The 114,410-nt window shown below is 65.8% G+C and carries 99 protein-coding genes, 3 tRNA genes and 1 pseudogene (1 of these 103 running past the window's edge); 47 read left to right on the top strand and 56 right to left on the bottom strand.

Going from position 1 to position 114,410, the window contains the following annotated elements:
- The 9 genes from F466_RS0101885 to purU form a co-directional block, all read left to right on the top strand.
- Positions 1-190, top strand: partial view of an SDR family NAD(P)-dependent oxidoreductase gene (locus F466_RS0101885; protein ID WP_018993335.1) — the 3' portion only. Its footprint begins 536 nt before the window's first position; the window shows 190 of its 726 coding nt (coding positions 537-726); the start codon falls outside the window, past its left edge; its stop codon occupies positions 188-190.
- A gap of 257 nt (positions 191-447) precedes the next feature.
- Positions 448-651 (top strand): cold-shock protein, encoded by a 204-nt coding sequence (locus tag F466_RS0101880; RefSeq protein WP_012983920.1) that lies wholly within the window; start codon positions 448-450, stop codon positions 649-651.
- Positions 652-863: 212 nt separating this feature from the next.
- The gene (murJ, locus tag F466_RS0101875; RefSeq protein ID WP_026296396.1) at positions 864-2,432 is read left to right on the top strand and encodes a murein biosynthesis integral membrane protein MurJ; all 1,569 of its coding nucleotides are present in this window, start codon (positions 864-866) and stop codon (positions 2,430-2,432) included.
- A 54-nt stretch (positions 2,433-2,486) separates the two neighbouring features.
- The gene (locus F466_RS0101870) at positions 2,487-3,449 is read left to right on the top strand and encodes a bifunctional riboflavin kinase/FAD synthetase (RefSeq protein WP_018175044.1); all 963 of its coding nucleotides are present in this window, start codon (positions 2,487-2,489) and stop codon (positions 3,447-3,449) included.
- Positions 3,450-3,481: 32 nt separating this feature from the next.
- Positions 3,482-6,328, top strand: coding sequence for an isoleucine--tRNA ligase (ileS, locus tag F466_RS0101865; protein WP_018139550.1), 2,847 nt, complete (start codon positions 3,482-3,484; stop codon positions 6,326-6,328).
- Positions 6,328-6,837 carry a signal peptidase II gene (gene lspA, locus F466_RS0101860; RefSeq protein ID WP_018993333.1) on the top strand — a complete coding sequence of 170 codons (510 nt, stop codon included), beginning with the start codon at positions 6,328-6,330 and terminating at the stop codon, positions 6,835-6,837. The genes ileS and lspA overlap by 1 nt, the downstream gene beginning before the upstream one ends.
- A gap of 3 nt (positions 6,838-6,840) precedes the next feature.
- Complete coding sequence (locus F466_RS0101855; RefSeq protein ID WP_018139548.1) at positions 6,841-7,275, top strand: peptidylprolyl isomerase; 435 nt, start codon at positions 6,841-6,843, stop codon at positions 7,273-7,275.
- A gap of 15 nt (positions 7,276-7,290) precedes the next feature.
- Positions 7,291-8,241 (top strand): 4-hydroxy-3-methylbut-2-enyl diphosphate reductase, encoded by a 951-nt coding sequence (ispH, locus tag F466_RS0101850; RefSeq protein WP_018993332.1) that lies wholly within the window; start codon positions 7,291-7,293, stop codon positions 8,239-8,241.
- Positions 8,242-8,358: 117 nt separating this feature from the next.
- The gene (purU, locus tag F466_RS0101845; RefSeq protein ID WP_018993331.1) at positions 8,359-9,213 is read left to right on the top strand and encodes a formyltetrahydrofolate deformylase; all 855 of its coding nucleotides are present in this window, start codon (positions 8,359-8,361) and stop codon (positions 9,211-9,213) included.
- A gap of 773 nt (positions 9,214-9,986) precedes the next feature.
- Here purU and F466_RS0101840 read toward each other — a convergent pair.
- Positions 9,987-10,964, bottom strand: coding sequence for a hypothetical protein (locus F466_RS0101840; RefSeq protein WP_026296395.1), 978 nt, complete (start codon positions 10,962-10,964; stop codon positions 9,987-9,989).
- Entirely contained in the window at positions 10,961-13,258 is a 2,298-nt protein-coding gene (locus F466_RS0101835) for a hypothetical protein (RefSeq protein ID WP_018993329.1), read from the bottom strand. The genes F466_RS0101840 and F466_RS0101835 overlap by 4 nt, the downstream gene beginning before the upstream one ends.
- 497 nt (positions 13,259-13,755) lie before the next feature.
- Here F466_RS0101835 and F466_RS13615 point away from each other — a divergent pair.
- Positions 13,756-13,854, top strand: a pseudogene (locus tag F466_RS13615) (formyltetrahydrofolate deformylase); the annotation flags it as partial.
- A 210-nt stretch (positions 13,855-14,064) separates the two neighbouring features.
- On the top strand, positions 14,065-14,835 hold the full coding sequence (locus F466_RS0101820; protein ID WP_018139542.1) for a S1C family serine protease: 771 nt from the start codon (positions 14,065-14,067) through the stop codon (positions 14,833-14,835).
- 11 nt (positions 14,836-14,846) lie between these two features.
- Here F466_RS0101820 and F466_RS0101815 read toward each other — a convergent pair whose 3' ends face one another.
- From F466_RS0101815 to F466_RS0101790, 6 genes are all read right to left on the bottom strand, one after another.
- Entirely contained in the window at positions 14,847-15,965 is a 1,119-nt protein-coding gene (locus tag F466_RS0101815; RefSeq protein WP_018993328.1) for a nucleotidyltransferase family protein, read from the bottom strand.
- The gene (locus F466_RS0101810) at positions 15,955-16,866 is read right to left on the bottom strand and encodes an HprK-related kinase A (RefSeq protein WP_018993327.1); all 912 of its coding nucleotides are present in this window, start codon (positions 16,864-16,866) and stop codon (positions 15,955-15,957) included. The genes F466_RS0101815 and F466_RS0101810 overlap by 11 nt, the downstream gene beginning before the upstream one ends.
- On the bottom strand, positions 16,866-17,132 hold the full coding sequence (locus tag F466_RS0101805; RefSeq protein WP_026296394.1) for an HPr-rel-A system PqqD family peptide chaperone: 267 nt from the start codon (positions 17,130-17,132) through the stop codon (positions 16,866-16,868). Before F466_RS0101805 ends, F466_RS0101810 begins: the two co-directional genes overlap by 1 nt.
- Positions 17,133-17,184: 52 nt before the next feature.
- A complete protein-coding gene (locus F466_RS0101800) occupies positions 17,185-17,895 on the bottom strand; it encodes a hypothetical protein (protein ID WP_018993325.1) in 711 nt (236 codons plus the stop codon).
- A 347-nt stretch (positions 17,896-18,242) separates the two neighbouring features.
- A complete protein-coding gene (locus tag F466_RS0101795; protein WP_018993324.1) occupies positions 18,243-18,983 on the bottom strand; it encodes a class I SAM-dependent methyltransferase in 741 nt (246 codons plus the stop codon).
- Positions 18,964-20,424, bottom strand: coding sequence for a VanZ family protein (locus F466_RS0101790; RefSeq protein WP_018993323.1), 1,461 nt, complete (start codon positions 20,422-20,424; stop codon positions 18,964-18,966). Before F466_RS0101790 ends, F466_RS0101795 begins: the two co-directional genes overlap by 20 nt.
- A 133-nt stretch (positions 20,425-20,557) precedes the next feature.
- Between F466_RS0101790 and F466_RS0101785 the strand changes: the two genes are divergently transcribed.
- Positions 20,558-21,937: a hypothetical protein gene (locus F466_RS0101785; RefSeq protein WP_018993322.1), complete on the top strand. Its 1,380-nt coding sequence runs from the start codon at positions 20,558-20,560 to the stop codon at positions 21,935-21,937.
- A gap of 12 nt (positions 21,938-21,949) precedes the next feature.
- On the opposite strand, the gene tviB is transcribed toward F466_RS0101785, so the two are convergent.
- Complete coding sequence (gene tviB / locus F466_RS0101780) at positions 21,950-23,239, bottom strand: Vi polysaccharide biosynthesis UDP-N-acetylglucosamine C-6 dehydrogenase TviB (protein ID WP_018139534.1); 1,290 nt, start codon at positions 23,237-23,239, stop codon at positions 21,950-21,952.
- A 239-nt stretch (positions 23,240-23,478) separates the two neighbouring features.
- Here tviB and wecB point away from each other — a divergent pair, with 239 nt between their 5' ends.
- Genes wecB through F466_RS0101750 form a run of 6 tightly spaced genes read left to right on the top strand, consistent with a single transcriptional unit; the run spans position 23,479 to position 29,906 of the window.
- Positions 23,479-24,621 carry a non-hydrolyzing UDP-N-acetylglucosamine 2-epimerase gene (wecB, locus tag F466_RS0101775; protein WP_018139533.1) on the top strand — a complete coding sequence of 381 codons (1,143 nt, stop codon included), beginning with the start codon at positions 23,479-23,481 and terminating at the stop codon, positions 24,619-24,621.
- A gap of 57 nt (positions 24,622-24,678) precedes the next feature.
- Positions 24,679-25,626 carry a polysaccharide deacetylase family protein gene (locus tag F466_RS0101770; RefSeq protein ID WP_018993321.1) on the top strand — a complete coding sequence of 316 codons (948 nt, stop codon included), beginning with the start codon at positions 24,679-24,681 and terminating at the stop codon, positions 25,624-25,626.
- A 13-nt stretch (positions 25,627-25,639) separates the two neighbouring features.
- Positions 25,640-26,635 (top strand): polysaccharide deacetylase family protein, encoded by a 996-nt coding sequence (locus tag F466_RS0101765; RefSeq protein WP_018993320.1) that lies wholly within the window; start codon positions 25,640-25,642, stop codon positions 26,633-26,635.
- Positions 26,632-27,630, top strand: coding sequence for a GNAT family N-acetyltransferase (locus F466_RS0101760; RefSeq protein ID WP_018993319.1), 999 nt, complete (start codon positions 26,632-26,634; stop codon positions 27,628-27,630). Before F466_RS0101765 ends, F466_RS0101760 begins: the two co-directional genes overlap by 4 nt.
- Positions 27,627-28,745 (top strand): sugar-transfer associated ATP-grasp domain-containing protein, encoded by a 1,119-nt coding sequence (locus F466_RS0101755; protein WP_018175030.1) that lies wholly within the window; start codon positions 27,627-27,629, stop codon positions 28,743-28,745. The genes F466_RS0101760 and F466_RS0101755 overlap by 4 nt, the downstream gene beginning before the upstream one ends.
- Before the next feature lie 39 nt (positions 28,746-28,784).
- A complete protein-coding gene (locus F466_RS0101750; RefSeq protein ID WP_018993318.1) occupies positions 28,785-29,906 on the top strand; it encodes a sugar-transfer associated ATP-grasp domain-containing protein in 1,122 nt (373 codons plus the stop codon).
- A gap of 18 nt (positions 29,907-29,924) precedes the next feature.
- Here the strand turns inward: F466_RS0101750 and F466_RS0101745 are convergent, their stop codons facing one another.
- Positions 29,925-30,989, bottom strand: a complete 1,065-nt coding sequence (locus F466_RS0101745) for an ATP-grasp domain-containing protein (protein WP_018993317.1) — start codon at positions 30,987-30,989, stop codon at positions 29,925-29,927.
- An 11-nt stretch (positions 30,990-31,000) separates the two neighbouring features.
- Entirely contained in the window at positions 31,001-31,576 is a 576-nt protein-coding gene (locus tag F466_RS0101740) for a GNAT family N-acetyltransferase (RefSeq protein ID WP_018175027.1), read from the bottom strand.
- A 447-nt stretch (positions 31,577-32,023) separates the two neighbouring features.
- On the opposite strand from F466_RS0101740, the gene F466_RS0101735 reads away from it, so the two are divergent.
- The 3 genes from F466_RS0101735 to F466_RS0101725 all read left to right on the top strand — a co-directional run bounded on the left by F466_RS0101735 (position 32,024) and on the right by F466_RS0101725 (position 36,910).
- Positions 32,024-33,139 carry a sugar-transfer associated ATP-grasp domain-containing protein gene (locus F466_RS0101735; protein WP_026296393.1) on the top strand — a complete coding sequence of 372 codons (1,116 nt, stop codon included), beginning with the start codon at positions 32,024-32,026 and terminating at the stop codon, positions 33,137-33,139.
- An 82-nt stretch (positions 33,140-33,221) separates the two neighbouring features.
- A complete protein-coding gene (locus tag F466_RS0101730) occupies positions 33,222-34,688 on the top strand; it encodes an asparagine synthase-related protein (RefSeq protein ID WP_018175025.1) in 1,467 nt (488 codons plus the stop codon).
- The gene (locus tag F466_RS0101725; RefSeq protein WP_018993315.1) at positions 34,688-36,910 is read left to right on the top strand and encodes a hypothetical protein; all 2,223 of its coding nucleotides are present in this window, start codon (positions 34,688-34,690) and stop codon (positions 36,908-36,910) included. Before F466_RS0101730 ends, F466_RS0101725 begins: the two co-directional genes overlap by 1 nt.
- Before the next feature lie 49 nt (positions 36,911-36,959).
- Here F466_RS0101725 and F466_RS0101720 read toward each other — a convergent pair whose 3' ends face one another.
- Complete coding sequence (locus tag F466_RS0101720; protein ID WP_018993314.1) at positions 36,960-38,801, bottom strand: hypothetical protein; 1,842 nt, start codon at positions 38,799-38,801, stop codon at positions 36,960-36,962.
- A gap of 30 nt (positions 38,802-38,831) precedes the next feature.
- The gene (locus F466_RS0101715; protein WP_018993313.1) at positions 38,832-40,223 is read right to left on the bottom strand and encodes a putative O-glycosylation ligase, exosortase A system-associated; all 1,392 of its coding nucleotides are present in this window, start codon (positions 40,221-40,223) and stop codon (positions 38,832-38,834) included.
- Positions 40,224-40,404: 181 nt separating this feature from the next.
- On the opposite strand from F466_RS0101715, the gene F466_RS0101710 reads away from it, so the two are divergent.
- Both F466_RS0101710 and F466_RS0101705 read left to right on the top strand, forming a co-directional pair.
- Positions 40,405-42,003 carry an acyl-CoA ligase (AMP-forming), exosortase A system-associated gene (locus F466_RS0101710; protein ID WP_018994403.1) on the top strand — a complete coding sequence of 533 codons (1,599 nt, stop codon included), beginning with the start codon at positions 40,405-40,407 and terminating at the stop codon, positions 42,001-42,003.
- 41 nt (positions 42,004-42,044) lie between these two features.
- Positions 42,045-43,250 carry a pyridoxal-dependent decarboxylase, exosortase A system-associated gene (locus F466_RS0101705; RefSeq protein WP_038082525.1) on the top strand — a complete coding sequence of 402 codons (1,206 nt, stop codon included), beginning with the start codon at positions 42,045-42,047 and terminating at the stop codon, positions 43,248-43,250.
- Between the two features lie 16 nt (positions 43,251-43,266).
- On the opposite strand, the gene F466_RS0101700 is transcribed toward F466_RS0101705, so the two are convergent.
- Entirely contained in the window at positions 43,267-45,066 is a 1,800-nt protein-coding gene (locus F466_RS0101700; RefSeq protein ID WP_018139518.1) for an ABC transporter ATP-binding protein, read from the bottom strand.
- A gap of 298 nt (positions 45,067-45,364) precedes the next feature.
- On the opposite strand from F466_RS0101700, the gene F466_RS0101695 reads away from it, so the two are divergent.
- Together F466_RS0101695 and F466_RS0101690 are read left to right on the top strand one after the other, a co-directional pair.
- Positions 45,365-46,972 (top strand): amino acid adenylation domain-containing protein, encoded by a 1,608-nt coding sequence (locus F466_RS0101695; RefSeq protein WP_018139517.1) that lies wholly within the window; start codon positions 45,365-45,367, stop codon positions 46,970-46,972.
- A gap of 43 nt (positions 46,973-47,015) precedes the next feature.
- Positions 47,016-47,717 carry a class I SAM-dependent methyltransferase gene (locus F466_RS0101690; protein WP_018993310.1) on the top strand — a complete coding sequence of 234 codons (702 nt, stop codon included), beginning with the start codon at positions 47,016-47,018 and terminating at the stop codon, positions 47,715-47,717.
- Here the strand turns inward: F466_RS0101690 and F466_RS0101685 are convergent.
- From F466_RS0101685 to F466_RS0101670, 4 genes are read right to left on the bottom strand one after another with little or no spacing between them, the layout of a single operon-like run.
- Complete coding sequence (locus F466_RS0101685) at positions 47,714-48,715, bottom strand: glycosyltransferase (RefSeq protein WP_018139515.1); 1,002 nt, start codon at positions 48,713-48,715, stop codon at positions 47,714-47,716. The two genes, F466_RS0101690 and F466_RS0101685, sit on opposite strands and share 4 nt — an antisense overlap.
- An 8-nt stretch (positions 48,716-48,723) precedes the next feature.
- A complete protein-coding gene (locus F466_RS0101680; protein WP_018993309.1) occupies positions 48,724-49,608 on the bottom strand; it encodes a hydrolase 1, exosortase A system-associated in 885 nt (294 codons plus the stop codon).
- Positions 49,605-50,432: a hydrolase 2, exosortase A system-associated gene (locus tag F466_RS0101675; RefSeq protein WP_018993308.1), complete on the bottom strand. Its 828-nt coding sequence runs from the start codon at positions 50,430-50,432 to the stop codon at positions 49,605-49,607. The genes F466_RS0101680 and F466_RS0101675 overlap by 4 nt, the downstream gene beginning before the upstream one ends.
- Positions 50,433-50,684, bottom strand: a complete 252-nt coding sequence (locus F466_RS0101670; protein ID WP_012983883.1) for an acyl carrier protein — start codon at positions 50,682-50,684, stop codon at positions 50,433-50,435.
- A 430-nt stretch (positions 50,685-51,114) separates the two neighbouring features.
- Between F466_RS0101670 and F466_RS0101665 the strand changes: the two genes are divergently transcribed.
- A complete protein-coding gene (locus F466_RS0101665; protein WP_018993307.1) occupies positions 51,115-52,827 on the top strand; it encodes an asparagine synthetase B in 1,713 nt (570 codons plus the stop codon).
- Here the strand turns inward: F466_RS0101665 and F466_RS0101660 are convergent.
- The 14 genes from F466_RS0101660 to F466_RS0101595 form a co-directional block, all read right to left on the bottom strand.
- Positions 52,821-54,167, bottom strand: coding sequence for a phenylacetate--CoA ligase family protein (locus F466_RS0101660; RefSeq protein WP_018993306.1), 1,347 nt, complete (start codon positions 54,165-54,167; stop codon positions 52,821-52,823). The two genes, F466_RS0101665 and F466_RS0101660, sit on opposite strands and share 7 nt — an antisense overlap.
- A 2-nt stretch (positions 54,168-54,169) precedes the next feature.
- The gene (locus F466_RS0101655) at positions 54,170-55,405 is read right to left on the bottom strand and encodes a glycosyltransferase (RefSeq protein WP_018993305.1); all 1,236 of its coding nucleotides are present in this window, start codon (positions 55,403-55,405) and stop codon (positions 54,170-54,172) included.
- Complete coding sequence (locus tag F466_RS0101650; RefSeq protein ID WP_018175010.1) at positions 55,395-56,612, bottom strand: TIGR04063 family PEP-CTERM/XrtA system glycosyltransferase; 1,218 nt, start codon at positions 56,610-56,612, stop codon at positions 55,395-55,397. The genes F466_RS0101655 and F466_RS0101650 overlap by 11 nt, the downstream gene beginning before the upstream one ends.
- Positions 56,609-57,556 carry a methyltransferase domain-containing protein gene (locus F466_RS0101645; RefSeq protein WP_018175009.1) on the bottom strand — a complete coding sequence of 316 codons (948 nt, stop codon included), beginning with the start codon at positions 57,554-57,556 and terminating at the stop codon, positions 56,609-56,611. The genes F466_RS0101650 and F466_RS0101645 overlap by 4 nt, the downstream gene beginning before the upstream one ends.
- Before the next feature lie 2 nt (positions 57,557-57,558).
- A complete protein-coding gene (locus F466_RS0101640; RefSeq protein ID WP_018993304.1) occupies positions 57,559-59,490 on the bottom strand; it encodes an XrtA/PEP-CTERM system amidotransferase in 1,932 nt (643 codons plus the stop codon).
- A gap of 1 nt (position 59,491) precedes the next feature.
- On the bottom strand, positions 59,492-60,727 hold the full coding sequence (locus F466_RS0101635) for a TIGR03088 family PEP-CTERM/XrtA system glycosyltransferase (RefSeq protein ID WP_018993303.1): 1,236 nt from the start codon (positions 60,725-60,727) through the stop codon (positions 59,492-59,494).
- Positions 60,724-62,268 carry an exosortase A gene (xrtA, locus tag F466_RS0101630; protein WP_018139505.1) on the bottom strand — a complete coding sequence of 515 codons (1,545 nt, stop codon included), beginning with the start codon at positions 62,266-62,268 and terminating at the stop codon, positions 60,724-60,726. The genes F466_RS0101635 and xrtA overlap by 4 nt, the downstream gene beginning before the upstream one ends.
- On the bottom strand, positions 62,265-63,506 hold the full coding sequence (locus F466_RS0101625; protein WP_018993302.1) for a TIGR03087 family PEP-CTERM/XrtA system glycosyltransferase: 1,242 nt from the start codon (positions 63,504-63,506) through the stop codon (positions 62,265-62,267). The genes xrtA and F466_RS0101625 overlap by 4 nt, the downstream gene beginning before the upstream one ends.
- Before the next feature lie 90 nt (positions 63,507-63,596).
- On the bottom strand, positions 63,597-64,667 hold the full coding sequence (locus F466_RS0101620; RefSeq protein WP_018993301.1) for a FemAB family XrtA/PEP-CTERM system-associated protein: 1,071 nt from the start codon (positions 64,665-64,667) through the stop codon (positions 63,597-63,599).
- Positions 64,651-65,559 (bottom strand): XrtA system polysaccharide deacetylase, encoded by a 909-nt coding sequence (locus F466_RS0101615; RefSeq protein ID WP_018993300.1) that lies wholly within the window; start codon positions 65,557-65,559, stop codon positions 64,651-64,653. The genes F466_RS0101620 and F466_RS0101615 overlap by 17 nt, the downstream gene beginning before the upstream one ends.
- A gap of 16 nt (positions 65,560-65,575) precedes the next feature.
- Positions 65,576-66,637, bottom strand: coding sequence for an XrtA/PEP-CTERM system-associated ATPase (locus F466_RS0101610; RefSeq protein WP_018993299.1), 1,062 nt, complete (start codon positions 66,635-66,637; stop codon positions 65,576-65,578).
- Positions 66,638-66,639: 2 nt separating this feature from the next.
- Positions 66,640-68,097, bottom strand: coding sequence for a TIGR03016 family PEP-CTERM system-associated outer membrane protein (locus F466_RS0101605; RefSeq protein WP_018993298.1), 1,458 nt, complete (start codon positions 68,095-68,097; stop codon positions 66,640-66,642).
- Positions 68,098-68,170: 73 nt separating this feature from the next.
- Complete coding sequence (locus tag F466_RS0101600; protein WP_018139499.1) at positions 68,171-69,064, bottom strand: XrtA-associated tyrosine autokinase; 894 nt, start codon at positions 69,062-69,064, stop codon at positions 68,171-68,173.
- A gap of 117 nt (positions 69,065-69,181) precedes the next feature.
- Positions 69,182-70,738, bottom strand: coding sequence for an XrtA system polysaccharide chain length determinant (locus F466_RS0101595; RefSeq protein ID WP_018139498.1), 1,557 nt, complete (start codon positions 70,736-70,738; stop codon positions 69,182-69,184).
- A 354-nt stretch (positions 70,739-71,092) separates the two neighbouring features.
- On the opposite strand from F466_RS0101595, the gene F466_RS0101590 reads away from it, so the two are divergent.
- The 4 genes from F466_RS0101590 to F466_RS0101575 are packed head-to-tail and all read left to right on the top strand — an operon-like array spanning position 71,093 to position 74,189.
- Positions 71,093-71,686, top strand: a complete 594-nt coding sequence (locus F466_RS0101590; RefSeq protein ID WP_018139497.1) for a PilZ domain-containing protein — start codon at positions 71,093-71,095, stop codon at positions 71,684-71,686.
- A gap of 43 nt (positions 71,687-71,729) precedes the next feature.
- Positions 71,730-72,548 carry an acyl-homoserine-lactone synthase gene (locus F466_RS0101585; RefSeq protein WP_018993297.1) on the top strand — a complete coding sequence of 273 codons (819 nt, stop codon included), beginning with the start codon at positions 71,730-71,732 and terminating at the stop codon, positions 72,546-72,548.
- Positions 72,538-73,314 carry a PEP-CTERM/exosortase system-associated acyltransferase gene (locus F466_RS0101580; protein ID WP_018174999.1) on the top strand — a complete coding sequence of 259 codons (777 nt, stop codon included), beginning with the start codon at positions 72,538-72,540 and terminating at the stop codon, positions 73,312-73,314. Before F466_RS0101585 ends, F466_RS0101580 begins: the two co-directional genes overlap by 11 nt.
- Complete coding sequence (locus F466_RS0101575) at positions 73,314-74,189, top strand: ThiF family adenylyltransferase (protein WP_018174998.1); 876 nt, start codon at positions 73,314-73,316, stop codon at positions 74,187-74,189. Before F466_RS0101580 ends, F466_RS0101575 begins: the two co-directional genes overlap by 1 nt.
- Before the next feature lie 122 nt (positions 74,190-74,311).
- Here the strand turns inward: F466_RS0101575 and pepA are convergent, their stop codons facing one another.
- Positions 74,312-75,142: a flocculation-associated PEP-CTERM protein PepA gene (pepA, locus tag F466_RS0101570; RefSeq protein ID WP_019592349.1), complete on the bottom strand. Its 831-nt coding sequence runs from the start codon at positions 75,140-75,142 to the stop codon at positions 74,312-74,314.
- 237 nt (positions 75,143-75,379) lie between these two features.
- On the opposite strand from pepA, the gene F466_RS0101565 reads away from it, so the two are divergent.
- A complete protein-coding gene (locus F466_RS0101565; protein WP_018993295.1) occupies positions 75,380-76,048 on the top strand; it encodes a class I SAM-dependent methyltransferase in 669 nt (222 codons plus the stop codon).
- Positions 76,049-76,138: 90 nt separating this feature from the next.
- Here the strand turns inward: F466_RS0101565 and prsT are convergent, their stop codons facing one another.
- The 5 genes from prsT to F466_RS0101540 all read right to left on the bottom strand — a co-directional run bounded on the left by prsT (position 76,139) and on the right by F466_RS0101540 (position 84,554).
- Entirely contained in the window at positions 76,139-78,919 is a 2,781-nt protein-coding gene (gene prsT / locus F466_RS0101560) for an XrtA/PEP-CTERM system TPR-repeat protein PrsT (protein WP_018993294.1), read from the bottom strand.
- Positions 78,920-78,953: 34 nt separating this feature from the next.
- Positions 78,954-80,291, bottom strand: a complete 1,338-nt coding sequence (gene prsR, locus F466_RS0101555; RefSeq protein ID WP_018174994.1) for a PEP-CTERM-box response regulator transcription factor — start codon at positions 80,289-80,291, stop codon at positions 78,954-78,956.
- 26 nt (positions 80,292-80,317) lie between these two features.
- Positions 80,318-82,384 (bottom strand): XrtA/PEP-CTERM system histidine kinase PrsK, encoded by a 2,067-nt coding sequence (gene prsK, locus F466_RS0101550; RefSeq protein WP_018174993.1) that lies wholly within the window; start codon positions 82,382-82,384, stop codon positions 80,318-80,320.
- Positions 82,385-82,387: 3 nt separating this feature from the next.
- Positions 82,388-83,782 carry a TIGR03013 family XrtA/PEP-CTERM system glycosyltransferase gene (locus tag F466_RS0101545; RefSeq protein WP_018993293.1) on the bottom strand — a complete coding sequence of 465 codons (1,395 nt, stop codon included), beginning with the start codon at positions 83,780-83,782 and terminating at the stop codon, positions 82,388-82,390.
- A 133-nt stretch (positions 83,783-83,915) separates the two neighbouring features.
- On the bottom strand, positions 83,916-84,554 hold the full coding sequence (locus F466_RS0101540; RefSeq protein ID WP_012983857.1) for an XrtA/PEP-CTERM system exopolysaccharide export protein: 639 nt from the start codon (positions 84,552-84,554) through the stop codon (positions 83,916-83,918).
- Positions 84,555-85,072: 518 nt separating this feature from the next.
- On the opposite strand from F466_RS0101540, the gene F466_RS0101535 reads away from it, so the two are divergent.
- Together F466_RS0101535 and galE are read left to right on the top strand one after the other, a co-directional pair.
- Positions 85,073-85,654, top strand: coding sequence for an ElyC/SanA/YdcF family protein (locus tag F466_RS0101535; RefSeq protein ID WP_018993292.1), 582 nt, complete (start codon positions 85,073-85,075; stop codon positions 85,652-85,654).
- Between the two features lie 60 nt (positions 85,655-85,714).
- A complete protein-coding gene (gene galE / locus F466_RS0101530; protein WP_018993291.1) occupies positions 85,715-86,767 on the top strand; it encodes a UDP-glucose 4-epimerase GalE in 1,053 nt (350 codons plus the stop codon).
- A 43-nt stretch (positions 86,768-86,810) separates the two neighbouring features.
- On the opposite strand, the gene F466_RS0101525 is transcribed toward galE, so the two are convergent.
- Positions 86,811-90,011, bottom strand: coding sequence for a DUF3427 domain-containing protein (locus F466_RS0101525; protein ID WP_026296391.1), 3,201 nt, complete (start codon positions 90,009-90,011; stop codon positions 86,811-86,813).
- The gene (locus F466_RS0101520; protein WP_026296390.1) at positions 90,008-90,421 is read right to left on the bottom strand and encodes a (deoxy)nucleoside triphosphate pyrophosphohydrolase; all 414 of its coding nucleotides are present in this window, start codon (positions 90,419-90,421) and stop codon (positions 90,008-90,010) included. Before F466_RS0101520 ends, F466_RS0101525 begins: the two co-directional genes overlap by 4 nt.
- Before the next feature lie 459 nt (positions 90,422-90,880).
- On the opposite strand from F466_RS0101520, the gene F466_RS0101515 reads away from it, so the two are divergent.
- The 5 genes from F466_RS0101515 (at position 90,881) to F466_RS0101495 (ending at position 96,614) form a co-directional block, all read left to right on the top strand.
- Positions 90,881-91,537 carry a hypothetical protein gene (locus F466_RS0101515; RefSeq protein WP_018993288.1) on the top strand — a complete coding sequence of 219 codons (657 nt, stop codon included), beginning with the start codon at positions 90,881-90,883 and terminating at the stop codon, positions 91,535-91,537.
- Positions 91,538-91,835: 298 nt separating this feature from the next.
- Positions 91,836-93,515 carry a hypothetical protein gene (locus tag F466_RS0101510; protein WP_018993287.1) on the top strand — a complete coding sequence of 560 codons (1,680 nt, stop codon included), beginning with the start codon at positions 91,836-91,838 and terminating at the stop codon, positions 93,513-93,515.
- Positions 93,512-95,233: a hypothetical protein gene (locus F466_RS0101505; protein WP_018993286.1), complete on the top strand. Its 1,722-nt coding sequence runs from the start codon at positions 93,512-93,514 to the stop codon at positions 95,231-95,233. Before F466_RS0101510 ends, F466_RS0101505 begins: the two co-directional genes overlap by 4 nt.
- A 583-nt stretch (positions 95,234-95,816) precedes the next feature.
- A complete protein-coding gene (locus F466_RS0101500; RefSeq protein WP_018993285.1) occupies positions 95,817-96,137 on the top strand; it encodes a hypothetical protein in 321 nt (106 codons plus the stop codon).
- 57 nt (positions 96,138-96,194) lie between these two features.
- The gene (locus F466_RS0101495) at positions 96,195-96,614 is read left to right on the top strand and encodes an SRPBCC family protein (RefSeq protein ID WP_018993284.1); all 420 of its coding nucleotides are present in this window, start codon (positions 96,195-96,197) and stop codon (positions 96,612-96,614) included.
- Positions 96,615-96,617: 3 nt separating this feature from the next.
- Here the strand turns inward: F466_RS0101495 and def are convergent, their stop codons facing one another.
- From def to moaC, 6 genes are all read right to left on the bottom strand, one after another.
- Positions 96,618-97,154 carry a peptide deformylase gene (gene def / locus F466_RS0101490; RefSeq protein ID WP_018993283.1) on the bottom strand — a complete coding sequence of 179 codons (537 nt, stop codon included), beginning with the start codon at positions 97,152-97,154 and terminating at the stop codon, positions 96,618-96,620.
- A 28-nt stretch (positions 97,155-97,182) separates the two neighbouring features.
- Positions 97,183-97,258 (bottom strand) — tRNA-Phe (locus tag F466_RS0101485).
- A 92-nt stretch (positions 97,259-97,350) separates the two neighbouring features.
- Positions 97,351-97,626 carry an oxidative damage protection protein gene (locus F466_RS0101480; RefSeq protein WP_012983847.1) on the bottom strand — a complete coding sequence of 92 codons (276 nt, stop codon included), beginning with the start codon at positions 97,624-97,626 and terminating at the stop codon, positions 97,351-97,353.
- Positions 97,610-98,665, bottom strand: coding sequence for an A/G-specific adenine glycosylase (gene mutY / locus F466_RS0101475; protein WP_018993282.1), 1,056 nt, complete (start codon positions 98,663-98,665; stop codon positions 97,610-97,612). The genes F466_RS0101480 and mutY overlap by 17 nt, the downstream gene beginning before the upstream one ends.
- Before the next feature lie 70 nt (positions 98,666-98,735).
- The gene (locus tag F466_RS0101470; RefSeq protein WP_018993281.1) at positions 98,736-100,964 is read right to left on the bottom strand and encodes an AsmA family protein; all 2,229 of its coding nucleotides are present in this window, start codon (positions 100,962-100,964) and stop codon (positions 98,736-98,738) included.
- On the bottom strand, positions 100,961-101,452 hold the full coding sequence (gene moaC, locus F466_RS0101465) for a cyclic pyranopterin monophosphate synthase MoaC (protein WP_018139471.1): 492 nt from the start codon (positions 101,450-101,452) through the stop codon (positions 100,961-100,963). The genes F466_RS0101470 and moaC overlap by 4 nt, the downstream gene beginning before the upstream one ends.
- A 45-nt stretch (positions 101,453-101,497) precedes the next feature.
- Between moaC and moaD the strand changes: the two genes are divergently transcribed.
- Both moaD and F466_RS0101455 read left to right on the top strand, forming a co-directional pair.
- On the top strand, positions 101,498-101,731 hold the full coding sequence (gene moaD / locus F466_RS0101460; protein ID WP_018139470.1) for a molybdopterin converting factor subunit 1: 234 nt from the start codon (positions 101,498-101,500) through the stop codon (positions 101,729-101,731).
- A 1-nt stretch (position 101,732) separates the two neighbouring features.
- Positions 101,733-102,170, top strand: coding sequence for a molybdenum cofactor biosynthesis protein MoaE (locus tag F466_RS0101455; protein WP_012983842.1), 438 nt, complete (start codon positions 101,733-101,735; stop codon positions 102,168-102,170).
- Between the two features lie 211 nt (positions 102,171-102,381).
- On the opposite strand, the gene F466_RS0101450 is transcribed toward F466_RS0101455, so the two are convergent.
- The 5 genes from F466_RS0101450 to F466_RS0101430 all read right to left on the bottom strand — a co-directional run bounded on the left by F466_RS0101450 (position 102,382) and on the right by F466_RS0101430 (position 106,565).
- Positions 102,382-103,734 (bottom strand): DegQ family serine endoprotease, encoded by a 1,353-nt coding sequence (locus F466_RS0101450; RefSeq protein WP_018993280.1) that lies wholly within the window; start codon positions 103,732-103,734, stop codon positions 102,382-102,384.
- A gap of 37 nt (positions 103,735-103,771) precedes the next feature.
- Positions 103,772-104,686, bottom strand: a complete 915-nt coding sequence (locus F466_RS0101445; RefSeq protein WP_012983840.1) for a DnaJ C-terminal domain-containing protein — start codon at positions 104,684-104,686, stop codon at positions 103,772-103,774.
- A 240-nt stretch (positions 104,687-104,926) separates the two neighbouring features.
- On the bottom strand, positions 104,927-105,358 hold the full coding sequence (locus tag F466_RS0101440) for an Hsp20/alpha crystallin family protein (protein WP_012983839.1): 432 nt from the start codon (positions 105,356-105,358) through the stop codon (positions 104,927-104,929).
- Between the two features lie 101 nt (positions 105,359-105,459).
- Entirely contained in the window at positions 105,460-105,687 is a 228-nt protein-coding gene (locus F466_RS0101435) for a DUF2835 family protein (RefSeq protein WP_012983838.1), read from the bottom strand.
- Between the two features lie 14 nt (positions 105,688-105,701).
- A complete protein-coding gene (locus F466_RS0101430; protein ID WP_018993279.1) occupies positions 105,702-106,565 on the bottom strand; it encodes a YicC/YloC family endoribonuclease in 864 nt (287 codons plus the stop codon).
- Positions 106,566-106,730: 165 nt separating this feature from the next.
- On the opposite strand from F466_RS0101430, the gene rph reads away from it, so the two are divergent.
- The 5 genes from rph (at position 106,731) to F466_RS0101405 (ending at position 110,015) form a co-directional block, all read left to right on the top strand.
- Positions 106,731-107,459 (top strand): ribonuclease PH, encoded by a 729-nt coding sequence (gene rph, locus F466_RS0101425; RefSeq protein WP_012983836.1) that lies wholly within the window; start codon positions 106,731-106,733, stop codon positions 107,457-107,459.
- Positions 107,460-107,737: 278 nt separating this feature from the next.
- On the top strand, positions 107,738-108,349 hold the full coding sequence (rdgB, locus tag F466_RS0101420) for an RdgB/HAM1 family non-canonical purine NTP pyrophosphatase (RefSeq protein ID WP_018649114.1): 612 nt from the start codon (positions 107,738-107,740) through the stop codon (positions 108,347-108,349).
- 21 nt (positions 108,350-108,370) lie between these two features.
- A complete protein-coding gene (gene hemW / locus F466_RS0101415) occupies positions 108,371-109,576 on the top strand; it encodes a radical SAM family heme chaperone HemW (RefSeq protein ID WP_018993277.1) in 1,206 nt (401 codons plus the stop codon).
- Positions 109,576-109,770 carry a CPXCG motif-containing cysteine-rich protein gene (locus F466_RS0101410; RefSeq protein WP_018174973.1) on the top strand — a complete coding sequence of 65 codons (195 nt, stop codon included), beginning with the start codon at positions 109,576-109,578 and terminating at the stop codon, positions 109,768-109,770. Before hemW ends, F466_RS0101410 begins: the two co-directional genes overlap by 1 nt.
- The gene (locus F466_RS0101405; RefSeq protein ID WP_018174972.1) at positions 109,767-110,015 is read left to right on the top strand and encodes a transcriptional antiterminator, Rof; all 249 of its coding nucleotides are present in this window, start codon (positions 109,767-109,769) and stop codon (positions 110,013-110,015) included. Before F466_RS0101410 ends, F466_RS0101405 begins: the two co-directional genes overlap by 4 nt.
- 96 nt (positions 110,016-110,111) lie before the next feature.
- Here F466_RS0101405 and rho read toward each other — a convergent pair whose 3' ends face one another.
- Together rho and trxA are read right to left on the bottom strand one after the other, a co-directional pair.
- The gene (gene rho / locus F466_RS0101400; protein WP_012983831.1) at positions 110,112-111,371 is read right to left on the bottom strand and encodes a transcription termination factor Rho; all 1,260 of its coding nucleotides are present in this window, start codon (positions 111,369-111,371) and stop codon (positions 110,112-110,114) included.
- A gap of 210 nt (positions 111,372-111,581) precedes the next feature.
- The gene (trxA, locus tag F466_RS0101395; protein WP_012983830.1) at positions 111,582-111,908 is read right to left on the bottom strand and encodes a thioredoxin TrxA; all 327 of its coding nucleotides are present in this window, start codon (positions 111,906-111,908) and stop codon (positions 111,582-111,584) included.
- Between the two features lie 105 nt (positions 111,909-112,013).
- On the opposite strand from trxA, the gene F466_RS0101390 reads away from it, so the two are divergent.
- Positions 112,014-113,336 carry a DEAD/DEAH box helicase gene (locus F466_RS0101390; protein WP_012983829.1) on the top strand — a complete coding sequence of 441 codons (1,323 nt, stop codon included), beginning with the start codon at positions 112,014-112,016 and terminating at the stop codon, positions 113,334-113,336.
- A gap of 43 nt (positions 113,337-113,379) precedes the next feature.
- Here the strand turns inward: F466_RS0101390 and F466_RS0101385 are convergent.
- From F466_RS0101385 to F466_RS0101375, 3 genes are all read right to left on the bottom strand, one after another.
- Positions 113,380-113,455 (bottom strand) — tRNA-Thr (locus tag F466_RS0101385).
- A gap of 69 nt (positions 113,456-113,524) precedes the next feature.
- Positions 113,525-113,962, bottom strand: coding sequence for a Fur family transcriptional regulator (locus F466_RS0101380; RefSeq protein WP_012983828.1), 438 nt, complete (start codon positions 113,960-113,962; stop codon positions 113,525-113,527).
- A gap of 84 nt (positions 113,963-114,046) precedes the next feature.
- Positions 114,047-114,120 (bottom strand) — tRNA-Gly (locus F466_RS0101375).
- A gap of 65 nt (positions 114,121-114,185) precedes the next feature.
- Between F466_RS0101375 and thiS the strand changes: the two genes are divergently transcribed.
- Positions 114,186-114,392 (top strand): sulfur carrier protein ThiS, encoded by a 207-nt coding sequence (gene thiS, locus F466_RS0101370; RefSeq protein ID WP_012983827.1) that lies wholly within the window; start codon positions 114,186-114,188, stop codon positions 114,390-114,392.
- The last annotated feature ends 18 nt before the right edge of the window (positions 114,393-114,410 follow it).

Genomic DNA, 114,410 nt, shown 5'->3' with positions numbered 1-114,410 from the left:
CGCGATGCAGGACTATCTATGCGATGAGGCCGACCGCGAAGCCTTCCCGGTGCTCCAGCGGTTGAAGGCAGCGCGTGGCACCGAGACCATGCCAACGCCGGAGAAGGCCGCCGAGGCCGTGCTGGCGGTGCTGCCGCGCCTGCGCCAGACGACGCGCGGGAGTTTTGTGGACATCCGGCAGCTGGACTGAGGTAGCCGCAACGCCGTGCGCGCGGTTCAGTCAGCGTCTCCCTGGCAGGAGGTATTCCAGCCGAACCTCCTGAATGTCACGTAAATTTCTCGGAGGGTGGTTGGCTTTTGCCGGAATGCAGGCGTATAGTCGTGATCGTGGTCTGCGGATGAACGGCAACACTAGGAAGTTTCTAGTTTCTGAACCAGTGCTCCCGTTGATCTGTTGGCAGCATCCCGCGACCACATTTGTTAGTTACATTTAAGAGGTTACAAGTTGTGAATACTGGTGTTGTTAAGTGGTTCAACGAGAGCAAGGGTTTCGGTTTCATCACCCCCGATGATGGCGGCAAGGACGTGTTTGTGCACTTCTCCGCGATCAGCGGTTCGGGTTTCAAGACCCTGGCCGAAGGCCAGAAGGTCTCCTTCGAAATCCAGGAAACCGCCAAGGGCCTGGCCGCCGGTGAAGTGACCGCCCTGTAAGGCGCACTTCCCAAGGCTGACGACCCCTCGCGGGTCGTCCAGGAAAGGTCGCCTCCGGGCGGCCTTTTTTGTGTCTGCGTTTCCGTTATTGCGAGGCGTCGAATAACTCCCAAACAGGGCCGGCGCACGCCCTTTTGAACGCTGCGCACGGCCGGGCGTATTCGATGTGCAGTACACTGCCGGCCTTTGTGCATGGACCCGCGCTGCCCGCGATGAACCGCCTGTTCCGCTCCACCGCCGTTGTCAGTGGCATGACCATGATCTCGCGGATCATGGGCTATCTGCGCGACATGGTGCTGGCGGTTACCTTCGGCGCCGGGGCCGCGACCGACGCCTTCTTCGTCGCCTTCCGCATCCCCAACTTCCTGCGCCGGCTGTTCGCGGAAGGCGCGTTCAACCAGGCCTTTGTACCGGTGTTCGCGGAGTTTCGCGAGAAGCGCGGTCGCGAGGCCCTGCGCGACTTGCTGGATCACACCGCCGGCACGCTGATGGCTGTGGTTTCGGTGGTCACGCTGATCGGCATCCTGGCCGCGCCGCTGCTCATCTGGGTGTTCGCCCCGGGGCTCGCCACGCAGGAAGAGGGGCGCCAGGATCTCGCCGGGCAGATGCTGCGCATCACCTTCCCCTACCTGCTGTTTATATCGCTGACCGCGATGGCTGCGGGGATCCTGAACAGCATCGGGCGCTTCGCGGTCCCCGCCTTTACCCCGGTGTTCCTGAACCTGGCGCTGATTGTCGCCGCACTGTGGCTGGCGCCGAGGTTCGCGGAGCCGATCGTCGCGCTGGCCTGGGGCGTGTTCATCGCGGGTGCCTTGCAGCTCGCCTTCCAGATCCCGTTCCTTTTGCGCGCGGGGCTGTTGCCGCGGCCGCGTTTCCGTCGTGCACACGAGGGGGTGCGGCGCATCGTCAAGTTGATGCTGCCGGCCATCCTCGGGACCTCGGTCGTGCAGATCAACCTGCTGGTGGACACCCTGGTGGCCTCGTTCCTGGTGGCCGGGTCGATCTCCTGGCTGTATTTCGGCGACCGCTTCGTGGAGCTGCCGCTCGCGCTGTTCGGCATCGCGATCGGTACCGTGATCCTTCCGCGCCTGGCGCGGCAGTACAACCAGGCCGATCCGGCCGCGTTCGGGCGCACGCTGGACTGGGCGCTGCGCCTGGCGATGCTGGTGGCCCTGCCCTCGATGGTCGGCCTGATCGTGCTCGCCGTCCCGATCCTGGCCACCTTGATCCAGTATCAGGCCTTTACCCAGTGGGACACCTACATGGCCGCGATGGCACTGGCCGCGTATGCGCTGGGTCTGCCGGGCTTCATCCTGATCAAGGTGCTCGCCCCGGGGTTCTTCGCCCGCCAGGACACCAAGACCCCGGTGAAGATCGCGATCATCGCGATGCTCGCCAACATCGTCCTCAACGGTGCATTTGTGCTGCCCTGGTACCTGTCCGGTATCCCGGGCGCGCACGCCGGACTGGCGCTGGCTACCTCGGCCTCCGCCTACATCAATGCGGGTCTGCTCTATCGCGGGTTGATCCGCGAGGGGATCTATCAGCCGGGGCCCGCGTTGAGGCGTCTGCGTGCGGGGCTGCCCGTCGCGCTCGGGGTGATGGTCCTGGTGCTGGCTGTTCTCTCGCCGTCATTCGGGCAGTGGACGGACTGGACGGTGAGCACGCGCCTGTTCGCACTGACCGGCCTGATCATGGCCGGGGCCGGTGCGCTGGTCCTGACGCTGCTGGCCGCAGGGCTTCGGCCCCGACACTTCCTGTTACGGGAGGCGAGCGAATGATGCCGGGACTTTGCCTGGCGGGTTATACTTGCGGTTTTGCTCGGGATCGGGGCGATGCGGCTGATTCGCGGCCTGGGGCCGTCCGACAGCAGGGCTTCCACGGCAGCGGCCGTGCATGGCGCGGTGGTGACCATTGGCAACTTTGATGGTCTGCATCGTGGCCATCAGGCTGTTCTGGGGCGCCTGCTCGAGGCGGCGCAGGATCGCCAGGCGCCGTCAGTCCTGATGACCTTCGAGCCGCTGCCGCGCGAGTACTTCGGCAGCCGGCCCGAGGCCCCGGACCCGCCCGGGCGCCTGCAGCGCCTGCGCGACCGCCTGATCACGCTGGGGGATACCGCGCTCGAGGCCGTCTGGATCCTGCGCTTCGATGCGAAACTGGCCGGCCTGTCGGCGACCGCCTTCATCGAGGAGGTGCTGCACCAGCGCCTCGGCGCGCAGCATGTACTCGTTGGGGACGACTTTCGCTTCGGCCGCGGCCGCGAGGGGGACCAGGCCCTGCTGCGCCGCGAGGGCGAGCGCCTCGGCTTCAGTGTCGAGGGCACCCCGACGGTCGCGGATGCCGAGGGCCGGATCAGCAGCACCCGGGTACGCGCGGCGGCGCTGGACGGCGACTTCGCGCGCATGGCCGAACTGCTGGGGCGGCCCTACCGGTTGCACGGGCGGGTCGCACATGGCGACAAGCGCGGCCGCACGATCGGTTTCCCCACCGCGAACCTGCGCATGGGGCCCTGGCCTCTGGCGCTGCGCGGGGTCTACTCCGGCTGGCTGCGCCGTGCATCGGGCGAGGCCCTGCCGGCGGTCGCCAATATTGGCTGGCGTCCGACGGTGGCGGGCACCGAGCAGCGTCTGGAGGCGCATGTGCTTGAGGGCAGCCCCGACCTCTACGGCGAGGCCGTGTGCTTCGAACCGATCGCGCGGGTCCGCGGCGAACAGCGCTTCGAGGGGCTGGACGCCCTGTGCGCGCAGATCGCACTCGATGTCGAGACCGCCCGCGCGCAACTCTCCGAACACGACTGAAACCGGCCCGCAGGGCCGATCCGGAAAACATCATGGCACGCAAACCGGCACCGCCGAATCCCTACAAGGACACCCTCAACCTGCCCGAGACCGCCTTTCCGATGCGCGCCGGCCTCGCCCAGCGCGAGCCGGAGTGGCTGGAGGCGTGGAAGGCGGAGGATCGCTACCACCGTCTGCGCGAGCACTGCGCCGGGCGCCCCCGCTTCGTGCTGGCCGATGGCCCGCCCTATGCGAACGGTTCGATCCATGTCGGTCACGCGGTCAACAAGGTCCTCAAGGACATTATCGTCAAGAGCCGCACCCTGTCGGGCTTCGACGCCCCCTACGTGCCGGGCTGGGACTGCCACGGCCTGCCGATCGAGCTGAAGGTCGAGCAGAATCTGGGCAAGGCCGGCCGCGACGTGGACGCCGCGACCTTCCGCAAGGCCTGCCGCGAGTATGCGCAGGAGCAGGTCGACGGCCAGAGCACGGACTTCCAGCGCCTCGGCGTGCTGGGCGACTGGGACCATCCCTACCTGACGATGGATTACCAGGTCGAGGCGGACACCGTCCGCGCGCTGGGTCGCATCTTCAAGCGCGGCCATGTGCAGATGGGCGAGAAGCCGGTGCACTGGTGCGTGGACTGCGGCTCGGCCCTGGCCGAGGCCGAGGTGGAGTACGAGGACAAGATCTCGCAGGCGATCGATGTGCGCTTCCGCGTGGTCGACGACATCGACTTCCTGCGCCGTTTCGAGGGGGCCAAGGACTCGCGCGGCCCGATCAGTGTGGTCATCTGGACCACCACGCCCTGGACGCTGCCGGCCAACCAGGCCGTGGCCCTGCACCCGGAGCTGGACTACGCGCTGGTGCAGCTGGACAACGAGCGCCTGTTGCTGGCCGAGGCCCTGGTCGAGGACTGCCTGGCGCGCTACTCGCTGGGCGAGGGGGCCGTGGTCGCGCGGGTCAAGGGTCAGGCCCTGGAGGGCCTGATGCTGCAGCACCCGTTCCTGGAGCGCGAGGTGCCGCTGATCCTGGGTGACCACGTAACCACCGAGACGGGTACGGGCGCGGTGCACACCGCCCCCGGACACGGCCAGGAGGACTACGCGGTCGGCCTGAAGTACAGCCTGCCCGTGCACAACCCGGTCGGTCCAGATGGCCGCTTCCTGCCGGATACCCCGCTGTTCGCCGGCGAGAACGTGCACCAGGCGAACGGCCATGTGATTGACGTGCTGAAAGAGCACGGCGCGCTGGTCGTGGCGGTGAAGTTCGAGCACAGCTATCCGCACTGCTGGCGGCACAAGACGCCGATCATCTTTCGTGCCACCCCGCAGTGGTTCATCAGCATGGAGCGCGCCGAGCTGCGCGCGGACGCGCTGAAGGCGATCGCCGAGACCCGATGGATGCCGAACTGGGGCGAGGCCCGCATCCACGGCATGGTGGTGAACCGCCCGGACTGGTGCATCTCGCGCCAGCGCAACTGGGGTGTGCCGATCCCGTTTTTCGTTCACCGCGAGACCGGACGGCTCCACCCGCACACCCCGGAACTGATCGAGATGGTGGCGCAGCGCATCGAACAGGCGGGTATCGAGGCCTGGTTCCAGCTCGATCCGAAGGAGCTCCTGGGCGACAAGGCCGATGACTACATCAAGCTGAACGACACCCTGGATGTCTGGTTCGACTCCGGTGTGCTGCACAGCACGGTGGTGGAGAAGCGCCCGGAACTGGGCGGGTTGCCGGTAGACCTGTTCCTGGAGGGCTCGGATCAGCACCGCGGCTGGTTCCAGTCGAGCCTGCTGACCAGTGTCGCGATGCGTGGCGAGGCCCCGTACCGGGCAGTGCTCACCCACGGCTTCACCGTGGACGAGAAGGGCGAGAAGATGTCCAAGTCGCGCGGCAATGTGGTCGCGCCGCAGGAGGTCGTCTCCACCCTGGGCGCGGACATCCTGCGCTTGTGGGTCGCCGCGACCGACTTCTCCGGCGAGATGGCGATCTCCAAGGACATCCTCGACCGCACGGCCGACGCCTACCGCCGTATCCGCAACACCACGCGCTTCCTGCTGGGCAACCTGAACGGCTTCGATCCCGCCGAGCATGCGCTGGAGCTGGACGAGCTACTGCCGCTCGATCGCTGGATCGTCGCGCGGGCCCTGCAGGTGCAGGAGCAGGTGACGAAGGCCTACGACGACTACCTGTTCCACCAGATCTACCAGCGCGTGCACAACTTCTGCTCGGTGGAGCTGGGGTCGTTCTACCTGGACGTGATCAAGGACCGCCAGTACACCACGCAGGCGGACTCGCGCGCGCGGCGCTCCGCGCAGACCGCGCTGTACCACGTGGCCGAGGCCCTGACCCGCTGGGTCGCCCCGATCCTCACCTTCACCGCCGAGGAGATCTGGCAGCTGCTGCCGGGCGAGCGTCCGGACAGCGTGCTGTTCGCCACCTGGTACGAGGGCCTCGCCCCGTTGCCAGAGGGTGCCGAGTTCTCCAGCGCGGACTGGGACGGCATCCTCGAGGTGCGCACGCATGTCGCCCGCGCGCTGGAGATTGCGCGCAACGAGCACGGCATCGGGGCCTCGCTGAATGCCGCGATCGAGGTCTACCTGCCGGCGGGTTCCGCCGCCCATGGGCGCCTCGCGCGTCTGGAGGACGAACTGCGCTTTGTGCTGATCACCTCCGAGGCCCGGCTGGTGGACGGAGCCGCCCCCGAGGGGGCGCATACCGCCGAGCTGGAGGATGGCACCGCGATTGGCGTGGTCGTCCACAAGAGCGAACACGCCAAGTGCGTACGCTGCTGGCACCGCCGGCCGGACGTCGGCCAGCATGACGCCCACCCCGAGTTGTGCGGGCGCTGTGTAACCAACGTGGAGGGCCCGGGCGAGACCCGGCGCTTCGCCTGATGGGGCTGGCGCAATCGGGTCTGCGACCGGGGCTGTTGATTGCGGTCGTGGTTGTGCTGCTGGACCAGGTCACCAAGTGGTGGGCGGAGAATGCCCTGACCCTGTACGCGCCGGTCGAGGTGACCTCGTTTTTCAATCTCTCCCTGGTCTATAACCCGGGCGCTGCGTTCAGTTTCCTGGCCGGTGCAGGGGACTGGGGGCGCTGGTTCCTGTCCGGCGTGGCGGTCGTGATCGGGTTGCTGATCCTCTGGTGGCTGGCACGGCTGCCGCGCCAGGCGCGCTGGTCGGTCACCGCCCTGGGGCTAGTGCTGGGCGGCGCGGTCGGCAACCTGATCGATCGCATCGCCCATGGCCGGGTGATTGATTTTCTCGATTTCCACTGGGCCGGTTATCACTGGCCGGCGTTCAATGTGGCCGATATGGCCATCGTCGTCGGCGCGATCACTCTGATCGTGGCAACTTTTATTGAAGGCGACCACAGCGGCTCGCCGACGGATTCGCGGGGGTAAGGCATGACAACGGTAACCAAGGGCGCGACGGTGGAGATGCACTACCGCCTGATCCTGGACAGCGGCTTTGTCGTGGATGGCACCGACGAAGAGACCATCCGCCTCGAGGTCGGGGCGGGCGAGATCCTGCCGGGGCTGGAGGACCTGCTGGTGGGTCTGGAGCCTGGCGATCACCGGGAATTTGCGATCGAGGCCGGGGCCATGTTCCCGTTGCGGGACAATGCGGCGGTGCAGACGATGCCCCGTTCACAGTTTCCGGCGGACATGCCGCTGCAGAAAGACTACATTTACGAATTCACCAGCCCGTCGGGGGATGCGGTCCCGGGCCGCATCGAAGAGGTCGGCGACGAGAGCGTCACCGTGGACTTCAATCACCCCCTGGCCGGGCAGTCGTTCACCTTCGAGGTGGATGTGGTATCGGTTAGCGAACCTCAATAGTTCGCGGGAGCCACTATGAGTATGCAGGTCCAGCTCGCCAATCCGCGCGGTTTCTGCGCCGGGGTCGAGCGCGCCATCGAGATCGTCGAACGCGCGCTGGAGATCTACGGCGCCCCGCTCTATGTCCGTCACGAGGTGGTGCACAACCGCCATGTGGTCGGGCGCCTGGAAGGGGCCGGCGTGAAGTTCGTCGAGGAGCTGGACGAGGTCCCTGACGGCCAGGTGGTGATTTTCTCCGCCCACGGCGTGCCCAAGCGCGTGCAGCAGGAGGCGGAAAACCGCGGCCTGACGGTGTTCGACGCGACCTGCCCGCTGGTGACCAAGGTCCACCTCGAGGTGGCGCGCTATGCCCGCGAGGGTCGAGAAGTGGTGCTGATCGGCCACGCCGGCCACCCCGAGGTCGAGGGGACGCTCGGCCAGTTCGATGACTCCCAGGGCGGGCGCATGATGCTGGTCGAGACCGTCAAGGATGTCGCCAGCCTCGAGGTCGCCCACCCCGACCGCCTCGCCTTCGTCAGCCAGACCACGCTGTCGATGGACGACACCGCCGAGATTATCGACGCCCTGACCGCGCGCTTCCCGAAGATCGAGGGTCCGCGCAAGATGGACATCTGCTACGCGACCCAGAACCGCCAGGATGCCGTGAAGGATTTGGCGAAACAGTGCGACCTGCTGCTGGTCGTCGGCTCGAAGAACAGTTCGAACTCCAATCGCCTGGCCGAAATCGGTGCCCGCCTCGGCATCGAATCCTATCTGGTCGACGGCGCGTCGGACATCGACACCGACTGGCTTCAGGGCAAGCAGCGTATCGGCGTGACCGCCGGCGCCTCCGCCCCCGAGGTCCTGGTCAACGAGGTGCTGGACTTCCTGCGTGCCCAGGGGGTCGAGGCGGTCTCCGAGCTGTCCGGTCGCGAGGAGACCGTCACCTTCTCCATTCCCTCCGCCCTGCGCCGCGAATCCGCCTGACCCGGGACCGTTATCGCGGGGCGTGCCGCGCCGTGGCGATTTCCGCATGGGGTCCCAGTGCCGGATCGGCTATGCTCGGCGCTGCACCCCGCTACCCTTCGTGATCCCGAGACACGCATGATGGAACGCCCCCGCTTTCGCCTCAGCATTCGCTGTCCTGACCAGCACGGGATCGTCTCGCGCATCGCGGCGGCCATTGCCGATACCGATGGCTGGATCACCGAGGCTGCGCAGCACACCGACGACGAGGCGGGCTGGTTCTTCATGCGCTGGGTATTCTCGCTGCCGGCCGAAGGCGAGGCCCTGCTCGAGCAGCGGCTGGCCTCCCTGGCACCCGAGCTGCGCATGGACTGGTGGCTGAACAACGCCGACACGCGCCCACGGGTCGTGCTGCTGGCCTCGCGCGAGCCGCATTGCCTGAGTGACCTGCTCGCGCGCTGGAGCGCGGGTGAGCTGGCGATGGAGATCCCCGCGATCCTCTCCAACCACCGCGACCTGAAGCCGCTGGCCACCTGCCACGGCATCCCGTTCGAGCACATCCCGGTGCCGAAGGTCGATCGCGAGGCCGCCTTCGCTACGCTCCAGGAACGCCTGGCGGCCCTGGCACCGGAGACCATCGTGCTCGCCCGCTATATGCAGATCCTCCCGCCGGGACTGTGCGCGGAATACCCCGAGCGCATCCTCAACATCCACCACAGCTTCCTGCCCTCGTTCGTCGGCGCCCGCCCCTATCACCAGGCCTTCGCCCGCGGGGTCAAGCTGATCGGCGCGACCTGCCACTATGTGACCGACGAGCTGGACGCCGGCCCCATCATCGAGCAGGACGTCACCCGCATCCGCCACGACGACGGTGTGCAGGATCTGATCCGCAAGGGACGCGACGTCGAACGCTGGGTCCTCGCGCGCGGCCTGCGTTATCACCTCGAGGGCCGCGTCCTCACCCACGGCAACAAGACCGTCGTCTTCGACTGACGACCGCCGGCCGGACCCTTCCTGTGCCGGTATCCGGCTGTTCAATCCAGCGGCTTGTTCACGAAGATTGAACAGACCCAACGCCGTCCTCTGCACCGCAGCGCCCCCGGCGCGACGCCGGGTGGAAACCTCGCGCGCGGCCGGAAGCCGTGCGGGCCTTCCCACCGACCGAAACGGCCCGGAAGCACTGCAAAACTTGGCACCGTGCTCATCAGGGAGCCGGGCCGGAGGGCCTGGAAGCATGGTCGCCGGCGTCCTGCGCGGAGGCTGGTCATGCACAATAGCGCCCGGCAAGCCGTATCCAGTCCGGCAACCCACTGAAGGTCGTGCTCGACTGTCCGGCCCTTGAGCCCGCACTCCCAGAGCAAGAGGATCCCCCAGCCGGCATTCAGCGGCGCTTCGCGGGTGCGGCGATCGCGTTCAACGTTGGCGGCGCATCTCCCAAAAGCGCCCGATCTGCTCGGCGCCCGCCGTCAGGGTCGGTTCGTTACGCAACTGGGTGTCCCGGCCCGGGGCACATCGGAACCGATCAACCGCTGCACCTCCTTAACAGCACATGAGAACCGCCCTTGGTCGCGAGGTAAACCGGCCATGAAGGTGGTCTACTTGCCCCCGCGTATAGTCAAATTGAAGCGCTGCAAAAGAGAGCCCCGCCGGCCGGCTCGGCGAAATGCGGCTCAATGCTCATAGCATTATGGATCGAAAGAAGACTGTTTCAATTCCGACAGCATCGGTCGCTATTGCCACTGAGCACTGACCTTCGGCCAGGATGATCACCAGTAGCCCTTACGGCCATCGCGATCACCCGGTTCGAAGTGGGTGTATGGCCCGACCTGCTCGCCGCCCGAGTAGTCCGCATATCGCTCCAGGCTGCCATCGTCACGGAAGTGATACCGCCGACCCTCAATGCGACCCTCCCGATAGGACTCTTTTCGCCGAACGTAACCGTGCTCGTTCAAGACCCGCCATTCACCAACCCGGTTACCCGCATCATCAAACCGACCCTCGCTAAGCTCCTGGGCCCAACCGTCTCTGTAGCGCCACTCGCCCACCGAAACACCGCGATCGTAGGCCCCCCACTGCAGGCGTTCGCCCGATTTGCTTTCGAGAACCCACTGGCCATGCCGATGCCCCTGATCGTCGTAGCGGCGGGTCAACACGCCCCCTTCTTTCGGCTTCTGCCAGGTCCCCACCCGCTGTCCGTCCAGCCGCTCTCCCCGGGTTTTAACGGCTCCTTCGTCATCGAACAGCCTGATCGAAGCCCAGTTGCCGGTGTAGGTCTCGATCACCTCTTCCACCAGTTCCTGCTCGCTAAACCGGCGAATGCGGCTGCCCGGGCCATGGGGCGTATCCCAGGGCTCCACCTTACGGGAAAATTCACCGCTATCGTCATAACGGCGCTCCACCACAAGACGGCCCTGGTCGTAAAGCCGGAAGGCCACCTTGTCACCGTCTTCGTTATAGCTTCGCCACTCACCTACACGTTGGTCGGCCTCGTACTGCCCCTCCTCGGCGAGTACGCCATTGTCATGGAAACGCTGGTGCTTGCCCTCCCTGTCTCTCGCCTGATAATGGCTCTGGGGCAGGCGCTCGGCCTCATGGTGGTGACCCTCGTTTTGAGCAGCGGGCTGGTCATCGGCAACGGCGAGGGACGGGGCACCGGCAAGAAGGACGGCGGCAAGCAGGACGGCGCCCAGCCGGGTTTGGATGCCATGTTTCATGATCAGGGTTCCCTTCGCCTGCTTGTTCACGGAAGCGGCGGCAGCTCGCTGGTCCAACGACGGTCGAGGGTTTCATCGCGGGCCACGCGCTGTTCGACACCCACGGCCTCTCCCATCACCCTGATGTAATGCTCCTCCTCCAGGTAGGCTGACAGGCTGGCCTCTGCCAATCCGCCTGCCAGCTCTTCCCGGCCATTGGGCAACACCCCCAGGGCCTCCCCCTGGGCGTCCAGGAAACGGTAATCGGTGAGGAGTGTGCGCATGGCGAGATCCTCATCGAACTCGTCACCAAGAAGCGCGCGCAGGTCCACCATCCAGGGGCGGTCATCCAGAGCGTGCCGGACAGGCACCCATTCGTCGCCGCCGCGGCAACGCAACCGCGACTCGACCTCCAGGTCGTAGAAGTACTGGTGATGTCCATCTTCGGTGCGCAGGGTGTAACGCTGCCTGTGCGGCAACTGCACGCCCTCATCACCGGACCACCAGGTGCTCCTCTCCGGCGTCCAGACCAGGGCGCGTCCCTGAACCTGCGCATCGTTCTCCACGGTGAGCCGACAACGGAGCTGCTGATCGCCGCTGAGCACCACATGCAGCTGATTGCTTTCTTCTCCGAAAGGCACCGGCTCACCGCCCGGGTCCGACAGCCGCCCGTCTGCCGAACCGAAGTCCTCTTCGGTCTGGTGGAAGAGAGGCCTGGAGCCGGGGGGTGGGACATCCAGGTCTGCCAGGCGCTGCTCCCGCGTCATGTAACGCAGCGAACGGGTGAAGGCCGGCTCATCCGCATGGCTGTAAACGGGCAAGGTCAGCTGCTCCGGCGGTTCGTCGAAGGCGAGATGGAAGCTGACCCGCTGGTATTCATGGCGTATCGAATCCAGCATCACAGCCTCCTCGAACCCGAACCATTCTGGCAAGGCATCGGGCTCGGTCCTCAGCAGCATTCCTCTTGCACCCGGAGCCGGGCTGATCCACCAGGGATAGAGCTGCCCCGGCCCACCCCAGTAGTCCACCCGGTACTCGCCGGCGGCATCCAGGGCCGTCACCTTGAACCGCGCTCCGCCTGTCTCGACCTCGCGGGTTTCGGCCTCGTCATCAAGGCTTATTTCAACTTCATGTACCGTGACCGGGTGCCAGGCGGCCTCCGCCTGGATTGCCTCGACCGCCTGAAGCCGGTCGGTCATATCCTGCCAGCCCAGCGGATGGAGGGTATGCACGGTGCTCATTCGCCGAGAATCATCGAACCCGTACTGCATCGTCGGCGGCGAGGAATGAACCGCCAGATCCACCTCGTCTCCGTGCTTGTCCAGCAACCGCAGGCCGGAAACCCGCATCTGACCGAACGTCTGGACGCTTTCCGGGTTGATCAGGTGTTCGAGCTTCAGCTGAAGCTCGCGACCGTTGTCGCGGTCGAGCACGCCGATATCGGAGGGCCAAACTTCATCGGCACTGGCCGCTGCGTCCTCTGTGGCAGCGCCATAAGGCTCCCATAGCTCTGCCAACTCCGGCTCGAGGCCGGCATTGTGTCGGGCCAGGTCAAACATTCCTGGCAAGTCATGCTCCCAGCCCTCCGGCACCATGGCCAGGCTTTGCCTGACACGTCCGCTGAACCGGTCCTCTTCCATGTCCGTCTCGGACACGGCGAACAGGCGCTCCATCCATCCGGTCTCCCGGTCGAGCACCATCACGCCAAAGACCCTGTCACCCTGTCGCTCCGCCTCCACCAACACGGTGACGTGACTGTCGGACACCTCCGCAACCGTGACGCCCAGTTCAGGCCATTCGCCCCATCCGTCCATGGTGAGTTCGGCACCCTCCTCCGCCGGCAAGGCGGTAAGGAGCCCGGGCTGCCCAAGCTGCTCCTCCAGATCACCCATGACCTCGGAGATATGGGGATGCTCCTCCTCGAACTGGGCCCAGAGCTCACCGTCGGCGGCCCGGAACCCGGTCATTCGCCCTTCTTCGGGGTCTAGATCCGCCAGGAAGCCTGCAGACATGATGTTCCCAAGCACCGACAGGTCGCGGGAGCCCACCTCAACACTACTGAACAGAGGGCCACGGCCGTCCCCGGCCATGAAGTAGAGCGGGATCGTGCGGATGACCAGACCGGCGTCACCTTCCTCGACCCGGTATCTCACCAGCATCTCGGTCGTTAACTGCTCAGTCTGGTTACCGAACGGTGACTCGACGTCGGCTTCGACCAGCTGGACCACCTGGAAGGTACGCTCGTCGCCGGCATCCGGCTGGAAGCGGACCTTGTCATCATCGAAGGGATTACACGCGGCGAGCAGACCTGCGCACAGCACGGGCAGGGCATAACGGTACTGCATTCGAAGTCCCTTTCAGTTGTCGTTTCAGCACCGCTTGGGTTGCGGCATATTGGTTCGGGCTCCAAATGGTACTCGTAGTGCCATGCGTCAATGCACCGACAAAACCAAGGCTTATTCAGCGCTTTTGAACGGGATCACTTTTTCCGTCCGTGGTGGCACCGCTCTTGGCGCTCCGACACCCGCCAACCCCGTTCATCCTTGCCGAGAACGGGACCTCCTCGGTAAAGGACGCTCCCTGTGGAGACGCACCTGGATGCCGCCAATCGTGATCGTCTGTTCGAGGAGCATGCCAGCCTGCTGGATCGCAAAGACTTCGACTAAGCGGAAGCCGGGGCGCACATCCTCGGTGCGGACCTGGCTTCGCTTATGGCACCGGCGCCCCGGGCCAGTGCCATCGAAATCCTGGCACGGGAGACAGCACCAGACGGACCACTCCAGCTTGCCGGCATCAGCCTTCCGCAACCGGTAAGGCCCACGCCGAACGACCCAGTGGTGTGGGCCGCGACGTGGAACGCTGGGCCCCCGCCCGCGGCCTGCGTTATCACCTCGAGGGCCGCGTCCTCACCCACGGCAACAAGACCGTCGTCTTCGACTGACCGCCTAGCCGGGGCTGAGTCTGGCCCCCCTTCTTGCCGCCGCACGGCTGAGTTATTGCATGCCCGGAAGGCCCGTCGGGCCGTGCTCTGCGCGCTATTCTCTAGAGGGTTGGCAACAGGGCTGGAGGGCGCGGCATGTGGGGATGGGGACACCTTCTTGGGGGCCTTCGATGGCCCGTTCGTTACCGGCGCCCGCGGGCCCCGTTGTGGATGGCGATACCGCTTGCGCTGCTCGCCCTGGTAGTTGGGCCGGGCCCCGCGCTCGCCGATCCGCTGCCCGATACGGCCGAGCGGGTGAAGGCCTCGGTCGTGAGTATCGCGACCTATCAGCCCACCCGCAGCCCGCGCGCCCAGTACCTCGGGACCGGCTTTGTGATCGACGATGGCCGTCTGGTGGTCACCAACGATCATGTCCTGCCCGGGAGTCTGGACCAGGGCAACCGCGAAAGGCTGGTGGTGGTCAGTGGCCAGGGTCGGGACAACACGATCCATCATGCCGAGGTCGTGGCCCGTGCCGCGAGCGATGACCTGGTCCTGTTGCGCATCGCCGCGCCCTCCCTTCCCGCGCTGCAACTCGGCAACTCCAGCCGGGTGCGGGTCGGAGAAGAGGTCGCGTTCACCGGCTACCCCATCGGCATGATCCTGGGGCTGTACCCGGCCACGCATCGCGCGGGCATCTCGGCGATGACCCCGATGGCGATCCCGGCGCGCCGTGCCGCGGAGCTGGATGACAGCCGCATACGCGCCCTGCGCAATGCCCCGCCAATGGTCTTCCAGCTGGATGCCACGGCCTACCCGGGCAACAGCGGCAGTCCCCTGTACCGCAAGGACACCGGCGAGGTGATCGGAGTAATCAACCAGGTCTATGTCCAGGGCGGGCGGGAAGCGGCCGTGCGCAATCCGAGCGGGATCACCTACGCCATCCCATCGGACCGTATTCGCCCCCTGCTGGAACAGTACCGCTCGCGGGCGGGCGATTGATCAGTGTTTCCCTAACCGTGCTGTTCCGGCTGCGGCTGGACTGTGGCCGTCTCCGGTTTCTCGGCGAGAAAGGCCTTGTGGAACAGGTGTCGCGCCAAAAGGCCGGTCGGCATCTTGAGCCAGTGCCCACGCAGAAACAGCATGCCCCGTGCGACCGCATCGCGGCGCGGGGTGACCGAGCCGGCGCGCGTGTGCAGCCCGTGCACGAACGCCCAGCGGCCAAGTCCCCGCAGGGCAATGCCCGCGCGTGCCCGGGCCAGCCGTTTCACGGGCTCGGGCGGGATCTCGGTCAGCAGTAGTCGGTTCGTGGCCCACAGCGCGCGTTCCGCCATCCAGGCGATGTTCTGGGCCTCGGCTTCCGCGACGAAGTGTTCCCAGAAGGCGTCGCCGTCACGTGCACTGAAATGGCTGAGCAGCACATGGATGTCGTAGAGGTCGCGCAGGCCCCGATCCCATTCCGTCTCCGAAAACAGGTGCACGATTGCGTGGAGTACCAGGTGCGCCGGGCACAGGATGCGGAAGCGGAAGGGTTCCGGGAGCGCCTGGCTTTGCTGCCGCAGGCGTGCGGGATCGGGGTGGCCGCGGAAGGTCTCCGGCAGGATGTTGTGGTGCAGGTCCAGCGTGGTGCCGCGGTTCTGGTGCACCAGTGGCGGCAGTTCGTGCATCCACTCGCGGTAGTAGCGCTGGTCGTAGACATTGTGGTGCGTGCCCGACCAGCCCTCGAAGAACAGGAGCTTCTCGGCCCGTTCCACCTCGTTGCGGGGAAAGAGCAGGTCGATGTCGTTGGCCAGCCGTCCACGCGCATTCGGCAGCCCGGCGGCCAGGTAGGCCGCCCCTTTCAGCGCGACACCCGGACTCATCCGCGAGAGCAGCCCGTTGTCCAGGCGGCGCAGTTCCCAGGCCAGGGCCTGCGAACGGTGCTCGGCGATCAGGGCGGCGCCCCAGAGGTGGCTGGCCACCGGTTCCGGCAGGCCGTCCGCCAGGCCCGCGTCGTCCGCGAGGTGCCAGAGCGTACCCAGCAGGGCGCTCTCGCGCGCGGCCGCTAGTAGCGGGGCCCATTCGGCCGTCGTGCGCTCGGCCATGCTCTCCGGCCGTGCCAGGGCCAGGCGCAGTGCGGTGTCAGCGTCCATCGGCCAGCCTGTTGATCTGCTCTATAGCCTCGTCCAGACGGCTGTAGGAAAAGTCGAAGCATGCGGACTGTTCGACCAGTCGTCCGGCGCTGTGAAAGCCTCGTGCACCGAGGGCGGCGTAATTGAAGGCATTGGCGATCAGCTGCATGAACCCGGAACCCGCCGTGCGCGGTTTCAGCTGGGTAGAGGCTCCTGGCTGGTAGTGCGGGAACACGATCCACCCGGGCCGGGCGGTCTCGTGACTGCGGCGCACGGCATCCGTCGGCGGGCGCATGTGTGCCACGGCGCCCTTCAGCGTGTCCGCGATCGGTGTGCTGAGAACCGCCGAGGGGCAGGCATCGCGGATTACGCGGATCGAGTCGTTTTTCAGGCTGACCGGCCGCGCGGGTCCGGAAACCTCACTGGAGGCCAGGTCCACCAGTACGGACTCGTCCGTCAGCAGGCGCCATCCGTGATGCGCCAGGGCTGCGCAAAGCGTGCTTTTCCCGGAGCCCGGCGGGGCGGGCAGGACCAAAGCCTTCCCGTCGCGTTCCAGGGCGGCCGCGTGCAGCACCAGTCGATGCGGCACCTGGTTGGCGATGCACCAGTTCAGTCCCCATTCGAACATCGGATAGGCCTGGTGGTAGGCCAGGGGCTTGAAGACGCTGCGACGGTCGGCGAGAAACAGGACCTGGGGCCGATAGAAGCGGCGGTGGGAACGCGGCGCGCGCAGCTCGCAGTGGAAGTCGTAGAAACTCGAGTGGTCGGCTACTTCGAAGTCCCGGTACAGCGACTCGATACCCCGGGCCACGCTGGCGATCGGGCTCTGGATGCGGCTGGTGAAGGGGCCAGTGCGCAGATAAAGGCCACGGCCCGTCAGGCTGCGCTGGAGCCGGGCCTGTCCCAGATCCGCGATCCGCATCAGGGGCGTTCCCGGATCAGATCAGCCGATTGCAGGCTCGACAGCCAGCGCTCCAGTTCGGCCTCCGCGTCTTCCGTCGACAGGCCCAGGTGTCGCGCCAGGGCGGCCTCGTCCATCGCCGTGCCCTCGCCCAGACCGCCCATCAGTGCGGCGGCCGCGGGTGTCAGCAGGTGGGTGGTACCGGCCCCGGGGTGAAACACCACGCACTCCTGCCCCAGGGTGCGCTGTTGCAGCCCGTCAGTCCGTTGCCACCTGCGGCGCGACATATCGTTCCCCCTGGGTTCCGGCCATTACGGCGGCCATTACGGAATGAATGGCTCAGGCGGACCCCCAGCTCGGGAGGCCCATGGTGTTCTCCAGGAACCGATACACCTGCTCGGGGTACAGGCGGTCGCCGCCATCAGTCTCGTAGTGGCCATGCTCCAGGGTGTCGGTGACGATGTCCCGGACCAGGCGTTCGGAGAGCGGGTACCCGTTGGTGTATCGGGCATTCAACAGTGCGGCGGTCCCGTAGCGGATCACTTCGCGTTCGGCGGCCCCCTGCACATCCAGCACGAACACCGAAGCGGAGACGGCCCCGATCATGGTGAGGTCCCCTTCCTCTTCCTGGAAGCCCCGGCTCACGCCCGGGAAGCCGTAGTTCGAGTCGAACAGCACGCCGGACTCCACCGCCAGCCGCCATTCCGGATGGCTGTGGAAGGAGGCGCTGTTGAACAGTTGACCGCCGCCGCCACGGCCCTGGCCACTTACATTCTGTGAAAGACTGGCATGCGTCGGGTCATAGCCCCCGCTCCAGTAGTCGGGGGAGTGGCCGCCGCAGTCCTGGGGACCATCGTGGCGCGACACATTGCCGGACGCCCAGCCCGAGGGCATGCAGTTCGCACCGGCCGCCTTCAATGGCGAGGCATGCAGGGTCATCAGCAGAGGGGTGGCCCCGAGCATCGCCCGGCTCAGACGCCGCCGATTGTGGCCGTGTGTACCCAGCCCCTCCTGGCGCCGGCTTGAGTCCTGGTTGTCGTTTTGTTCCATCGTGTCCCTCCAGAATTTTCGGGACCGGGCGTTGGTTGGATCGGTATCGCGTCCAGGGAGACGCGGACAATCCAGACTCCTGGTTTGATACTAGTCCGGGTTACCCGGGTCCTCGCATTCCGTCGCGATATTTTTTATTGCCGCACGTATTCGCCGCGACAACCAAAACACAGAGCAATATCTATACCCCAAATCAACAACGATGTAATCGGCTGTTTGGAAGGCTTTTTCTCATACCAAGGGTCCGGCGTGGGCTTTTCTGAGAAGTGATTTGTAAAAGGCGCTGACACTTGTGGTCGTTCGCCAATGCCGGCACGCCCGGTGGCATGAAGGAGTGTCACCCCCTTTTACATTTGCCCTTTGCGTGTACGCAGGATGAACGAGTGACACAACCGCTCCGCGATCCACGGCGATGCCTGCCAAAGGGCCCTCGCCCAGCGGCTCTCGGCCGGGCCCTGGAGCCCGTGCAGCCGGCCCGGAACCAGGGGCAGCCAGTAACACGCCAGAGGCTGCAGGCCGGCGGCCCGCGCGGCTGCCTGCAGCGAGTCGGTGGCCTCGTAGCGCAAATGGGGTGCCTTTCCGGCCCGGACCCGTCGGCGTTCCTGCAGCACGGTGGGCCAGGTCCTGGCGTTCAGCGCATCCACCCAGATCTCGCCGCCGGGGCGCAGCACGCGATGCATCTCCGCGAGTGCTGGGCGTGAGTCGGCCAGCGCCTGCATTACCCCGAAACAGAGCACGCCATCGAACTCGCCATCGGCGAACGGCAGGTGGTGGACATCCGCCGCCAGCCAGTCGATCGACGCGGGGCTGCGCTGTCGCGCCTTGTGCAACGACGGGGCGGAGTAGTCCAGCCCGATCGGGCTGCGCCCTTCGGCCTGCAGCAGCCGGGTATAGGTGCCGGCACCGCAGCCGATATCGAGCCATCGCGTCCCTTCGGGACGGGCCTGATGCCAGAGCGACTGGAACTGCCGCACCCGGCTGGCCAGCCCGGTGGGCGTCCAGCCCGCGATTGCAGCGTCGTCGTCGCACTGGCTGCCGCGCTGGGTAAAGCGCTGGCGCCAGCGCTGCTCAAAACTGGAGTTCGTCACGCTCGTGTTCCCGCCTGGATGGTTCGCTGATGACTGTAGACCGCTCGGCCGTGACTGGCGCCGAACCGGGTGGCCGGGCCCGGGTGTGGCTCGTGGTACTGGCTTCGGTAGCAAGGCGCGTCAGGAAGTGCAGCGCGGTCGCCATGCCCCAGGCGGCCAATGTGGCCAGGACCAGGCTGGCCGGGTCGGGCCGCAGCCCCACGACCAGCAGCTTGCCACCTTCCATCAGCAGAGCCGCGAGCAGCCCGCCGAGGGCGGCCAGCCACTGCAACTGGCGCGGATGCAGCGGGCGCCGGATCTGCGCCAGCCATATCAGCGCGCCCAGCGGCAGGTACATGGCCACATGCAGTGCCGCACTACGCAGGGCCACGGTCTCGCCGACGAAGTAGTGGTAATAGAACGGCCAGAGATTGAGCTGGGCCCATTGCGCCGAGATGGCCGCCCGGTCCCACTGGTAGGGGCCCAGGTCGTGGTTCAGGGCGAGCAGCGCGACCCCGTAGAGTGGCGTCGCAACGACCAGGAGCGGGATCGCGGCACGCCGCAGGGTCTGCATCACCTGCGGCGGCGAGAGGTACTCGTACAGGAGCATGCCTGTGACAAATCCGGCGCCCCGCAGCACGGCCGATCGGCCCTCCGCGATCCCCGAGAGCGTGGCAAGATTCAGGGCCTCCAGCAGGATGGCCAGGAGCGCGGCCAGGGTCACCAGCACGGTCCCGTTCGCGGACGGGCGCCGTCCGAGTCCGTACGCGAGCAGGATCCCGACGGGCACACTGGCTACCAGTGTCAGGCCCAGCTCGGAGATACAGCGAAGACCGGACGTACAGGCCCCGGCTGCGACCCACAGGCCCCAGGTGTCGGAGTCGAGGCGCTGACTCCACTCGGCGGTGGACAGGACCAGGTCGAATGGGGCCAGGCCGATCGCGACGTACAGGATCGCATAGGCGATCAGGACGGCAGGCACGATGACACGGTTTGGGCCTGCGAGCTGGCCTCGCCAGCGCAGCAGCGGCCGGCGCAGTCCCCACCACATCAGGGCCCCGACCACCGCACCGAGGAAATTGCCCGCGATGTCCGCCCCGGCCGGATAGCGATAGGGCAGCCAGATCTGCAGGAACTCCACCGTTGCCGTGGCCGCCAGCCCCAGAAGGGCGACCAGCGCGAGGGCACCCAGGTGCCATACAAGGTGACTGCGGCCATAGGTGAGCCAGGCCATCCAGAAAAAGCCCAGCGGCATGAACATCATGGCATTGGCCATGAACTGGGCGCGCCCGCTGGCGCCGGGTCCCTGCAGGCTCATGTCGCGGTAGAGTGACCACGCCTCCTCCAGACCCATCCCGCCGAACTCGAACGGCAGCAACGTCAGGTAGAGGGCAAATCCCAGGGACAGCCACGCCCCGATGACACAGGTCCACAGGGCCAGTGGTTCGCGTCTGCGTGTCATGGGTTGCCGCGCTCGCACATGGTCTAACCTGACAAGGGGGCATACACCGGAGTATGGCCCCTCCAATCGCCAGAGCGCGGGCTGGTTTCGCAGGCCCCGGGCAGGGAGTGCGGTGATGACGGCAGGGCGGTCAATGTTCCACTCGCTTGTGTCCCGGGCATGGGTGCTGGCGGGCGTGATGCTGCTGGCCATGATGACGGCGGGCGCCGACATGCCACGACCGGGCGGGGCGTCCGAGGCCCCCGCAGCCGCGACCCGCGTGCTGCAGACCGACCCGGAGGGATTGCGCCGTGCCGTGCGCCAGCTGCGCCCTGGCGATCATCTTCAGCTCGCCCCGGGCGAATACCCGGAGCCGCTGGTGCTGCGAGGCGTTAGCGGGACGGCCGAGCGGCCAATCGTGATCACCGGCCCGGATTCTGGAGACCCGGCCATCCTCCGCGGTCGTTCGGGCAGCAATACCATTCGCCTGATCAATGCCGCGCACCTGGTGATCCGGCACCTGACCCTGGAGGGGGGCGGGCACAACATTGCCGGGGTCGTGGTCGAGCACGACAGTGAATACGCCCACGACATCACGCTGGAGCACCTGACCATACGCGGCTACGACCGTTCGCAGGGCAACAGCGGCATCACCACCCGTGCCGCCGCCTGGAACTGGACCATCCGCCACAACGACATTCGCGATGTCGGCACCGGCATGTATCTCGGTCGGCCGGATGGTACGGGGCCGTTTGTCGCGGGCCTGATCGAGCACAACTTCATTGGCCGTACCCTGGGCTACAACATGCAGATCAAGCACCAGCGTCCGCGAGCCCCGCGCGCGGGGATGCCGACCGAACCCTATGCCACCATCATCCGTCACAATGTGTTCAGCAAGGCGGAGCGCGCGAGCAGCGGCCATCGCGCGCGGCCCAACCTGCTGGTAGGGCACTTCCCGCCCGAAGGACCCGGGCAGCACGACTGGTACTGGATCTACGGCAACCTCTTCTACCAGAACCCCCACCAGCGCCTCTTTCAGGGCGAAGGCCGTCTGGCCCTGTACAACAACCTGTTTTTCAACGATGCCGGCAGTGCCCTGATCGTGCAGCCGCACAACCACATCCCGAAGGATGTCCTGATCGTCCACAACACCGTGGTCGCACGAGAGTTCGGGATACGACTGGTTCCCGGCGATCGGCGCTATGAACAGGTCATTGCCGGGAATGCGGTCTTCGCCGACCCCGCGATTGATGCCGCGCGCACGGCGCAAACGGAAATCAACCACGAGGCCGGCTTCGAACGGGCTTCGGCCTACCTGGTGCGCCCGCGCGGGCCGCTTGCGGAGCTCGATCTGTTCCCGCTGGAAGGGATGCCGGGGTACGAAGGTTTGCCCGAGTTCCAAAGTCCTCTACCTCCCGGTCTGGGTCGCGACTACAACGACCGCGATCGCAGTCAGCCCCGATTCGGGGCCTACGCGGGCGGCTACGAGGCCAATCCGGGGCGGCGCGAAGGCGTCGGGCCGGCAGCCCGGTAGCGGCCCGCGCGGTCACAGGCGCAGGTCGCTGGCCTCGCGAGGGAAGACCGATTTCACATCGAACAGGACCGCTTGCGGGTGCGCGAGTGCACGGATCGCCTCCACTCCCATGTCCAGGAACGCCTGGTGGGGCACCGCCACGATGATGGCGTCAAACGAGTCCGCCTCGGGAGGCGCGGTGATCGGGGTGATGCCGTATTCGTGCTCGGCCTCCTCCGGGTCGACCCAGGGATCAAACACGACGACCTCCGTGTTGTACCCGCTCAGCGTATGGTAGATGTCCATCACGCGCGTATTGCGCAGGTCCGGGCAGTTTTCCTTGAAGGTCAGGCCCATCAGCAGGATGCGCGCCCCCACCGGATTGATCCCCTTGCGCACCAGCGCCCGGATGGTCGCGTCCGCGATGTGCGCCCCCATCGCGTCATTCACGCGGCGCCCAGCCAGGATCATCTCCGGGTGGTGCCCGACGGCCTGGGCCTTGTGGGTCAGGTAGTACGGGTCCACCCCGATGCAGTGCCCGCCCACCAGGCCGGGCCGGAACGGCAGGAAGTTCCATTTGGTCCCGGCGGCCTGCAGGACCGCTTCCGTATCGAGGCCCAGGCGCTCGAACAGCAGCGCCAGCTCGTTGATCAGGGCGATGTTCACGTCGCGCTGGGTGTTCTCGATCACCTTGGCGGCCTCGGCGACACGGATGCTCTCGGCCTTGTGCGTACCGGCGGTGATGACGCGCGCATACAGGGCGTCGACGAAGTCCGCCACCTCCGGTAGCGAGCCCGAGGTGACCTTCTTGATGGAGGTGACCCGATGCGCCTTGTCCCCGGGGTTGATCCGCTCGGGGCTGTAGCCGGTGAAGAAATCCTCGTTGTGGGTCAGCCCGGATTCCCGTTCCAGGATCGGGACGCAGTCTTCCTCCGTCGCCCCCGGATAGACCGTCGACTCGTAGATCACCACGTCACCGCGCTTGAGCACCTGGCCCACGGTATGGGTGGCCCCGAGCAGGGGGCGCAGGTCCGGTCGGCGGTGGGCATCGATCGGCGTCGGCACGGTCACCACGAACACATTGCACGCGCGCAGCGCCCCGAGTTCCGTGGTGTAGTCCAGCTGCGTCGCGGCAGCGAGATCTTCCGGCTCGACCTCGCGGGTGCGGTCGATGCCGTTCTTCAGGTCCTGGATGCGGCCGGGCTGGATGTCGAATCCCAGGGTCGGCCAGACCCGGCCGAACTCGACCGCCAGCGGCAGCCCGACATAACCCAGTCCGATAACCCCGAGGCGAATCTCTTCCGATGAGGGGAGTGCATGCATGAGTGAGGGCTCTTCCGTGCAGCGAGTTGAGTGGCAGGGCGTCTCACCAGGTCAGTGCCTTTTGCGCCTGGGCAGCCACGGTATTGCGAGCTTAGGCACAACATGGATGGCGGGACAATGATGAAAAATCTGCACAAATTTCGTCCTTTCGTCCTATGCCCATTTCCCTCAATTCGAACTACATTGGGCGCTAATGCCCCAGCCAAACCGGCGTGTCGGGGGGTCGACGGGATCTCTATATGTCTACAGATTCGCAATGCGACATCCTGTGCGTGGTGGGCGCGCGCCCCAACTTCATGAAGATCGGCCCGGTGATGCGGGCCCTGCAGCAAGCCGAGATACCGGCGCAGCTTGTGCACACGGGGCAGCATTACGACCCGGCGATGAACGAGCGCTTCTTTACCGATCTGCAAATCCCGTATCCCGATATCAACCTCGAGGTGGGTTCCTGCTCGCATGCCGTGCAAACGGCCGAGGTGATGATGCGTTTCGAGGGCGTGCTGGACCGTGTGCAGCCTCGCGCCATTCTCGTGGTGGGCGATGTGAACTCCACGATTGCCTGTGCCCTGGTGGCGGCCAAGAAGGGGGTCGGGGTCATCCACGTGGAGGCGGGGTTGCGCAGCTTCGATCGCAGCATGCCGGAGGAGGTGAACCGGGTGCTAACCGACCAGATCTCGGATCTGCTGTTCATCACCGAACGCCACGCCCGCGACAACCTGGCGCGCGAGGGTATCGCCCCCGATCGGGTGCACTTTGTCGGCAACGTGATGATCGATACCCAGCTGTACAACCTGGACCGTGCCGTACCGTGGCAGGAGACCCTGCGGGCGGCCGGGATGGAGGCCGATACGTTTTCCGACAGCGGGGCCTACGGCGTGCTGACCCTGCACCGCCCCTCCAACGTCGATCATGCACCGGTGATGGAGCGTCTGGTCGACAGCCTGGTGACCATCGCCCGGGAGCTCCCGCTGGTATTCCCGCTGCACCCCCGCACCCAGGCCCGTCTGCAAGGTTTCGGGCTGGAGTCTGCGCTGCGCGAGGCACCGATCGCCGTGCTGCCGCCGGCCGGCTATCTGGAGATGCTGGGACTGATGAAGGATGCCCGTGTCGTGCTCACCGACTCCGGCGGTATGCAGGAGGAGACCACCGCCCTCGGGGTGCCCTGCATCACCCTGCGCGAGAACACGGAACGGCCGATCACGATCGATGAAGGTACCAATATTTTAGTAGGCAATGATCCGCAACGACTGATGGAGTCTTTCCGCGAGGTCATGGACCATGGGGGCAAACAGGGGCGCATCCCGGAGTACTGGGACGGCAATGCCGCAGAACGCATCGTGGCCGTCGTGGCTGACTGGCTGAATCACGCAAGAAAATCCTGACCGGTACGTTCGCGCTCCCCCGACCGACGCCCCGAGCGGGTTCAGGAGATCGTGCGCATGCTGCGAGTACCGCTGTCCATGCTGTCGCCGCAAGGCCGGCGCGCACGCCTGACGATCCTCGCCTATCACCGCGTGCTGGCGGACCCCGACCCGCTGCGACCGGAAGACCCGGTGGCCGAGACCTTTCGCTGGCAGATGCGCCTGCTGGCAAGGGAGATGAGCCCGCTGCCGCTGGACGAGGCCATCAAGCGCCTGCAGGAAGGCCGGCTCCCCGCCCGGGCCGTAGCGGTCACCTTCGACGATGGTTATGCCGACAACGCGGAGATCGCGTTGCCGATCCTGCGCGAGGAGGGGGTGCCGGCAACGTTCTTTGTCGCCACCGGCTATCTGAATGGCGGCTGCATGTTCAACGACATGCTGATCGAAACGGTTCGCCGGATTCCCTCCATGGCAGTGGATCTGGCCCCGGAGGGACTGGGCACGCGTCCACTGGAGTCCATGGCGCAGCGCCGCGCCACGATCCACGCCCTGATCGGGGCCCTCAAATATCGGCCGCTGGCCGAACGCAGCCGTCGCGCCGAGGCGTTGGGCGCGCGCTTCCACATCATGCCCCCCGGCGACCTGATGATGACCGATGACCAGGTTCGCGCGCTGGCCGATGCCGGCATGGGGATCGGCGGGCACACGGTCCTGCACCCGATTCTGGCGGAGACCGATGCGGAGACCGCGCAGCAGGAAATTGCGGAGGGCAAGGCCGAACTCGAGGCCCTGGTGGGGCGTCCCGTGCGCCTGTTTGCCTATCCCAACGGTCGTCCCGGCAAGGACTATGCGCCGGAGCATGTCGAGATGGTGCGTGCCAGTGGGTTCGACGCCGCCGTATCAACCATGGCCGGTGCCGCCGGCCGCGACACGGATCCGCTGCAACTCCCGCGTTTTACCCCCTGGGATCGAACACCTCTGCGCTTTGGCCTGCGGCTTGCGCGCAATCTGGCTTCAGCCCACTGAAGGTGCGAACACGATGACGACCCGCGTCCATTTGACCGTTGATACCGAGTTCAGCATCGCCGGGGCTTTTCGCGAGCCGCAAACCCACCAACCAGTCGGGCCGCCGTCGGTCTACTGCCATCGCAACGGGCGCTCCGAAGGTCTTGGCTATCTGCTGGACACCCTCGACCGGTATGCGATTCGTGCCACCTTCTTTGTCGAGACGCTGAACACGATTTATTTCGGCGACGAGCCGATGGGCGAGATCGCCCACGAGATCGCCGGCCGCGGGCACGATATCCAGCTCCACCTGCACCCCTGCTGGACGTACTTCGGACACCCGGACTGGGTTCAGCGGCTGCAAAGCGACCCGCCGAACGACAATGTCACCCGGCGCAGCGTCGAGGAACTGGCCGACCTGATCGAACAGGGAAGGGCGACGTTCCGCCGCTGGGGGCTGGATGCCCCCAGCGTGCTGCGTACCGGCGGGCTCAAGGTCGACCTGAAGGTCTACGCTGCCATGCGGCAGGCCGGGCTCCCCCGGGCCTCCAATATCGGGCTCGCGATCTATCCGCCGGCCGAGCCGGAGCTGCAGTTGCGGGGCGGCTGCCATGTGATCGACGGGGTACTCGAGTTCCCGGTGACCACCTACACCGATTTCCAGTGGGGGCCGCGGACCCATCTGAAGTCGCTCACCATTACCGGCACCTCCTGGCCGGAGATGCGCAGGCTGCTGTTCCAGGCCCGGCGCCAGGGGCTTAGCGACGTGGTCGTGCTGACCCACCCGTTCGAGTTCGTGCGCTATCGGGACGATCAGCCGACACCCGGCATCAATCCGCTGACCCGCCGCCGCCTGGGGCGACTGTGCCGATTCCTGCGGTCGGAACCAGGATTCACCCCGGCCTGCATGGCTGACGTGCTGGCCACGCCCACGCCTCGGGAGGCGACGCCCATGCTCACCGTCCCCGCAGCCCAGGCGGCACTGCGCGCCCTGGAGAACTGGACCAGTCAGCGGGTGTTCTGGGGATGAAAGCCGACCATCCAATGGCCGGACATTCGGTGGCCCGCTATCCGGTCGAGCGGGTCCGTCTCGCCCTGCGCATCGGCGAGATCACGCTGGGCGATGTCTCGCTGCGAATGTCGGTCGACAGCCGCCATTTCCTGCAGCGTCCAGCAGCCCAGGCACCGTACGCCGGGGATGCAGTCGCCGATGGCCACCTGGCCCGCTCGCAGCCCGTCGAGGGACCGTTGCCGCGGCTGTCGTGGGTGGCGGGCTATCTGCGCTACGTCCCCAGCCAGTACATGCGCCACTACATCGATCTCGACATGGGCTGGGCGGGTTATCAGGCGAAGTTCTCCTCCAAGTCCCGCCAGACGATGCGGCGCAAGGTGCGCAAGTTCGCCGATGCCTCCGGGGGCACGATCGACTGGCGCACCTATCGCACGCCGGAGGAGATCGAGACCTTTCGCAGCCTGGCGCGCGAGGTCTCGCGGCTGACCTACCAGGAGCGCCTGCTGAACGCCGGCCTCCCGGACGATGACGCGTTCGCCGAGCGCAGCGCGCGGCTGGCCGCCGCCGACCAGGTGCGGGCCTATCTCCTGTTCCTGGACGGCGAGCCGGTGGCCTATCTTTATTGCCCGGCCCGCGACTCGGCCCTGCTCTACGCCTACCTGGGCTACCACCCGAAGGTGGCCGCCCTGTCGCCTGGCACGGTACTGCAATGGCTGGTGCTGGACTCCCTGTTCCAGGAGGGCCGGTTTCGCTATTTCGATTTCGCCCCGGGCGACAGCCCGCACAAGGCCCTGTTCGGCTCCGCCCACCAGCTGTGTGCGGATGTCTATTACCTGCGGCGTCGCCCGCGCCCGCTCGCCCTGGGTCTTGCCCATGCCGCCACCACGCTGGCTTCGGACGTCGTCTCCGCGGCTCTGTCCCGGCTCGGCCTCAAGCAATCGCTGAAGCGTTTCCTGCGCCGCGGCGGGGCCAGCAGCCCCGTCGGCCATGATCGGGAGGTGATCAAGAAATGATCCTGAAACGCCATTTCCGCAAGGCCTACACCTGCGCCAGGGGCTACTACCTGGCGGTATCGCAGCCGACCCCGGACGCCCCGCGCGTCACCACCCGGCTGCGCGGCGTACTCAAGGCTCGGTTTCAGCATCGCATCGGGCCGCGCTATTACTCGCTCTTCCGCCTGGCAGCGGTCGAATCCGCGCGGTGGGACGACTACGTGATCGACAACGAAGCCTACCGAGACCACTTCCGTGCGTGCAGCGCCGAGCGGTACCGACGCATCCTCAACCACAAGAGCCTGTTTTTTGAGCACTGCCAGCGCCATGGTCTGCCCACCCCTACGTTGCGGGCCATTATCCCGACGAGCGCCGCCAAGCCGGCTGGAGATGGTCTCGATATTGCCGGGCCGGTCACCCCAAACGTCCAGCGGTGGCTGGAGCGCCTTGGCGATGGCACCGATGACTTGTTCATCAAGACCGATGACGGGTCGTATGGCGACGGGGCATTTTCTGCCACTCGGCGGGGTGATCGCTGGGAATACTGCGGCAGGACCACGACCCTCAGCGACCTGTTCCATTTCGTCCGTGAGCGAGCCGACCAGAGCCGCAGGCCCTACATCGCCCAGTCGCGCATCCATGTCCATCACGGGCTCCGGCACCTGATGTCGCCCACGGCCGTGGGCTGTGTGCGGATCGTGACCTACATGAAGGATGGCGAGGTCCATTTCTTTCGCGCCGAGATCAAGCTGACCGCGGGGGAGGGGGATATCGACAACTTCGTGCTGGGAACCACTGGCAATGTGGTTGCGGCGGTGGATATCGACAGTGGTCGGATGTCGGTTGGCTATGCCTCGCGCAGTCCCGCCTGGCCGGTCATCCAGCCGGTGACTGAGCATCCGGATACCGGCGAGCCTATCGAGGGCACTCCGGTGCCGCTGTGGGACGAGGTCAAGGCGCTCGCGCTCCAGGCCCAGCGCAGCCTGCCCGAGGTCAGGACGGTTGGCTGGGACATCGCGATTACCCCGGACGGGCCCGTGATCCTGGAAGGCAACTCGACCTACGGGCTGGATATCCTGCAGATCGCGCACCAGCGCGGGTTCAAGCGGGAGATGGAGCAGATCTTTCGTGGGTGACATCCGCCCGCTCGATCAAGATCGGGAGGTGATCAAGAAATGATCCTGAAACGCCACCTACGCAAGGCCTACACCTGTGCCAGGGGCTACTACCTGGCGGTATCGCAGCCGACCCCCGATGCCCCGCGCGTCACGACCCGAATGCACGGCGTCCTCAAAGCCCGATTCCGGCATCGCATCGGACCGCGTCATTACTCGCTCTTCCGCCTGGCCACGGTGGACCCTTCGCACTGGCAGGACTATGTGATCGACAACAAGGCGTACGGCGATCACTTCCGTGCAATCAGTGCGGAGCGTCATCGAAGCACCGTGAGTCGAAAGAGCTTGTTCTTTGCTCACTGCGTGCGCCATGGGCTGCCAACCCCGCCGGTGCAGGCGATCATCCCCCCTGGCCATGAAACCCCTCCCGTGGAGGGCAGTCCCGAGGGGGCGGGGACGGTTGTCACAAGCGCCCGCCGCTGGCTGGAAGTGTTGCAGGCCGGTGAGGAGGACCTGTTCATCAAGCCCGATGACGGCGCGTATGGCGACGGGGCATTTTCTGCCACTCGACGGAATGATCGTTGGCATTACTGCGGTCGGGTCACGGCTCTGAGCGACCTGTTCTATTTCGTACGGGCGCGTGCCAGCCAGAGCCAGACCTGTTTCATCGCCCAGTCGCGCATCCAGCCCCATGACAAACTCAGCGGCTTGATGTCCCCCACGGCCGTGGGCTGTGTGCGGATCGTGACCTACATGCGTGACGGTAAGGCCCGCCTGTTCTGTGCCGAGATCAAGCTGACCGCGGGTGAGGGAGACACCGACAATTTCGGGCTGGCGGCCAACGGAAACATGGTTGCTGCCGTGGATATGGACAGCGGTCGGTTGTCTCTTGGATATACCTCGCGCAGTCCAGCGTGGCCGGTCATCCAGCCGGTGACCGAGCACCCGGATACCGGCGAGCCTATCGAGGGCACTCCGCTGCCGCTGTGGGAGGAGGTCAAGGCTCTCGCGCTGCAAGCCCAGCGTAGCCTGCCCGAGGTCAAGACGATCGGCTGGGACATCGCGATTACGCCCGAGGGCCCGCTAATCCTCGAGGGCAACACGACCTATGGGCTGGCCAGCCTCCAGATCGCGCATCAGCGCGGGTTCAGGCGGGAGATGGAGCAGATCTTTCGCGGGTAGTTTCTCGCTCTTGTTTCGCTAGAGCAGGAACGGCAGCGGATCGCGCATTGCCTGCCACAGGCCGCGCAGGTTGTACGGGGCGATCCCGCGCCACTGGCGGGGCTGCCAGAGCAGGTGTTTCAGCAGGTGGCTGTGCAGGTGGTAGGCACCGGCCGCGGGGGAGGCGCGTACAGCCGGGCTCCCCGCGGCCAGCGCAAAACCCGCCTCGACGAAATTGATCCCGGCCCACAGCGAGGCCTGCAGGGTGTACCAAAAGCGCGGATTGCACTCGAGTACGCGCACGTCCCCGGTCGATTCGTCCACGCGCAGGTCGATATTCGCCACGCCGGTATAGTTCGCCGCCCGGACGATCCGGCGACCGATCTCCAGCAGCCGCTCGTCGGTGAAGAATTCCAGCGAACAGGGATTCCGGCGCGATTGCAGGAGATGGCAGACCACTTCCCCATCCCGGGCCAGCAGGCTCAGGTCCGCGTCGAATCCGGGCACATATTCCTGCACCACCAGCGGGAATTGGGCATGGCGGCCACCGCTCTCCAGGTGGGCCTCGATGTCCTCGAGCCGCTTCGCCTGAAGGATTCCATGGCTGGATTCGCCGTACAGCGGTTTGACCACGACTGGGAACGCCATTCCGGCATCCTGCAGATGCTCCAGGTCTGCGGGGCTTTCGAGGTGCAGGGCCCTTGGACACGGGATTCCATGGGTCTCCATGAAACGTTGAAAGGTCCATTTGTCGTCCAGCATGCCCAGCACCTCCAGGCTGCTGGAGGGAAAGGCCGTCACGCCCGGCAGGCGCGGTGCAAGCGCGTGGACTACGCCGGCCCCCAGGATGTCGGCCCCGATAATCCCGTCGATACGGTGTCGTGTGCAGTAGTCGCGCAGGTGGTCGCCAAAGGCTTCCAGGGTTTCCGGCTGGGTGTCCGGCAGGGGCATGCGCTGGTAGCGATCGCGGTACCGGGAGTGACGGGCGGCCCCCGGGGACTTGAGCTCCAGCAGGTGGATCTCGGCGCCGAGGTGCTGCAGGCAGTACAGCACCTTCAGGGCAAGCGGCGACCCGTCCGAGAACACCGCGACGCGCTGCGGCATGGGCGTCTCGGTCATACCGGCAGGCGAAGTTGAATGCGCCGGGAGAACGGGCAGATCTCGATATAGGAGCCGGCGACCCGCCAGCCGGTTTTTTCGCTCACCCGGATCGAACTCTTGTGGCTGTGCCAGATGCGGCTGTACAGGCGGGTGAAGCCCCGCTGCGACATCAGGTAGGCCGTCTGCCTTTTCAGCAGGGCCGCATACCCCTGCCCGCGATGCTGGGGCAGGGTGTACAGCCCGGTCGATTTCGCCGCCCCCTCGGGAAGTCTCCAGCTGCGCCCCTGGCGCTCGGCCTCGTAACGCGCGCCCCACCAGTACCATTGCACTGCCACGAGTTCACCGTCGCGAAAAAGGCCGAACCCCTGGGCCCCTTCGCCTCCGAACTCCCGACGCTGGAGCAGCCCTTCATCCACCACGCCGTCCAGGTCCTCGGGGGTGATCGGCTCGACCCGGATACCTTCGGGCAGTTCGGCCGCGGGTTGCGGGAGGTCGATATAAAAGACCTTCCAGTACTGGTAATCGCCCAGCCCCAGGTGCAGGGCCTCCTTTAAAAGGCTGCGCGGACTATAAACATTGACGGTGGCCACACGCTTCCCCCATTGCAGACTTCGCTGACGACAGCGACTGCCGAGCAAGACCTTCCTGAGTTCCGGCGCACGTAGTGTCGCAAGCGTGGTTGGCAGATTGATTTCAAATCAACTGCCTATAAAGGCGGTGTCGGCTACGTGCCCATGTGTCGCCAGAAAGCGATCCTGAATCATCGTATCCCTAGCATATATCGCGTTGTTGCAACTGTCGGTACGGTTTTTTTGGTACGCGACAGGCCTTTTCGCGCCGTTTTGAACTGCTAATCTGAAACGTCCGGATTCGGCCTTTTGCAGGAATGGCGTGGTTGCTCGTTCAGACCTGGAAAACGGGATTCTCTTGCGCCAGCGGGAGCAAGTGCGTTCAGGCGTTTACTTTTAGTCGTGGAGTCCATCGTGGGTAAAGTCTCGGGGTTATTGGCATCCGCGCTTTATCGCTCTAATCACATCGTGCGGCACTTCTGCCGCTCAGATGTGTGGGGCCAGTTTCAGGCGGCCGCCAACCACTACGGTTCCTCGACACCGGCCATCGCCTGGAAGGCGCTTCGGCTGTACGGCGCCGGTCGATTTCTGCCGGGTGAGTCGTTGTGCCGGGGTCTGCTGGACCCGCGGCTTCCGATGAACGAGCACCTGGCCCACGTCAGTGAGGAGCGCCTGCACGGGCTCCAGCATGCGGTGAACTCGCCGCATGCGGCGATGTGTCGCGACAAGCTCATGTTCCACGACTTCTGTCGCAGCCATGACCTCCCTGTGGCCGACCTGCTCGGGGTCGTTTCGCGTCATGGTTCGCGTGACGCCGACGGAGAGCCGCTCTCAACGCCCGCGCAATGGGAGGCCTTTGTGCGGCGGCTACCCGCAGCATTTCTGGCCAAGCCCAGACACGGGCGCCAGGGACACGGGATCGTCGCGCTGCGGCTGGATTCACGGGAGGAGGCCGGACTGCCCGAGTTCGCGAAGGAGGTCGCCGGTCTGGCCGATGATGGCGAGGATCGCATCCTCGAGCAGCGCCTGCGCAGCCATGATCGTGTCGCTGAACTAACCGGAACCCGGTCCATATCGGCATTGAGGCTGTTCACCCGGGTCAGCCCGGAAGGGGAGCCGGAGGTGCTGGACTGTCACTTCCGCCTGATTGTCGGCGATTCGGTCACCGATAACATCAGTGACCCGTGCACCGGACGTTTTACGGCCAACGTGGTGGCCCTGCCACAGCTCGAAGATGGGCGGCTGGGCACGGCCTGGGCGTTCAACGCCAATGGTCTGGGCTATGACTGGGTCACCCACCATCCGACCACGGGTGCCTTGATCGAAGGATTCGAGGTCCCGTTCTGGGTGGAGGCCCTGCAGCTGGTCAAGGCCGCGGCAAGGGACCTCCTGCCGATCCGGACCGCCGGCTGGGACGTGGCCCTGACCCCGAACGGCCCAGTCCTGATCGAGGTGAACGAGCGTTTTCAGCACGTCGGGTTTGGCGATGGCATTCAGCGTATCCGGCAGGCCCTGCTGGCGGACAAACGCTATCTGGAAACCGGCGGCCTCTCGTGCCCTCCTTCGTCTTCGCAGCTGCATTAGCCGCCATGCCCTCGCTGTCAGCTCATTGCGCGGATCGGCGAAAAGGCCTCCAGGTCCACCGGGATCCCTTGGGGAGCATACGATGGCGTTCGTAGAGGTTATCGGTCGCCAGTGCCTGGGGCAGGCTTCCCATCATCTGGAGTTCGACTGGGTCGCCGGAGGCCCGACACTCGTCGCGGGCTGGTCATTCGACGGGGCGAGTCTCTCCGTTTCGGCGGATCGGCTCGGGTTCATCCCGCTGTTCTATGCCCGCGAGGGCCGTCGCCTGATTGTGGCCGATTCCCTGCAGGAGGTCGCGGCGCGCTTGTCGGCGCCCACTTTTGACGACGAAGCCATCGCGGTCTTCATGGCCCTGGGCTATCTGGTGGGTGATCAGACTCCGCTGGCGGGCGTGAAAGTCCTGATGCCGGGAGAGACCCTGCTGTGGCGCGAGGGTGTGCTCTCCGGCGAGCGTTCCGCCATCCCCCTGATGGCCGCTTTTCCCGGAGATCCGCACGAGGCGCGGACACGGTTCGCGGAACTCTTTGCGCGGGCCATCGAACGACGCGCCGCTGGAGGCGTGGGGCGCCTGCCTTTGTCCGGCGGCCGCGACTCGCGCCATATCTGCCTGGAACTGGCACGCCAGGGCACCCCCCCGCCCCGAACGCTCGTCCTGCAGGCGAAGAGTGGGGACGAGACTGGTGCGGCGCAGGCGGTGTCCCGGCACCTGGACATCGAGTGTCAGGTGATCGAGATGTCCCAGGATCGCGTCGCCGCAGAATGGCAAAAGAATCGCCTGAACCACTACTCCACGGATGAAAACAGCTGGTATCTCGAGCTGCTGCCCTATCTGGACGGCCCGGTCTTCGATGGCCTGGCCGGCGATATCCTGAGCAATGGCAACTATTTCGACGCGCGCATGGCCGAGTGTCTGGATGCCGGCGACCTCGCAGGCGCGACCAATCGCTTGCTGGCGGGGGGCAGCTATACCGCGTTCCTGAAGCGCCCGTTTCAGGAGCGCTGGGGCATACAGATCGCCCGTGAGGCGATCAACCGCGAGCTGTCCGCGCACGCCGGTGCGCCCGACCCGGTCAAGTCGTTCCTGTTCTGGAGCCGGATCCGCCGCGAGATCGCCCTGCTGCCGATCGCCATGGCCGGCCAGCAGCACGCGGTATGCCTGCCCTATCAGGATCCCGACGTGCTGGCGTTTCTGCTGAGCCTGCCGTGGCAGTCGTTTGCGATGCGCGCGTTCCATGACGAGGTGATCAAGAGTCACTATCCCCACGCCGCGCACATCCCGTACAGCCAGAAGCCCACGGAGCCGCGCCCACGCGCGGAGTGGACGCGTATCAGCCGCAGTGCGGCCCACCTGGCGCGGCCATTGTTCAATGTGTTCACTCGTCCCGAGCGTGTGGTCGGCTACACCCTCGAGGCCCTGCGCACAGGGCGTACCCGTCCGCTCTCGCCGACCTTCGTCAAGGTGATGCCGCTACTCCAGGCGGTTCAGGAGCTGGGGGTCGACCCTCACCGCCACCAGGCGGCTGCCCACCCAACCGGAAAGGCTGCCTGATGCGCCGGCTCGCGCGTCGAAGCACCGTCTGGTTGCCGGCCATCCTCGCGCTGGCGCTTGCGACCAGCCAGGCAGCGGCCAGTGACAGCGCGTTGGGGCGGATGGCGGCGAGCCTGCAGCCGGGGGAACTGGCCCCCCTCGATGCCGGTTTGCCCGAGGGGTTCCAGCGCTATCACGACTTTCTGCGTGCCTACTCGATCGATCCGGATACCTGGAACGATAGCGCCCACTGGGATGCCGAGCGGCGCCAGCTCTTCATGTATGGCGACCGTGGATCGCGGCCGGTATTCATTGCCTACCGCGAAGACGGCCATGAGTGGCAGCACCTGTCCGCCGAGGGCCCACCCCCCTTCGCGCATGTCTATGGCGGGGTGGCACTCGATCCCGAGCGGGGGCATTACTACAAGATCAGCGCCGGCCGCTCGCAGCGCACCCTGCATCGCTATTCCATTGCGGAGGATCGCTGGGAACTCGCGACTCGCAGTTTCCCCGGTCCCGGTGGCGGCTGGGAGCATACCGACCCAATCGAGTGGCATGACGCCCTGGACCAGCTGATCTACCTCCGTGAGGGTCAGGTCTATGGCCTCCGCGATGGCCGCTGGGTCGAACACGGCAAGGTCGCGGTGGACGGCTATCACTCCTCCGCCCAGTACAACCGCGTGCGCGACGAGATGCTGTTCATCGGTGGCAACAAGTCCCGCAACAAGGTCTCCCTGCTCGATGGCAACGGCCACGTGCGCGACCTCGGCGACGCCCCGTTCGTGTTCGGGATCATGAACGAGAGCCTGACCTACGATCCGCAAACGGGGAACTATCTGGTGCTGCGGGCCGGGCGGGTGCGCGAGTTGTGGGAGCTCGACCCGGACAAGGACGAATGGCGCAAGGCGGCCGACTGGAGCGGCCAGCGCTGGCCGTTTGATCGCTATGGCGGGATCGTGCCGGTGCCGATCGACGACTTCGGGGTGATCCTCTGGCTCAACCAGGCCGGCCCGCTGCTGCACCGGCATCAATCGGCGTTCGGTCAGGAGCGGGCGGCCGCCGTCCCGCCACCACGGGCCGAATCACACGCGGCGTTCCTGCAGGTTTCGGCATCGCAGCCCGCGCCGGAGCGACGTTCAAAGCTGTACGACATCGCCGAGACCCTGGAACCGGGCGAGTTCCGCCGCGTGGAGACCCAGCTGCCGGACGGAGTCCCGGACATGGCGCGCATGAACAACACCCAGTGGCATGACCCGGACAAGCGCGGCACCTTCGGGGTGGGGTGGACCGACCGCCACATCTTCGATCCGGAGACCGGGCGGTTGTTCAATATCCTGATGCGCGACAATTCCGTCCGCTCGGTGACCTGGCTGGAGCCGGATCTGACCTGGGCCGGCGTCGTGGCCCCGCCGGGGCTCGATTATGACGGGGGCGAGCGGCGCCCGTACAACCGCCTGATGGATGGCGGTGATGGCTACCTGTACTTCTCGCCGAGCGAGCCGCGGCGTTCCGATATCGGCCGCCTGGTGCGCGCCCCGTATACCGACCCGACGGCCTGGGAGGAGGTCGGCCTGGGTGCCGGCCAGGGCAATGCGCATGCAGTCGGCGATCACTCGACCGTGTGGCATCCCGATATCGAGAAATTCGTCCTCTATACGCTGGGCTCCGCCAGCTACGACCTTATACCGGGTGACGGCATCGAGGCCCACACGATGGGGCAGGTCCGTGTCTGGGGGCATGGCGATCGGGCGTGGACCTATCCCCGGAATCACCCGGATTACCGGGGCCCCGAGGGCCGTACCCAGTCCTCCGGGTATGGCGGGACCACGCTCTACAACCCGGTCCACCGCGAGGTGCTGATCTACGGGGGCATGACCCAGTACGGCGGCAACCACCGCCGCGGCGCCGAGGCCACGGCCACCATCGATCGCGAGGGCCGGTTCCAGCGGCACGGGGCCTCCGGACAGGCCTATGTTGCCGGCGGCAGCCGGCTGACCTATCACCCGAAAACCGGGGACTACATCCTGCTGCAGAACAATGCGCGGCAGATGTACATCGGCGACCCGCCGCGCGGGAAGCCCTGGCGGCTTATGCACAACTGGCAGCAGGTGGATTTTGCCGATCGCCCGTTTGACCGCTACGAGAACTGGCATCGCGTCACCCCACTGCCCGGGACGGATGTGCTGATCTGGTCCGACCTGCGCCGCGGGATCATCCTGCAGCGCTTGCCCGAAGGCGACTAGGAGACGCGGATTGAATCCCGCGTCTCCCTCACGTTCCGGGGGCGGGTATTCAGTCGCTCCAGCCAAGCGTCAGTCGGTGGGCATAGGGGCCCGGGGGCAGCGGTTTCGGCGGTAGTGCGCAGCCCAGGCCGGGGATGGTCGAGGGCAGGGGGATCTGGACGATCGAGCGTCCGGATGCGGGAAAGAGCACTTCGGTCCACTGACCGGTCACCGGATCCTGCTGCTGAAAGCGCCGCACACTCGGGCCGTTGTCGACCACCAGCGCATGGCCGCCCGGGTTCAGGTAGTGGACCGGGACCTCGCCTCGGCATTCCAGCGCGACCTCCTGGCGCAGTGTGGGCCCGGCGGGGTCCAGCCAGAACGTGATGCGGCCGAACAGGACGGACGAGCGCGGGCGCCGCAGGGCCTCCCCGCGTCCGACGGCCCCGCCGAACCAGCGCCAGTCCAGCGCGGCCAGGCCGCGCCTCCAGAGGGTGCGGGCCGCTGCCCGAAGTACGGGGACCGCGTGGCCATCTTCCAGCCGTACCCGTACGGTGGCCCCCGGCGTATCCACCGTCACCGAGCGAAAATCGGCCAGCGCCCAGAGTTGGTCGCCGATCCGAAACAAAGGTACCCAGCCGGCCAGGGCGGGGTTGCGCAGCAGCGCTTCGGCCTCGACCCGTACCGCCGGCGGGCACAGGATCCGGTCGCGGTGGCGAATGTGAAAGGGCTGACCACCGGCATAGCGCAGCTCGGCCACGTCGCGGCTGAACGCCTGTTGCGCTTGCCCGCGGGTGCTGATCAGGGCACACAGGTCCGGCCCGGCCCGGGCGCACAGTACGCCCGCCTGCAGATCCTGCTGGCAGGCGCCGGTCCGCCCTCCTGCCCATTGAAGATCCTCGACGATCTCCGGCGTCCCCTCGCGGCGCCGCCGGTCGCCGGCCCATGCCAGGACCGCAGCGGCCCAGGCGTTGTAGACCGACAGGTGCATGTAGTTGTCCCATCCCGCGGGACGGTTCCCGGGTGTGGAGGCACGATCCGCGGGCGTCAGACCCAGCAGACCGTCGCCTCTGCGTTGCCGCTCCCATCGCGCCAGCACGCCACGCAGCATCTGCCCGGCCGGGGCGTCCGTCTGCTGTGCCCCGGCCAGCCCGAGCAGATCCAGGCTGCCCACCAGGCAGGCGTCGCCGAACAGGGAGTGGGTGCTGCGGCCAAGACCTCCCGCGTACTCTCCGCCGTCCCAGGTCAGCGCGACCCAGCCATATAGGCGCTGGGTGAGCGTTGCCAGCGCGGGCGTGGGTGCGTAACACAGCGCAATCGAGGCGATCAGCAAAGCCTTGTGGTGGTACGCCATCGGGGTGGCCACGCCCCGTGGCCCCGGGCGGGCCGGATAGTCGATAAAACCGCCGCTGGCGGTCGTCCAGCGTTCCAGCAATGCGGCCAGCCGAGCCGCCGCATGGTCGCGTGGGCGGCCGGGCCGGGCCTCAACCAGACGGCAAAGCTGGGCCAGCAGGGTCCAGTTATTCGACGGATAGTGTCGACTCGGATGGCACCGTTGCAGCGCCTCGTCGAGCATCGTTTCCAGTGCGGGCGTGACAGGTTGTACCCCCGCGATGACCCGTTCCCGCAACAACAGCAGCAACAGGCGGTTGAACGGTGCGTGCCCGGCGTGGCGGCCACAGCGCGTGAGCCAGGCCCGCAATGGCCAGCCCCACTGTTCCATCTCGGGGCCACCCTGCAGGTACAGCGCCAGGGTCGCACTGGTCTGGCCGTAATGGTCCGCGGGGCTCGGCGCCTGCTCGATGGGGTCCCAGAGCCCGGTGTCCGGTCGCACATGGGCTGCGACCGCCTGGGCAAGGCGCTCGGCCCACGGCTGGAGCGTGGAGGCGCCCAAGGTGACGACCTTACCCATGAGCGTGCGTGTACATGAATCCGTGTTTCCCTAGCGCGAGATGCCGGGCGCCCCGGCGGCGCTGTCGGGCTCGGCGCGCGTCGAAAACGCATTCGCCTGGACTGGTGCGGACACGGGCGCCTCGGCCACGCGGGGTGCTTCTTCCAGTTCGCGGCGCATGATGACAGCCAGGGCGATGAACGCGAACAGCAGGTTGAAGTAGATCACGTCGAGGAAGGCCCCGGCAGCCAGGTAGCCGAGCAACCCCACCTGGATGGCCCAGGCGTATTCCGCCAGCCAGATCTGCCCCGTCTCGAGTCGGGCTCGCTTGCGGATCCGGTTCAGCGAAAAGAACGTGAACCCGACCAGCAGCAGGAAGGTGGCGAGTCCACCAAAGCCATGTTCGCCCATCAGGCCGAAATAGATGCTGTGCGGCGACAGTACGTGGCGCCAGTCCCCCTCGAAATTCGCGTAGCCGACCCACCAGTCATAGCCGAGGTGGTGGTTGCGAAAGCCCATCCCGGTAAGCGGTCGCTCGGTGGCCATGTTCCAGTTCACGCCCCACGCCTGGATGCGCTGCATGGCGGAACGGTCTTCCTCGTAGGTCTCGATCGTGCCCCAGCGATCCAGAAGACGATCCGGCGCGGTCACTCCAATCACCCCGAAGACCAGCACGCCGGCCATCACCATCGCCAGCTTGTGGCGCATGTGCCAGAACAGGAACGGCGCGACCACCAGGATCCCCAGCAGGGCCCCGCGGGAATAGGTCGCGAGGATCGCGATGGCAGTCAGCCAGAACACGCCGTATACGCCCCAGCTGATCGGCCGGTAGAAGCGCTCCAGGCCCGGGATCTCGAGATCCACCCAGCGCTCGCGGAACAGCCGCGCGCTGATCAGGATCAGCGGCAGCACCATCACCATTGCCAGTCCGATGTACGTGTTCCCGGACAGATAGGAGCCCGGAGGGCCCAGCACCATGTACTGCCCGCCCGTGGACAGCGTGAACAGGCCGCCCTTGAACCCGAAAAATGCGATGGAGAATGTAATAACTAATAACAGCCAGACGATGCGAAGCTGACCGAATATCAGCATGGGTGTGATAAATGTAATCAAGAGGATCTTAAAAACGTGCTGCCAGAAGTCCCATGCACCGCTGGAATTTACCGCAAAATACGAAGTCATGGTGATGTAGCCGAGAAACACCCATAACATCACCATCTCGCGCGTCATCGGCATCGGCCGTCGATCCTTGGCCAGAAACAGCGCGGCCAGCGTTGTCATGCCAATGACGGCGGCTACGGGGAAGCTGCGCATGAACGACCAGGTGAGGCCATGCGGGGCCATCAGGCCGACCCAGAACCAGGCGGGGATGCCGACCCAGGGCCTTGCCAGGATCACCGGGATCAACACCATTATTATAAAAAACAGCAGGTAGTCGCGCATCGCAGAGAATTCCGCTATACAGCAGTACGTGCGTGTCGATTCGAGTTTCGACACATGAAAACGGCGATAGTGTTCGGCCCACTCGAAGAGTAGCCTATTTACCGAACGAGTGGGTATGGGGTTGTAAAAGATTCGTACTCGGCTGCGTGCCGAATCCACCTTGACGGAGTCCGTTCTGATCATGCGTCACACCACCCTGCTGCACGAAGGCGTTTTGCACAGCGCCGAGCGAAACCCAATGGCCTCGGCCATCACCCATCGGGGGGTCACGCAGTCATACGAGGCGGCCGCCAGCGACATCGAGAACGCAGCCCGACGGCTGCTCGCCACCGGGCTTCAGCGACAGGACCGGGTTGCGGTGTATCTGGACAAATGTCCGGAGGCGGTCCATGCGATGTTCGGGGCCTCGCGGGCGGGAGGGGTGATGGTCCCCGTCAACCCGCTGCTGAAGGCCTCGCAGGTCGCGCACATCCTTCAGGACTGCCGGGTGCGAATCCTGGTCACGTCCGCAGTGCGCTATGCCGCGCTGCGCGATGCCCTGGCGCAATGCCCGGAACTGGACACCATCCTGTTCGTGGACACACCGCCTGACGCCGAAACATCGGGCGGGCCGCGGCTCGAGGCCTGGCAGTCGGCGGCGGATTTCGGGCTGGGCAGGCCGGCCCATCGGGTCATCGACACGGACATGGCGGCGATCCTCTACACCTCCGGCAGCACCGGGCGACCCAAGGGCGTGGTGCTGTCGCACCGCAACCTGGTGGCCGGAGCGCAAAGCGTCGCGCACTATCTGCACAATCGTGCGGAGGACCGCATCCTCTGCGTGCTGCCGTTCAGCTTCGATTACGGCTTCAGTCAGTTGACCACCGCGTTCCTGACCGGGGCCCATGCCACCCTGCTCAATTACCTCCTGCCCCGCGACGTTCTGAAGGCGGTGAGCCAGGGCGGGATCACCGGGCTGGCGGCGGTGCCACCGCTGTGGATCCAGCTGGCCGAGATGGAGTGGCCGGAGGCCGCGCGGCGATCCCTGCGCTACATCACGAACTCGGGCGGCGCGATGCCCCTGAAGACCCTGAAGCGCCTGCGGGCGCACCTGCCGCGCACCCAGGTCTATCTGATGTACGGCCTCACGGAGGCCTTCCGTTCGACCTATCTGCCGCCCGAGGAGGTCGATCGTCGCCCCGACTCCATGGGGCGGGCCATACCCAATGCCGAGGTCATGGTCGTGCGCGAGGACGGCAGCCGCTGCGCCCCCGGAGAGCCCGGGGAACTGGTCCATCGCGGGGCCCTGGTCGCGATGGGCTACTGGAACGATGCCGCGCGCACGGCCCAGCGCTTCCGTCTCGCGCCGGGACAACCCGAAGGCCTGCCGGGCCAGGAGATGGCCGTGTGGTCCGGGGACACGGTGCGGATGGACGAGGACGGATATCTGTACTTCGTCGGCCGGCGCGACGAGATGATCAAGACCTCGGGGTACCGGGTGAGCCCGGTGGAGATCGAGGAGGTCGCCTATGCCACGGGGCTGGTGACCGAGGGGGCGGCGCTGGGTATCGCGCATCCGCAGCTGGGCCAGGCGGTCGTCCTGGTCGCGCTGCCCGCCGAACCCTCGGTGACCCATGACCAGCTGATGGCGCTGCTGCGCGAGCGCTTGCCGGCCTTCATGGTACCCAGCCACCTGGAGCTGCGGTCGCAGTCCCTGCCCCGCAATGGCAATGGCAAGATTGACCGCAAGGCGCTGGCGGCCGAGTTCGAGGGCCTGTTCCAGGCGGTCGCCCTGTCATGAACCGGGAGGTATCCATGACGTCCGCCCCCCGTCATGCGGCGATGGCGGCCTTCGAGGTGCGCGACCACTCGCTGCTGATCGGCGGGATCCCCCTGACCGAGATCGCCCGCCGCGCGGGCCGGACCCCGTTCTATGTCTATGACCGACAGGTCATGACGCGCCGCGTCCAGGCCCTGCGCCAGGCCCTGCCCCGGGACCTGTCGATCCACTACGCGATCAAGGCGAACCCGATGCCGGCGGTCGTGGGGCATATGGCCTCGCTGGTCGATGGCCTGGATGTCGCTTCCGGGCGCGAACTGCAGATTGCCCTGGACGCCGGGGTGTCCGCGGCCGATATCAGCTTCGCCGGGCCGGGCAAGTCCCCGGCCGAGCTGGAGATGGCGGTAGCCGCGGGGATCACCATCCACCTCGAGTCCGATACCGAACTGACGCGGGTCGCGGCGATCGCCGAACGTACCGGCAGGACGCCCTGCGTCGCGGTGCGCGTGAACCCCGACTTCGAGCTGAAGACCTCGGGCATGAAGATGAGTGGCGGCCCCAAGGTATTCGGCGTGGATGCCGAGTGCGTGCCCGAGATGCTGGGGCGCATTGGCGAGCTGGGGCTGCACTTTCGCGGGTTTCACATCTTTGCCGGCTCGCAGAATCTGCGCGCCGAGTCGCTGGTGGAGGCCCAGGGCCTGACCCTCGACCTGGCATTGCGCCTGGCCGACCATGCCCCGGGGCCGGTGGAGACGCTGAACATCGGGGGCGGTTTCGGGATCCCCTATTTCCCGGGCGATCAACCGCTGACCCTGGGCCCCATCGCCGAGCAGCTCGAGAAACGCCTGCCGGAGGTTCGCGCGCGGATGCCGCAGGCCGAGATCATCCTCGAGCTGGGCCGCTATCTGGTGGGGGAAGCGGGCGTTTACGTCGCCGAGATACTGGACCGCAAGGTCTCGCGCGGCCGGGTATTCCTCGTCACCAATGGAGGGCTTCATCATCACCTGGCGGCCTCGGGCAACTTTGGTCAGGTGATCCGCAAGAACTACCCGGTCGCCATCGGCAACCGCATGGGAGAGGCCGACACCGAAGTCGTGGACGTCGTCGGGCCGCTGTGCACCCCGCTGGACGTCCTGGGTCAGCAGATGGAACTGCCCCGCGCGGAGATTGGCGATCTGGTGGTGGTCTTCCAGTCCGGGGCCTATGGCTACACGGCCAGCCCCAGGGGTTTCCTCAGCCACCCGGAGCCGGCGGAGATCCTCGTCTGACGCGAGGGGTCCGCTGTCAGGCGTGCCCGGCCGCCAGCTGCTGGAAGTGCGTGCTGCCGTCGACCAGCATCTCCCAGCGGCCCTGGTCGACCAGACGCCCGCTATCGAGCACGTAGATCTGATCGCAGGGTTTGACGGTGCTCAGCCGGTGCGCGACCAGGATGATCGTCTTGTCGCCGCTCAGGTTGTGAATGGCGTCCATCACGGCGCGTTCGGTGGCGTTGTCCAGGGCGCTGGTGGCCTCGTCGAAGAACAGCACCGCCGGGTCGCGGTAGAGGGCCCGGGCAATGCCGATGCGCTGACGCTGTCCGCCGGACAGGCGGGTCCCGCGTTCCCCGATCAGGGTGTCGTAGCCGTGCGGGAGGTCGTTCATCACGAAGTCGTGCAGGTTGGCTAGGCGCGCGGCCCGCTCCACCGCGGCATGATCGATCTCGGCCTCCGGTACGCCCAGGGCGATATTGGCGGCGACACTCTGGTCGGCCAGGAAGATGTGCTGCGGGACATAGCCGAGTGCCGCCTGCCACTGCCGCACGTTCGCTGCGGTGAGTGGCTGCCCGTCGACCAGAATCGCTCCCTCGTCGGGTTCCAGCAGCCCGAGCAGGACGTCCACCAGTGTGCTCTTGCCGGCCCCGGACGAGCCCACCAGCCCGATGGTCGTGCGGGCCGGGATCTCCAGCGAGAGGTGATCCAGCGCAACGCGGTCATGCTGGGGGTAGCGATAGGTCACGCCCTCGACCCGAATGGCCTGCTGCGGCGCCAGTGCAGCAGAGGCCTCGCCGCGCGGGGGCAAGACGTCGCCGCCGCGATCACCCAGATCCTTCAGGATGTTGTCGACCGCCGCAAAATTGAAGCGCAGGGCGGCCACGTTCTGGAAGATCTTCTGGAAGGCGGGAATCAGTTGCTTGCCCGCCAGCGCATACAGGCCGAGCAGGGGGAGGGCCTGGGCGAGCCCCCCGTCGCCGGCCATCAGGTACAGCACGAGCAGCAGTACACCACCAAAGGCGATCGCCTCGATCGCGTACTGCGGGGTGTCCTGCAGGAGCACCGCGTTCGCCTGGTGCCGGGCGTAGCGCCTGGACGGGTGGCGGTAGCGTTCCAGGTAGTCGCGCTCGCGTCCTAGCAGGCGGATCTCCTTGGCGCCCGCGAAGGCCTCGGCCGCCGCCGTGAAGCGCTCGCGGTTGGCCTCCACCCGGTCCTGCCCGATCCGGTTCAGCCAGATCCGGGCCACGATGTAGATGGCCGCATAGACGCTGCCCAGACCCAGGGCCACGATGAGCGCGAGCCACGGCTCGACCAGGATGAGCAGGGCGATGATCGAGACCGCCAGCAGACCCTGGCTGACCAGGCGCATGGCCGGCATCACCGCGCCACTGATCGCGTGCGTGGTCTCCTGCAGGATCGTCTTGGCCAGGTCGCCCGAATTGCGGTGCAGGAAGAAGGTGTAGGGCCGTCGCAGATAGTCGGCCATCAGGCGGCGCGACAGTTCGTACTGCTGCATGTGGGAGAAGCGCGTGATCGACCACTGCGTCAGCGCCTGCAGCAGCGTCCCGAGCATGAACATTACAAACGCGGCTACCCCCAGAAAGTAGAGAAACTCTCCGGTCGACTCGAAACCGAGGGTGTTGTACGCCTCGTTTAACAGCGCGTGGCCGTGAACCATGTCCGGATCGGACAGCACCGCGAGAAACGGCATCACCGAGGCGACGCCCACGGTCTGCATGAACGCCGCGACGATCATCAGGATCACCAGCAGCCCGACCTTGCGGCGATCCCGGGGGTGCAAAAGGGCGTTCAACTTGCGCAAGGTTCTGAACATGTAATCAACCGGTTTTCAGCATCGGGACCCCTATGACGTATAGCGTTTTTTTACCCTCGTGGAAACGGGAAAGTGAGGCCTGACGGGGCGGAATGGTCCGTTAATTACAAAACTCATGCGGCCGTCCAAACCGGAATATCAGGTAAATCCCCCGCGGTCGGGATTGCGTGATTTAACCGGTTTCCGGATTCTCCCAGAAGAGGGTGGACAGCCAGCTTTCGGCCAGTATTCAAGTAAAAACTGCCGCCAGCAGGAGCGGCCTCCATCCCGTACATTTGTGACTTCAAGGAGTGGTCGGATGGCCATGGACGAGTTCGGTTTGCACGCCGGTTTCCTGCGCGCGGCTAGGCAGTTCGCGGACCGCCCGGCGCTGGATGTGGAGGGGGGCGAGATCCGCTACCGGGATCTCTACGCCGCCAGTGCCAGCCTGGCTTCGGGCCTGCAGGCCGTCCTGCCCGCCGACGGGCCGCGGACGATCGGCGTCCTGGCCCAGCGCTCGCGCATCCTGTACCAGGGCCTTCTGGGGGTGCTGATGGCCGGGCACACGCTGGTACCCCTGAACCCGTCCTTCCCCCCCGAGCGAACACGGCGGATGGTCGATCTGGCCGGCTTGGGGGCCTTGGTCGTGGATGCCACGGGGATGCAGTCGCTGGATGGCTGGCTGGGGCCGGAGCATTCCGACTGTGCGATCTGGCTGCCGACCCGGGAGGACTGCGATGCCTTTCAGTCCCGCTGGCCCGGGCATGCCTTTTATGCCCTGGACGCGGCCTCGCCCCCCGAGGGATGGTCGCCGGCACGGGTCAATCCCGACGATCTCGCCTGTCTGTTCTTCACCTCGGGCAGTACCGGTGTACCCAAGGGCGTGGCCGTGCGTCATCGCAATGCGGCCCGGTTCGTCGCCATGTCGCGGGAGCGCTATGACCCTCTGGGGCTGAGCGAGAACGATCGTTTCTCGCAGTTCTACGACATTACCTTCGACTCCTCGATGTTCGACCTGTACGTGGGATGGGCCTACGGGGCGTGTCTTTGCTGCCCCTCCGCCCGCGAGTGGTTCAACCCCAACCGCTACATCGCCGACAAGACCCTGACCGTCATCGACATCACGCCGTCGGCCGGCCACGGCATGAGTCGCCGCAACGGCTGGGCCCCCGGCCGTTTCCCCCAGCTGCGGCTGTGTCGCTTTGGCGGCGAGGCCCTGTCGGCGGAACTGGCCAGGATCATGGCGGCCGCCGCCCCCAACGCCACGATCGACAATGCCTACGGGCCGACCGAGTGCACCGTCGATGCCTGTTTCTACCGTTGGGACCCGGCGCGTTCGCCTGCCGAGTGCACCCACGGGATGGCCCCCATCGGCTATCCGGGCAACCAGGTCGGGGTTCTTGTGGTCGACGAGGCCTTTCACGAGGTGCCGGAAGGGGGCGAGGGCGAACTCCTGATCAGCGGGCCGCAGGTCAGCGCCGGGTACTGGAAGGACCCGGAGCGCACCGCGGCCGCATTCATCCGGCTCGGGGACGACAGCACCCTGTATTACCGCACGGGCGATCTCGTGCGGCGCCCGTATCCCGGAGAGCCCCTGCAGTTCCTCGGACGCTTCGATCACCAGATCAAGATTGGCGGCGTGCGCATCGAGCTGGGAGAAGTCGAGCAGGCCCTGCGCGAGGCTGCGGCGACCGACCAGGCCGTTGCGGTCGGCTGGCCGCGTACCGCAAGTGGAGCCTCCGGCATCATCGCCTTTGTGGTCGCCGAACACCTGGACGTGGAGGCGATTCGTGAACGACTGAGGCAGCGGCTCCCCACCGTAATGGTGCCGCGGGAGATCCATCTTCTGGACGAACTGCCGCTGAACGCGAATGGCAAGGTCGATCGCAAGGTGCTCGTCGATATGCTGCAGGCGGCCGAAGCGTGAATAACCCAGCGCTTTCAGGCCCTGCCACTGCGAGGGCAGCGAGATGATGGATGCGCTGGTTCAGTTGCGCTCCTCCCTGCACCGGCATGGCTGGTGGCGCACCCTGGCCCTCATCCCGCGGAACGTCCTGTTCCGGCTGACGGACTTCGACCGCAAGCATGGCACCAATACGGGCATCCAGGCCGGGGACGACGCGGGTCTGCCGCAGGAGCACGAGGGATACGAGGGGGCCCCGCCGCGTCTGTTCCACAGGATCATCCGCTCCCTGGGCATCGCCCCCGCGCGCTATGCGTTCATTGATCTGGGGTCGGGCAAGGGAAAGGCGCTGCTGCTCGCATCGCATCATCCGTTTCGCCGGATCATCGGGGTCGAATACAACTCCCGCCTGGACGCGATCGCCGCCGCGAATGCGCGGATCTACCGGCACCCCGAGCGCTGCATGCACCGGATCGATACCGTCTGTGGCGACGCCGGCGCGTTCGGGTTGCCGCCGGGCGACCTGCTGATCTACCTGTTCAATCCCTTCAAGGCCGCGATCATGGAGCGCGTGCTCGCGAACCTCGAGAGCGCCCTGCAGGCCGACGGAGAGCGGGACGTGCTGGTCGTGTACCAGAACCCGACCCAGCGAAGGCTGCTGGACGAGGCCCCATTTCTGGAGCGCGTGGCCTACCGGGAGTACCGCACCAGGCGGCTGCGAAAGATGCCGATCGGCCGTGTCGCGGTTTATCGAAACCGCCGAGATTAGCTCCGGGCGAACAGGGCCTTCACCGTACTGGCCCCCAGATACCCCCAGGTCTTCATGCGTCCCGGTCGGCGCACCAGGGCCTGAAAGAACGCGCGCCGGGCGATCCGTGGGTCTCCCTCCCAGTAATGGTGGTAGCCGAAGGTGAAACAGGCATCACCCAGGCGCTCGCGGACCCGGGGCCAGGGGGTCTTTTCGCCATTGGGCCCCACCAGACCCCAGCGACCCAGCGCCCGCTGGACCACTTCGACCTCGTAGTTCACGTCCGGGTATCGGGTCATGCAGCCACGCCCGTGCAGGCGATAAAGGGCGGTGACCCGGTCCAGCTGGCGGTACTCGGTCAGTCGCGAGGCTCGAATCCAGTAGTCATAGTCCTGGCCGCGCTTGAGCTGCGGGTCGAACGGGCCGACCTGTTCCACCAGCTCGCGCCGCATCATCACCGTGATCGTATGCGGCAGGGATTCCATTAACAGCTGGTTGTACACCCAGCCCGAACCCTCTGGGACAATCTCCGGCACCTCGGTCACCGGAACCGGGGGATCGGCCAGGGTATGGGGCGGGGCGAACTGTCCGCTGGCATCGGGCTTCCACGCCAGAAAATCCGTGTGCACCAGGCCGATCTCCGGGTGCTGCTGCATGTACAGCACCTGGGCGGTCAGCTTGCCGGGTAGCCAGACATCGTCGGAATCGATAAAGGCGATGAAGTCGCCCTGGGCAGCCGCGATGCCGGTATTGCGGGCTACGGCCGCCCCCTGGTTCTGCTGGGTCAGCAGCGTCAGACGATCGCCATACCCGCGCAGGATCTCGACCGTCCCGTCGGTCGAGCCGTCGTCCACCACGATGAGTTCGATGCCGGGGTAGTCCTGATCCAGGACGCTGTCGACGGATTCGGCAATGTAGGCCGCCGTGTTGAAGGCCGGCATGATCACCGACACCAGTGGCTTGCGGGGGAGCCTCTCCGGCTCGGCCGGGAGTACGTTGTGCGCCAGGGAAGCTTCCATGGGCGGCATCATCCCGGGCTGGGCCCTGGCGCCTGGCGCAGCCAGTCATGCGTCCATGTCGCAACCTGGTCGCGCCATTCGCGACGGGAAAAGGTGTGGTTCGCGTCCGGCAGTTCGCGCAGGGTCACGCGAGGCTGTCGCAGCAAGCCGTCCCAGGCCGGAGCATGGCTGGCCACATCCCGAAACTCGGCGGCCGTCAGGTCCTCTCCGCTCAGGACCAGCAGGATCGGCCCGCGAAAGCGGCACCAGCCCTCGGCCATCCGGTCCGGCAGGGGCGCAGACGAAACATCGACGCGGCCCTCGTCGGTCGCAGCCGGGGATGCCCCGGTAGCACGGCCCAGTACCGTGCCGACCATCCGTCCCAGGGAGCGCAGGGAGGCCCAGGGGTTGAAACGCCCCTTCAGGGCGCCTGACCAGAAGTCGCGCGAAACAAGCCGCTGGAGGTAGTAGGTCTTCAGGTAGGCGCGGGCCAGGCCCTCGTCGGTGCGGACCCACGGGTTGGCCAGCACCAGGCCCGCCACCCGGGGGTCGCGCCAGGCATAGAACAAGGCAGCGGAGGCCGCACCGCACAGACCCCAGATCACGACCTCGCGCATTCCCGGCACCTCGGCCGAGAAGGTATCCATCGCCGCGCGCAGGTCATCGTGCACCTCTTCGTAATCGCGCTGGGCGCCGGACGCGTCGCCCATGCCGCGAAAATCGAAGCGGAACACCGGGATCCCCCGAGCCGCCAGGTCGCGGGCCAGGAGCAGAAACTGGCGATGACTGCCGACGCGATACTGCGGACCGCCCACGGCGATCAGGACGCCCCGTGCGGCCCCGGCGGCGCCAGGGTGAAGGATGCCGAGCAGCTCATCCCTGTCCAGCCGGAAGACGACCGCGCGCTCGTTCACGCCGCCTGCCCCAGGGATACCGTGTGTTCCAGGCAATCCATGGTGTGTTCCAGCAGGGCCGGGACCTCGAGGATGTCCGGCGCATTCCAGAAGGGTTCGCCGAGGACAACGGAGGCGTGAGCTTCCACCCCCTGCTCGCGCCACGCATCCAGCGTCCGGGTGCTCCCCGGGGACAGAGCAGCGCCCTCGCTGTCGCTGACCTCGAACCAGTACACCGGCCCGTGTGGCGGTGGTGCCAGGCGGGCTTTTGCCAGTGCCTCTGCCAGTGCTGGCGCCAGGGTATAGCCCGCGACCTCGATGGCCTCTCCCGCCTCCAGTCGGCCGCGCAACTGCCCCGTGCTTTCCTTCTCCCCGCCCATCATGGCGGCGGCCATGCGCAGGCGGAGGAATTGTGTCAGGTGCTGTTCGCCGTTGGTGACCGGTTGCCACAGCACGGTCGCCGCCACCGACGGGGCGCGTGTGGCCAGAAGCTCGCTGATCAGTAGGGCGCCCGCGCGCAGTCCCCAGAGGATCAGGGGGCCCTGGTCGTCGGATTTCGCCTCCAGGTGATCCAGGCAGCGCGCGAGGTCGTCGAGCCAGATCTCCCAGCGCGCATCGCCAAAATCGCCACCGCTGTCGCCGCAGCCGTACAGGTCCGGCAGCAGGACGGTGTACCCCTCGCGGGCCATGCGCCGGGCCTGCAGCGCCACCATGCGCCGGGCCTTGTTCAGCTCCTCGGCAAACGGGGGTACGAACAGGACCCGCCCGCGGGCAGGGGCCCGGGCGGCCGGGTGCAGGACATAAAAGATCGGTCCGGCGCAGCCCGGCAGGAAACCGGCGTCCATCTAGGCACCATTCTTGTGTTCAACGAAATCGACCAGGGCGCCGACGGTCTCGAAGGTCTCCGCACTGACGTCATCGTCATCGATCACGATGTCGAACTGTTCTTCCATCTCGTTGATCAAGGAAACCACCGCCATGGAGTCCAGTTCGGGGACCCCGCCCAGCAGGGGGGTGGAGCGGTCAAAGTGCTGGGCGCGGCCATTCAGGCCGAGGGCGCTGTCAAGCAAGGCCTTGATGTGCTCGAGCGTCGACATGATGCAGATCTCCTGTTCCCTGGTGGCGCATTCCACATACTTCCAGAAGCCCTATTGTGAAAGTTTGTGGCCGACAACTGGAGACCTTGCGGGTACCAAATAATCAATACTTTAAAGTGGTCGGCAGTCCCTCCATCATTGAGTTTTACCTTTTGCCGGCATTTTTGGTTTGCTGGAAGGTAAACGCGGAAACTTGAATATCGGCATGCCCACGGGAGCCATCACAGGCGGGCACTTGCTGCTGTTTCCTTGAACGCCGCTTCAGGCGACAGGAAGGCCAATGGCGGGACTATGTGGATGGTTTGGAGCGCCCAGGGGGGCGGCGGGCGATATCCTCGGCCTGCAGGAGGCGGGGCTCCCTTCGGTCCCGCGTGAGTCCAGCGCGCGCTGCGATGGCCCCCGGGGCGGGTGTCTGGTCCAGGGCGGCTGGGTGGCCCAGGCCCCGGATGGGCTGATCGCGGCCATCGCCGGCCACCCCCGGTGGCGGGAGCGCGGCCTGCAGCGCCTGGCGCTGGAGCAGTCGCCCGCCCATGCCTTGCTCGACGCCTACCGGCGTTTCGGCGATGCCCTGTTCAGCCAGGTGGCGGGGGATTTCGTGGTGGCGATCCTGGACCCGCAGCGGCCGCGCCTGCTCGCGGGCGTGGACCGCATGGGGCAGGCCTCGCTGCACTGGGCGGCGGTGCCGGGCGGGGTGGCCTTCGGGACAACGGCCGGCAGTGTAGTTCGCTATCCCGGTCTGAGCCGCGATCCGACCCCCTCGGGGCTTTATCACTATCTCTTCTTTCACATGCTGCCCGCACCGGTCAGTGTGTTCGCGGGCGTCGAGAAGCTGCGCGCCGCGCATTACCTGGACGGTCAGGCGGACACAATCCGCGTGAAGCCCTACTGGCTCCCGCATTTCCGCGAGGCGCGCATGGGCGATGCCGCCGAGATGGGGACGGCCCTGCGGGATCAGCTGCGCAATGCCGTCAAGCAGCAGCGGGAGACGCCGAAGCCGGGGGCCTTTCTCAGCGGTGGGCTGGACAGCTCGACCGTGGCCGGGCTCCTGGCCGAGACGACCCCCGAGCCGCCGCCGACCTTCAGCATCGGTTTCGATGCCCCGGGTTACGACGAGATGGAGTACGCCCGCATCGCGGCCCGGCACTTTGCGACCCAGGCGAACGAGTACTACGTGACGCCGGACGATGTCGTCGCCGCTGTCCCCCTGATTGCCGGCAGTTACGACGAGCCCTTTGGCAACTCCTCGGCGCTGCCTGCCTATTTCTGTGCACGCATGGCGGCACAGGCGGGCGTGACACGGATGCTGGCCGGCGATGGTGGCGACGAGCTGTTTGCCGGCAACGCACGCTATGCCAAGCAGGGCCTGTTCGAGCACTGGCAGCGCCTGCCACGCCCCTTGCGCCAGGGCATGCTGGAACCCCTGGCGACCCGCATCCCGCAGGGGGCCGGCTGGTTGAGCAAGGCGCGCCGCTACGTGGAGCAGGCGCGCATCCCGCTGCCCGATCGGCTGCAGACCTACAACTACCTGTATCACCTCTCGCCCACGGCGATGTTCGAGCCGGACTTTCTCTCGGCGGTGGATACCCAGGCCCCGTGGGATCTGATGCGCGAGATCCACGACCAGCCGGCGCATGCCTCGTCGCTGAACCGCATGATGTACCTGGACTGGCAGCAGACCCTGGCCGACAACGACCTGCGCAAGGTGACCCGCATGTGCGAGCTGGCCGGCGTGGATGTCGTCTTTCCGATGCTGGACGACGACGTGGTGGAGTTCTCCCTGGGCATCCCGTCCGACCAGAAACTGCGCGGGCAGCGGCTGCGCCACTTCTACAAGGAGGCGATGCAGGGCTTTCTGCCCGACGCCATCATCGACAAGAAGAAACATGGCTTTGGCCTGCCCTTCGGGGTGTGGATGCACGACCACGCGCCGCTGCGCGAACTGGCCTATGACAGCCTGCTGCGGCTCAAGGGGCAGGGCTTTCTGCGGCCGCAGTTCATCGACGAACTGATAGCGCTGCACCGCGACGGACACGCGGCCTATTACGGCGACATGGTGTGGGTGCTGATGATGCTGGATCTCTGGCTGCACGCCCCGCCGAGCGAGATGCCAGCCGAAGCGCGCGCCCAGGCGGGCGGTTACTGAACCCGACAGACCACGTGCCGGTGCTTGCCGCCGGCTTCCGGGGCGATCGCCTCGACCTGGCGGATTTCCACCGTCAAGGATTCCCCCAGGGCCTGTGTGAAGGCACGCCGCAGGCGCTGCTCCACGGTCTCGGCCAGGGGCTCGTCGAGGACCAGCAACAGCTCGACCCGGTCCGGCGCGTGCTGGATGATCTTGTACGAGCGCAGGCCCGCGATCTCGCGCAGGCAGTAGTTGAAATGACTGCCGTGCACCCAGCGGCCATCGAGCGCGATCAGGCCGTCGTTGGCTCGCCCCTCGATCTCCCGCAGCAGCGGCAGGCCGCGCCCGCAGGGGCAGGGCGCCGGGTCCAGCGCGCCACGATCACCGGTGCGGTAGCGGATGAAGGGATACTCCGGGCCCATCAGATTGGTGACCACGATCTGCCCGGTCTCGCCGGCCGGAAGCGGTCGCCCGGCATCGTCCAGGATCTCGACGATCAGCGCCTCGGCCGTCAGGTGCAGCCCGCCATGCGGGCACTCGCGTGCGATCAGGCCGGCATCCCGGCCGCCATACTCGTTCGCGACCCCACAGCCCAGTACGTCGGTGATGATCGCCCGCCACTCCGGGCGCAGGACCTCCGACGTGGTAAAGGCCACCCGAATACCCAGATCATCCAGGCGCCGGCCCTGTTCCCGCGCGTGTGCGCAGACCCGTGCCAGTACGGAGGGATAGCCGAAGATCATGCGCGGGCGGAACTCGCGAGTCTGGTCAATGATGGCATCGACCCGTGCCCGGTCGAGGTCGCGGGCCGGGACCAGGCGCGACCGCAGCACGCGGTCGCGCCAGGACCGCAGGCGATTCTGTACGTCGGTCTCGTTCGGTGCGCCCCACAGGACCAGCTCGCGATCGCCAATGTCGACGCCCCACCAGCGGGTCGCGCGCCACTTGGCGGCGATGTCCATCGCAATGCGCTCGCGCCCCAGCCAGAAGGCCAGCGGTTCGCCGGTCGAACCGCTGGTACGTTGCGCGACCAGGTGTTGTGCCCCGTCCGCTTGCCACTCATGGCCTGCCTGGCGCAGCACGGCCTTGTCGATGATCGGCAGGCGTTCAAGATCCGCAAGGCTCGTCAGTGCGCGGGGTGACCAGCCCTGGTCGGCGAACCACTGGCGGTAGAACGGTATCTGTTGGGCCACGCGTTCGAGCAGGAGCTGCAGGCGGGTCAGCTGCAGGTTCTCCAGTGCCTCGGGTGCCCACCACTGGGTCGCCTCCAGCGCCTTGCGCAGGCGCACCGTCGAGTGCCCCTTCAACCGCTCGTGCACGGGAAACGCGCCATGCGCGACCAGCGAGGTGTACAGCCCCATCTTCAGGCGCGCCGTGGCAGGCGATGTCCGACGGGCCCGGCGATCGTCTCGAAGGCCGCGACCAGTTCGGGGATCCGCACCCGCCAGTCATTCGCCCGCGCATGGGCCAGGATCGCCGCGCGGTCCCACTCGCGCCCCAGGGCCTCGTGGATCGCCGCGCGCAGTGCGTCATGATCCCCGTACGGGACGATCAGCCCCACCTGCTCCGAGGCGACGACCTCGGCGTTGCCCCCCACATCCGTGGTGACGATGGGCAGCCCGCAGGCCGAGGCCTCCAGGAAGACATTCGCCCAGCCTTCAAAGCGCGTGGCCAGCACGAACAAGTCCCCCGCGGAGTACACGAACCGCAGCTCGTCGGGCGCGACGGGCCCGAGGAACCACACCCGGTCCTGCAGCCCCAGTGCCTGGACCTGCTGGCGCAGCTCGGCCTCGTTGTTGCCCTCGGGGGTGCCGCCGCCGGCAATCACCAGATGCAGGTCCGGGTGCTGTTGCAGCAGTTCGGGCAGGGTCGCGATCACGCGGTGGAAGCCCTTGCGCTCGGACAGCCCCCCGACGGAGATCAGGAACCGCCCCTCGGCGGGCAGGCCCAGGCGCTGCCGGGCCTCGGTCCGGTCCTCCGGCTTGAAGCGGTCGAGATCGGCCCCGTTCCCCACGACCTGCACATGGTCGGGCTCGATGCCCCAGTCCAGCGCCTCGTCGCGCAGCGCCCCGGCCACCGAGAACACCCGCGCCGCATCCTCCAGCGCCCGGCGAATCTGCGCCCGGTGCAGCGGCCGGTCGCGGAAACGGTTCAGGCTGCCGCGCAGGGTGATGGTGCAGGGGCGGTTCAACCAGCGTGACAGCCAGCGCGCGGCGACCCCGTCGGGATAGATGAAATGGGCATCGATCACGTCGAAGCCGAACTCGCGCTGCAGCCGACGCATCAGGCGCAGACTGCCGAGCGCCTGAAAGAAGCCGTCGGTCCACTTGAACAGGCCCGGGATACACAGGAAACGAGGGTGGTAGACGTGAATCGACCCCTGCCGCTCGAAGGCCGGCAGCGGCGGTCGGGCGTGCGGACGCAGGCGTCCCAGCCAGTGCTGGAACGGGAACCAGGGCGCCGGGGCCACGACGACCAGGTCGAGATGTTCGGCGACACGGCGCATGCGCTCGCGCACGAACAGTCCCAGATTGGGTTGCGCCGCGTTCGGGTACACGCGCGTGAAGACCACCAGACGTGGGCGCCCGTCATCCGGCACGCAGCACCTCCGGCCGGGCCCGCAGCCCGTCGTAGACCGACTGGTAGCGTGCGACACTCGCCGCCCAGGTGCGCTCCTGTTCCACGAAACGCCGTCCGTTCTCCCGCACCCGTGGCCAGTGTTCGGGGTGCTCGAGCGTCTCCAGCACCCGGGTGGCCAGGGCCTCGGGGTTGTCGGCCGGGAACAGCCAGCCGGTCTCGCCATCCCGGATCAGCTCCCGGTGCCCGCCCACGTCCGATGCCACCAGCAGGCGCCCCTGGGCCATTGCCTCCAGTGGTTTCAGCGGCGTGACCAGGTCGGTCAGGCGCATCGAATGGCGTGGATACACGAGCAGGTCGACCAGGTCGTAGTAGCGCTGCACCTGGTGATGCGGGACGCGCCCGGTGAAGATGACGCGGTCCTGGATGCCGAGGCGTTCGGCCTGGGCCTTCAGGCGCTCGGCTTGCGGGCCGCCCCCGACCAGCAGGATGCGTACGTCGGGCGCCCGGGCCTGGATAAGCGGAAAGGCCTCGAGCAGGGTATCCAGTCCCTCGTAGGCATAAAAAGACCCGAGAAAGCCGAGCACACGGGCGTCACCCAGACCCAGTTCGGCCTTCAGGGCGGGATCGGGCTGACCGCCCAGGTGGAAGTCATCCGCGTCCACCGCATTGGGGATCACGGTGACCCGCTCGGCCGGGATGCCGCGCGCGATGATGTCGCGGCGCAGTCCCTCGCAGATGGTGGTGACATGCCCCACGCGCTTCAGGGCATAGGTCTCCAGCTCCCGCGTCAGGCGGTAACGCAGGCCATATTCGCGGGCGGTGCCATGGTCGACCGCGGCGTCCTCCCAGAATGCCCGCACCTCGTAGACCACCGGGATGCCCAGCCGGCGACCGGCACGCAGGGCCGGCAGGGCATTCAGCGCGGGCGAGTGCGCATGGATGATGTCGGGCGCGACCTGGCAGGCGACGCGGGTCAGCCGCTGGGTCAGTGCCTGCATCAACCCCCATTGCTCGATCCCCGGGATCGCGCTCGGGTTGTAGGCCGTGCGGTAGAAATGCAGGCCGTCGATCGTCTCCTCGTCCGCGTTCGCGCCGGTATGCTTGGGGCTGGTCAGATGACAGGTCTGCCAGCCCCTGCGGCGCTGCTCGCGCAGGATGGCCGCAGTGCGGAAGGTGTACCCGCTGTGCAGCGGGATGGAATGGTCGAGGACGTGGAGGATCTTCATGCCGCAGCCCTCGCTTCGTCGTCGGGCGCCGGGCGGGTCACCACGAGCCAGAATCCCAGGCAGCGCAGCGTGGCCTTGTCGAGCCCGCGAAATGGTTCGGCCAGATAAGGGGCCACTGCAGCCACATCCTCGTCCAGTGCCTCGGCCGTGGACTCGAGATGCCGAACCACGAGTCCTGCACGCTTGATTGCCTGCCGGTAGCGGTCCAGACGCCAGCGGTTCGGGACACCCTTGCCGGCATACATCCAGTGCCACAGGCCCACCGGCCAGGTGAGAAAGTCGAGCGGGTTTTCGCGGTGCAGGCCATGGCTCTTGAGGTCCACCTGATGGACCGCCAGCGCCCCTGGTTTCAGGGCGGTCGCCATGTCGCGAAAGGTCGCTTCCAGGTCATTGACGTGTTCCAGCACCGCGCGCGAATAGATCAGGTCGACCTCGGCGTTCAGGCCCGACAGCCCATCCCGGGTCACGCGGTATTCCAGCCGCTCGCTGCGAAACCCCGAGGCCGGATCGCCGGGGCGCTCGAAGCACGCGGCCGCCCGTTCGTGGGCCTCGGGGCCCAGGCCGTCCAGCAGGCACTGCAGGACCTCCAGCTGAAAGGGGCTGCGCTGCGACAGCGCAAAGCGGTCAACGCAGGTCACCCGGGCCGCGCCATGGGCCAGCATTAGCAGCGCCACGCCGGGCACGTCGCCGGGCCCGTACTCCAGCAGGTGCTTGTCGCGAAGGGCGTCCTCGATCGCCTCGGGCGGGACCCCCAGCTGATCGAAGTAGTCGAAGAAACAGGTGGTGAAGTACTGCGCCACGGATTCCGCCGTCTCCGCGCCACGGCCACGGCCGGTCTCGTGGGTCAGGCGTACGTAGAGCCTCGGAGCTCCCTGGGCCAGTAGGTTGCTGAGGATGGCACGAGTGGCACGCGAGGCATCGGCAACCGGGTGGCGTCCATACATGGCTAGGCTCCAGGCAGGACGCAGCCGCTGCGCGGGCTGGTCGGTTGCACCTTGTCCAGAAAGGTCTGGAACATCATCAGCGACCACAATGCCGCGCTGTGATCGCGCGCGCCCCGGCCGTGCTCGTCGACCAGACGCCTGAGGGTACGTTCGTCGAACAGCCCGGAATCACGCATCTGCTCGCCCAGCACCCGCTCGTGCATCGCCTCGCGCAGTGGCCCCCGGAACCAGTTGGCCAGGGGTACGGCGAAGCCCCGCTTGCGCCGATAGAGAATCGAGTGGGGCAGGTAGGGTTCCATCGCCTTTTTCAGGACCGCCTTGCCTTCGCCGTCGCGCAGCTTCAGTTCCGGTGCGAGCGTGGAGGCCCACTCCACCAGCGGGTGATCCAGCAGCGGCACGCGGACCTCCAGCGAGTGCGCCATGCTGGCGCGGTCGACCTTGGTCAGGATGTCGCCCGGGAGGTAGGTCTTGAGGTCCAGGTACTGCACCAGCGAGAGCGGGTCATCGGTCGGGGCCTGCCCGGCATGGGCGCGCAGCACCTCGACCGCCCCGTAGCCCTGCAGCTCGCGGCGGAATGCGGGCGAGAACAGAGAGTTGCGCTGCTCGTCGCGCAGCACCGACACGCCCTGGAAGTATCCCTCGACCGCATCCCGCGCTAGCGCCTGGAAGGTCGCCCGGGCGCGCAGCGGGCGCGGCGCCCAGTCCGCCTTGGGATAGACCTGGGCCAGGCTGCCGAACAGGACCCGCCGCAGGCCCAGGGGCAGCGGGTTGCGCAGGCGTTCCTCGGCGAGGTGGTGCCGATACCGGCGATAGCCCGCCAGGTTTTCGTCGCCCCCGTCACCGGACAGCGCGACCACGACCTGTCGGCGGGCCTGCTCACAGACGCGATAGGTCGGCAGGGCCGAGCTGTCGGCAAAGGGTTCATCGTAGAGATCGCCCAGGCGTTCCAGCAGGGCGAAGTCATTGGGGTCGACCTCGCGGTTGTGATGCTCTGTCGCGTAACGCTCGGCGACCTCCCGGGCATAGCGCGACTCGTCATAGGCGGGGTCGGCAAAGCCGATGGAACAGGTGCGCACGGGCTCGGTGGAGAGCCCGGCCATCATTGCCACCACGGCGCTGGAATCTACGCCCCCCGACAGGAAGGCGCCCAGCGGCACCTCGGCCACCATGCGGATGCGCACGGCCTCGCGCAGGCGTTCGGTCAACTCCTCCGCCGCCTCCGACATGCCGATGGGGGCGGTTGTCGCAAAGGGGACATCCCAGTACGCACGCGGGCTGGCGGCGGAGCGCTGGTTGCGCCGTACGGTCAGCGTATGCCCCGGTGGAAGCTTGTGGACGCCGCCCAGAATGCTGCGCGGCTCGGGCACATAGCCATACGCGAAGTATTCCTCTACCGCGCAGGGATCGAGCTCGCGTGTCTGCCCGGGATGGGCCAGCAGGACCTTGAGTTCGGAGCCAAAGATCAGCTGGCCATCCGGCAGCGTGCTGTAGTAAAGCGGCTTGATGCCCAGGCGATCGCGGGCCAGAAACAGGGTCTGGGTGTGGCGGTCCCAGAGGGCGAAAGCGAACATCCCGCGAAAGCGCTGGACGCAGTCCTCGCCCCATTCCTCCCAGGCGTGCACGATGACTTCCGTATCGCAGTGGGTACGAAAGCGATGGCCCGCCCGCTGGAGTTCATGGGTCAACTCCGGGAAGTTGTAGATCTCGCCGTTGTAGGTGACGACGACGCTTCCATCCTCGTTGAACAGTGGCTGCTGGCCACTGGCAAGGTCGATGATCGACAGGCGGCGATGCGCCAGCCCGACCCCGGGCTCCAGGTGGATACCGCCTTCGTCCGGGCCCCGGTGGAACTGGGTGGCATTCATGCCCTCCAGACAGGCGCGGTCAATCGGGCGCCGCCCGTGCAGATCGAAAATACCGGCGATACCGCACATGTCAGCGCCCCATCGTTTCGTGTTGTCGCCGGCGGCCCCTTGCCCGAACCGAGGGGGTTCGGGCGTTGGCCCTGTCCAGCAGGCTGTCGTAGACCCCGAGGTAGCCGGCCACCATGGCGTCCATGCTGAATGCGGCCTCGGCGCGAATGCGGGCCGCCTGTCCCATGCGCTTGCGGGTATCCGGACTGGCGAGTGCATTGCGGATGGCCTCGGCGAGGGCGGCCGGCGCCCCTGCGGGGACCAGGGCCCCCGTGTTTCCGGGGGTCACCAGGTCAGGATTGCCGCCAACGTCGGTCGCGATCACCGGAAGCCCGGAGGCCATGGCCTCGAGGATGGTGTTGCAGATCCCCTCGGCCAGAGAGGGGAGGACAAAGAGGTCCATCGCCCGCAGGCACTGCGGGATGTCCTCGCGGGCCCCCGGCAGCCATGCCTGTTGCGCGACTCCGGCGGCCTCCAGGCGCTGGCGGGCCTGTTCCCTCAGCGGGCCGTCTCCCACGATCACCAGGCGAAGACGGTCGAAGGGCACCGGGGTGTTTTCGCGCAGGGCAATGAATGCCTCTACCAGGTCCAGCGGGGCCTTCACTGCCTGCATCCGCATCACGCTCCCGATCACGATGTCCTCCGGGCCGGCAAAGCCCGGGGGCCAGGGGCCTGTGCGGGTGCCCTCGCGCGGGTGGAATCGCCCGGTATCCACCCCGTTACAGATGTGCGTCAGCCGCTCGGTTCCGACACCAACCCGTTGCTGCAGGTAGTTCATCTGATGGCGCGACAGGGCGATGTACCGGCCGACCAGGGGGCGCACCAACCGTCGCATGTAACGATGCTTGTCGCGGGAGCCATCAAGGTCGGCGATATCCCAGCCGTGCTCGCCATGTACCCGGGCGCGCACGCCGGCCAGGGCGGCGGTGACCTGCCCCTCCAGTGTTGCCAGATTGCGGGTGTGGACGATCGCGGGGCGCAGTTCGCGCAGCAGCCGCCACAGGCGCCGGTGTACGCCCAGGTCCTTGCCCTCGCGCTTGTGCAGGGCATGCAGGCTGATGTCCTCCCGCTGCAGGCGCTCGCTGAACCGCGTGTAGTCGGTCATGCAGATGATCGCGTGCCGGTAGCGCTCGGCGGGCATGTGGTTGAGCAGGTTGACCAGTCCGTTCTCCATGCCGCCGACATCCAGGCGATGGATGACATGGGCCACGCATGGGCGCGGGTCGGCGGCACTCCCCTTGGATGCCAGGGCGCTCATCGCTGGTTCACGTCCTGCAGCCGTTCCAGCACCTGCGGCATCGCGGCCTCCACATAGGCGCGTATCGCATCCTCGGCCTGCTGCGGTTCGTCGTGGTATTCGGCGTAGATTACGATCAGCGCGGCGTCGTCGCGCCCGCCCAGCAGTCGGCTAATGGCCTCGCGGGCCTTGACCTCGAAGGGCCGGGTGGTGAGATGCCCGTTCGCCCAGTACCACTGCCAGGCCACCATCTGCTGCTGGCGCCCGCGCAGCAGGACCCGCTGCGGATCGGGATAGCCCGCGACCTCCGCCTGGCCGCGCCGGGCCTGGCTCCATTCGGCCCGCTCCCGGCCCGCCAGCGTGTTGTGCCAGCCGAGCATGTTTCCGTGGCGCGCCTGTTCGCGGTAGAAGCCTACGTGCATGCCGACCTCCACCTGTGAATCGTTTACGACCCAGCCCCCGCGCTCCGCACGCATGAACTGGTAGCCGGGCTGCCAGCCGGGCCGCTCCCGAGCGGGCACGGCGGTCCAGCCGGAAGGAACGATCGGTCCGGTGCCCAGGCCCTGTATCGGGCCGAGATCCCGGGTGTCCATCCAGTGGGCATAGACGGGACCCAGTGTGACCACCAGCGCGGCGATCACGGCCATATGAGCAAAGCCCATGGCCCCGGTTTGCTGGGCTCGTGCCGGGACTCGGCGGGCGGGCTCCCCGGCTGCCCCATCCTCGCGCCAGAAGGCCCCGATCCAGAACATCAGAAAGATCACGACACCGAAGAAGACCCACCCGTAGATCAGGTGGTCGACGCCCGCGGCATACTCCATGTCGCTCAGGTGTCCGATCATCACGATCATGTAGGCGCGCAGGCCATTGGCGATGATCGGCACGATGATCGCGACACCGACAAAGGCCAGCCGCCGCCAGAGGCTGCGGTACATCAGATAGGCGTACAGCGTCCCCAGCGCGACCGACGCAATCAGATAGCGCACACCGCTGCAGGCCTCGATCACCGACCAGCGTCCGGTCGGCAGTTCGAAGTGCAGGCCGTCGCGGTAGATCGGTATCCCGGACAGTTGAACCGCCGCGACGGTGAACTCCGCGGTGAAGTCCATCAGCGGAGGCACCAGGAATTCGCCCAGCGGGACGGCGAACAGCAGGTAGGCCAGCGGGAACTGCAGGACGCGCACGACTGTGGTGCCCATGACCAGCCACACCAGGAAGGGGATCATCAGGGTTGCGGCGAACTGGCGCACCGAGATGACATCCACCAGCTCGCCCATGACCCAGGCGAGCCCCAGCAGCACGATCGGGACCAGCGCCAGGGGATAGGGGCGCGGCGATACAGCCGCCAGCTCGTCACGCTTGAGATAGACCAGAAACAGGACGATCGGTACGACCAGGAATCCATGCGCGAAGGTATCCGAACGCGCCCAGGTATCCACCATCGAGACGAATGTGGGCGCGAACACAACCAGCGTGGTCGCAATCAGGGCGGCCAGTGCCAGCACGGGCGCCCACCACCGTTGCACCAGCGGCTGGGACATCACAGTGGCCGGCGTGCTCATGCATCCCCCCGGGAGACGATCGCCTCGCCCTCGTGCGCCAGCCCGCTCTCGAGATAGTCGTGCAGGCACGCGAGGTTGCGGCCCCAGTCGTAGTCCGTGGTGATGCGTCGGCGGGCGCGGGCGGCCATCTCGGGATCGGGCTGTTCCAGGCACTGCAGGACCGCGCGGGCGAACACCTCGGGGTCGGTCTCGGCCTCGATCACCTCGTCATCGCGTACGGCGGTGATCCCCTCGAGCGCCTGCGGGGAGGCCACGACCGGCCGCGCCAGCGCCATGGCCTCGAGCACCTTGTTCTGGACTCCGCGCGCGATCCGCAGGGGCGCCACCGAAACCGCGGCACCGCCGACCCAGGGGCGCATGTCTTCCACTGGTCCCACGACCTCAACGCCCGGCTGGCGCTCCAGTTCGCGGACCTCCGGCGCGGGCCGGCTGCCGACAATGTAAAAACGCACATCCGGGTGAACCTGGCGAATGCGTGGCAGGACGGATTCCGCGAACCAGACCACCGCCTCCACGTTCGGCCAGTAGTCCATGGCCCCGCTGAACACGATCGGCTGGACCCGGTCCGGATAGGGGCCTTTCTTCGGGAGGTGCTGCGGGTCGAAGTACGCCGCATCGACGCCGTTGTTCAGTGCATGCACCCGCTCGGCACTCTCCGGCGCCAGGGCCCGAAATGCCGCGGCTTCGTCCGGTGATACGAACAGGCTGGCCTCGCTGCGCGCCGCGACCTGTCGTTCATAGCGCAACAGCTGGCGTCCTTCGCGGCGGTAGATCGCGCTCATCGGCCAGGGCTTGCTGGCGGCGTACTGGGTCCACTTGTCGGAGTCGACATCGACGAAGTCCACCACCCGCGTCAGGCGGGCCCGGGGCGGGAGGTATTGCGCCATGGCCGAGGAGAACACCAGAGCGCGCGAGATCTCCTGCTGCTCCAGTACCCGGTCGACCCAGCGCTGCAGTTCCGAATCGCGATACCAGGGGAGGGTCAGCGGCTCCTGTGTCAGCAGGCCGCGCAGGGCGCGCCATTTTGCGCGCCCCGGCGAGAGCGGGCGCACGCAGACGCCCGCGCAGCAGCGCTCCAGCTCTTTGACGTAGGCCGCATCGGCCGGGTCGTCGATAAAGGTGCCCAGGTAGACCCGGTAGCGCCGCGTCAGATCGCGCAGGATATGGTACGAGCGAATCTTGTCGCCCTTGTTGGGCGGCCACGGGATTCGATGGGTCAGATAAAGTACGGCATCCATTGCAAGCTCACCCGCTGCTGCGGTCGAAACGGAAGCCCCAGTGCGACCCGTCCCCGGGTGTGCTGGGGTGTTTAATAACGGTCACGAGCACTACCCGAGATTGCGGGACAGCCAGGGCCCCACCCGGTTGGCCACCGCCAGCGGCAGTCGCTGCCACGCCTGGATGAAGTAGCGGTACTTCGGGTTGAGCGGGTTCACGTCGGGCATGGCCCGGGCACGCACCAGGTCGTACTCGTAGTACAGGGGCTGGGGCTCGAAGCCCCAGTTCTTCTTGAAGCTGAATGACCCGGTATCGCGCTTGCTGCGGCCAAAATCGAAGAGGCGCAGACCCGACTCGCAGGCCCGGCGCATCACCTCCCAGTACATGAAGTCATACCCGGCCACCTCGCGGGCGCGCGGCGTGCCGCCGCCGTAGTAGGGCAGGACCTGGTCGCGGAAGTAGAAGTTGAGCACGCTGGCCACAGGGGTCCCCGCGTCGGTGACGGTCAGGATCCGGCAGTCGTCGCCGAACACGGTGCGCAGGATGCGGAAGTAGCGCCGGCTGAACACGGGCGTCCCCATGCGATGCACGTTGGCCGCATAGATCGGGAAGAATCGCTCGATGTCCCGGTCGATCTCGCTGACCAGGCCGGCCTTGATGCCCTTGCGCACCATGCGCCGCTGTTTGCGCGGGATCGCCTCCAGGTTCTCTTCGACCTCTTTCGCCATCTCCTTGCGAAAGGTCACATACAGGTGCTTGGTCGGTCGGTCCGGGTGGTAGGGCGCCATATGGCGGTACTCGAGATAATCCACCTTGTATTGCTGCGCGAGCTCCCGGGCCCGGTTGTCCAGGGCCACGAAGGCCTCTTCGGTGCGCGCGGCGATGCCGCCGTACACACAGAACGGCAGCGAAACCAGGGAATGGCCGAACAGAAAGCTGCGCACGCGCGCCAGGGGCAGGACACCCTCGATCCCGTTCGGGCCTTCGGCAAACAGGAAATGGGTCGAGTGCCCGAAGGCCTGTTCGATGACCGTCTGCCAGCCCGCGCGATGGAAGAACGTCGCCACCGGGCAGGTCTCGACAAAGGCATCCCACCGGGCAACATCGGCAGGCGTGAGGTCCTGGACCCGCAACGCGGTCGCGCGCGTGGTCGTGGGTCGCTGGTCAGTGGACTTGAGCATGGCTGTTCGCTGTCGTCGGGGTTGGCGGCGCCGGGCTGGCGAGGAGGTGGGCAAAGACCTGGTCCATGCGGCCCCAGCGGAAGTCCTGCAGCAGCCGCTGCAGTCGACGTTCCGTACGCCCGAGGTTGAGGTAGTGACGAAAACGCGTCCTGGCGCTCACGCCGGGGACACGCGGTTGTCCGGGATCGATCTCCCAGGGGTGGAAATAGAACACCCCGGACAAACAGTCTTTGTTATTGATCCTCCGTAACGCCTGGCGGGAGACCGCATAGGGCAGCAGCCGAAAGTAGCCGCCACCGGCCGCCGGCAGATTGCGGCCAGCCACGCGCAGGGTGGCCGGGGGTAGTTCCAGCACGCCCTGGGGCCCACGCGGGCGATAGGGGTGGCGCGGCGCGCTCGGCGTGCCGTAGTGATCGTGCTGGACCGGATAGATGCTCGAGCTGTAGGTGTGGCCCGTTTCGGCCAGCAGGTCGAGCGCCCACAGGTTGCCCTCGCCGATCGAGAAGCTGGGGGCGCGATAGCCGCGCACCTCGACACCGGCGATGTCTTCCAGGATGGCCTTGGCGCGGACGATGTCCGCGCGAAATGCCTGAGGCTCCAGTTCGGTCACCCGCTGGTGCCCGTAACCGTGGCTGGCCAGCTCGTGCCCGGCGTCGACGATTCGGCGCACCGCCTGGGGATAGCGCTCGGCGATCCAGCCAAGGGTAAAGAAGGTCGCGCGCACGCGGTGATGATCGAACAGCGCCAGGATCCGCTCGAGGTTGTACTCCACGCGGCACTCCTGGCTCTCCCAGCAATGGCTCGGGAAATGCGGCGCCAGGGCCGAGACCTGAAAATAGTCTTCGACATCGACGGTCAGGGCATTGGCTACGGTGGGCGGTGCGGACGGCATGGCGGTTTCCCCGGCACTAGTGCCGGGCGAGCTCCTTGTGGTCGAGGCCCGAAAACTTGTCCAGCGAGTCCAGGGCGTCGAGGATGCGCTGCGACTGTCGGTAGTTGATCGCCAGGGCGTGCTCGATCCGGTCCAGGCGTTTTTCCATCGCCTCGTAGCTGTCCTCCAGACGGATCAGGGTCAGCTCGTTGGCAACGGCGCGTTCGGTATCGATCACGCCATTCACGGCGTTCCCGGGTTTCGGCTCGGCCGTCTCCTGCTGCGCGCCAAAGTCCTCCTCGATCTCGTCGATCACCCGGCGGGCCTCGTCGGCGTCGAGATCGTAGCGCTCCTCGAGATAGCCCATCAGCAGCAGGCGGTCGCACAGGGTGTTCACCTTGCGCGGGATGCCGCCGGTGAACTCATGGATCACGGGCCAGATATCGGTGGCGAAGTGGGGCGTTCCCTCCCAGCCCACGCGCGACAGGCGGTGCTCGACGTAGGCCCGGGTGTCGCCCTCGTCCATCGGGCCCAGGTGATAGGTGGCGATCACCCGCTGGCGCAGCTGCTGCATGTTTTCGCTGCGCAGGATGTCGCGAAATTCGGGCTGGCCCAGCAGGAAGCTCTGCAACAGCGGCCCGTCAACGCCCTGAAAATTGGACAGCATGCGCAGCTCTTCCACCGCATCCATGCTCAGGTTCTGCGCCTCGTCCACGACCAGCAGCGCGCGCTGCCCGCGTGAACGCGTGTTCAGCAGGAAGCGCTCCATGTGGCGCAGCTGGCTGGCCTTGTCGTCGCCGGTTCCTTCCAGGCCGAAGGCCAGGCACACCGAGCGCAGCAGGTTCTCGGCATCCAGCTGAGTGCTGACCAGTTGTGCCGCGAGTACCCGCTTGGTGCCGAGTGTCTCGAACAGGCTGCGCACCAGGGTCGTCTTGCCGGCCCCGACCTCGCCGGTGATGACGATGAAACCCTCCTGCTGCTGCACGCCGTATTCGAGGTAGGCCATGGCCCGCCGATGGCCCTTGCTGGCGTAGAAGAATTTCGGGTCCGGGCTGAGGGCGAAGGGCTTGCCCTGCAGCCCATAGAAGTTCTCGTACATGCTCAGAACTCCATGGTGATCAGCGCGATGATCGAGTTTTCCCGGTATTCGTTGACCCGGCTGTTCGAATCCCGCTGCTGATAGCGATAGGCCAGGCTGCCCCGCAGGTCCGGGGCGAACTGGCGGTTCAGGCTGGCGCGGAAGTAGAAGAAGTCGTCTTCGCGGTCGCTGCCCAGAAACTCCGTGCGCGAGACCCCGGAGCTCAGCTCCGTGGTGGTGCGCGGCCCCAGTGTCAGCTCCCAGAAGGCGATCACGCCGGTGCGGCGATTGTCGTCCTCGAAAATGCCGGCACCGGTGTCGAACTCGGCCTCGCGTCGGGTCTGGTAGCCGGTAACCCCGAACACGCTGCGCCCGGTATCGTAGCGCCAGTTCGCACGGGCACTGCGTGTCAGATAGAACCCCTCGATCAGCGCTTCTTGCGTAACCAGCGCGCTCGTGAACAGTAACTGGAGCTCTTCGAAGGTGTACTGGTCGAAGATCTCCTCGAACGTCATGCCCTCCAGTTCGGCCAGTTGGGACACGTCAAGGAACATGAATTCGCGCCGATCGCGGGTCGAGCTGATGCCCTCGGAATAGCTGACGCCGTAGCTGGCGCGGCGGCTGCGGTGTGTCGCGCTGAGGGCTCGTGTTGTGCCGAAGAAGCGTTCGCCATAACGTGCCTCGACGGAGGTCACCGGTGTCGGGGTCCAGCCGACACCGACCTCCCAGAAGCTGCCATCGTCGTCGTCGCGCAGGGTTTCGTAGTCGTTGAACTCCTCGCCCACGACGCCAAATACGCGCAGGGTGCGGCCAATGTTGTACCCGAGGGTTGCGCTGATCTCGCTGAACTCGCCCTCCAGCCCGTCTTCGTACTTCAGCCGGTCGTAGAAGCCCGCCAGCTGCCAGAACACGCGATCAAAGGTCGGGCCGCTGTCCAGGGTGTATTCCGCGCGGTTGCCGGTGCTGCTGGCCCGGTTGCTGCGGTGGTAGTGCCGCTCGTCGTAGGTGTAGCGAATGTCCTGGCGGGCAAAGGTGCCGAACTCGTTCTGCAGGTTGGGCGACACGCTGTAATACGAGGTCTCCTCGATGTTGCTGCGTGGCGTGCTGCCGCCGATGCCGACCGGGTCCAGCAGCGAGGTGGCCTGTTCCCGGCGCGAGGCGGTCACGTCGACAAAGAACGTGTCCTCGATGACCTCGGTCTGGTTGCGGGCGCGCAGCATGTGGGTCGTGCGGTCTTCGCTCGACTCGGACAGGTGGGTGCGATGGTTGAGCTGGTAGTCCACGCGGGTGTCATTGCGCACGCCGTCCCGGCGCAGGGTGAAGCCGGGGCGCGCATGCCCGATCAGGTCCGCATCCTCCTGCCCGCGGGGGGCCAGGCGGACGTTGTCGGTCGCCTCCACCCCCACCGTGACTCGCGGGGTGAAGTCCCACTCGGTGGCCAGGCCCGAGGCGGGCAGCGCCAGCGTGCCGCCGCCCAGCACGGCGATCAGACAGATCGCCCGGCCGTTCCGTACCGGGGCCTCCCTGCGGTGTGTGACCCGCACCCGTCCCTGGTTAGTGCTCATGGCTCACCTCCCCGTACGGGCGCTCGTGATAGTAGCCCGTGCCATAGCCAAGCCCCGGGGTGGAGGGCGCTCGGTTGAGTGCAGTCAGGACCACATCGCAGCCGGCGAGCTGCTGCATCGCGTTCTCCACGGAGGCGGCCGGGGTGCGCTCGGCGTCGACCACCATCACGACCTGTCCCATCCCGGCGGCCAGCACGCCCGGCTCGCTGGTGGCCAGTAGCGGGGGGGAATCGAACAGGATGATGCGGTCCTGATAGCGATCGTGAAGTTCGTCCAGCAAGGCCCGCATCCCGTCACTGGCAAGGATCTCGGTGGATCGCCCGTGCGGGCGCCCGGCGGGCAGCACCGAGAGGTTCTCGATGTTGGTCCGCATCAGGACATCGGGGATGCCAAGGTCCGGCTCCGTGAGGACATCCATCAGCCCGCGCTCGGCCTCGAACCCGAGGACCCTCGGAACGGTCGGCTGGGCCACATCGGCGTCGACCAGCAATACCGTGCGGTCGACCTCCATCGCCATGCTGATCGCCAGGTTGGTGGTCAGAAAGGTCTTGCCCTCGCGTGGCAGCGAGCTGGTCACCATGATCAGCCGCCCGCGGGGTATCCGCATTGCGGAGTGGCGCCCGAACGCGTTGTTCAAGAGCGGCCGCTTCATCATGCGGATCTCTTCGGCCAGGGTGGAGCGCTGGTCGCCAGGCACGATCAGCCCCTGCCGCCGCAGGTGTCCGAAGTCGATGCGAGCTGCCGCCGAGTGCTCGCCGTGCCCGGATGCCGGGGCCTCCGTGCCCCCCGCTTCCCGGTCCGTGTGTCCGGATGCTGCGTCGGCGGGCAGGGGCTGTATGGGAGCCGACCGGCTCTTGTCGAGGGCTTTTTCAATGATGCTCATGAGCGTCTGGCTCCCCTTGCCGTGCGCCGGCCCGCAGGGCCCGCGCCTCCATGGAACAAATGCATCCCGGTCCCTGATGCGTTGCGTGCGATACACCGGGCCGATGGCCGCGGCCGTTCATCGCAACAGGCTCAGCAGTTCGTCGAGAACACCGGCCGATCCGGTGAGGTAAAGACCCATGACCACGGCATACACCAGAAGGAGGGTGGCCAGGGCGATTGAAAAGGCCGACAGCTCCAGCCTGCGGCGGCGCCGTATCTGGGGTGTGCGTACGGCCGAGATGGTGCCCAGAACCGGGCGACCGGCGATCTCCGCGAGCTGCCGCCGATTGCTGACCGTCCGCCGCAGCTGTGAAAGCAGGAAGGCGAAGCCCGTGCCCGCGCCCAGACCGACCAGCAAGATGCCGGTGGCCATCAGTGGGCGGTCGGGTGCCGAGGGGGCTGTCGGTCGGCGCGGCGGCTCGAGGACGCGGAAATCGACCGAGTCGGTTTCCGACTCCACCGCGCCCGACATGATCGCCTGTTCGCGGCGGCTCTGGAGCTGGCGGTAGGAGTCGCGCAGTACGTCGTAGTTGCGGGTCAGCGCGGTCAGCTCCGACTCCACGGCCGGAGCGCGGTCGACATCCTGTTCCAGCCGCGCGACCCGCGCCTGGAACTCTTCGATCCGGGTCTCCAGCATCGCGATCTCGCTCTCGGCGTCGGTGATCGCGGCCTGCAGCGCGTCGCCACCCCCGGTCGCCCCAATGGGTACGACCGCCGGGTTGCGCGCGTAGTCGGCGGCTTCGCGCGAGCGGCGCTCTTCCAGCTCCGAGAGGATGCGCCTTGCGGCGACGATGTCGGGGTGGTCGTCGGTGTAGCGATGCCGCATGGCATCGATGTTTTCCTGCAGGTCGTTGATCCGGCGGTCCAGCTCCGGGTTGCGGTACTGCGCCCTCACCGTGCCGCCACCCGACCGGCTCTCCTCGGCACGGCGCTGCAATGCGGCCAGGCGGCTGTGGGCCTCGCGCAGTTGCAGCTCTGCCTGGGCCACCTGTTCGCGGCCGCGTTCCAGGCGCGAATAGAAGTTGCCGTCGCCGCTGATAAAGCGCGCATTCTGCCGCTTGAAGTCTTCGATCTCGGCTTCCCTGGCCTGCAGCTGGCGCTCGTAGATCTCGATCTGGCGCTCGATGAATCGCTGCGAGGTGCTCAGATCCAGGCGCGAGTCGCCCAGGCCGCGCTCCATGAACAGATTCACCGTCTCGCGGACCACGCGCTCGGCCACATCAGGATTGCTGTGGCGAAAACGCACAGTGAAGATGTTTTCGCGCCGTTCGCCGTCCAGGGTCAGCCTGCTGCGCAGCAGGCTGACCTGCGCGTCGAGGTCGGCACTACCCATGTAGACGTCCAGGTCGCTTTGCCGGGCGATGGTCTCCAGGTTGTCGCGGCTGAGCAGGGTGCGCGTCACCATCCGCAGCCGCTCTTCTGTATCCGGGCGCACCGTCATCCCGCGCAGCAGCGGGTTCAGGACGGACTGAGTGTTGACGAATACCTGCGCATTAGCCTGATAGGTATCCGGGAGGCTCTGGATGTAAGCCCATCCGCCCAGACACACAATCCAGGCAATCGGCAGAATCCACCAGCGGCGGCGCCAGGTGGCGCGCGCCCGCTGAACAAAATCCTGAACAATCTTTTCCATTTCTTGTTGCCCCCTGTTAAACCCTTTGACGTTCAATGACGCCTTGTGGGTCTTCGAACGGAGTAACAGTTCTCCGGTAAAAGGGTTCCCCGCAAGGTCGATTGGCACCTTGCTTGAGCCCCACCTCGGGAGACGTCTAGGGCTATTGAAGATCGTTTGTTTTCCCTTGTCTACACGTGTCGAGAATGTTTACACCTGAAAAAATTTTGAAGCTGAGTTTTCTAATAAATTTTCGCGGTTTTATAACGGATCAGGGATTTACGTTAACTGGTACGCAGTTTGCTGGGCTTTGTTCGATTAGGCTCGAAACGGCTGCGGCAGGGGGGTGGCCTGGCGGTTGGGAGGGATTCTCAAATGCACGACGATCTGGGCCAGAGAAGTCTCGCGCAGAATCTGGCGGAGTTCTGGCATCCCGCCATGCTCAAGCGGAACTGGAGCGAGCGCCTCGCGCTGATGAACGACATCTACCGACAGCTCCATCGGTTCAGTGCCAGTGACGAAGAGTACGAGTCCTGGGCCGGACAGCTGGTGGAGGCCGTAATCGACCGGCTCGGGGAACCCCCGATTACGGATCCGGCTCAGGCCGATCTCTACGCCTGTTCGCCGAACCCGAGGCACTGGTCGGCCGCATTCGCCTGGCGCTACGGCCGCAAGACACCCGGCCGGCCCGAGCAGCGCTGCTGGCCTCGGTATGCGGTCAACCTGCTGACCGAGATCGGCATCCGAAAGGAGTGGCGCAAGTGCCGCCTGATGGATCTTTCGCGGGGTGGCGCGCGGATTGCGCTGGTCGGGCAGTACCCGTATTTGCCGCCGGATACCGCCTTGCAGCTAATGCTCCCGACCGCCGGGACCTTCGATGCCGTCGTGGTATCCGATCGCCGAGTGGGTCTGGGCCTGCGTTTTCTCAGGCGCAATGGCCCGGGTCAACGCATCGACACGACGGCTTGAAGGCATGCGCCTCTGGCCGGGGAAATCCGTATTGAATTACGCAATGGAGGACGAACGTTTGTATACCCATGCTGGCGTCGAACCGGGACGCCCCACCTCAGATCGTTGCCTGCCGGATGGGCACTCCCCGTCCTATCAGGTGTATCTCGCCACGGGCGCCCGGGCGCGTCGCATTCACTATCGGATGCGCTACGCGGTGTACTGTCTGGAGACTGGTTTCGAAGCGGCCGAGCGTTACCCGGAAGGTTTCGAGCGCGACATCCACGACGAGCACGCCGCTCATTTTCTGGTGCGGATGGGCGGGCTGTACGACGGCGGGCACTGGGTTGGCGCCATGCGTCTGATCCGGCCGGAGGCGGGTCTCCTCCCGACCATGGCCGCCGGGCATCTGTTTGAGGATGCCTTCGCGACGCCCAGGGTCGAGTCCCCGCGGGTGCTCGAGGTTTCCCGTCTGATTGCTCGTGGTTCACCGGAACGCGGATCGCCGCGTTTGCTGTATCACCTTTGCCAGGCCGCCCAGGCCTATGCCGAAGACCACGGGTATGACTATCTGCTGTTCATGATTCGACCAGCCCTCGCGCGTCTGCTCCAGCGCCACCATATCCCCATCGAGCTGTGTGGCGAGGCCTGTGATCACCGGGGGCTGCGGCTGCCGTTTCGTGCATTGACTGCCGAGTCCGGCCTGGCGCTGTCCGCCTGGCGCCGCCGGCTGGGGCTGGGCGACGCACCGGCGCGTCCCCACTATGCGCAACTGGCCGGGCACCCACCGTTCCCGTACCGCGCGGCGCCGGGGTACAAGCGTTGTTGGCGCCCGCGTGTGTATCACGCCCCAAGGGCTATGGAAGTGCCCTGTGCAGGATGACCCGCTCATCACGGCATTCTGCCGCTATTTTTCTCTGGTGAAGCCGGACAAGGAGCAGCTGGAGGCGGTGTACCGACTGCGCTACGAGGTCTACTGCCGAGAGTTTCGTTACGAGTCTCCGGAGAACTGCCCGGGCGAGCGCGAGATCGACGAATATGACGCCCAGTCCACGCATTGCCTGCTGGAGCATGTGGTGAGCGGTACCCACGCGGGCTGCGTCCGGGTCGTGCATGTCGACGCGCGTCAGAAGATCCACGAACTCCCGATGGAGCGCCACTGCGATAACTGCTTTTACGAGACCGAATTTCGCCCGGACCGGCTGGAGCGGGACGCGATCTGCGAGGTCTCCCGACTGGCCGTCAATGGCCTGTTCCGGCGACGTCTGGGGGAGTCGGTCACTCCTGTCGGGGACCTTCATCTGCTGAATGTGCCTCTGGAACAGGCGCGTACCTTCCCGCTGCTGGCGTTGAGTCTGTTCATGAGTGCGGTCGCCATGATGGAGATCGAGGGCCGCTCGCATGCCTTCGCCATGATGGAGCCGTCGCTGGCGCGCATCCTGCGTCGCCACGGCCTGAAGGTGAAGCAGATCGGCACGCTTCAGAACTACCATGGTCGCCGCGCGCCGTTTCATATTAGTCTGCTTACAGCCCTGGCCGGGATTCACCGTTCACCATCGCTGAGCCAGCTGTATGCACACTCCTATGCCAATCTCTCCGACCCCCATCCCTCCGACTCTCTCTGGGACGCGATTGCCAGCGCGGCCTGATGCCTGAATTCGACTATCACGCGGCGTTCCGGCGTACTCATGGCTGGGTGACCTGGCCGGAGATGGAACGCCTGCGCGGTGCGCGGGTGGCGATCGCCGGTCTTGGGGGTGTCGGCGGGAGCCATCTGCTGACGCTCGCCCGCCTGGGGGTGGGGCGCTTTCATATCGCGGATTTCGACTGCTTCGAGCTGCACAACATGAACCGCCAGGCGGGGGCCGGCATGTCCCGTTTGGGCCGACCCAAGGTCGAGGTCCTGCGCGAGATGGCGCTGGACATCAATCCGGAGCTCGAGATCACCACATTCCCGGAGGGGGTGTACCAGCACAATCTGGAGGCCTTCCTGCAGGGTGTGGATCTCTACGTCGACGGGCTCGACTTTTTCGTGTTTCAGGTCCGCCGCGAGGTCTTCGCCGCGTGCGCGGAGCGGGGGATCCCGGCGATCACCGTGGCCCCGCTCGGCATGGGGGCCGCATTGCTCAATTTCCGCCCGGGTGGTCTGTCGTTCGATGACTACTTCGACCTGCGCGATGGATTGCCCGACGAGGAGCTGGCGCTGCGTTTCATGATGGGCCTGGCCCCGTCGATGATGCAGATGGGCTATCTGGCCGATCCTGCCGCCGTCGACCTGAGGGCGCAGCATGGCCCGTCCACCGTGATGGCCTGCGAGCTGTGCGCCGGGGTGATGGGTACCGAGGCCCTGAAGATCCTGCTGGGACGTGGCCGTGTCGTCTGGGCCCCGCGCGGCGTTCACTTCGATGCCTATCGCCAGCGCCTCGCCCGCACCTGGCGCCCCGGTGGCAACCGCAATCCCCTGCAGCGCCTGCTGCTGGCGATCGGACGACGTCGACTCGCACGTCTCCGGGCCCAGGTCTGAACAGCAGCCATCCAGCCTCGCGTTTCGTATGTTCGGACATAAAAAAACCCCTCGTCCGAAGACGAGGGGCCGGGAGAGGCTTTCCACCCAGGGGGGAGCAGAAGGCCCAACCACAAGGGCTGCTAGGCAGCCAGGCCAGTCTCGCGGCGGCGGCGTCGCGTGGCGACGAAGCCGAGCATTACCAGCCCGGTTCCCAGCAGAAGCAGCATGCCCGGCTCGGGTACCCCGAACCACCGGGCGTCGGCCGAGCCGACCACATCAAAGGTAGTGCGCTGATCGACTTCCTCGAAACCCTCGATAAAGTCGAACTGACCCGATACTCGGACATTCATGTAGAACGGGTCCGGACTGGTGAAGAATTGCTTGCCTTCATCCGTCAGCATCCACTCGTTGAAGATGAGCGCGAAGCTGCCGATATCGTCCGAGCCGGGTTCAAAGCGACCCGCGCCCCGCTCGAAGATGTCGGACCAGCCTACGAGGATGTCATCACCCGTGCCGCCAAGGGCCACACCGTCGGCCGCATCGCCCGAGTTAAACCCGAAGGTGGTATCCAGATTCGGATCCAGGTAGAGCGCGATCGAGCCGGTGGTGCCGGTGAACTCGCCCGAACCCGCGTCGAAAGTCCCGGAGGACTCGAACACGGCATACAGGCCATAGAACAGATCACCGTCGTCCCCGCCGGCGCCCAGGCGATTGCTGACGCTTGTACCCCCAAGGAAGTACTGACCTACGTTCCAGTAGGCCGCCGCGTCGAAGGAACCGTCGGTATCGAGGGTCAGCAGCTCCTCATACCCGCCGGTAATACGGTCAACCTGACGTTCGCCGACCGCGATCGTCGAGAGATCGAGCTGCGAATCATCAATCGTGAAGACGCCGGCATGTGCGGTGCTCGCAAGCCCCAGACTGGCCACTGCCAGTACCGCCCCCAGCGCTGTTTGCTTGAACCTTTCCATGTTGTAATCCTCCACCAGTTAGCATCAATTTGTTTGGGTTAACGCTTACTTCCACTTCAATTTGCTAGTCGTCCTGTCTTGCGAGTGAAGTAAAGCAGGCTGCGTGCCAAAAGTGTTAACTATCGGATTTTCAAAGCGTTTGTTTTGTTTTTCATTGGTCCTGGAAAAGGGCTTTGTAAAAAAAACGGACGGCGGGGATTGGGGGCTCGGCCGTTCTTTCCGTGAAGGAGATGCCACATGTCCAAGCGTGCCAAGACCCGCGACGAGATTGCCGAGGCCTACAAGTCGCCACCGTGGTGGTACGACGCGCGGGGGTTTTTCATCCTGACCTTTGCCTACAACAGCACCCTGGGCGCCCAGATCCGGTTTTTTGGCCGCAACATGGGGGCCCGGCATCTGGAGATCGGCTGCGGTACGGGGACGTTGCTGGAGATGGCCCTCAAGTGGCGGCGCCGGCGCAAACTGCCGGAGAGCGAAATCGTTGGCGTGGATTACGCCGAATCCATGCTGGCGGGCGCGCGCCACCGCTTCGCAAAGGACGAGCACGTGACTGTCAAACACGCCGACGCCGCGGAGCTGCCGTTCGCCGACGGCGAGTTCGATACGGCCAACATCGCCAACTCGGTACACTGCTTTCCGGATGTGGACGGCGCCATCCACGAGGCCTTTCGGGTGCTCAAGCCGGGGGGCACCCTGGCCGCGAACGTCCTGCTGTATCCGCGCACGCCGCAGCCACTCAAATTGATTGCCGAACGCATCAACCGCTGGGGCATGCGCAAAGGCATCCTGCATACCCCGTACGAGGCCCGCGATATCCTGAGTCGCTTCACCAGCGCCGGGTTCCAGGTGGTCGACTCCTCGATCTCGGGCAATTGCTACAACCTGCTGTTGAAGAAATCGCAGTAGTCCTGGCGCCAGTTTCGACGCTGGCCGGAAAAGCAGAAGCCCACGCGGACGTGGGCTTCTGCTCGGCGCGTCTTTCTCGCTTTTCCGGTTTTACAGCGACTCGTGCAGCGACTGCGCCCGTTCGCGTTCCGGGAAATCTTCGTGGGCCTCCAGCAGTTCCGTCAGCAGGGCGCGCGCCTGTTCGGTTTCGCCGCTGGCCTGGTAGGCCTGTGCCAGATGGAACCCGATATCCGGTGCCTGCGGGCTCATCCGGTAGGCCCGCTGCAGGGTCTCCAGCGCGCTCTCGGTGTCGCCGCCCTCCAGCAAGACCACGCCCAGGGTGTCGAGAATCGCGGGCTGATCCGGGGCCAGTTCGACAGCCCGCTGGGCATACTCGCGGGCGCGGGGGTTGTCGGTCTCGCGGGCCAGCCATGCCGCATTGTTCAGCGCGATGACATCGTTGGGGCGCTGCTCCAGCACGGTTTCGTAGGTTTCCAGGGCTTCGGCCTCGTGGCCGGCGTTGATCTGCGCCGAGCCGAGCAGGTGGCGCGAGGCGAGATCATCGGGGTGGTCCTGCAGCCAGCCCTGCAGCGTCTCCAGGGCCGCGTCGGAATGGCCGGCCCGCTGCTGAACCTGGTATTTCTCCACCAGCCAGTCGCGTCGGGACTCACGCTCAAGGGCGCGTTCGTAGCCCTCGATCGCCTTGTCGAGCTCGCCGGCTTGTGCGTCGAACCAGGCCTGTTGCGCGATCACTTGCGCCGCCTCCGGGGCCCGCTCCGCAACAGGCTCGAAGACCTGACGCGCCTCGTCGACCTCGCCGGCCAGACTCAGGTGGCGGGTCAGCACCATGCGCGCGCTCATGTGGCTGGAGTCGATCGACAGCGTCTCGCGCAGGGCCGTGACGGCCTGCTCGGTCTCGCCCAGCGCGGCGAGATTGCGCGCCTGCCGGAAGCGCAGCTCCGCGGCATCCGGCCGCAGTACGGCCAGGTGCCCAAGCGTCTGTGCCGCGCCCGCGAAGTCCCCCTCGCGCTCCTGCAGATCGACCAGCAGGCCCAGCACTCGGGTGTCGTTGGGGTGATGTTCGCGGGCTTTTTCCAGGGTGGATCGGGCGGCGGCGTGATCCTCCTGCTGGTTCTGGGCGCGTGCCAGCATCAGGTAGGGCTCGATCCGATCCCGGTGCGCCTCGATTGCGTCCTGCAGCCAGCGCTTGCCGGCCTCCATCTCGCCCTGCTGGAAATGCAGTGTCGCCAGCCGAATCGCCGAGGTGGGATGCCCGGGGTCGCGTTCCTGCAGGTCCTCGAGGATCTCGCGGGCCGTCTCCAGGTTGCCCTGGCGGACCTCGAGCGAGCTCAGGTTCAGGGCCAGGGTGCTGTTGTCCGGATGGAGCGACAGTCCTTCCTGATAGATCAGGCGGGCCTCGTGGGTTTCGCCCATCCCCAGCAGGGCGGCGCCCATCAGGTTGAAGCCCTGCGGGTTTTCCGGGTCCTTGTCGCGCAGACGCTGGGTGGCCTCCAGGGCCTGCTCGTACTGCCCATCCCGGATATGCGCCAGGGCCACCGAGTAGTCGGCCAGGCGTACATCCGCGCTTTCGCTGGCGACTCGGTGCAGCAGCGCCATGCCTTGCTCGTGGTCGCCGTGCCGCACCAGGGCAATCCCCAGCATCTCCTGCAGTTCCGGGCGGTCCGCGCGGTTGGCCAGGGCCTCGCGCAGGACCTCGATCCCGCTTTCAGTGTCGCCCTCGCCGATATAGAGCGCGGCCAGCTGATCGCCCAGGGCTTCGATCAGGTCGGGCCGCTCGCTCAGTGCCTCGGCCAGGATCCGTCGCGCATCCTGGGTGCGGCCCTGTTCAATGCGCAGCTGGGCCAGCAGCCGATAGCTCATCGCGTTGGCCGGGCCCAGCGCATGGTGGCGCTCCAGCAGGCGTTCCGCCTGGGACCAGTTGCCTTCTTCCAGCTGGATGGCCGCCAGATAGGGCATCGCGAGGCGGTAGTTGGCCGAGGCCGCCAGCGCCTCTTCCAGGTGGGGGCGAGCCTGCAGGGGTTCGCCCGTCTCGAACTCGATCAGCCCCATCAGGAAGTGGCCGCCGGCGTGGTTGGGTGCGCCATCCTTGAGGAATTTGCCATCGGCCCGGGCCTCGTCGAACTGCCCCAGTTCGACGTGCATCAGCCCGCGCTTCAGGCGTTCGGCGATCGCATCCGGGCGCAACTCGACGGCGCGGCTAAAGGCCTTGAGTGCAGCCTCGGGGTCGCCCTGCACCCGTTCCAGGTCTCCCTTGAGGGACCAGGCAGGCGAAAATTCGGCGTCCTTTTCCAGGGCCGCATCGGTCATCTTCATGGCCTGCTCGGCGTCGCCATCGGACATCGCCTTGTAGGCGCGCGCCAGATGAATCTCGACCAGATCGTCATGCGCCTCGCGGGCGGCCTCAAGATAATCCGATCCGGCAGTGGCGTCTCCCGCCTGATAGGCCGCCAGCGACCGATAGGCCAGCAGGCGCGCGGCATCCTCGCCTTCCAGGCCATCGGCCTCGGGGATCTCGGCGATTGCCCCACTGCCACCCAGCATGAACAGCAGCCGCGCCAGGGGCAGGGCGTACTCGTTCGGGTCCGCGCCCGTCTCCAGGGCTCGTTGCAGGTGGCGCACGGCCGGTTCCGGCTGCTGGTCGCGCAGATAGGCGAGGCCCAGGCGGCCGCGCACCTCGGGGTCCGGATTGCGCTGCAGCACGTTGCGATACTCGATGGTGGCCGCGGCATATTCGCCTGCCTCCATGTGGCGCTCGGCGCGTTCGCGGTGCTCGGCCTCGGTCGGGGTGCCCAGCGCGTCGCAACCGACCAGGGTCAGCGCCATCAGCAACGGGGCCAGGCGCGGGAGGGTGCGGCGGGGCGCGCCCACCACACGGGATACAGAACGGGGAGTCTTCATGGCGGGTTTACCTCAGGCCAAATTTGTCGAGCAGGCTGTAGAGCGTCGGCCGTGTGATTCCGAGCTGGTCGGCGGCCTGGGCAATGTTGTTCTTGCTGCGGGCCATCGCCTTCAGGATGGCCTCGTGTTCTGCGCTGTCGCGGATATCGCGTAGTCGTACCGCCGGGGCCTCGCCCTCGGGCGGCTCCAGGCCCAGGTCCTTTGCGGTAATCAACTGGCTGTCGGCCATGATCACGGCGCGGCGGATCAGGTTTTCCATCTCGCGCACGTTGCCCGGCCAGTCGTAGGACTCGATCGCGTGGGTGGCGTCCTGGGTAAAGCCGCGGCGCGGCCGCCGCTGATCCTGGGTGAAGCGGTCGAGCAGGTAGTGCGCGATCAGCGTTGCATCCCCCTTGCGCTCGCGCAGGGGAGGAATCGAGACCGAGATCTCGCTGATGCGGTAATACAGGTCTTCGCGGAACTCGCCCTGCTGGATCAGCGCCTTCAGGTCCTGGTTCGTGGCGCCGATGATGCGCACGTTGACCGGGATCTCGCTGCGACCGCCGAGGCGTTCGATCTTGCGCTCCTGCAAAAAGCGCAGCAGCTTGGCCTGCAGGCTGTGCGGCAGGTCACCAATCTCGTCCAGGAACAGGGTCCCGTTGTTGGCGTGTTCGATGCGCCCGATGGTCTGCCGTGTGGCCCCGGTAAAGGCGCCTTTCTCGTACCCGAACAGTTCGCTTTCCAGCAGGTTCTCCGGGATCGCCGCGCAGTTGATCGCCACGAAGCGTTCATCCGCGCGCCCGCTCAGGTCGTGCAGCGCGCGTGCCAGCACCTCCTTCCCGGTGCCACTCTCGCCCAGCAGCAGCACGGTGGCGTCCGAAGGTGCGACACGCTCGACTACCCGGCAGACATCCAGCATTCCCGGGTCGGCGGTGATGACCCCGCTCAGGGACGCCCCGGGCTTGCGCGCCAGCTTGCGGTTCTCCGCCTCGAGGCCGTACAGGTGGGCGGCGCGATCGACGATCATCCGCAGCAGGTCGGATTCGACCGGCTTGATGTAGTAGTCGTAGGCGCCCAGGGCCACGGCCTTGAGCGCGTTCTCGCGATCGTCATTCCCGGTGACAACGATGACCTTGGTCTCCGGGTCCATCGCCAGGATGTCCTGCAGCAGGGCCAGGCCCTCGGAAGCATTGGCCGGGTCTGGCGGAAGGCCCAGATCCAGCGTCACCAGCTCCGGCTGATGGCGCCGCATCCTGGACATGGCGCTTTCGCGGTCCTCGGCCTCCAGGATCTCGTATCCCTCAAAACACCAGCTCAGCTGGTTGCGCAGACCCTGATCGTCTTCGACGATGAGAAGCTTCAGCATGGAACCCTCGCAATCACCTGCGGCCTTCATGACGGTTCAGCCATGGCCGGTGCCATCTGCAAGGGGAGCTTCAGGGTAAAGATCGTTCCGACGCCGGCCTCGCTGTCGACGGTGATGCGTCCTCCCATGCGCAAAACTCGATCCCGCGCCTCATATAAACCAATCCCCATCCCTGCATTTCCCTTGGTGGTTTGAAAGGGCTTGAAGAGCCGATTCTTGAGAAAAGCCGGCTCCATACCGCTCCCCGTGTCTTCAATTTGAACAATAGCCCAACCCCCTTCGGTGTAAAGATTGAGATTGATTGAGCCGTCATCCGGCGTAGCTTCTTGAGCATTTCTTACAAGATTGAGTAGTACATTTTTAAGTCCCTCCTGGTCCCCGATGACGGCCGCGGGTTCGCGCAGGTCGAGCCGCGGCAGGGGCGAGCGGTGGCTGCTGGCCTCGGAGACCTCGGCGAGAAGCCGATCCAGCGGGATGATGCGGCTCGGTGTGTCGGGCGTGGCCTGGGCGTGGCGCAACTGGGCCAGGGTCCGCTCCAGCCGGTCGCGGGCATTGCTCACCGTGTTCAGGGCATCGCGGACAAAGTCCGGGTTGGACAGGTGACGCTCCGCGTTGGAGCACACCAGGGACAGCTGGGCCGAGACGTTCTTGAGGTCGTGCACCAGAAACGCCGCCAGTCGGTGAAAGGCCTCGAACTGGCGGGCCTCCAGCAGGGCCTCGTCGGTCTGCACCAGCGCGACATACACCGCGAGCTGGCGCCCGGCGGTCTTCAGGAGGTCGCGTTCCTCCCAGTCGATCTTGCGCGGCGCGCGGGGCTGGGCGAGCACGACGAACCCCTGCAGACGCTCGCCCTTGAGCAGCGGCACCACCACCCAGAGGCGCGTGTTCTGCGCCAGCCATTCGGGCAGTTGCAGGCCCTGATACAGCTCGGGGTCTCGGCGGTATTCGTTGAGGTCGATCACCCAGCCGGTGCGCGCGACGAACTCCACCAGTGCCCCGTCGGGCTCCTCCGGGGGATAACTCGGATCGCCCAGGTTCAGTACCCCCTCCAGGGCGTAGGGGCCGTTGCGGTCGCGCACCCACAGCAGCCCCCCAGGGCTGTCCACCAGTTCGCCGATCGCCTGGATGGCGCGTTGGCGGAACGGGATCTCGTCATCTTCGGCCGAGAGCGTTCCGGTAAACCGCAGCCACTCCTGGCGGTAATCGAACGAGTAGCGAAAGAAGTGCTTGGCCAGGAAGACGCGCAGACGCGACCGCAGACTGCCCGAGGCGACGATGACGGCCAGCAGCAACGCCGCGCCGAACAGAAACACTACCTGCAGGAAGGCACCCAGATCGCCCCCGACATGCCGCAGGTAGTACCCGGCGGCCCCGATGGCGAACAGATAAAGCCCGGCGCCGATCAGCGCCGCGGTGTGAAACAGCAGGTGGCGCGAGACCACCGGGGCCTCGCGGGCCTGCAGCGGCCGGCGGGCCAGCGAGATCGCGAGCAATGGCACGATGAGCGCATTGACCAGGCCGCGGGCCTGCCAGGCCGGGCTGTTGATCGCCCCGAACAGTACGAGATCGGCAAACAGGAAGAGGTCGAAGGCGAACATCGCCCCGAGGCCCAGGCTCAGGAACTTGATCTCCCAGCGCCGCTGCAGGGGCGTATTGCGAAAGACCTGCTCGACCAGCACCAGGCCCAGCACCGCCATGCCCAGCATCGCAGTGCCCACCCAGGCGCCATAGGTTATCGGGAGCGGCAGTGCCAGGGCAGCGAACACGCCGAACATCAGCGCGGCGGTGACGATCATCGCCGTGCGCAAGGGTGCGGGTGGGCGCGTGCTCGGCTCGCCGCGACGGGCGAGCAGGGCGAACAGGACCGCGAACCACCCGGCGTTGCGCAGCACCTCGAAGGCCCCGCCGGAGACCGGTGCCTCGCCGATCTCGTGCGCCACGAGCGCCATGTGCAGCGCCCAGATCACCGACAGCAGCGCCGCGCCCGCGACCCACAGGCTCCCCGGGCGCTGCCGCCAGGTCCACAGGGCCAGCACCACCAGGACGAGAAAGGCGAGGGCGGCCAGGAGATAGCTGGGCGCGGCGAGATTCATGGCTCAGCGGGCCCCGCGGCCAAACAGGACGACGCGGACCGTCTCGAACAGGATCATCAGATCCATGAACAGGCTGTGGTTCTTGACGTAGTACAGGTCGTACTGGAGCTTCTGCCGGGCATCCTCGACCGATGCGCCGTAGGCGTAGCGCACCTGCGCCCACCCGGTGATACCGGGGCGGATGCTGTGGCGCGCGAGGAAATACGGGATCTGCTCGCTGAGCTGCTCCACAAACACCGGCCGCTCCGGGCGCGGCCCCACGAACGACATGCGCCCCTGAAACACGTTGATGATCTGCGGCAGCTCGTCGATGCGTAGCTTGCGGATTACCCGGCCCACGCGCGTGATGCGGTCGTCGTCGCCGCTGGCCCAGCGGGCCACGCCGTCCCCCTCGGCATCCATGCGCATGCTGCGGAACTTGCAGATCTCGAACGGCGTGTTGCCCTGGCCGACCCGGGTCTGCCAGTAGAGCACCGGCCCCGGGCTGTCGAGCTTGATGGCGATCGCGGTCAGCAGCATTACCGGCAGGGTCGCCACCAGCAGGGCCGTGCTCGCCAGCAGATCGAAGCTGCGCTTGACCAGGGCGCGTGCGCGGTGCTGGCGGAAGCCCCCGCCAAACACCAGCCAGCTGGTGTTGATCCCGTCCAGCTGGAGCTGGCGGTCCTCGCGCTCGAAGAAAGTCGACAGGTCCGTGATGCGGATGCCGTTGAGCTTGCATTCCAGCAGCTGATTGATCGGCAGGTTCTCGCGGCGCTCGCGCATGCCCACCACGATCTCCTCCACCCGCAGCGAGCGCGCCACATCCAGCAGGCTGGTCTTGTCGTCCAGCACCCGGAGTCGTTGCTGGTCCACCAGCCGATCGGTCTCGCGCTCGGTCGCCACATAGCCGACGACCTGATAGGTGGCATCGCCCCCGTCGGGTCCGGCATGGCGTACCTCCAGTGAGCGCGCACGGCTGCCCGTGCCCAGGACCAGGATGCGCCGCTTGAAGGCATCGGTCTCCGACAGCCCGCGAAAGAGGCTGCGCTCGGCCGTCAGGCTTGCCAGCAGGATCACCGCGCCACTGCCCACGATCGTCGGTGTCAGTACGCTGCTGGCCGTGAGCAACCCGTAGATCGCCAGCGCGCCACCCGCCAGGACCAGAGCCCCGCCCAGGCGCACCACAGCGGATCGCAGGCTGAACCTTGCCAGGCACTCCTGCTCGTAAAGCCCCACCAGCATCACCGCGAACAGCACCACCGCCACGGCGATCAGGAGTTCCGGCATCCAGGGGTCGACCGGGCCCAGCGACAGGGCGAACAGGGCGAGCGTCAGGTAGAGCGCGATGTAGATCGCAGCCAGCTCCAGCCCCACCAGCGCCAGGATCCGTCGCGATACGTAATGTCCAAGTATGCGCATGCTCAAGATGCCCCCCGGTCACCTCCCCCAGAGCCGGGGAGGCGATCGATGCCTGTTTCTTTCCCGAAACCGGGTTGTCCGCTCGGCTTGTAACCTGCGGGCGCGGCAAGAGGCCTTGCCGTGCCCGCACCGGTCAGAAGCGGCGTTCCGGGATGATCAGGATGTCGCCCGGCAACATGTCCACGTTGGCCGAGATGTCGCCCCCGTAGATCAGGTCGTTCAGGCGGACGCGGTACTGCTGGCGTTCGCCGTTTTCGTTGCGCACCAGCACGGCGCGGTTGCCGGCCGCGAAATCGGTAATCCCGCCGACCGCGATCATCACATCCATCACGGTCATCTCTTCGCGGTACTGCAGCGCCTGAGGCTCGGCCGCCTGGCCGATCACGCGCACCTGGCGGGCATAGGGGCCAGCAAAACTGGTCACCATCACCGTCACGATCGGGTCGCGGAGGAAGTCGGAGAGCTTGTCTTCCATGTCCCGCGCCAGCTCACTGGGGGTTCTGCCGCTGGCCTGCACGTCTTCCACCAGCGGCGTGGTGATCTGGCCATCCGGCCGCACCGCCACTGCGGTGGACAGATCCGGGTTGTTGCGGACCGCGATATTCAGCGTGTCTCCGGGACCGATGATGTACTGGTCCACCACCGTTTTTTCCACGGTCGAGGGGGCATCCGGATAGGGCGTGGTGGTGCAGGCGCTGGTCGTCACCAGGACGAATGCCAGGGACAAAATGAGAACAATAAAAGCACTTTGTGGGCTGGTCTTGACGGTCATCGCTTGTCTCCCCTTTGGGCGTGTAAGGAAACGCTTCCGCTTCCTTGAGTCAGTCCAATTTGACACCGCCGACTTCATTGTCCGGCGAAACCCGGACCCGGCCCTGATCGTGCCCGGACCCGTCTCCGTTTAGCCTCGAAACGGTGCGGGCAATAGCAAGCACTTAGTTAGTATTGGCTATTCCCCTGGATAATCGATGTTAGACGTGGCACCCGGCCCAGACCATCAGTCTTTAGACTGACGATGGGGTGTTTTCCGTTCGGTTTATTTGGTCCTTTCAAATCCCGTTGGTGGGCCCAAAATAGGGTCCTTGATTTTGCGTCTACTACCGGGGAAAAACGTTGGACCCCATCCCTCTGCGTCTGCTAGCCAATTGGCTTCTTCTGCCTCCTTCCGGGCCTCTCATACTTGCCATTGTCGGGTTGGTTATTTACCGAAAAAATGTTGGAAAAGTGCTGTTGGTAATCGGCCTTCTATTGAGCTATTCCTTGTCTACTCCTGTATTTAGTTACGCCCTCATGAAGCCCTTACAGGAGGGTTTTGCGCCGCCGGACGACAACCAGCTGGCGGACGCACAAGCGATTGTGGTGCTGGGGGCCGGGTATCGCAGTGGAGCCGAGGAGTTCTCGGGCGAGACCGTCCACGACCTGGCACTGGTGCGCCTGCGTTACGCGGCGTACCTGCACCACCGCACCGGGCTGCCCGTGATGGTTTCGGGCGGGGGCCCCGAGGAGCGAGTTCCAGAAGCCGACTACATGGCAGAGGTACTGAAGGAATATGGCGTCCACCCGATCCTGCGGGAACCCAATGCGCGCGACACCTGGGGCAATGCCCGGCACTCCGCCGAGCAGCTGCATGCAGAGGGGATCGAGCGCGTGGCACTCGTGAGCCATGCCCATCACATGCCGCGCGCCACTTGGTCATTCGAGCGCGCGGGCCTGGAGATTATCCCGGCCCCGACCGGTGCCTTTGTGCCGCGTGATAGCGGCTGGTCCCTGGAGGCCTTCCGCCCACAGGCCAGTGCGCTCTGGGCCAGCTGGCTCGCGCTGCACGAGTACTGGGGCATGGCCTGGTATCGCTGGCAGTACGGGCCCGAATAGCCCGGCACGCCACTCATTTATGTACAGCCGTTCGATCAACGACGAGGCGAAGGTTTGGCGATGAAAATCCTGGTAACCGGTGGAGCGGGCTATATTGGTTCACATGTCGTGCGCCAGTTGCTGGCCGATGGTCACGATGTCGTCGTCTACGACAATCTCAGCACGGGGCACCGCTGGGCCATTGGGCATGCCGCGCTGATCGTTGGCGACATGGCCGATCGCCAGCACCTGCACAGTGTCCTCGGGGAATATGTGTTCGACGGCGTCCTGCACTTCGCCGCCAGGATCGTTGTCCCGGAGTCGCTGGCCGATCCACTCGGATACTACGGCAGCAACACCCGTAACACCCTGAACCTCCTGGAGGGGTGTCAGGCGACAGGCGTGCGTTTCCTGGTCTTTTCGTCGACCGCCGCGGTGTACGGTATCCCGGCACAAAACCCCGTCGACGAAACCAGCCCGCTGCTGCCCATCAACCCCTATGGCGCATCCAAGGTCATGTCCGAGCGGATGATCGCCGACTTCGGCCAGGCGAGTGATCTGCGCTACGTCTGCCTGCGCTATTTCAACGTGGCCGGCGCGGCCCCTGACGGGACGCTGGGCCAGGCCACTCCCAACGCGACCCACCTGATCAAGGTCGCCTGCCAGGCCGCCCTGGGCGAGCGCGAAAACATCACCGTCTTCGGGACCGATTACCCAACCGCCGATGGCACCTGCGTAAGGGACTACATCCACGTCGAGGATCTGGCCGCCGCCCACCTGCGCGCGATGGACTACCTGGTGGCGGGCGGCTCCTCGCAGGCCCTCAACTGCGGCTATGGCCACGGCTACAGCGTGTTGCAGGTCCTCGAGTCCGTGCAGCGCATCAGCGGTTACCGATTCCCCATCATCCATGGCCCCCGCCGCGCCGGAGACCCGCCAGCCCTGACCGCAGACGCGTCCCGCATCCGCGACCTGTTGGCCTGGTCACCCGAGTACGACGACCTGGACCTCATCGTCCGCCACGCCCTCACCTGGGAACGCCGCATGACCACCGCAGCCGCACCCCCGCTGGCCGTCCGACTCCGCCCCCTGCCCATGCCGGAAACCACCGCCCACGCCTACGGCGCCCCCTGATCCTCCGTCGAGGCGGCCGTCCGCAAGCGGGCAGCCTCTCCCGTTACAGGACCGTACGGCGGGCGAGGTGCAGAAGCCGGGTGGGCAGTTCGTGCTCCAGCTCCCAGATGATGCTCATCGGCTTGCTGCCCTCGTGGTGCTGGTAACGCACCGGGCCGCAGAAGGTGAATGGCTCACTGAGGCCCGTCGCATCACGCTTGGCCCGTCGAATGAACAGCATGGGGGTGTAGCCACGCGCCTCGTGGTGGATGTAACGCTGCCCGGTTTCCGAGGTGGGGGAGGTGCCGGACTGCGACTGCCAGTGGAAACGCCGCTCGTTGAGGGCGTAGTCCTCGTACATGGTGGTGGGTGAGAACTCCTGCTCGGATTTTTCCAGGGTGACGAACAGCGCATCCACGCGTCGATCGGGTACGTGCCGCACGCCCTCCTGCTGGGTGATCGGCTTCTCCAGGCTGCCAAGTCCCAGCGCCAGCAGGATCTGCTCGCGGGTGTAGGACGCGTGCAGTTCCAGCGGCCCCGTCTGCTCCGGGAAGGTGATGCCGCTGGCGGGGACGATACGCTCGTGTCGCCAGGCGGCGACTTCCTGGATGTCCCGGTAAAGGGGGCGCTGTTCGCGGACGAAGGCGTCCACGGCGGTTAGGTCCCCGCCCCCCGGCCGCGTCTTGCCCCATAGGGTGCTGTGGACAAGGGCCAGCCGGAGCCGATCTTCTTCGGCAAGCTGCTCAACGTTCGCGGCCGGCTGCGCCAGATGGGTCTGCAGGGTTTCCAGCAACTGGTGATCGTCACACCGCGCCAAGCGCTGCAGCCCGCGTTTGAGGCCGCTGGCATAGGGTCCCAGCGCTTCGGTCGACTCGCCTCCGCAGTCCGCGCGCAGCCGGGAGGGCAGGTCCTTGCGCAGCAGGTCTTCCGCATCATCCATATGCAGGCAGTCGAGCATCTTGGACAGGCTGGCGGAGTCGATGTCCTCCCGGAAACAGTCCTTCAACTCGCGCACGATCTGCGGTCGCTGGCGGTTGATCTGCGCACGGATGTTGTCGAGAACGTGCTGGGTGGCCAGGCGGTCGAGGTGGATCAGGCTGCCGCTAGGTAACCACGGGAAGCCTTCCTGGATCTGGTGATCCACCCGCTTCTCCGGCCGCGCGCTCAAGGCCCGGAACCGAGCGGCATAACGAAAACGCCGATCCTGTGGCGCGACGAAATCCAGCACGGTCAGGTGCGGCTTGCCCTCGTGCAACCGGAGGCCGCGGCCCATCTGCTGCAGGTAGACGGTCAGGCTCTCGGTCGGGCGCAGCAGCAAAACGGTATCCACCTCCGGCAGGTCCACGCCCTCGTTGTAGAGGTCCACCGTAAAGATGAAACGGATGCGCCCCTCGCGCAGATCGCGCTGTACCGACTGCCGCTCGTGATCCGAGCTGTCGCCCGTCAGCACCGCGCTGGGCACCTGCTTGGCCGAGAAATGCTCGGCCATGAACCGCGCATGCGCGCGACTGATGCAAAAGCCCAACCCGCGAACCGAGCCGAGATCCGTGGCGTGTTCATGGGCCTGCTGCAGGACCCAATCGGAGCGCGCCCGGTTGCCGGTGAACACCCCTTCCAGTTCGTCGGCGTCATAGCCCCCGCGCCGCCAACTCACCCGGCTCAGATCCACGGACTCATGGTCGGCCACACCAAAGTAATGGAACGGCACCAGCAGGCGCCGTTCGATCGCATCCGGCAGGCGGATCTCGTGGGTGTAACGCTGGCCGAAGTGCTGGCGGATGTCGTCGGCATCCGTGCGCTCCGGCGTCGCCGTCAGGCCCAGCAGGCACTTGGGCCGCACATGCTCGAGGATGCGCTGGTAGCTTCCGGCGCTGCTGTGATGCGCCTCATCCAGAACCACGTAATCGAAATGCGCCGGGTCTAGGCGATCGAGGTCCCGTGCATTCCAGCTCTGCACCGTGCAGAACAGGTGGCGGTCCTGACTCGGACGCGCCCCGCCCACCAGCACATCGCCAAACTCGCGGTCGTGCAGGACCTGACGGAAGGTCATCATCGCCTGCCGCAGGATCTCCTCACGATGGGCGATGAACAGCAGCGACGGGCGCCCCTTATCCGCCTGCTCACGCGCAAACCGGCGATAGTCGAACGCGGCGATCATGGTCTTGCCGGTCCCGGTGGCCGCGATCACCAGATGGCGGTCGATCCCCGAACGGCGCTCGCGCTGGATATCCTCCAGGATCTCCTGCTGAAAGGCATACGGCCGCAGGTCGAAGAACGCGGTGGCTTCTTTCTGCGCCCCAGGCCCCGAGCTGGATTCCGATTCCAGTGCCTGTTGCAGACGGGGTAGGTCGTCCGTGGTGAGCGGTTCGAACTCCGCCGGATCTGCCCAATGCGCCTCGAACGAGGTCTGGATCTGGCGCCACATGTGCGGCAGCTCGTATTCGCTGACCTTGGCCGTCCACTCCAGCCCCTCATCCATTGCCACGCGCGAGACATTCGCCGAGCCGATGTAGGCACTGCCAAACCCCGTGCTCCGATGGAACAGGTAGGCCTTGGCGTGCAGGCGCGTGCGGTGCGTGTCGTAGGAGACCCGGATCTCGGTGTTCGGCAGGCCCAGCAGAAACTCGATCGCCTTGAGATCCGTAGCCCCGAGGTACGAGGTCGTAGCGATCCGCAGCCTGGGCGAGCCATCGGCCGTCGGGGTCTCGGTAAAGCGCTTCAGCGTCTCGCGCAGGGTGCGAATCCCACTCCACTTGATGAAGGACACCAACCAATCGGCCCGCTCCGCACTGGCCAGCTCCTTCTCGATCTGCGTGACCAGACTCGGTGTGCGATCGGACCCAGTCAGCAGGCTGGACAGAGCCAAGGGAACATCCGGCCGTGGCGTCTCCTGCTGCCCCACCTGATCGGCGGCCGGGGAACGCACCTCCAGCAACTGCCGAAACGGCGGCTGCGGAAGGTCCTCCTCGATCCCGGATAGCGGATGCCCCGCCGCCGCCAGCGCATCCGCCAGCCCCTGCACGGCCCGCGTCCAATCGTCGTGTCCCTTTTCCCGCAGCTCACCCGCGCGCTCCGCGAGCCGCTGGGCCAGCTCAGCGACCAGGCTCAACGCCAGGTCGTCGCCCTCCAAACCCTGGCTCCAACGGGCGTGCTCCTCCAGCCCCAAGGCGTCCAGCGCCTGCCGCACCCGCGGCGTATCCAGCCGTTCATGCAGGCCGACCCATTGGCCACTGGAGAGGGATTTGGCAGCGCTATCTCGGCTCATTCGGAACGTGCGGCAATAAAGGCTTCGAGCAATGGGATGTCCGCAGGCGCAAGCTCGAGCACTCGAGCCTCCAATGGTGACACCCAGCACCACCGGTCGTGCACCGTCAGCACCGGGCTTTCGTCGTCCGTCCAGGCCCGAAGCGCCACCAACTCAAGCCCCCCATTACCCGGAATCGGCGTGCGCCCGATCTCTTCGCCCACCCGAAGCCCCATCGACAGCTCTTCACGAAATTCGCGACACAACGCGGCTTCCAGGCTCTCACCCGCCTCCGCCTTGCCACCGGGAAATTCCCAATACCCCGCCAGCGCCTGATCGGCCCCGCGACGCGCCAGAAAGATCCGCCCCTGTGCATCCTCCAGAATGCCGCAAACCACCACCGCCTGCTTCGCTTCTATGAGCGTTTCCAACACCGGCTCTCCATTAACCTCTGGCCGGATCGTAGCAGGCAACGCCGCCACGGCTGTCGCCGGAAGCACGTTTCTCGGGCCACGCGTGGTGTCTCCGGACGTCACGCCACACTGCGATAACAGTGACATACCGATTCTGAACAGCACCGCGCTCTGTCACGCCCGAGCCGCTTTCCACGTCTCGCCCCGAATCAGTCCACCCGCAAGCCTTTAAGGTCGGCCCCTCCGTCTCCCCCAATGTTGGCCCGGTCACCCGATATAAGTATCTGACCAGAAGCCGAATATTGTTCGACCAGGCGGGCGGGGCACTCTGGCGCTCGACGCGACGCACACTACCATGATAAAAGCATGGTTAAGCAGTAACGGTTTCCCAGCGACAGGAGAACGCCGCGACAATATACACAATCTGTATATCACCAATCTCGCAGATTCTGTCTAATCTACTGTTAGCCTTGTGAAATGAAGAAACTTCACTTCGACATCCTTAATAACGCGAGCGACTCCTTGCGCCATGCAGTGCATTTGCTCGCCTGGGAGGATGCCACACCGTCGAACCGGTACAAGCAGGCTATTTTGAGCATATTCCATTGCTCAGAACTTCTGTTAAAGGAACGCCTTCGACAGGTGAATCCAGCGTTGATCTGGGAAAATGTTGACAAGTATCCGTCTCTTGCCGCGCGAACCGTCACGGTAGATAAGGCCATTTCTCGCCTGATCGCAATTGGCGGCGTGCTTATAGCGGAAGCAGATAAAGAAACTCTATTGGCCTGCCGCAATCTTCGAAATGCAATACAGCATTTTGAGTTTGAATTTCATGAAAAAGAAGCGAAGGCCCTGATTGGAAGGGTCCTATCGTTTGTGTTCGCGTTTGCGTCGAAAGAGTTGGAGGCCGATCTAGAAGAGCAGTTTAAGGACGACGATACTTGGACCCTCTTGGTGGAGCAGTTATACGAGTTCGCTGAACAATACGGGCCCCGGATATCCGAACTGATGGTGGAAGTTGGTGGCCCAGTAGGTAGCTGCACGCGATGTGGTCAAGACACGGTCGATCTGATTTTTGAACGGTGCCGGTTATGTGGTTGCGAATACGAGCGGGACGAAGATTTCTCCGATTGAGAGTCGCCTAACAAACTGGTGAACCCGCCGCCGGAAAAGCATGCGGCGCTTCGCCGAGGCGTTCCCGGCGGCGCGGGTTGCCGACAGCGTTGGGCGGGCATAGTACCGCGCATCCTAGGAAATCAACGACCTCACTGAACGCGTTGCCCTCAATCAGGCACTTGGTAAATCCAGAAGCACGAGTTATGCATCGTGGTCGAAAAAAGGACACAACCCTTTGAGCGACGATAACGACGACCCATCGACTAAACCGCTTATCCGGGAGAGACTGCTTGAAGCCCACCGGTCAGGAAGCCTGATGGGGGCGATCGAGGAAGCTTGCCGGACTGCTGCAATTGGGGGAGAGCACGTCGCCCACGAGCTCGCGACGCTGCACAACGACGGGATGATCGACATCGTCGAGGCATTTTCGGCACTCAGGAAGAGCGAGGCCGGATTCATCTTCTTCGGCGTACGGGCCGTCTTCGAGCGCGCACTGCCAGAAATCGAAAGTGAAGTCCTGTCCGTTGTTCGGTGTGTGCGCCACTTGGTGCATGAGGCCGGCCAGGATTTTGCTGCAGGAACCACCATTGGCTATTTCACAACGTTTCTCGCGAAAGCCCCTCTCAGACCGAAGCAGGCCCTAAATTATATTAAGCTTGAGCCGGAGCTCGCCGACCTGCTACCGGCAACACTAATCGCAGGGTGCAAGCTCGATATGCCGGGTTACCTTGAAGAGACACTGCAGCTTACGAAAGCTGAGAATATCGGTATTCGCAGACAGGCGGTTTTTGCTCTTGGCAGTATTGAATGGTCGGACGATATTAAACCTTCGGAGGCTGTTTATGTAGCTCTTGAAGCGGCCCTTATTTCCGATAGCGGTGATAATATGTTCGCCACCATAGCACGTACCGCGGCGAGTCTTATTAAGCATGATGCATCGCAGGTGAACCGACTCATAGAGCTGGTCGATAGTGCTGTCGAGAAGGGCGGAGATCAAACGATACATGCAGCCGCGTCGCTTCTGGCTTTCGGGGATAAAAGAATGCCGGAAGCACTGACTGAGAAGCTCCTAAACCAGATCAATCGCGTGAATCCGAATAACATGGGCACGATCAATGCGATTGACCACGCGATGCACCGGTTGATCAGGCTCGGAAAAGTGGATGCCGCCATCCATACCCTTGAGCCTCTAATAACGGAGAAAGAGCTGGAGCCCGCGGTATTTACTTCTGTCCTGAATGAGATACAGCGTGATGCCACGCTACTGAACAAAGCCGCCACGAGATGGCTGTTAAATGGCAACGCCTCACTTTGCCGCACAGCCGCCTTTCTCGTCGGCGGCGGACGCGGCGCAAACGTTACTGCTGAGGTCGACCCGTCAGAGATAGAGATGACAGATGGTAGGGAGGTCGTCTTCCTCGCCAGAAAGGTCTGCGCCTACTTCTTCATGAATCCCGTGAGCGCCGCCAGCATGCTGCTGTCCCTCCTGCAACAGGCGCAGGATAATCAGACGCGCACACAGATAGGCAAGTTAATTCTCAACCCTCTGCTGATCAACTACCCCGGTAAAGCCCGAACATTCATCAACGAACGAAGGGGGTCATGCTCTGCGGTTGCACAGGAAGTGCTGCGGCAGATCAACGTGGCGCTTGATGAGTACTTCGAAGCGCTAAGGTCTATCGACGAGATTCCCGAGCTCTACCCTTCGGAGATGCAGCGCGAGGCCTATCACCGATATCATAGCCGCGAGATGGCAGAGTCATTTAAAGAGGCGGAGGAAAAGTCTGTCTTGTCTAGCCTGCTCACCAAACAGACGCTCCTTTACGGAAGAACGTCAGTCACCTATGTCCGCGATGACCAAGGGAACGCGCATCGTCAGGAAATACCGCTTCAGGAGCATTCCGTAGAGTTTGAGCTCCCCAGAATGGCACATCTCGATCCGCTCGGTCTTGAGCATCAGCTCGTGGTATTTCGGGCAGAAAGGCGGCAAGAATGAAACTAATCATCAAGGAGTATCTCGCCTCCCTGCGAGAGCGCGAAGAGTTGGATGCTGTTCTTCCTGACCTGTTAAGCCAGATGGGTATGAACGTCTTTTCGCGGCCGGGAAGAGGGACGCGGCAGGACGGTGTTGACGTCGCCGCCGTCGGATCGATCGATGGTGAGGAAGAGACCGTCTATTTGTTCTCCATCAAGCCGGGCGACCTCCGACGTGCTGATTGGAATAGCGCCTCACCCCAGTCTCTGAGGCCTTCTCTGGACGAGATTCAAGACGCCTATATCCGTAACAGGCTTCCTAAACAGCACCGTGAGAAGAAGATAAAAATCTGCATTTGCATCGGCGGCGATATTCGTGAAGAAGTGCGGCCGGATATCGAGGGATACAAAGACAGACACAGTAATGAGCAGATTTTCTTCGAGGAGTGGAACGGCGACAGGATCGCCTCCTTGATCGAGTCCTATTTCTTGCAGGAAGAGCTACTCCCTGAGGCGGTCAGATCGCGCCTACGCAAGGCTCTCGCCCTCATCGATCAAGCGGACGCCTCTTACAAGCACTTCTCGAGCCTCGTTGACTTAATTCTGAGCGATGAGATAGTGAAGGCGGATCAAAAGATTCGGGCGACCAGACAGCTGAGCATCTGCCTCTGGATATTGTTCGCATGGGCGCGCGAACAAGGAAACCTGGAATCCACTTACCGGGCAGCCGAACTCTTGTTGCTCCGCCTTTGGCATCTTGTTCGCGGATACGCGGAAAAAAGGAACAATACGGCAAAATCCATCCAGTCCGTTTACACGGCTGTCTTTAATACTTATCTGAGCGTTGGTAACGAATTCTTAGCGAAGAGCGTGCTTCAGCACGCGTCAAAGATCCATGGGCTTTCGAGTGCAGTAAATGGCTCAACAACCGTCGACATAAATCTTAAGCTGTTCGATCTAGTCGGAAGAACAGCCCTGTATGGGCTATGGATTCGTTGGCATGCCCTCAACTTTCCCGAGGGTTCCGAGCATCAGAAGGCTCTCTTAGACACGTTCAGCACATATGCTGGCACGCTCAAGGAGCTCGTGAACAACAATCCGATCCTTCTCCTTCCGATCAACGACGATCAGTGTATCGATGTCGCGCTAGGCGTTTTGGTGTTGATCATGAATGACGATAAGGAGAGCATTGGGGGATGGCTATCGCAGATAATAGACCGCGCCGTCTTCGCGTACAGATTTAATAAGCCGTACCCTTGCAACATCAGGGCTTACCATGAACTGCTGGAGCATCCACAGCCCGGTGAGACGTATCGAGAGAATGCGACCGCCGGAAGCATCCTCTATCCATTCATTTCGATACTCGCAGCAATGTTGGACGAGCAAGAGCTCTACGCGGAGGTTGAGGCGTTCAAACGGGAGGAACTTCAGCATTGCAACTTCCAGTACTGGTATCCAAACGATACGAGCGAACACCACATATACGTCAACGACGAAATGCACGGAGCAAATCTGTCTCGAATAGACGTAGAGTCGGCAACCGAAGATCTCCTTGAACAGGTCTTCGGCGAATGCGAGAAAATGCGAGAGTTTTGGGAGCTCTCAGCGGTGAAATATGGTTTCTGGCCGGTTGTCTTGACGGCGTGCCGACTTTACCGTCTTCCTGTGCCTCTCCATCTGTTCCGGGAATTTTGGGCGCCATCTAAAGATGAAGGTGCCAAGTCGGCTCCTGACGCATAGCTTATGGTGGGACCACGGGGGTCAGCTTGGGGACCACGGGGGTCTACCTTTGGATTTCGCAGGCCGGCGAAGGGTGTTGAGGTGTTCTAGACTCGAGACGGCGGGGGAGGTGTGGCTTGTGGGGTCCGCACTCCGCTTGGAGGTGCTCGGTTCTGAAATGCCGCCTTCGCCGCCCCTGCATCATCCGGAGGGTCCCACGTGGATGGTGCCCACTCTTCTGGAGTGATGGCTGAAAGGTAGACGAGACGCCGGATGAGTTTTGGCGTCGGATCTTGCCTGGTGGTCACCGCTATGGATACCCCTCTTCTTGTAGCCGTGGATGTCGGCAGTCGTTTCCACCAAGTGGAGATCACGGGGTCGGACGACCAGGACCACGGGGGTCAGACCTTGCCTTTTGCCCTTCGGTGTCCCTCCGCGAAACAATCGACCATGCCGTTGATGAAATACGCCATAGCCCCGTCCCCATCGCGACCGGGGTCACCGTTGACCGCCTCACGGGTGGGGTCTAGCGTCAGAGAGAAGGGGCAGGAAACGGCCCGGCGAAATCCGTCGCAACCTCGCGGAATCGCGAAGGAGGCACACCATGCGCAGCGTAGACAACATGCCGGTGCTCGACTGGCAGGACGGCAAGAACGCCATGCGAGCGAAGTTCCAGGTGATGCACGAGGAGCCGGTGGTCCTGAAGATGCCGGCCGGCATGGACTGGTCGGTAAACGAGGGCGAGTTCGGCTGCACACTGGACGACAGTGGCATGCCGCGCGATTGTGAAGGCGGAAGCCTGCTGCATCGTCTGGCGGAGCTCAATGACATGCCGGGACTGGAAGATGTAGCGAAGGCCTGCGCCTACTCCAGCTCGCGCGTGGATATCGACGCCGCGGGCTCCCGCATCGTCGTGCACGACTGATCGGGGCTGGGCCGCCGGTCCGTCCGGCGGTGACCGTGCAACCTGGAGCGGTGGGCGATGTCGGTGATCCACCACGAGATGGAGATCGACGCCGCTCCGGAAGCGGTGTTCGAGCTGATGGCCCGGGTGGAGGCGTTCGCCGCCTGCAGCGAGGCCATCGAGTCGATCACTCGCGTCGGGCCCGAGCGCTACCGCTGGCGTGTCCGGGTGGCCGGGGTGCCACTGACGTTCGACGTGGAGGTGCTGGTCGCGGTCCCGCCGCGTCTGCTCGGTTGGCGCGCGCTGGCCGGGTTGTCCTGCGAGGGCTGTTACCGGCTGACACCGAGCGCGCGCGGTACGCATCTGCAACTGGCCGTGTGCTGCGGCGACGAGAATCCCCTGACCGATGGCCTGCTCGGCCTGGCTGCCCACCCGCTGCTGGATGCGCTGGGGGCAGAGGTGGTGCGCAACGCCTGGCCGCGCCTACACGGGGCGTGATGCCTACGCCTGCGCGTGAAACTCGCGGTATTCGTCGAGGAAGGCGAGGCGGGTGGTGTCGGTGACGCGATCGACGAACAGGGTACCGTCGAGGTGGTCGATCTCGTGCTGGAACACGGTGGCGAGGAAGCCCTCGGGTTCCAGGTGGCGGGGCGTGCCGTCGGGCTCGTGGTAATCCACGGCGATGTGGCGCGGCCGGGCGACCTGCCCGCGCAGCCCGGGTACGGACAGGCAGCCTTCCCAGTAGCGTTGCGGGGTTGGGTCCAGCACGGTGACGACGGGGTTCACGAGGGCCAGGCGGCCGGTCGGTACGGCACCGGGGTAGCGGGTATTGCCCGGCTGGATCTCGATCACGGCGACGCGTTGCGGAACGCCAATCTGGGCAGCAGCCAGGCCGAGGCCTTCGCTGGCGTGCATGGTGTCGACGAGGTCGTCCACCAGGGCGTGCAGCCCGGGGCTGTCAAAATCGGATTCGGGTACCGGGTCGCAGACGCGACGCAGATCAGGGTGTCCCATGCGCAGAATACGGCGAACGCTCATGGGAAGGATGGTGCCACAGGAGAGATAATGGTGGCCGGGGACGGAATCGAACCGCCGACACGGGGATTTTCAATCCCCTGCTCTACCGACTGAGCTACCCGGCCATTTCTCGGAGGGATTCGCCCTTCGGGCGAAGGGCGGTATTAAAGCGGTCCGTGGCGGCTACGTCAAGCAATCGCCGCCGAACCGCCAGGAATCAGGACTGGTTCGGGTCTACGAAGCCTTCCGGCTTTTCCGAGCCATCGCCGAACAGGAACTTCTCCATTTCCTCTTCCAGGAACTTGCGCGCCTTGGGGTCGACCGGGGTCAGGCGGTATTCGTTGATCAGCATGGTCTGGTGGCCGAGCCAGGCCTGCCAGGCCTCCTTGGACACGTTCAGGTAGATCTTCTTGCCCATCTCGCCGGGGTAGGGCGGAAAATCGAGCCCATCGGCCTCTTTGCCGAGTTTCACGCAGTTAACGGTTCGTGCCATTGCCGGAATCCTTGTGTTCGTGCAGATAACGCTGGATGGGAGCCGGGATGCCGACCGCCCGTGATGTGCCGGGTTTATACCAAATCGCCCTGTCGCCTTCCATGATCCCACACGCGTTCGGCGGGAGCCGGTAGCAGTGGATGCGCAGATCGAGGTGGTAGTGACTGAAGGTGTGGCGCAACCCGTTGGTGTCTTGTGCCTCGGCCTGCGGCCACTGGCTGCGCACCCACTCGTCGAGTTCGGGCGCCTCGGCCGCTTCGGGGAGGCTGTACAGCCCGCCCCAGATGCCCTGTGCCGCGCGTTGTACCAGCAGGCTGCCCTGGACGGTTTGCAGGTGGGCGGCGTGGCGGATGCGCGTGGGCAGGTTCTTGCGTGGGCGCGGCGCGGGCAGCTCTCCGGTCCGGTCTTGCGCCAGGGCCTGGCAGTCGCCGGCTACGGGGCACTGCGGGCAGTCCGGGCGCGTGCGCGTACACAGCAGGGCGCCCAGGTCCATGATCGCCTGGGTGTAGTCAGCGCAGCGGGTGGTCGGGGTGCGTGCCTCCGCCTCGGCCCACAGTTCGCGCTGGACGCTCGGGCTGCCGGGCCAGCCTTCGACGGCCGCGTGGCGGGCGAGGACGCGCTTGGCGTTACCGTCCAGGATAGGTTCCGGCCGGTCGTGGGCCTGGGCGATGATCGCGGCCGCCGTGGAGCGGCCGATGCCGGGGAGCTGTTCCAGGGCCTCGCGCGTATCCGGAAAGTCTCCGCCATGCTCGCTCACGATGTGCTGTGCGGCGCGATGCAGGTTGCGGGCGCGGGCGTAGTAGCCGAGGCCGGACCACAGATGCAGGACCGTGTCCTGGTCGGCGGCCGCGAGGGATTCGACGTTGGGGAAGTGTTCCATGAAGCGCAGGAAGTACGGGGTCACCGTCTCCACGCGCGTCTGTTGCAGCATGATCTCGGAGACCCAGACGCGATAGGGCGTGCGAGGGTGCTGCCAGGGGAGGTCGCTGCGGCCGTGCCGGGCGAACCAGGCAAGCAGCCGTTCGGCAAAGGGTGTCATTGCGGGGGTGTCGAAATGAAGCGGCCGGCCTCGAAGGCCGGCCGCTTGAATGCCGAGTTCGCCGGCACGATTACCGCAGGCGCTCGCGCAGGCCGCGTTCCAGCTCGCGTCGAAGATCGCGTTCGCCGGACTCTTCCGTCTCGCCTTCGGCGTCGTCACTGCGATCGCCGTCGAGGCGCTGCATCAGGCGATCGCGCAGGCGGTCTTCTTCTTCGCCCAGGCGGTCGCGGACATCGTCCTCGAAGCGCTCGCGCAGGATGTCTTCCAGGTCGAGGCGAAAGCTGGGGTCGCCAAACGTACCCGAGATACGGATCGGCAGGCGGATGCCGCTCAGGTCTTCCAGGGAGCGTCCGCCCTGGCCCTCGAGGGTGCCCACGATGGTGGTGTTGACGAGGTAGTCGAGGGTGTCATCGGTAAGATCGGCGCTGCCCTCGCCACGCACGCGCAGGAGCGGGGAGTTGGCCACCAGGTCGTCGTTGTGCACGACGCCATCGCGAATGTCGAAGGTGCCGGTCAGGTCGCTGAAGTCGGTCTGGTTGGGTTCGTCTTCTTCCAGCCGTTCACCGCGCAGGCGCGCCTCCGCTCGGCGGATCACCTGGGCGACGTTGATGCCACGAACGGCACCGTCGGAGAACTGCATGGAGCCGGAGCCGTTCAGTGCGCTGCGCAGCGCGTTGACGGTGTTTCCGCGAGTGGCGATATCGAGTTCCAGATCGCCGATGCCCATGAGCCGCGCGTCATCGCCCTGCATGTCTTCCAGCAGGGCGCCGATGTCCAGGTCGGCCAGGTCGGCCGCGAGTTCGTAGCGCGGGGTGTCTTCGCGTACGTCGACGCGCACGCGGCTGGTCAGCTGGCCTTCGTAGGCTTGCGCTTCCAGCGGGTCGATGCGCCAGTCGCCTTCGTTGGCGCGGATCTCCAGCTGGATGTTGCGCATCACCATACCCAGAGCGTCCAGGCGCTCCAGCGCCATCTCGCCGCGTACGTCGATCCCGCGCAGCAGCTCCACCGGAAGCTCGATGGCGATGTCGTCATCGTCGTCGCGTTCGCCATTCGAGGGGCCGCCCTCGGTGCGGGCCTGTTCCACTTCGGGTGGCAGGTAGCGATCGAGGTTCAGCTCGTTGCCGCTCAGGTCGAAGTCGAACAGCGGACGCTCGCCACTGGTGTCCCACCGGGCGTTGCCGGTCAGCCGCGTATCGTCGATGGTCACCAGGAACGGGCTCAGCTCCAGTGACGTCAGGCTGCCGCGGGCCGAGAGGTCCAGCGCTACACGCTTGAGGGCGTCCGGGTCATTGGTTTTGGGCGGTTCGAGACCGATATCTTCCATCAGGTCCGGGACCGAGAAGGTGTTGCTGCGCAGTTCGCTGCGCACGGCCAGCTCTTCGCCGGCGCCCAGCCCGGTCAGCTCGGTGAAGCCCGTCAGGCGCACATCACCCACGCCAACGGTTACGCGCTCAAAGCGCATCTTGGTCTCGTCAGCGATTTCCAGCGCGACGTCGGTTTCCAGCGAGACGCCGATCGGGCGCGGCAGTCCGGCGCCTTCTACGCCAAAGTTCGCGTTCAGGCGGCGGATGGAATAGCGATTGCTCAAGAGGTCCAGATTCATCAGGCCCTCCAGGTTCATCGCGAATTCGACCGGCTCGTCCAGGTCACCGCCCTCGGCGTTGACCACGGCCTCCATCTCCAGTGGTGTTTCCACCCCGGGGCGGAAGCGACCGACCTCGAGGCGGAAGGGATCCAGCGTGGCCTGCAGTCCGGTCATGCGGTCGTCCCAGTGCACCCGGGTGTTGGTCAGGGTTACACCGGCGATGCCGATGCGCTCCATGGCCAGACGCGATTCGGTGGCGGTGCGTTCCTCGCCGTTGTCGCCGGTGACGGCCTCGTCGCGGGCATCCTCGGCACGTTCGGTCAGGTCGTCCCAATTGGTGCGCCCGTCTTCGTCGCGCGCCAGGTTCAGGCGCACGCCATCCCCCTCGATGTGCCGCACGTCCAGCTCGCGCCGAAGCAGCGGCATCACCGCCACGGAGACATCGACGACATCCAGCTCGGCGAACGGGTCGTCGCCAAAGCCCTCGGCATTGCCGAAGCGAACCTCTTCCAGGCGCAGGCCGAGGTTGGGGAAGAAGGTCAGGCCGATCGGGCCTTCCAGGGTCAGTTCGCGACCGGTGGCATCGCGGACTTCAGCCTCGATGCGCTCCTTGTAGTCGTTGGCGTCGAAGGTCGCGACCAGGTAAACGGCGACAATCACGGCCAGCAGCAACAGGATCGCGATCAGGGCCAGCAGGCGCTTGATCCATTTCATCGGGGTTCTCCTTGCGTCGTGTCCGCACGCCAGGTGCCGCTGCGGCCGCCACGCTTCTCCAGCAGGCGCACGCCATCGATCACCATGCCGCGGTCCACGGCCTTGCACATGTCATACACCGTCAGCAGCGCGGTGGAGACCGCAGTCAGGGCCTCCATCTCCACGCCCGTCCTGGCGTGGACCTCGCAGGTCGCCTGCACACGGACGGCGGTACTCTCGATATCCAGTTCCAGGGCCACCCGCGTCAGACCGATGGGGTGGCACAGCGGGATCAGGTCACCGGTACGCTTCGCTCCCATGATACCCGCGACACGAGCGATCCCGAGAACGTCCCCCTTGGCATGGCGGCCTTCGCGGATACGCTGCAGGGTCTCCGGCTGCATGTGGATGCGGCCTTCGGCAATCGCCACCCGGTGGGTGATCGACTTGTCGCCGACATCGACCATGTGCGCATGGCCTTCGGCATCGAAGTGAGTGAAATCGTTCATCGTCGCTATAATGCTTGACTTGAACCCGTGATGACAGGGGCCCGCATGACCGTAACTGTTCACTACTTTGCACGCCTGCGCGAGGAAATGGGGCGCGCCGACGAGCAGGCCGAGCTGCCCACCGAATCGATCTCGGTGGGGGATCTCTGGCGGCATCTGCATGGCGATGCCCCGCCGGAACGCCTGATGGTGGCGGTCAACCAGGAACAGGCTGCACTGGATACGGTTGTGCGCGATGGTGACGAGGTCGCCTATTTCCCGCCGGTGACCGGGGGCTGAGGTGGCCGTCGAGCTCTACAGCGAAGACTTCGACCCCTGGGCGCTGGTGGCCCGTGCCGAGCGGGACATCCCGGCCGAGGCGCGCGGGGCGGCCAGCGTGTTTGTCGGGCGCATGCGTGACTTCAACGAAGACGACACTGTGACCGGGCTGTTCCTGGAGCACTATCCCGGCATGACCGAGCGCGAACTGGAGCGCATCGTCGCCGAGGCCGAGTCGCGCTGGCCGCTGCTGGGCTGTCTGGTCGCGCATCGTGTAGGGGACGTGCGGCCGGGCGATGCCCTGGTGCTGGTGGCCACCTGGTCCGCGCACCGGATCGCCGCGCGCGATGCCTGCTCCGACATCCTGGAGCGCCTCAAGCACGAGGCCCCGTTCTGGAAGCGCGAACGCCTCGCCGACGGCAGCGACCGCTGGGTCGAGAAAAACACCCCCGGCTTCTGATCCTTCCCGGCTCGAGGTGCAGTCTGCCAGGCCCGGTCATCCCGGCCGCAGCGAAGCGGAGAGCCGCGATCTCCTGCACAAGGCTGATATCAGGCCCCGAGACCCCGGATAACCGCTGCGCGCTTTCCGGGATGACGACATTGGGGGCGGCGCGCTGGAAGAGCCCTTGTGGGAGCCTGCCTGCAGGCGAAGCCCCTGCCAAAGCTGCGCTTTAGCGCAACGTCAGATAGAGCGTCTGATTGCCGCGGCGAAGCTGCAGCTCCAGTGCCTGGTGCGGCGATAGCTGGCGCGGCAGATCGGACAGGTGCTCGACGCGCTGGCGGTTGACCGCCAGCAGCACGTCGCCGGGGCGAATCCCCGCTCGGGCGCCCGGGGTGCCCGCCTCCACGTCGATGATGACGACACGGCTGCGACTGGCACCGGGCGGTGTGTGTTCCGCCAGGCGCACGCCCTCCAGCCGTGGATGGATCGCAGCGCCCTCGGCCTGGCGGATCTCGGGGCGTTCCAGGCGCGTGGTCAGGGTGCGCTCGCGCCCGTCGCGCAGGACCAGCATCTCCACCTCGCTCCCCACCCGCAGAAGACCCAGGCGGTTGCGCAGGTCCGCGGCATTGCGCACGGCTTTTCCGTCGATGGTCAGCACCACGTCGCCGGCCTCGATCCCGGCACGGCTCGCGGCGGAGTCCGGTTGTACGTCGGTAATGACCGCGCCCTGGGTAACGTCGAGATCGAAGGCCTGCGCCAGCGCCGGCGTCAGGTCCTGGATGCCGACGCCCAGTGCGCCGCGCTCGACGCGGCCCTCGGCGACCAGCAGATCCTGGATCTGGCGCGCCATGTTGGTCGGGATCGCGAACCCGATGCCGATGTTGCCGCCGCCGCGCGCCAGGATGGCGGTGTTGATGCCGACCAGTTCCCCGCGCAGGTTCACCAGCGCCCCGCCCGAGTTGCCCGGGTTGATGGAGGCATCGGTCTGGATGAAGTCCTCGAACCCGGAGCCGCCGAGTCCGCTGCGCCCCAGCGCGGAGACGATGCCGCTGGTCACCGTCTGGCCGAGGCCGAACGGGTTGCCGATCGCGACGACAAAGTCGCCGACGCGCAGGGCATCGGAATCCGCCAGTGGGATCGCGCGCAGGTTTTCCGCGTCGATGCGGATCACGGCGACGTCGGTTGCCGGGTCGGTACCAACCACCTCCGCCTCGTACTGGCGCCCGTCGTACAGGGTCACCAGGATCTCGTCCGCGCGCGCGATCACATGGCTGTTGGTCAGGATGGTGCCTTCGGCCGCATCCACGATCACGCCCGAGCCGAGCCCCTGACGCTCGCGTTCGCGCTGGCGCTCGGGCAGGTCGAAGAAACGGCGGAAGAACGGGTCGTCGAGCAGCGGATTGACGGATTCCACCACGCGGGCGCGGGTGGCGATATTGACGACCCCGGGGATGGTGCGTTCCAGCATCGGGGCCAGAGAGGGCAGGGGCTGGCCGTCGACCTCGGCGGGGAGTTGTGCCAGGGCCGGGCCGGCCCAGGCGAGGGTCGACAGCAGAATCAGGAAAGAGACCAGCCGACGCATGCGCGCTCCTTGTGTCCGTGCACTACGTGTCCGTGAACTACGGTGTCAGCCCTGCGCGCGGGGCAAACGAGGACTGTTCCGCCATCTTGCGGTACCAGTCGCCGGCCTCGTCCTCGGGCGGGGCCTGGATCATCAGCTTCAGGTACAGGTCGCCGGGCGGTTTGCCCGGCAGGCCCTTGCCCTTCAGACGCATCTGCTTGCCGGACTGCGAACCCGCCGGGATCTTCAGGTTGACCCAGCCGTGCGGTGTGGGGACCTCGATGGTGGCGCCCAGTGCGGCCTCCCAGGGGGTGATCGGGATGTCGCGGGAGAGGTTGCGGCCCTCGACGCGGTAGCGGCTGTCGGGCTTGATGCGAATCTCGAGCAGCAGATCGCCAGAGCCGCCGGTGCCCACGCCCGGGTCGCCCTGGCCGCGCACGCGCAGGCGCGAGCCGTCCTTGGCCCCGGCCGGGATACGCACGCGCTGCACGCGCCCGTCGGCATCGTTGACGGAGATCTCCGTGCCCTTAAGGGCCTGATCGAGCGTGATCTCGACCTTACCCTCGCGGTCGGCACCACGCATGTTGAAGCCGCCCGCACCGCGGCGACGGCCCGCGCCGCCCATCCCGGCACCGCCGAAGATGGACTCGAAGAAGTCGGAAAAGCCGCCGAAATCGGCTCCGCCTCCGGCGCCCGCGCCACGGTGCTGGGCCCAGCCGTCCCATCCAGGCGGCGGACGAAAGTCCTGCCCCTGGCGCCAGTTGGAGCCGAGCTGGTCGTAGGCCTTGCGCTTTTCCGGGTCGCCCAGGGCCTCGTAGGCCTCGTTGACCTCCTTGATTCGGGTCTCGGCATCCGGGGCCTTGCTGACGTCCGGGTGATACTTGCGCGCCAGCTTGCGGTACGCCTTCTTGATGGCGTCCTGGCTGGCGTCGCGGCTGACGCCGAGGATCTTGTAGTAGTCCTTGTATTCCATTGCACTCCCAGAGTTGCCTCTGTCCGATCCCCGGGGGACACCCGGATCCCTTGGTGGTTGTCGGCCCGTACCCGATCTTTCCCATGATAGCCGGGATTCGGCTGTCACCCGTGCATCGGCTTCATGAAACGGGTGGCGATGATCCTGTTGCCGCCATCAAAAAACGAGGCGCCGCCCGCTTGCGCCGGCAGCGCCCGAATTCCGGCAGCCGTAACGGCTGCCGGCAGGGTTGGTGCCGGATCAGCCCGTGATCTCGATCCGGCGTGGCTGTACGCGTGCCTGTTTCGGAATACGAACCTCCAGCACCCCGTTTTCGGAGCGCGCGGAGATGTTTTCGGCATCCGCGGTGTCCGGCAGCGAGAAGCGGCGGAAGAAGGTGCCGCGCACCCGCTCGATCCGCTTGTAGCCGTTCTTTTCCTCTTCGCTTTCGTGCTTGCGCTCGCCGCGCAGGGTCAGCACGCCGTTCTCCATGTGGAGTTCGATGTCCTTCGGGTCGACGCCGGGGATGTCGGCGTGCAGCACGTAGGCATCGGTCTCTTCGCGGATATCCACGGCAGGCGCCCAGTCGGACGTCGCGGCGGAGTCGTCCGTGCCGGGCATATCCGGCATGCGGCCGAGTTCGCGCGACAGCTGACCCAGCAGGCTCCACGGTTCGTAACGCATCATTGTCATGGCTTTACCCTCCTCTTCCGGGTGTCAACTCTGACTCACCCATGGAGATAGGGGCCGCCGGGGAAATTTCAAGGGGTGGGAAAGGGGGCTGCGGCGCGCTGTCAGGGCCGTGTGAGGCGGCGGAAATCCAGCAGGCGATGCTGGTCGTCGGTGACCAGCTCGAACACGCCATAGACGCCGCGCTGGTCGAGGTGCTGACGCAGCAGCCGGGCGGGAAACTGCACGCTGATGCCGCCTTCCGACTCGGCGTAGACGACCGCCGCGCGCCCGGTGTAGTAGTCCTCCATCTCGTGGCGCGAGATGGACAGGTGCACGCGGTAGCGATGCATTAAGGAAACACCGATTATTCGAGGTTCTGGACCTGCTCGCGCATCTGCTCGACCAGGACCTTCATCTCGACCGTGGCGCGGGTGATCTCCAGATCATGCGACTTGGAGGCGAGGGTGTTGGTCTCGCGGTTGAACTCCTGCATCAGGAAATCCAGGCGCCGCCCGCTGGGGCCGTCCTTGTCCAGGATCTCGCGCACCGCCTTCACGTGGCCGTCGATGCGATCCAGCTCCTCGGCGATATCCAGGCGTTGTGCCAGTAGCGCCACCTCCTGCTCCAGCCGCTTCGGGTCCAGGCTCAGGTCTAGCTCGTTGATGCGGCTCAGGGTGCGTTCGCGCTGTTCGACCAGCATCGGCTCGCGCCGCTCGCGGATGAGCACGACATGCTCGGCCAGGGCCTCCAGGCGATCGCGCAGGCCGTTGACCAGTTCCTGGCCCTCGGCCTCGCGCATCGCCACCAGGGCGTCGATCGCGCTATCGAGCTCGGCAAGAATGGGGCCGGCGAGGCGGTCGGTGTCGATTTTCGCCCCCTCCAGCACCCCGGGCCAGGCGAGGATATCCAGCGGCGACACGCTGGCATCGTGTTTCATCATGTCGGCGACGGATTCGGTCGCCTCGATCAGCGACTGCACGCGGTCCACGTCGAATGCGGTGGGCGAGCCGCCCGACTGGCCGCGATCGCGCAGCACCACATCGACCTTGCCCCGACTCAGCCGTTTCTTGAGGCGATTGCGCACCTCGGGCTCCAGCGCCCGCAGGGCCTCCGGCAGGTGGATGCGCAACTCGAGATAGCGATGGTTGACGCTCTTCAGTTCCCAGTCGTAAACGCCCTGGTCCAGCGTCATCGGCTGCCGGGCGAAGCCGGTCATGCTCGCGATCATAAGGTCCCCTGTTGATAGCCCTGCGCGTGGTAACAGCCCGGTGCGCGTGTGATTTGCTGGCGTCTTCGGCCGCCTTTGCCCCAGATCCGCCGCGGGCGCGCTCATGTGAGAGCCTCTCCCGTCTCCCGTATACTGCGCGCCACTCCAATCTAGCAAGGATCAAGCATGCGACCCAGTGGCCGACAAGCCGACGAGATGCGCCCGGTGCGTTTTACCCGCCATTTCACCCGGCACGCGGAGGGTTCCGTGCTGGTGGAGTTCGGCGACACCCGGGTGCTGTGCAACGCGACCATCGAGTCGCGCGTGCCGCCGTGGCTGAAGAACAAGGGTCGCGGCTGGGTGACGGCGGAGTACAGCATGCTGCCACGCTCGACGCACGACCGCATGGCGCGCGAGGCCGCGCGCGGCAAGCTGGGCGGACGCACCATGGAGATCCAGCGTCTGATCGGCCGCTCCCTGCGCGCCGTGGTTGACCTGGAGGCCCTGGGCGAGCGCCAGATCATCGTCGACTGCGATGTCATCCAGGCTGACGGCGGGACCCGTACCGCCTCGATCAGCGGTGCCTATGTCGCCCTGCGCGACGCGATCCGCAAGGCGCGCGAGCAGGGCATGATCCGCAAGGACCCGCTGCACGGGCACCTGGCGGCGATCTCGGTGGGCATCTTCAACGGTGCGCCGGTCCTCGACCTGGATTACGACGAGGACTCCCAGGCCGAGACCGACCTGAACCTGGTGATGAACGAGGCCGGCGGCGTGATCGAGATCCAGGGGACGGCCGAGGGCCATGCCTTCCGCCGCGACGAGCTGAACCAGATGCTGGATCTGGGCGAGAAGGGCATCCAGCAGATCGTCGAGGCCCAGCGGGCGGCGCTGGCCAAGGGAGACACTGATTGATGGACACGTTCGCGTTGGCGCCCCATGTTTCCCGAGACCAGGCGCGGCGCGCAGTCGGTAGTGGTGCTACCGGCAAGCGGCGCAACGCAGGATCGGGGAACATGGGGTGCCAACCCCACAAATTCTTGACGGACGGGGCTCGGCCGATTTTGCCCGCTGACTGCGTTGCGGCTCGCTTATGTAGCTCGGCTACACGTCGCTCACCACGCCTTGTCAGCACGCAAAATCGACTCGAGCGCGAACGTGTCCATCAGTCAGTGTCTCCCTGGGGCTGAGCCATGGACCCATCCCGTCGCGTCGTCCTCGCCACCGGCAACCCCGGCAAGCTGCGCGAGATCCGGGCCCTGCTGGAGCCGCTGGGGCTGGCGATCGAGCCGCAGTCGGAACACGCGGTGCCCGAGGCTGACGAGACCGGGCTGACCTTCGTCGAGAACGCGATCCTCAAGGCACGCAACGCCGCGCAGCATACCGGCCTGCCCGCGATCGCCGATGACTCGGGCCTGGAGGTCGACGCCCTGCGCGGCCAGCCGGGCATCTACTCCGCGCGTTATGCGGGGCCGGAGGCGGACGATGCCGCGAACAACGCCAAGCTGCTGGAGGCGCTGGCGGGTGTCCCCGAGGCCCAGCGAGCCGCGCGGTTTCGCGCAGTCGTCGTGTTTCTGGAACATGCCGAGGATCCTTCGCCGCTGATCGCCGAAGGGGTCTGGCCGGGCCGCATCGTCGAGCAGCCCAGCGGTGCCAACGGCTTCGGCTACGACCCGCTGTTCTTTGTGCCCGAGGAGGGCTGCACCTCGGCCGAACTGCCCCCGGAGGCCAAGAATCGCCTGAGCCATCGCGGCCAGGCCCTGGCCAAACTGGTGGCACAACTGCGGGAACGTGCCGATCACTGAGCCGGCGCCTATGCTCGCGGGATGAGCGTATTCGCCACCCCGTTGCCCCTGGCTTTGTATGTGCACCTGCCCTGGTGCGTGCGCAAATGCCCGTACTGCGACTTCAACTCCCACGAGCCGCGGGGCGAGGCCCCGTTCGACGCGTATGTCGAGGCGCTGATGCGCGACCTCGAGTCGCAGCTCCCGGATGTCTGGGGGCGGCGCGTGGACAGCGTGTTCATCGGCGGCGGGACCCCCAGCCTGTTCCCGCCCGAGGCAATGGCGGACCTGCTCTCCGGTCTGCGTGCGCGGCTGCCCCTGCGCCCGGATGCCGAGATCACGCTGGAGGCCAACCCCGGAACCGCAGATCGCGCATACTTCCATGGCTACCGCGAGGCCGGGGTCAACCGGCTGTCGCTGGGTATCCAGAGCTTCGACGACGCCATGCTCGAGCGACTGGGGCGCATCCACGGCGGGGCCGAGGCCCATGCCGCGGTCGAGCATGCCCGCGGCGCCGGGTTCGACAACATCAACCTGGATCTGATGTTCGGCCTGCCGCAGCAGTCTGTCGAGGCTGGGCTGTCGGACCTCCAGGCCGCGGTCGATCAGGGACCCGAGCACATCTCCTGGTATCAGCTGACCCTGGAGCCCAACACCTATTTCGCAGCCCGGCCCCCGGTATTGCCACCGGATTCCACGATCGAGGAATTGTTCACACAAGGACAATGTGTGCTGGCTGCGGCTGGCTATACTCGATACGAGGTTTCCGCGTACGCCACGAGGGGGCGGGAATGCCGGCACAACCGCAACTACTGGACGTTCGGCGACTACCTTGGCATCGGGGCCGGGGCCCATGGCAAGCTGACACTGCCGTCCCAAGGGCGGGTGTTGCGGCGGACCAAGCCGCGCCAGCCCGCGGCCTACCTGGAAACGCCCGACCAGCACCGCGACCAGGCGGTCCCCGAGGCCGAGCTGCCGTTCGAGTTCATGCTCAACGCGTTGCGTCTGGTGGAGGGAGTGCCCGCGCATTGCTTCGAGGAGCGCTGCGGCCTGGACCTGACTACGCTGGAACCGGCGCTGGGCACGCTACGGGCAGAGGGTCTGCTGGTGTCCGATCCGCAGCGCCTGCAGCCGACCGAACGTGGCCTGGCCTTTCTCAATGACATTCTGGAGCGGTTTTTGCCGGAAGACATGGCGGGTGTGACAGCCGGGGCCCGGGTCATAGCGGGCCCGGAGGAGGTGCGGTGATGCGACCGGTGGAGTTTGTCGGCTTTACCTGCCCCTGGTGTGGCGAACCGGGCGAGACGACGGTGGACATGGTCAGTGCGGACCAGGAATGGATCGAGGACTGCGCCGTGTGCTGCGCCCCCATCGTGTTTCGGCGCGTCGAGTCCCCGGACGCCGAGATCCCGCAGGTGGAGGCCATTCGGGAGGGGGGATGAGTGTGACCCCGCCGTACACGCCGATTGCCTGCGAGCGCTACTCCGAACTGGAACTGGCGATCCTGCGCGGGCAACACCTGCGCACCCACTGGCGCCGGGGCGAAATGGATCGGATTGCGGTGGTGCGGCCGCTGGATCTGCGCACGCGGCGCGGGGCCGAGTATCTGATCCTGCGTGACGCCGAGGGTCGGCGGCAGTGGTGGCGGCTGGACCGCCTGGTCAGCTTCGAGCCGGTGCCCGGCTGATACGCCGTCCTTGCACGGCGAGCGCCTGGCCCGCCCCTGGAGATCGCTGCGCTGGCGCTCGCGATGACGGGAGGCGGGCGCGGGGCCCGCTTCGCGTCAGCTGCGCTTCATCTGGTCGAAGAACTCGGAGTTGGTCTTCGAGGACTGCATGCGACCGAGCAGGAATTCCATCGCCTCGATGTCGTCCATCCCGTGCAGGAACTTGCGCAGGATCCAGAGCTTTTGCAGCTCGTCCGGCGCGGTCAGCAGTTCTTCGCGGCGGGTGCCGGAGCGGTTCACGTTGATCGCCGGGTAGATGCGCTTCTCGGCGATGCGGCGCTCCAGGTGCACTTCCATGTTGCCGGTGCCCTTGAACTCCTCGTAGATCACCTCGTCCATCTTCGAGCCGGTCTCGACCAGCGCGGTGGCGAGGATGGTCAGGCTGCCGCCTTCCTCCACGTTGCGCGCGGCACCGAAGAAGCGCTTCGGACGGTGCAGGGCGTTGGCGTCCACGCCGCCGGTCAGCACCTTGCCGGAGCTGGGGGCGACGGTGTTGTAGGCGCGCGCCAGGCGGGTAATGGAGTCCAGCAGGATCACCACGTCGCGCTTGTGCTCGACCAGGCGCTTGGCCTTCTCGATCACCATCTCGGCGACCTGCACATGGCGCTGGGCCGGTTCGTCGAAGGTCGACGAGACCACTTCGCCCTGGACCATGCGGTCCATCTCGGTGACTTCCTCCGGGCGCTCGTCGATCAGCAGCACGATCAGGTAGCACTCGGGGTAGTTGGTCGCGATGCTCTGGGCGATGTTCTGCAGCATCAGCGTCTTGCCCGCCTTGGGCGGGGAGACGATCAGGCCACGCTGGCCCTTGCCGAACGGCGCCACGATGTCGATGACGCGGGCGGTGATGTCCTCGGTGGAGCCGTTGCCGCGCTCCATGCGCATGCGCTTGGAGGGGTGCAGCGGCGTGAGGTTCTCGAACAGCACCTTGTGCCGGGCATTCTCCGGTGGTTCGAAGTTGATCTCCGAGACCTTCAGCAGCGCGAAGTAGCGCTCGTTGTCCTTGGGCGGGCGGATCTTGCCGGCGATGGTGTCGCCGGTACGCAGCCCGAAGCGTCGAATCTGGCTGGGGGAGACGTACACGTCGTCCGGCCCGGCCTGATAGGAGCTGTCGGCGCTGCGCAGGAATCCGAAGCCGTCGGAGAGGATCTCCAGGACTCCGTCACCGTAGATGGCTTCACCGCTTTTGGCATGGGCCTTCAGCAGGGCAAAGATGATCTCCTGCTTGCGGGCGCGGGACATGTTGTCGATGCCTTTTTCTTCTGCAAAGGCGACGAGATCGGCAGCGGACATCCGCTTCAGTTCGGTCAGGTTCATTCGTGGGGTGCTGTGTTCAACGTGGATGATCGGCGACCGGGGATGGCCGCTCGGCTTGCCTTGGATTGAGTATCGGGGGCAGGTTGCGGTCTGGCGACCGCCTGAACTGAACCGATGGTAAGCGACGCGCCCGCTTGGGGCAAGGCCTGGTGGCGTCGTTTTTTTGGTACTGCAACCCCGGGGCCGCATGCGACCCCGGGGTATGCCGGATCAGAGGTGCTGGTCCAGGAAAGCGGTCAGCTGCGACTTGGACAATGCGCCGACCTTGGTGGCTTCGACATCGCCATTCTTGAACAGCATCAGCGTCGGGATCCCGCGAATGCCGTACTTCGGCGGCGTGGACGGGTTCTCGTCGATGTTCAGCTTGGCGACTTTGACCTTGCCGGCGTATTCTTCGGCGATTTCATCCAGAATGGGGGCGATCATCTTGCAGGGCCCGCACCACTCGGCCCAGTAGTCCACCAGGACTGGCTGATCCGCCTTCAGGACGTCTTCGTCGAAACCGGCGTCTGACGTGTACACAATTTTGTCGCTCACTCCGAGCCCTCATCACTTGGGTTGGGGGAACAGCCCGCAACGCCGGCTGCACGGCTCTTACTATCGACGATGATCGCCAGACAGTTCAAGTAATAGAGGATTCACATGACCGATCCCGCGCAGGAAACGCCCCGCTTCGACCAGCTCGATCTGCCCGAGGCCGTACAGGCGGGCATCCGCGCCACCGGTTTCGAGACCTGCACGCCGATCCAGGCGCTGACCCTGCCCATTGCGCTGGCCGGGCGGGATGTCGCCGGGCAGGCGCAGACCGGTACGGGCAAGACCGCGGCCTTTCTGATCGCCACCTTCAACCGTCTGCTGCGCCAGGCGCCCGCGCCCGATCGCCGGGCGACCGATGTGCGCGCCCTGATCGTCGCCCCGACGCGTGAACTCGCCATCCAGATCCACAAGGATGCCGAGATGCTGGGGCGCGAAACCGGGCTCAAGCTGGCGCTGGCCTATGGTGGTACCGGTTACGACAGCCAGCGCGAGCAGCTGGAGGCCGGGGCCGACATCCTGATTGGTACGCCGGGCCGGATCATCGACTACTTCAAGCAGAAGGTGTTCGGGCTCGGGCACACCGAGGTGGTGGTGCTGGACGAGGCCGATCGCATGTTCGATCTCGGTTTCATCAAGGACGTGCGTTTCCTGATGCGTCGCTGCGCGCCGGCCAGCGAGCGGCTGTCCATGCTGTTCTCGGCCACGCTGTCGCTGCGCGTGATGGAGCTGGCCTACGAGCACATGAGCAACCCGGAAAAGGTCCAGGTCGAGGCCGAGACCCTGACCGCGGATCGCGTGCGCCAGGTGATCTACTACCCGGCGAACGAGGAAAAAATCCCGCTGCTGCTGGGGCTGGCGCGCGATCTCAAGCCGGAGCGGGCCATCGTGTTCGTGAACACCAAGCACGGGGCAGAGAAGGTCTGCGACTGGCTGAACGTGAACGGGCAGAAGGCCGCGCTGCTCTCGGGTGATGTGCCGCAGAACAAGCGCTCGAGCCTGCTGGAGCGCTTCACCGCAGGCGAGTACGCCTTTCTGGTGGCGACCGATGTCGCGGCGCGCGGACTGCACATCCCGGCCGTGACCCACGTGTTCAACTTCGATCTGCCGCAGTCGGGCGAGGACTACGTGCACCGCATCGGGCGCACGGCACGCGCCGGGGCCGAGGGCGACGCCATCAGCTTCGGCTGCGAGGACTCCGCGTTCTACCTGCCGGACATCGAGTCCTATCTCGGCGAACGGATCCCCACGGAGACCGTGGACCCCGCAGCCCTGTTCAGCGACCCGGTGCGCCCCAAGCCGCGCCCGCGCAAGCCGCGCGACGACCGGCGCGGCGGCGGTGGACGTGGCGGTGCGCGCGGATCGGGTAAACCGTCGGGCGGCGGCGGGCACCGCCATCGCAGCGGGGGCGGCAAGCCAAAAGGCTCCTGAGCCGTTCTGCGAACAGGCGCAAGAGGGAGCAGGGAGGGGGAAATGGTGCCGACGGCAGGAGTCGAACCTGCGACCTATCGATTACGAATCGATTGCTCTACCAACTGAGCTACGTCGGCGAAGCGCGCCATAATAGCGGGGGTGGGGCTCGACAACAATCCCGCGCGACCGGCGGCGCGGGTTCCGGATCAGGCCGTGCGCTCGCTGACCCGAATAATCACGTCCACACCCAGCAGCTCTTTGCCTTCCGGCAGCGGGGGCAGGTGCGAGATATCGACCCGTGCGGGATCGACGTCTTCCAGCTCGCCGGTGTCGGTGTGGAACAGGTGGTGGTGCGGATTCAGGTTGGAGTCGTAGAAAAGCTTGGTCGGGTCGATCACGACCTCGCGCACCAGGCCCTTCTCTGCGAACAGCTTGAGCGTGTTGTAGACCGTGGCCTTGGAGACGCGCGACGAATGCTGCACCAGGCGGCCGAGGATTTGTTCGGCGCTCAGGTGCTGATGACGCGCGAACATTACGCGTGCAATCTCCACGCGCTGCTCCGTCGGAGAGATCGTGTGTTCGCGCAGCAACGCGCGGGCGTCGTCGACGTCCAGCAGATTCGGATTGTCAGATGTAGCAGACATATTCCGGACAATATAACAGCTGCTGGATCGCGTCCAGATCACGTCAGTCCGATGGGGGTCCGGAGGCGCAAGCCTCTGATAGAATGGAGCGGGTGATGGGAATCGAACCCACATTAAGAGCTTGGGAAGCTCCCGTTCTACCATTGAACTACACCCGCTTGAGTCGGCGATTGTAGGTCTTGTTGGCCTCCGGCTCAACGGCAAATTGACCAGTCGAAGAACTATGCAGATTCAGCTGAACGGCGAACCCTTCGAACTCCCCGAAGATGGCGAGGCCACCCTGGCTGCGCTGATCGAGGCGCGTGGCCTGGGCGGTCGCCGCCTGGCAGTGGAGGTCAACGAGGAGCTGGTACCGCGCAGCGAGCACGCCGCGCACCCGTTGCATCCCGGCGATCGCGTGGAGATCGTGCAGGCGATTGGGGGCGGTTGAGTCCGAGTCGCCGTCCGT

This window comes from Thioalkalivibrio sp. ALgr1 (genome assembly GCF_000378285.1).
Taxonomy (GTDB): Bacteria; Pseudomonadota; Gammaproteobacteria; order Ectothiorhodospirales; family Ectothiorhodospiraceae; genus Thioalkalivibrio.
This window is presented reverse-complemented; position numbering and strand designations above follow the sequence as displayed.

Bases quoted from the DNA above. Each gene is read 5' to 3' on its own strand.
- F466_RS0101610 (WP_018993299.1), bottom strand. From the start codon at position 66,637: ATGTACGAGAACTTCTATGGGCTGCAGGGCAAGCCCTTCGCCCTCAGC.
- F466_RS0101585 (WP_018993297.1), top strand. From the start codon at position 71,730: ATGGAGGACGAACGTTTGTATACCCATGCTGGCGTCGAACCGGGACGC.
- F466_RS0101410 (WP_018174973.1), top strand. From the start codon at position 109,576: ATGCGACCGGTGGAGTTTGTCGGCTTTACCTGCCCCTGGTGTGGCGAA.
- F466_RS0101480 (WP_012983847.1), bottom strand. From the start codon at position 97,626: ATGGCACGAACCGTTAACTGCGTGAAACTCGGCAAAGAGGCCGATGGG.
- F466_RS0101690 (WP_018993310.1), top strand. From the start codon at position 47,016: ATGATGGATGCGCTGGTTCAGTTGCGCTCCTCCCTGCACCGGCATGGC.
- tviB (WP_018139534.1), bottom strand. From the start codon at position 23,239: ATGCATGCACTCCCCTCATCGGAAGAGATTCGCCTCGGGGTTATCGGA.
- F466_RS0101675 (WP_018993308.1), bottom strand. From the start codon at position 50,432: ATGGACGCCGGTTTCCTGCCGGGCTGCGCCGGACCGATCTTTTATGTC.
- F466_RS0101670 (WP_012983883.1), bottom strand. From the start codon at position 50,684: ATGTCGACGCTCGAGCACATCAAGGCCTTGCTTGACAGCGCCCTCGGC.
- murJ (WP_026296396.1), top strand. From the start codon at position 864: ATGAACCGCCTGTTCCGCTCCACCGCCGTTGTCAGTGGCATGACCATG.
- F466_RS0101535 (WP_018993292.1), top strand. From the start codon at position 85,073: ATGAAGCCCTTACAGGAGGGTTTTGCGCCGCCGGACGACAACCAGCTG.
- F466_RS0101650 (WP_018175010.1), bottom strand. From the start codon at position 56,612: ATGAAGATCCTCCACGTCCTCGACCATTCCATCCCGCTGCACAGCGGG.
- F466_RS0101565 (WP_018993295.1), top strand. From the start codon at position 75,380: ATGTCCAAGCGTGCCAAGACCCGCGACGAGATTGCCGAGGCCTACAAG.
- F466_RS0101725 (WP_018993315.1), top strand. From the start codon at position 34,688: ATGCGCCGGCTCGCGCGTCGAAGCACCGTCTGGTTGCCGGCCATCCTC.
- F466_RS0101590 (WP_018139497.1), top strand. From the start codon at position 71,093: ATGCACGACGATCTGGGCCAGAGAAGTCTCGCGCAGAATCTGGCGGAG.
- F466_RS0101700 (WP_018139518.1), bottom strand. From the start codon at position 45,066: ATGTTCAGAACCTTGCGCAAGTTGAACGCCCTTTTGCACCCCCGGGAT.
- F466_RS0101765 (WP_018993320.1), top strand. From the start codon at position 25,640: ATGACGACCCGCGTCCATTTGACCGTTGATACCGAGTTCAGCATCGCC.
- ispH (WP_018993332.1), top strand. From the start codon at position 7,291: ATGAGTATGCAGGTCCAGCTCGCCAATCCGCGCGGTTTCTGCGCCGGG.
- F466_RS0101660 (WP_018993306.1), bottom strand. From the start codon at position 54,167: ATGGGGCTGTACACCTCGCTGGTCGCGCATGGCGCGTTTCCCGTGCAC.
- purU (WP_018993331.1), top strand. From the start codon at position 8,359: ATGATGGAACGCCCCCGCTTTCGCCTCAGCATTCGCTGTCCTGACCAG.
- F466_RS0101715 (WP_018993313.1), bottom strand. From the start codon at position 40,223: ATGCGCGACTACCTGCTGTTTTTTATAATAATGGTGTTGATCCCGGTG.
- moaC (WP_018139471.1), bottom strand. From the start codon at position 101,452: ATGAACGATTTCACTCACTTCGATGCCGAAGGCCATGCGCACATGGTC.
- pepA (WP_019592349.1), bottom strand. From the start codon at position 75,142: ATGGAAAGGTTCAAGCAAACAGCGCTGGGGGCGGTACTGGCAGTGGCC.
- F466_RS0101575 (WP_018174998.1), top strand. From the start codon at position 73,314: ATGCCTGAATTCGACTATCACGCGGCGTTCCGGCGTACTCATGGCTGG.
- F466_RS0101635 (WP_018993303.1), bottom strand. From the start codon at position 60,727: ATGAGCGCCCTGGCATCCAAGGGGAGTGCCGCCGACCCGCGCCCATGC.
- F466_RS0101760 (WP_018993319.1), top strand. From the start codon at position 26,632: ATGAAAGCCGACCATCCAATGGCCGGACATTCGGTGGCCCGCTATCCG.
- F466_RS0101615 (WP_018993300.1), bottom strand. From the start codon at position 65,559: ATGCCGTCCGCACCGCCCACCGTAGCCAATGCCCTGACCGTCGATGTC.
- F466_RS0101505 (WP_018993286.1), top strand. From the start codon at position 93,512: ATGAAACTAATCATCAAGGAGTATCTCGCCTCCCTGCGAGAGCGCGAA.
- def (WP_018993283.1), bottom strand. From the start codon at position 97,154: ATGAGCGTTCGCCGTATTCTGCGCATGGGACACCCTGATCTGCGTCGC.
- F466_RS0101625 (WP_018993302.1), bottom strand. From the start codon at position 63,506: ATGGATGCCGTACTTTATCTGACCCATCGAATCCCGTGGCCGCCCAAC.
- F466_RS0101440 (WP_012983839.1), bottom strand. From the start codon at position 105,358: ATGACAATGATGCGTTACGAACCGTGGAGCCTGCTGGGTCAGCTGTCG.
- F466_RS0101705 (WP_038082525.1), top strand. From the start codon at position 42,045: ATGGCGGCCTTCGAGGTGCGCGACCACTCGCTGCTGATCGGCGGGATC.
- mutY (WP_018993282.1), bottom strand. From the start codon at position 98,665: ATGACACCCTTTGCCGAACGGCTGCTTGCCTGGTTCGCCCGGCACGGC.
- F466_RS0101515 (WP_018993288.1), top strand. From the start codon at position 90,881: ATGAAGAAACTTCACTTCGACATCCTTAATAACGCGAGCGACTCCTTG.
- F466_RS0101835 (WP_018993329.1), bottom strand. From the start codon at position 13,258: ATGCAGTACCGTTATGCCCTGCCCGTGCTGTGCGCAGGTCTGCTCGCC.
- F466_RS0101710 (WP_018994403.1), top strand. From the start codon at position 40,405: ATGCGTCACACCACCCTGCTGCACGAAGGCGTTTTGCACAGCGCCGAG.
- xrtA (WP_018139505.1), bottom strand. From the start codon at position 62,268: ATGAGCACGCCGGCCACTGTGATGTCCCAGCCGCTGGTGCAACGGTGG.
- F466_RS0101810 (WP_018993327.1), bottom strand. From the start codon at position 16,866: ATGCGGATCGCGGATCTGGGACAGGCCCGGCTCCAGCGCAGCCTGACG.
- F466_RS0101745 (WP_018993317.1), bottom strand. From the start codon at position 30,989: ATGCCGCAGCGCGTCGCGGTGTTCTCGGACGGGTCGCCGCTTGCCCTG.
- F466_RS0101755 (WP_018175030.1), top strand. From the start codon at position 27,627: ATGATCCTGAAACGCCATTTCCGCAAGGCCTACACCTGCGCCAGGGGC.
- F466_RS0101525 (WP_026296391.1), bottom strand. From the start codon at position 90,011: ATGAGCCGAGATAGCGCTGCCAAATCCCTCTCCAGTGGCCAATGGGTC.
- F466_RS0101870 (WP_018175044.1), top strand. From the start codon at position 2,487: ATGCGGCTGATTCGCGGCCTGGGGCCGTCCGACAGCAGGGCTTCCACG.
- F466_RS0101540 (WP_012983857.1), bottom strand. From the start codon at position 84,554: ATGACCGTCAAGACCAGCCCACAAAGTGCTTTTATTGTTCTCATTTTG.
- F466_RS0101855 (WP_018139548.1), top strand. From the start codon at position 6,841: ATGACAACGGTAACCAAGGGCGCGACGGTGGAGATGCACTACCGCCTG.
- F466_RS0101595 (WP_018139498.1), bottom strand. From the start codon at position 70,738: ATGGAAAAGATTGTTCAGGATTTTGTTCAGCGGGCGCGCGCCACCTGG.
- F466_RS0101640 (WP_018993304.1), bottom strand. From the start codon at position 59,490: ATGTGCGGTATCGCCGGTATTTTCGATCTGCACGGGCGGCGCCCGATT.
- F466_RS0101405 (WP_018174972.1), top strand. From the start codon at position 109,767: ATGAGTGTGACCCCGCCGTACACGCCGATTGCCTGCGAGCGCTACTCC.
- F466_RS0101730 (WP_018175025.1), top strand. From the start codon at position 33,222: ATGGCGTTCGTAGAGGTTATCGGTCGCCAGTGCCTGGGGCAGGCTTCC.
- galE (WP_018993291.1), top strand. From the start codon at position 85,715: ATGAAAATCCTGGTAACCGGTGGAGCGGGCTATATTGGTTCACATGTC.
- F466_RS0101720 (WP_018993314.1), bottom strand. From the start codon at position 38,801: ATGGGTAAGGTCGTCACCTTGGGCGCCTCCACGCTCCAGCCGTGGGCC.
- lspA (WP_018993333.1), top strand. From the start codon at position 6,328: ATGGGGCTGGCGCAATCGGGTCTGCGACCGGGGCTGTTGATTGCGGTC.
- F466_RS0101770 (WP_018993321.1), top strand. From the start codon at position 24,679: ATGCTGCGAGTACCGCTGTCCATGCTGTCGCCGCAAGGCCGGCGCGCA.
- F466_RS0101470 (WP_018993281.1), bottom strand. From the start codon at position 100,964: ATGAAATGGATCAAGCGCCTGCTGGCCCTGATCGCGATCCTGTTGCTG.
- F466_RS0101820 (WP_018139542.1), top strand. From the start codon at position 14,065: ATGGCGATACCGCTTGCGCTGCTCGCCCTGGTAGTTGGGCCGGGCCCC.
- F466_RS0101435 (WP_012983838.1), bottom strand. From the start codon at position 105,687: ATGCATCGCTACCGCGTGCACCTGTCCATCTCGCGCCACGAGATGGAG.
- thiS (WP_012983827.1), top strand. From the start codon at position 114,186: ATGCAGATTCAGCTGAACGGCGAACCCTTCGAACTCCCCGAAGATGGC.
- hemW (WP_018993277.1), top strand. From the start codon at position 108,371: ATGAGCGTATTCGCCACCCCGTTGCCCCTGGCTTTGTATGTGCACCTG.
- F466_RS0101445 (WP_012983840.1), bottom strand. From the start codon at position 104,686: ATGGAATACAAGGACTACTACAAGATCCTCGGCGTCAGCCGCGACGCC.
- F466_RS0101685 (WP_018139515.1), bottom strand. From the start codon at position 48,715: ATGGAAGCTTCCCTGGCGCACAACGTACTCCCGGCCGAGCCGGAGAGG.
- rho (WP_012983831.1), bottom strand. From the start codon at position 111,371: ATGAACCTGACCGAACTGAAGCGGATGTCCGCTGCCGATCTCGTCGCC.
- F466_RS0101695 (WP_018139517.1), top strand. From the start codon at position 45,365: ATGGCCATGGACGAGTTCGGTTTGCACGCCGGTTTCCTGCGCGCGGCT.
- F466_RS0101390 (WP_012983829.1), top strand. From the start codon at position 112,014: ATGACCGATCCCGCGCAGGAAACGCCCCGCTTCGACCAGCTCGATCTG.
- F466_RS0101800 (WP_018993325.1), bottom strand. From the start codon at position 17,895: ATGGAACAAAACGACAACCAGGACTCAAGCCGGCGCCAGGAGGGGCTG.
- prsR (WP_018174994.1), bottom strand. From the start codon at position 80,291: ATGCTGAAGCTTCTCATCGTCGAAGACGATCAGGGTCTGCGCAACCAG.
- rph (WP_012983836.1), top strand. From the start codon at position 106,731: ATGCGACCCAGTGGCCGACAAGCCGACGAGATGCGCCCGGTGCGTTTT.
- F466_RS0101430 (WP_018993279.1), bottom strand. From the start codon at position 106,565: ATGATCGCGAGCATGACCGGCTTCGCCCGGCAGCCGATGACGCTGGAC.
- F466_RS0101510 (WP_018993287.1), top strand. From the start codon at position 91,836: ATGGGGGCGATCGAGGAAGCTTGCCGGACTGCTGCAATTGGGGGAGAG.
- F466_RS0101790 (WP_018993323.1), bottom strand. From the start codon at position 20,424: ATGACACGCAGACGCGAACCACTGGCCCTGTGGACCTGTGTCATCGGG.
- F466_RS0101600 (WP_018139499.1), bottom strand. From the start codon at position 69,064: ATGAGCATCATTGAAAAAGCCCTCGACAAGAGCCGGTCGGCTCCCATA.
- F466_RS0101620 (WP_018993301.1), bottom strand. From the start codon at position 64,667: ATGCTCAAGTCCACTGACCAGCGACCCACGACCACGCGCGCGACCGCG.
- ileS (WP_018139550.1), top strand. From the start codon at position 3,482: ATGGCACGCAAACCGGCACCGCCGAATCCCTACAAGGACACCCTCAAC.
- F466_RS0101380 (WP_012983828.1), bottom strand. From the start codon at position 113,962: ATGTCTGCTACATCTGACAATCCGAATCTGCTGGACGTCGACGACGCC.
- F466_RS0101805 (WP_026296394.1), bottom strand. From the start codon at position 17,132: ATGTCGCGCCGCAGGTGGCAACGGACTGACGGGCTGCAACAGCGCACC.
- F466_RS0101645 (WP_018175009.1), bottom strand. From the start codon at position 57,556: ATGTATGGACGCCACCCGGTTGCCGATGCCTCGCGTGCCACTCGTGCC.
- moaD (WP_018139470.1), top strand. From the start codon at position 101,498: ATGACCGTAACTGTTCACTACTTTGCACGCCTGCGCGAGGAAATGGGG.
- F466_RS0101450 (WP_018993280.1), bottom strand. From the start codon at position 103,734: ATGCGTCGGCTGGTCTCTTTCCTGATTCTGCTGTCGACCCTCGCCTGG.
- F466_RS0101750 (WP_018993318.1), top strand. From the start codon at position 28,785: ATGATCCTGAAACGCCACCTACGCAAGGCCTACACCTGTGCCAGGGGC.
- F466_RS0101495 (WP_018993284.1), top strand. From the start codon at position 96,195: ATGTCGGTGATCCACCACGAGATGGAGATCGACGCCGCTCCGGAAGCG.
- rdgB (WP_018649114.1), top strand. From the start codon at position 107,738: ATGGACCCATCCCGTCGCGTCGTCCTCGCCACCGGCAACCCCGGCAAG.
- F466_RS0101785 (WP_018993322.1), top strand. From the start codon at position 20,558: ATGTTCCACTCGCTTGTGTCCCGGGCATGGGTGCTGGCGGGCGTGATG.
- F466_RS0101500 (WP_018993285.1), top strand. From the start codon at position 95,817: ATGCGCAGCGTAGACAACATGCCGGTGCTCGACTGGCAGGACGGCAAG.
- wecB (WP_018139533.1), top strand. From the start codon at position 23,479: ATGTCTACAGATTCGCAATGCGACATCCTGTGCGTGGTGGGCGCGCGC.
- prsK (WP_018174993.1), bottom strand. From the start codon at position 82,384: ATGAATCTCGCCGCGCCCAGCTATCTCCTGGCCGCCCTCGCCTTTCTC.
- F466_RS0101815 (WP_018993328.1), bottom strand. From the start codon at position 15,965: ATGGACGCTGACACCGCACTGCGCCTGGCCCTGGCACGGCCGGAGAGC.
- F466_RS0101545 (WP_018993293.1), bottom strand. From the start codon at position 83,782: ATGCGCATACTTGGACATTACGTATCGCGACGGATCCTGGCGCTGGTG.